This is a genomic window from Pseudomonas sp. AC239, from assembly GCF_979258545.1.
Genome location: NZ_OZ409864.1, coordinates 4,525,662 through 4,641,004 on the forward strand (window position 1 = coordinate 4,525,662; position 115,343 = coordinate 4,641,004).

The following is a 115,343-nucleotide window of genomic DNA, read 5'->3' on the forward strand; positions in this document are numbered from 1 at the left end:
GCGGACCCCCAGGACGTGAGATATCAACCATCAGCATCGAATCCGAGATTCGCAATCTGGATTCCGGGCAAGTCATCTATCCGATCCCACAGGCGCAACCGGTGAAGGAATGACTGAAAAAACCGCGAGCAGGGTCTGTCGCGGCGTCAAACTCAGCAGCCCTGAGTCTGCGCAGTGAGCCATTCGCTGCGCGTGATCTCCCACACCTCCACCGGCATCGGCCCCGACACAAAGGCAATCAATCCTTGCGAGCAGTGGCGGGCAGGACCGGTACTCTCTCAAACGAGCAGTTCAAGTGTCGAGCGACCTGTGCGCCGTCTCACTCAAGTAGTTCGATCAACTCCCCACCGTCCTCTCTCAACCGCTGCAAAAACACCTGTGCCTCCAGCAACTGATACGGAAAATACAGCCCCGGCCTTACAGGCGCTTGCCCATTCAGCCCAACCAATCGCTCCAGCAACATGGCCACACTGAGCCCGGTCAACGCCGCCGCACCCGCGCGGTGAACCACCGCATGCCGTGTGCGCAGCGGCTGTCCATCGCGATCCGTGCCTTCGAGTTCGATGAGGATTTCCGTCGACATCGGCTGGCCCTGACGCCGGGTCGAGCTGATGCCGCTGGCGAGGTTGAACTCGACGTTCGGGGCGTCGGTGGCGGCGGCCAGGCCGGTGACGTCGATCGAGGAAAAGCCGGCGCCCTGCAGGGTCGTACCGTCGACGGCGCGGAAGCTGACCTTGGCGTCGTCGCCTTCGCGCCAGATGAATTTGCCGTCGCGGCGGGTCAGCGCAGCGGGCAGCATCTTGTTCAGGTGTTCGAAATCGACGGCTACGGTCGGGCCGCCGCCGTCCTGTTCGTCGACCAGTGCATGAATGCGGATGTCGTGCACGCGGGCGAATGCCTTGGCGATGTGCAGCGTCGCAACTGTGGTGGCGCCGACCATCCATTCGTAGCCGAGGACAATGGGAGACGCGTCAGGCGCGTGAATGAAACTGGCGATTTGCGGGGCGATTTCGAACACGCCGGAAGAGATGCTCAGGTGCGGCACCTTACGCTTTTGCGCAAAGCGCAGCCCGGCGAGGGCGTGGTCCATGTAGAACAGGACGATAGCGCTGACCGGGCGATCACCCAGCCCCAGATCTTCTGCGCGAGCATCGATGACCACAGCTTGGGCATTGCCGATGTGCTCGGCGGTTTGCTCAGCCTTGGCGAGGTCGCGTCCGCCGATCAGCAAGGGTACGTCGGGATGCGCCGCGCGCAATGCGCGGGCCGTCTGGTGGCCGATAGCGCCGGAACCGCCCATGAACAGGATGGGATGAAGTGGCATGAATCCTCCGCATTTTTCCTGGTTTGAAATGTGCTCTGGCTAGACACCCTAGCACGCACTTTCCAGTTCGCCGGTGCGCCTGGCCGGCGCACCGACGAACGACCCCTTGCGGAATCAGCCCAGATGATGCCGCTCTGCAAGACGATAAACAGCGGTGTCGAGGCCTTCGAAACGAGCCTTCAACTGCAACGCCAGGTACAGCGAATAGTGCCGTGACTGATGCAGGTTGCCGCCGTGGAACCAGAGGTTTTGCTGCTGGGTCGGCTTCCACATGTTGCGCAGTTCGCCTTCATACGGGCCGGGGTCGTTGGTGGTGCCGGAACCCAGGCCCCAGCAGCGCCCGACCTTGTCGGCGACTTGCTGAGAAATCAGCTTCGCCGCCCAGCCGTTCATCGAGCCATAACCTGTCGCATAAACGATGAGATCGGCCGGCAAGCGGCTGCCATCGGTGAGCACCACTGCATCCGCTTCGATGCGTTCGACACCGAGGCCCGGCGCGCTCTTGAGCTTGATCGTGCCGTTGGCGATCAGTTCCGAGGCGCCGACGTCGATGTAGTAACCCGAGCCACGGCGTACGTATTTCATGAACAAACCCGATTCGTCATCGCCGAAATCGAGCATGAAACCCGCGCGGGTCAGGCGTTCATAGAAGTCCTTGTCGCGCTCCTTGATCGCGTCGAAGACCGGCCGATGAAACTGTGGCATGACCTTGTACGGAATCGAGGCGAACAGCAGATCGGCCTTGTCCGTGGTCAGACCCGACTCGAGCGCCTCTTCGGAATAAAGCCCGCCGAAAACCAGTTCCATCAGGCTGTCCGAACGCACGATGTGCGTGCTCGAACGTTGCACCATAGTCACCTCGGTGCCGTTTTCCACCAGATCGGCGCAGATGTCGTGGGCCGAGTTGTTCGCGCCGATGACCACTGCGCGCTTGCCTTTCCACGCATCGCCGCCGGGGTGACGGCTGGAGTGATGTTGCTGGCCCTTGAAGTCTTCGGCGCCGGGATACACCGGCACATTCGGTACCCCAGACATGCCGGTGGCGAGGATCAGTTGCGTCGGCTGCAGGGTGATGCGCTCGCCGTTGCGCAGGACCTCCACGGTCCAGCGGCCAGTCTGTTCGTCAAACGTAGCGCCGAGGCATTCAGTGCGCGGCCAGTAGTTGAGTTCCATGACCTTGGTGTACATCTCCAGCCAGTCGCCGATCTGGTCTTTCGGGGTGAACACCGGCCAGTGGTCGGGGAAGGGCAGGTAGGGCATGTGGTCGTACCAGACCGGGTCGTGCAGGCACAGTGACTTGTAGCGGCCGCGCCATTGATCGCCGGGGCGCTCGGCCTTGTCGATGATCAGCGTCGGTACGCCCATGCGTTTAAGCCTCGCGCCGAGGCCGAGCCCGCCCTGACCGCCGCCGACGATCAGACAGTACGGTTGCGTGGTGATGCCCAGCGCCGCTTCTTCATCGCGGCGGCGCTCCAGCCAGTTGCGCTTGTCAGCGTGGGCATGGCCGTGGCTCGCGCCCATCGGCCGGCGGCGGCCGCTGGATTCTTCGAAGCCTTTGAGTTCGCGCATGGTGGTCAGCAGCGTCCAGCACAAACCGTCCTTCAGGCGCACGTAGCCTTTGCCGCGCGCCATGTCGGTTTCCAGGCTCATCCAGCCTTCGAGCACGCCGTCGCTGAGCGTGGCTTCACCTTCGAGTTGCCAGCGCTCGGGCCGGGTCTGCTCAAGGCGTGTTTCGAGCATGTCGCGAATCGCCGGTTTGCCTTCCAGCGTGACGAGGTTCCAGCTGAACAGCAGCAAGTCACGCCAGTGGCATTCATCGGCAAACAGTTCCAGCGTGCCGTCCACATCTCGTTGCGCCAGACGTTCGCCGAGGCGTTCGACCCAAGCGGCAAGTTGCGCTGTTGGCGTTTGCAAAGGGGTTTCGATAGCGATGTTCATGGGGCCACTCCCGATCTTGTTGTTTTGGTAAGCCATGGCACCAGAGCAAGGCTTGGGCCAGCTCTTTGAAAGGCGCTGGCCAGAGCGTCTGATGCAAAAATCGGAGCGAGGTGCAGAGGGCGCCCTGTCACGAATTCGGGAATCGAGGATGACACTGTGTCACTCGGCGCGAGATTCCCTCGCGGCGAGCTTTTCATCTAAGCTGCGGACAGACCGTGTCTTCACCGAAGCGGAGCACAACAACAATGAAACCGGCCTCGATCAACGCCCACGCACGCCAGGTGCTGCAAGCCGTGCAGGGCACTGTAGCCAGTCCCGGCGCGGCGGCAGACCTGGCGATCACTCGCTCATGGCGGCGTTGCCTGGATCAATACCAGCTCGATCCGGCCAGCCGCCGCGCGCCGGATGTGCTTGAACAGGCACGCTTGCGCGAACACCGTGCGCCGTTGGAACACATCATTTCCGTCGCCCACTGGCAGATGAACAGCCTGCACCAGCAACTGGGGCGTGACGGCCATGTCGTGCTGCTCACCGATGCACGCGGCGTGGCCATCGACAGCGTGTTCAATGAGGCTGAACGCGGTGAATTCCAGCGCTCCGGGCTGTGGCTCGGCTCGGTCTGGAGCGAGGAGCACGAGGGCACCAACGGTGTCGGCACCTGCCTGGTCGAGCGCCAGCACGTGACCATTCGCCGCGACGAGCATTTCCGTGGCAAGCACGTCGGCCTGACCTGTTCGGCCAGCCCGATATTCGACGCCGGCGGCGAGTTGCTCGCGGTGCTCAACCTGTCTTCGGTGCGCGAGGAGAGCAGCCTTGAGCATCGCTTCAAGGCCATGGCCCTGACCAATCTGTCGGCCAGGTTGATCGAGAGCTGTTTTTTCCTTGGCCACGATCCGCAGCGCTATTTGCTGCGGTTTCATCCGGATGCCGGGTTTGTCGGACTGCTGGGTGAAGGCCTGCTCAGCTTCGACGAGAGTGCGCGGATCTGTTCGGTGAATGCGGCTGCGCTGGATCTGCTGGGCCTGAGCCGCGAGCAAATGGTCGGGCAGTCGCTGACCCTGCTGCTGGAAACGCCGATGGAGCAGTTGCTCGATCAGGCCAGTGCTCAGGCCCACGTCTGCTGGCCGATGCGGCTGGTAGATGGACGCCTGTTCTATGGCCAGTTGCGTGAACCGATTCGCTCCGCGCCGTTGACCATCCCGGCCATTGCAAACATCAGTGACGAGCGCGTGTGCCTGGAAGACCCGCGCCTGCAACGCGGATTCGCCCGCGCGTTGCGTGTACTGGAACGTGACGTGCCGGTGTTTCTGCAGGGTGAAACCGGCACCGGCAAGGAAGCTTTTGCGGCAGCGCTGCACCGCGCCAGCTCCCGTGCAGGCCAGCCGTTTATCGCGATCAACTGCGCGGCCATTCCTGAAACGCTGATCGAGAGCGAGCTGTTCGGCTATCGCGGCGGTAGCTTCACCGGCGCACGCAAGGACGGCATGGTCGGCAAGCTCGAGCAGGCCCATGGCGGCATTCTGTTTCTCGACGAAATCGGCGACATGCCCCTCGCGCTCCAGACACGCTTGCTGCGGGTGCTCGAAGAGCGCCAGGTCGTGCCGCTGGGCAGCGCAACGCCACGCGCGCTCGATGTCCGTTTGATCAGCGCCAGCCACCAGAATCTGCAAGCCTGCGTGGCTGATGGACGCCTGCGCGAAGATCTGTTTTATCGCATTGGCGGTTTCGCCGTGGAACTGCCGCCGCTGCGCGAGCGTTCCGACAAGGGCCGTCTGCTTGACCTGTTGCTGCGCGAAGAAATGGCGGGCGCCAATGTGCGGCTGGAAGCGGGAGTTCGAGAGCACTTGCTGGCGCAGCCCTGGCCGGGCAACGTCCGGCAACTGCGCACCTGTTTGCGGACGTTGGTAGCGTTAGCGGTGGACGGGCGGGTCACGCTGGAGGATGTGCAGGAGTTACTGCCAGCAAGTCACGACCAACCTGTTGACGATCCACTGGGCGTATCCGAACGCCAGACGTTGCTGAGCTTGATTGAGGCGGAGCACTGGCATGTCGCGCGTGTTGCCAGTCGTCTGGGCATCAGCCGCAATACGCTGTATCGCAAACTGCGTCAGCATGGAATCATTCGACCTGGTTGAAGACAATCGCGATCATTTGTGTCCATTCGCTGTTGATCGCGTGCATTGCCGGGAAATTGCTTGGATCCAATCATTGATTCACTATATCGCATGCCGACAAGCGGTAGGCTCAGGCTATTGCTAGAAGTGATGGCGCAATGACATATTGCAGCACCTTCCCTCACTTCAAGATGTACCGAAAATGCGCCCCCTCAAGTCACTTGTTGCAGCGTCGTTGCTGCTCAGCGGGTGCAATGGAATGCCAGTCGCTTTTGTTCAGGATCCTGTTTTAGACCAAGCCTTTGTCGTTCACTCCGGCGCGCCTTTGCCTTACTTGTTGATGGGTTCGGCTGTGCAATGGAATGAGGATTTTGCCGTGACGGTGAAGCACATTCCTTACTTGTCGGGCACGGTTTTCCAGGGGCAGGCAGACGTGCAGTTCTTCCGTCACAAGGCCAGTAGTGTGCCGGCGTGGCGCGGCTACACGCCGGGCGAAGAGCTGACTTCGGTGGGATTCAATTCGCTGTACATGTCAATCAAGGGCACCGGCCAGGCTTTACCGGCCATGGTTCGCCTCGACGTCAAAGAGGGCAACGTGCTTTACGGCACCCACAATGGCGCACTGGCCAAAGGCATGTCCGGCGGGCCGGTGTTTTCCGCCGATGGCAAAGTGGTCGGCATCAACGTGGCGTTCCTCACCCGTGACGACGTCAGCCGCCTCAAGCGCAAGGACTTGCTCGATCAACCGCGCGTAAGCATCTTTTTGCCGTACGCGGAGATCAATCGCGAGTGGTCGCGCTATCAGGCCAGCATCACCCCGACAGCGCCACCGGCGACCAAGCTGGCCAGCCGCTGATCAGCGTTCGCGCAACGCTTCGCGGGCGCGGTTGAGTGGTTTGATCAGATAGTCCAGCACGGTTTTTTCGCCGGTACGGATGTCCACCGTGGCGATCATCCCGGGCACGATGGCGAAGCGTTTTCCGGCCTTGTTGCGCAGTTCATCCGACGCGGTGCGGATGAACACGCGGTAGTAGAAGATTTCCGGCTTGGCTTCGTCCTGAATCGTGTCCGGCGAGATCGTCACCACTTCGCCGTCTAGGCTGCCGTAGATCGAATAGTCATAGGCGGTGATTTTCACTTTCGCCGCCTGGCCCGGGTGAATGAAGGCGATGTCGCGCGGCGAGATACGCGTCTCGATCAGCAGTTGTTCATCCAGCGGCACGATCTGCATGACCTGGCCGTTGGGTGCAATGACGCCGCCAATCGTGCTGACCTCGATGTCCTTGACGATGCCGCGCACCGGCGAGCGCAGGGTCAGACGCGACAGTGAATCGGTGCGACCACGGATTACCGCTTCGAGCATCTGCGCTTCGGCGTTGGCCTTGGCCAGGTCTTCGCGGGCGCGGACCATGTAATCGGAGCGGGCTTCGGTGGCCTTCAATTCCAGTTCGGAGCGCTGGCGAGTCAGGCGCAGCACCTCGACCCGGCTCGATGCACCGATTTTCGCCAGATTTTCAGTGATCGCCAGTTCGCTGCGCACCAGTTTCAGCGAGCTTTGAATTCCGTCGAGGGTTTCCGCCAGACCTTTGCGCCGGGTCTGATAGAGCTCGGTTTCGGCGCGGATCAACTCGGGAAATTCCTGCAGCGATGCGTCGAAAGTCAGGGGCTTTTCGCTGACCTCGGCCTGCAAGCGGTTGACGCTGGCCAGCGCTGCACGGTACTTGGCCGCGCTTTCGCCGACGTTGGACTGGTTCTTCACCGGGTCCAGTTGCGCGAGAATCTGCCCGCGCTCGACCAAAGCGCCTTCGCTGACGTTGAGCTGTTCGAGAATGCCGCCCTCCATCGACTGAATCACCTGCTCGCGCGAGCTGGGCACCACTTTGCCGGTACCGGTCGAGACTTCGACGATCTCAAACCACGCCGCCCAGGCAATGAAACAGGCGAGCATCAGCGCGCAACCCCAGATCACTTTTGCACCACCGGCAAGTGCGCGCTCATCGCGGCCGTCGAGGTAGGACATCGGGTCCGGCACGTCGGTCATCATCGGCTTCATACCGTCACTCCTTTGCCCGGTGTGCGCAACCGCGCCAGTGCCGCGTCGCGATGGTCGTCGATGACGATACGTCCGTTGTCGAGAACGATGATCCGCTCGACCAGTTGCAGGACACTGACCCGGTGCGTGGCGACCACCAGCGTTCGGCCCTGGGTCCAGGTCGCGAGTTTTTCCAGCAGCAGCCGTTCGGTGACGTCATCGAGCGCGGCCGTCGGTTCGTCGAGCAGCAGCACTTGTGGCTGGCGGATCAACAAGCGCGACAGCAACAGGCTCTGACGCTGACCGCCCGAAAGGCCCAAGCCACCTTCAAGCACTAAATGATCCATGCCTTTGGGCAGCTGCCGAACGAAATCCAGCGCGCCAGTGACAGTCAGCGCGGCGATGATTTCCTGATCGCTGGCCTGACCGGCGCCGAGGGTGATGTTGTCGCGCAGGGTGCCGTGAAACAGTCGCGCCTGTTGCGACAGCAGGCCGACATCGCGGCGCAGATCGGCCGGATCCAGATGCGCCAGGGCGATGCCGTCCAGCGTGGTTTCACCGCTGCTCAGATCCATCGCGCCGCCCAGTGCTTGCAGCAACGTCGACTTGCCAGCGCCGTTGCGGCCGAGCAGGGCGATGCGCTCGCCGGGGCGAATGCTCAGATCGATGTTGTTGAGCGCCGGGGTCGATTCTTCGCTGTAGCGGAAACTGGCCTGACGCATGCGGTAGTCGCCGCGAATCGCCGGCAGGTGCACGCGCTGGCTGCCTTCGGGATGATCCACCGGCATCTGCATGATCCGGTTCAGGCCTTCGAGCGCGACCTTGGCCTGCTGCCAACGGGTGAGCACGTGGGTCAGTTGCGCCATCGGGCCCATCATCCGCGACGACAGAATCGACGCCGCGACCAGGCTGCCGGTGGTCAAGTCGCCGGCAATCACCATGGGCGCGCCGAACACGATGACCACCGCAAACACGCCGCCTTGTACGTTCTGCGTCCACGCCACCAGGCTGTTGGTCAAGGTGCGCAGGCGCAGGCTGCTGTCCGCCGAGGCGGCGTTGTACTGGTTCCACTGTTGCTGAAAACGCTGCTCGGCCTGCAATGCCTTGATGTCGTCGAGGCCCTGAATACTTTCCACCAGCATGGCGTTGCGCAGCGCCGCTTCACGCATCGAGGCATTGGCCAATCGCGCCAGGCGCGATTGCGCGATGATCCCGGGCAACAACATGAACACCAGCGCCACCAGTGGAATCAGCATCAGTGGTCCGCCGATCAAATAGAACACCAGCAGGAACAGCAGGAAAAACGGCATGTCCGCCAGTGCCGTGGCGGTGCTGGAGGTGATCAGGTCGCGGATCTGCTCCAGCTCGCGCAACTGCGAAATGAACGAGCCAGTGGATTTCGGTCGCGCGGAATTGCGCAGGCGCAAAGCGTGGCCGAAGACCAGATCGGAGACGCGCAAATCGGCGCGCTTGCCCAGCACATCGGTGATGCGCAGACGCAGAATGCGCATGACGAAATCGAACAGCAGCGCCAGCATCACCCCGCCGAACAACACGTACAGGGTCGGCAGCGACTCGGCCGGAATAACCCGGTCGTACACCTGCATGGAAAACAGCACCCCGGCCATGCCCAGCAGGTTGGCGACCAGCGAGGCGATCATCACTTGGCTGTAAGGGCGCAGATCGGTGAGGACGATGCGCCGGAACCAGTGTTCGTCGTACGGCTTGATGTAGTCGTTGGTGCGCACGTCCGCCACCGGTTGCGTCGGGCGCAAAATCACCGTGCGCAGGGCCTGCTCGGCGAGCGCGCCAGCCTCCATGCGACTCTGCAAACCTTGATCGCCACTGAAGCAGATGCCCAGCTCGCCGGTTTCGCCGATGCTTTCGAGCACGCCGACCTGACCATCACGCAGTTGCACCACCAGCGGCGTGCGCCAGCGGCTCAGGCTCTTGTTGTCGAATACCGCGAATTTCACGCTCAAACCGGCCTGACGCGCCATGTGCCGAACCACTTCTTCGACGCGGCCTTCGCTGTGCACCGATGCCAGACGGACGCTTTCCGGCGAGACGTCGAGGCGGTAGTGGCGGGCGACCTTGAGAACGGCTTCCAGCCACGGCGAATAATCTTCGCGAGCTTCGGCCGCGGCGGGTTCGGGAACAGTGATGCTGGCATCGGTCATGGCAGGATCTCGACATTCTGGATGGCGCTGTGGTCGATGCCGAAGACCCGGCGAATCGCACCGCTGTTGTAGAAGCAGTCGATCTGCAGGCGTTGCAGATCAGCCTGGGTGTTGACCAGATCGAAGCGCGACTGATGGATTTCCTGCTCGGCGTTGAGCAGGTCGAGCAGCGGCCGCGTGCCCAGTTCCAGGTACTGGCGGCCATACAACATGCGCGCCTCGGTGATGCTGCTCTGGCGAAACTCCAGCGAACGCAGCCGTCGGTTCAGGCCCGAGGTTTGCGCCTGGGCTTCAGCCAGACCCTGGCGCGCTTGCAGGCGGGCGAAGTCTTCCGCCGAGTCCGCTGCGGTCAGCGCATGCCCGGCGGCGCGGCTGCGCGCACTGATCGCACCGCCCTGATAGATCGGCACTTCGAGGTTGAGGAAGATTCCGACCTGAGTGCGATCGGCGCGCGAGTTCTGATCGTCGTAGTGGTCGTCCAGGTATTGGTTGACCGACGGTTGCAGCGACAGCGTCGGATAGGCTTCGGCCTTGGCCTGGGCCAGTTCGGCCTGGGCCTGGGTGCGTTGCGCGGCCGCCTGGAGAACAGCGGGCAGGGTGTCGGAGATTTGCGAGGCGTCACAGGCCTGAGTCAGCGTCGGCGCGGCAGCGTCGCTGACTGCCGGCGGCGTGCGCCGTCCGAGCAGGCTGGTCAGCGTCGCTTGCCAGCGCGCGTATTGCGCCTTGAATTCCTGCAATGTGGCCGTCGCGCCTTCGGCCCGGGACTGCGCCTGCACCATATCGGAGCGGGTGCTGGCGCCCATGTCGCTGCGTTGCCTGGCCAGGTCGACGATGCCGCCGATGCCCTGAATCTGCTCACGCGCAACCTCGAGCAGACGCTGATAACGCTGTACTTCGATGTAGGCCCTGGCGGTGTCGCGGGCGATGTCGTCGATCGCCAACAGGATTCCGGCCTGACTGCGCGCCACCCGGGCGCGGGCGGCGTCGACCGAACTGGAAACCTTGCCGAAGTCATACAGCATCTGCTTGAGGGAAATGTTCACCGACTGGCTGCCCGCATCGCTGCCGTAACCGCTGGTGTAGCCACCCTTGATGCCGCCGGTGACCTGCGGGTAATAGCCGGATTCGGCGACGTTGACCCCTTCGCCTTGCTGGAACAGGGTGCCGATGGCCTCGCCGATCCGTGGGTGCCAGTCCACGGCGAGCCTGACCGCTTGTTCCAGACCCAACGCGTCCGCATCGGCGGACGCTTTGGAAGTAAGGGCAGGGCGCTGACGATGGTCATTGCCTGCCGGTTGTTGCAGTTGCGACGGGCTGATGCTGCGCAAGCTGCTGTCGAGATTGTCGTCGGCGCGAACGTCGACGGTGAAAGCGGGGTAGAGGCCGATGGTCAACAGGACCACCGGCCATTTCTGGCGAAAAACTGACTCCACAGACTTCCCTTACTGTTGAGAGACCAACGTTTGATGTCTTGTTTCAAACCACTTGAATGCCGTTCTGCACCCACAAGTGGTGGCTCGGATCCTCCTGTGCCGTGTATTGAACATAGTCAATGCCGTCGGCCTGCTGCGCGCCATCGGCGACCCAGCCATCGGTCATGTGCACGCTGTCCTTGTCGTCACCCTTGATCAGCAGAGTGTTGTTGTCCGAGGACGTGATCGCCAGCAGATCGCTGAGGTTCAGCGTCAGCGCAACCGCACTGGAATGGTTGAGGTCGAGGATTTCGACGTTGTGGATCTTGCTCTGCAGATCGCCGAGGTTGATCGATACGTCGCCACCGGCCCAGAGCAGAGTGTCGATACCACTGCCACCATCCACCGAAGTGAATTGCTGGTCGGCGATGATCAGCGTGTCGTCGCCCCCTCCACCTTGCAGGGTCACGGCGCCACCGTGCGAGCCGTCGAGGGTGTCGTTGCCCTCGGTGCCCTGGATCAGCTCACTGCCAGCGACATGGGCCAGACCGAGGTTATCGCTGGCCAGCGCCGAGAACGCGGTGCTGGCGAATGCGCCGGCCTTGTTCAGGTCGATGGTCAGTGTCGCGGTATCGACCGTGCCGTTGGGGTGGGTGAGTTGATAGGTGAAGGTGTCTTCCTGACCGATCACCGCATCGGTCAGCCCGGCCTTGAGCGTGTAGGTGTAGTTACCGTTGGCCTGAACCACCAATGTGCCGTAGTTGCCGACCAGCGACACGCCGTTGTAACCCGGCGCCACGTAACTGCCGGCGACCAGTACGCTGAGCAAGGTGTACACCGAGCCCAACACATCGGCGCCGCCGCCTGCGGTGTCGGTGAGCAGGTTGCCTGACACGGGCGTGTAGCTGCCGACCACGAACTGGTTGTTGTAGGTTGCGACGTTGATCAGGCTGGTGTTGACGCTGGTCAGCAGGCCGAGGCCGCCCACTGCCACCCGCACTTGATAGCTGCCGGCGGTCTGGTCGTCGAACTTGATCCCGTAATTGCCACCGCCGAGGCTGACCAGCGCGTTGCCGCCGTAACTCTTGACCAGTACGTACTGGTTGGTCGCCGTGTTGAGCTTGTACAGGCCGACCGTCATCGAACCGAGCAGCGCGAGCAAGTTGCTCGAGTTGACCACCACGGTCAGGTCGCTGACGGTGTCGGCCGCGACCACGGTGTTGTAGTTGCCGCTGCCGCCGCCCAGCAGCACATTGAACGTGCCGAGGGCGGAGTTGGTGGTGACTTCGCGGTTGATCAGGGTGACGTCGGTCGAGGCGATGTCCGCTGTGGCATCAACCACCAGTGCGGGACTGCCGAGATTCGCGTCGTTCCAGACTTCGGTGGCTTGCGGGCTGTCGATGCGCACATACAGATTGGCGGTGTCGCTCAAGCCGTTCGGGTGCACCAGTTGATAGTTGAACACGTCGACCTTGCCGACACTGCCAACACTGCCGTTCGGCTTGTAGCTGTAGTTGCCGTTGGCGTCGATGGTCAACGTGCCGTACAGGCCTTGCACCGTGGTGCCGGCCCCGGCGCTGACCCAGGCGCCGTTCTTGAAGATCTGCAACTGCGCGCCGTTGTCCGGGCCGGTCTGATCGACCGTGCCATCGACGCCGACGTTGGTGATGACGTTGCCAGTCACCGCTGGCCCGGCGATGCCGTTGAACTGGGTCAGGCTGCTGACGTCCAGTTGCAGTTGGGTATTGACCGTGGTCAGCACGCCGATGCCGGTGCTCGACACCGTCAGTCGATAATCGCCTGACAGCAAGTTACCGATATCGACTCGCACGCCCTGGCCGGCCAGGGCAATCAGATCGAGCAGGCCGCCGCTGCCGTTGACATCCAGAGTGACCCAGGTGCCGCTGGCATTCTTTACCTGCAGTGTGTAGACCACGCCGTCGATCAGCGAGATCAGGCTGTTGGTGGTCAGCGTCAGGGTTGGATCAAGACGCGTACCGCCGGCCACGGTGAAGGTAAAGGTTTTCGAGAACCCGGCCAGCAGCGTGGTGAACGAGTCGTTGAAGGTCTGCGACGCGGTGACCGGGGCCAGGGTGACGGTGCCGACGGCGAGGTTGTCGCTGGCGATAACCGGCGCATTGACGTCGACATCCGGCGCGATGACGTTGGCGGCGACCGATACGTTGCCGCGTGCGTCGCTGAGGTTGATGGTGAGTTTTTCGCCGTTGATCTGCGCACTGCTAAGGGTGACGGTAAACACGCCGAGGTTGTTGACCGTGCCGGTGCCCAGGACAGTGCCGCTGGCCGACTTGATGGTGACGGTTGCGCCGGCTTCGCCGGTACCGGTGACGCTGAGGCCATCGGCACCGACCAGCAACGCCGTGGCCGCAGCGGGCGGCGTCAGGTCTGGCGCCGTCGCGGTCGCCGCTGCCGATACGTTGCCGCTCGGATCGGCCTGGGTGACGCTGAGCACTTGGCTGTTGATCTGCGCCGAAGCCAGCACCACGGAGAAGCTGCCGTTGGCGGCGACGGTGGCGGTGCCGAGTACCACACCGCCGACGCCGCGTACGCTGATGGTTGAACCGGGCACACCAACGCCAGTGAGCAAGGTGCCGCTGCCATTGACGCTGACGCCAGTCGGCACGCCGGGTGCGGTGATGTCCGGTGCGGTCAGGCTGGCATTGGGCGACAGGTTGCCGGCAGGGTCGACCAGCCGCACGGTCAACAGCTGTCCATCCAATTGCGCGGTGTTCAGGTTGAAGCTGAACGTGCCGCCACTGCCCACGGTGGTGGTGCCAATCAGCGCGCCGCCCGGACCGTAGACGTTGACCGTTGCACCGGCCTCACCCGAACCGCTCAAGGTCAGACCATTGGCAGCGAGCGTCAGACCGCTGGCCGCGATCGGCGCCTGTACGTCAGGGGCCGTCAGGTTGAATACCGGCGACAGATTGCCCGTCGGGTCGGCCTGTTGGACGTTGAGCTGTTGGCCGTTCAGTTGCGCGCTGGACAGTTGCACGGTGAAGGTGCCGCCAGCATTGACCACGGCGGTGCCGAGTACGGTACCGGCCGCATTAGTCACACTGACCGTGGCGCCGGCTTCACCCGTGCCGCTGACCGCCAGGCCGGTGCCGTTCAAGGTGACATTGCTCAGCGGCGCCGGCGCGGTGGTATCGGCGACGCTGAGGTTGGTCACCGGCGAAATGTTGCCTGCCGCATCACTCTGCGTAACGCTCAGCTGTTGGCCGTTGAGTTGTGCAGAGGACAAGGTCACCGAGAACGAGCCATTGCCCGCCACCGTCGCCGTGCCCAATACCGTACCGCCGACACCGCGTACGGTGACGGTGGCGCCGGCTTCACCGAGCCCGCCGAGCACCAGGCCGGCACCGCTGAGGACGAGAGCCGTCGGAGCCGCCGGAGGGGTGATGTCTGGCGCCGTTACGTTAAGCCCCGACGACGTGTTGAGTGCCGCATCGGTCTGAGTCGCATTGAGCACCTGGCCATTGACCTGCGGCGTATTGAGCTGCGCGCTGAAGGTGCCATTGGCGCCGACCGTCGCATTGCCCAGCACGACGCCGCCAGCGCCGGTGATGGTCACCGACGCGCCGACTTCGCCGCGACCGGTAACCAGTGTGCCGCTGGCATTGACCGCCAGATCGCTGAGTGGCGCCGGGGCCGAGGTGTCACCTGCGGTGATTTCAGTCGGCAGCGAGGCACCACCCAACGCAGTGTTGGCGGTGACTTCAAGGCTTTGGCCGTTGGTTTGCGCGGGCGTCAGCACCACGCTGAACGTGCCATCCGGGCCAGTGACGCCAGTGCCGATCAGACTGTTGTCAGGCCCATAAACATTGATGGTGGTGCCGATCGCCGCCGTGCCGGTCAGCGTCACGCCGTCGGCTGTCAGCACAAGATTATCCGGCGCAGCCGGGGCTGGCACTGCCGGAACAGTCAGGTCGGCGTCTGCGGACACGTTAGTCGCGACGTCTGTTTGATTCACTGTCAGCACCTGGCCGGCAGTGATGCCCGGATCCAGATCGATCAGGAACGTGCCGTTGGCGGCCACTGTGCCGCTGCCGACAATGTTGCCCAGCGCATCGGTCACTTCGACACTCGCACCGGCTTCGCCGCGCCCGGCGAGCTGGCTCAGATCGCCGCTGATGGTGAGGCCGGTGACGGCATCGGGAGCGGTAATGTCAGGTGCCGGAAAGAGGAATGTCGGCGATGAGTTCTGTGCCTCGTCCGTCGCGATCACTGACAACAATTGGCCATTGGCCTGGGGCGGATCAAGTTCGACGGTGTAGCTGCCGTTGCCCAGCGCCACTGCCGTGCCCAGCACGGTACCGTCAGCCGACAATACCGTGACGGTGCTGCCCGCTTCGGCGGTACCGGCGAGCAAGGTGCCGGCGCCGGTCAGCGATGTGACCGTCGGTGCGATCGGTGCGGTGCTGTCCGGCGCGTCGACCAAGGCTGGCTCGGACAGGTTGTTTTTCGCGTCGGCTTGCACCACAGAGAGTGCGCGGCCGTCCAGCTGCGCAGCTGACAGGTTGACGCTGAAACTGCCGTCTGCGGCCACGGTCGCGGTGCCGAGCAGCACCGTGCCGTCGCGCACGGTGACGATCGCCCCGGGCTCACCGGTACCGGTCACGGTCAAGCCGTCCTGGCTGACGTTGAGATCAGCGACTGCCAGCGGAGCGGTGGTGTCGCCTGCTTGTACGGGCGCGGTTGGCGACGTGTTCGACGCCAGATCGGTCTGATTGACGCTCAACAACTCGCCATTCACCTGCGGCGGGTTGAGGGTCACGCTGAACGAGCCATTGCCGGCCACGGTTGCCGAGCCCAGTACCGTGCCAGTCGCGCTGAGCACGCGCACGGTGGCGCCGGCTTCACCGGTACCGGTCAGTGTCACGCCGTCGGACGTGAGAACGAGGCCGGTGGGCGCAGCGGGCAGGGTGGTGTCCGGTGCAGTGATTGGCACGATCGGCGAAGGATTGCCCGCCGCATCGCGTTGGATCACCGACAAGGCTTCGCCATTGAGCAGCGGCTGATCAAGGGTCACGCTGAAACTGCCATCGGCCTGCACGGTGCCGGTGCCGACGATGGTGCCCACCGCGTTGGTAACGACCACTTGCGCGCCAGCGGCGCCGGAACCGGTGATCAGACTGCCGCTGGCGTCGATGTCGACATCGGTCAGTGCGGCAGGAGGCGTGCTGTCCGGTGCGGTCAGGGTGCCGGCAGGCGAGGCATTGCCGACCGCGTCCGCCAACACTACGAACAGCGCTTGGCCATCGGTCTGCGCCGGGGTTACGGACACCTGGAAACGGCCATCGCTGCCCACGGTGCCGGTGCCCAGTTCGGTGCCGTCCGCCGATGTCACGCGGACAATGGCGCCGACTTCGCCGGTACCGGTGAGCGTGTCGCCATCGGCATTCAGTTGCAGATCGGCCGGTGTCGCTGGCGGGGTCAGATCCGGTGCGGTGACCGACACCGGGGCGCTGACGTTGCCCGGTGGATCAGCCTGCTGCACGCTGAGGATCTGTTCGTTGATCTGCGGCGGATTGAGGGTGACGCTGAACGTGCCGTCGCCGAGCACCACGCTGGTGCCGAGCAAAGTGCCGTTGGCATCGCGCACGGTCACGGTCGCGCCGGGTTCGCCAGTACCGATGACCAACGCGCCGGACGAGTTGATATCGACGTTGTCCAGTGGATCAGGCGGGGTGAAGTCCGGTGTGGTCAGGTTCACTGCCGGTGAGTCATTACCCGCCGCGTCGGCCTGGACCACGGTGATCACTTCAGCGTTGGTCAACGCAGGGTTCAGAGCGAGGCTGAAGGTACCGGTCGAGCTGACCACAGCGGTGCCAAGCACATTGCCGTCGCTGTCGATGACCCGCACCTGCGCCCCCGGCTCGCCGCGCCCGGTCAAGCTTGCGCCGTCGCCACCGATGCTCAGTTGCGAAACAGCGGCTGGCGGTGTGCTGTCGACCGAAGTGAACGGCGTGGCTGCCGAGGTGTTGCCCGCCGTATCCGTCAGCGACACGGTCAGCGCCTGACCGTTGGCCTGCGGCGTGGTCAGGGTGATTGCAAAGGTGCCGTCGATGCTCACGGTGCCGCTGCCGATCAGCGTACCGGCAGCGTTGTACACGTTGACCGTGGTGCCGGCCTCACCGGTACCCGAGAGCAAGGTGCCGTCCGCGCTTGCCACCAGCGCCGCCGGCGCATTGGGCGCGAGCAGGTCCGGGGCGGTCAGATTGACGCTATTGGATTCGTTGCCGGCAGCGTCGGCCTGGCTCAGGCTCAAGGTCTGGCCCGAGGTTTGTGCCGGGCTGAGGGTGACGCTGAACGTGCCGTTGGCCGCCACCACGGCGCTGCCGAGAACCACTCCGCCAGTGCCGAGTACAGTGACGGTGGCGCCGGCTTCACCGCGCCCGGTCAGGGCCGTGCCGTTCGGTGCCAGGCTCAGTTCGCTCAGCGGGGTTGGCGCAGCGATATCGGCAGCGGTGTAGTCAGTTGGAGAGGAATTGATGCCAGTGCTCGACGTCGCCACCGCAGACAGCTGTTCGCCGTTCAGCTGTGCGGCATTGAGCGTGACGCTGAAAGTGCCGTTGGCCGCCACCAGCGCGCTGCCGAGCAACACGCCCGAGGCATTGCGAATGCTCACGGTGCTGCCAGCGGTGGCCGAGCCGGTCAGGGTCAGACCATCGGCGCTGAGGGCCAGATTGGTCGGTGCACTTTCCGCCAGATTGCCCGGCGCAGTCACCGGCGCCGTTGGTCCGGTGTTGCCGGCAGCATCGATCTGCACCACGGAAAGATTCGATCCGGCCACCGCCGCCGGGGACAGCGTGACGCTGAAATTGCCGTTGCTGCCAACGGTTGCGGTACCCAGCAAAACACCGCCGGCATCACGCACTTCCACGTTGGCGCCGACTTCGCCGATACCGGTCAGGGTTGCACCGTTGGCGCTGACTGCCAGATCGAAGGCCGCCAACGGCGCGGTGCTGTCGAGGGCATTGACGATGGCCGGAGCAGACGGATTGCCCGCCGCGTCAGTAGCCGTCACGTTCAGCGCCTGACCATTGGTTTGTGGGCTGTTGAGCGTTACCTGGAACGTGCCATTCGCCGTCGCCGTGGTGGTGCCGAGAAGATTGCCCTGGCTGTCGCGCACGGTCACCGTGCTGCCGGCCTCTGCATTACCGGCCAGTTGCACGCCAGCCGCGTTCAGGGTCAGAGCGCTAGGAATCGCCGGCGCAGTCAAATCCACGGCGATGACTTCAACCGCCGTCGATACGTTGCCCGGTGGATCTTCCTGAGTGACGGTCAGCACTTCGGCATTCAGTTGTGCTGCGTTCAGGGTGACGGTGAACGCGCCGCCGCTGCCGACCTGCGCGGTGCCGAGCAAGGTGCCGTCGGCGCTTCGCACAGACACGGTGGCGCCCGGTTCGCCGTGGCCGGTGACGGTGACACCGTCGGCATTCACTGCGACTTGGGTCAGTGCGGCGGGTGGGCTGATGTCGGGTGCGTTGACGCTGGTCGAGGGCGAAACGTTGCCGGCAGGGTCGGTCTGGCTGATCGCCAACGCCTCGCCATTGGTCGGCGCTGGCGCCAGGGTCACAGTGAACGAGCCGTTCGCGGCAACCACAGCGCTGCCGAGCACGGTGCCGTTGGCGGTGCTGACATTCACTGTTGCGCCTGCTTCACCCGTGCCGCTGAGGGTGCTGCCATCTGCGCTGATCAGCGGATTCTGCACGGCGGCCGGCGGGGTGCCGTCGACGGTGATCACGCCAGTGGAAGTCGAGGTGTTGCCGTTGGCGTCGGTCAGGCTGACCTGCAGGGTCTCTCCGGTGTTCTGCGCGTTGGGCAAGGTGACCTGGAAGTTGCCGCTCTGATCGACCACGCCGGTGGCCAGAACATTGCCGGCGGCATCCCTGATCGTCACGGTGCTGCCGGCTTCGCCCTGGCCTTTGACCACGGTGCCGACGTCATTGATCGAAACGCCAGTCGCTGCGGCTGGCGGTTGCAGATCGCTGGCAATGATGCCGGCGGGTTGCGACAGGTTGCCGGCGGCGTCGCTCTGGATCGCCGTAAGCGCCTGGCCATTGAGCTGCGCCGGCGTCAGCGTCAGGCTGAACGTGCCGTTGCTGGCGACCAGTGCCGTACCGAGCACGGTACCTGTGGCGTCGGTGACAGTGACCGTCGCCCCGGCCTCGCCTCGGCCGGTCAGCGTCGTGCCGTTGGCATTCAGCGCCAGATTGGTCACCGCGTCCGGGGCCGTGCCATCGAGCGCCGTCACCGTGCCCGGAATCGAGACGTCACCGTCGGGACTGGTGGCAGTGACTTGCAGCACTTGCGCATTGATCTGTTTGGCACTGAGCAACAGGGTGAAACGGCCAAAGCTGTTGATCAGCCCGGAGCCGAGCACAGCGCCGCTGCTGTTGGTCACGGTTATGGTGCAACCGGGCGTTCCGGCGCCGGTCAGGGTGAAACCGTCGGCACTCAAGGCCAGATCGGTCGGGGTCGCAACTTGCGTACCGTCCAAACCCGCGAGCGGCACGATGGGCGAATCATTGCCGCCGCCATCCGTGCTGATCACTTCCAGATTGCCGCCAGGCTCGGCCGCTGGATTCAGGGTCACGACGAAGCGGCCATCCGCGTCCGCCGTCGCGGTGCCCAGCACAGCGCCACCGCCCGCGATGCTGACGGTGACCATGGTGCCCGGTTCGGCAAGACCAGACACTTGCGTGCCGGCCGGGTTGAGCGCGAGATCGCTGACCGCCGCCGGCGGGGTGCTGTCCGGCGCGGTGACGCTGCCGGGTAGCGAACTGTTGGCGCCGTCCGACACCACGACTTGCAAGGCTTCGCCATTGGTTTGCGCGGTATCGAGATTGACCGTGAAGGCGCCAGAGCCGTCAGCAGTTGCGGTACCGATGATGTTGCCGTCGGCGTCCCGCACCTCAACGGTATTGTTCGGCTGCGTGGTGCCGGTGACCGTGGCCCCTGCAGGATCGACGACCAACCCGGTCGGTGCGGGTGGGGCGGTGATGTCCGGTGCCGTAACCGGAGTGGCCGGCGAGGGCAGGGCACTCGCATCAGTCTGGATGACACTCAATACCTGACCGTCGAGCTGAGCCGGGCTCAGGTTGACGCTGAAATTGCCATCGCTGGCAACTACTGTCGTGCCAATTACCGTGCCGTCCGGTGCGCTGACCGTGACGGTGCTGCCGGCTTGTCCGGTGCCGGTCAAGGTCACGCCGTTGCTGGCGAGCACGACGTTGTCCGGCGCCAGCGGCGCGGTGGTGTCCGCTGCCGTCAGTGGCGCGTTCGGAGAAACGTTCACGCCATCCGATTGGCTGACTTGCAGTTGCTGGCCGTTGAGTTGCGGGCTGTTCAGCGCCACCGTGAAAGTCCCGCTGCCATCGACGATCACGGTGCCCAGCGTATTGCCGGCCGAATCCTTGACCGTCACCGTGGCACCGGGCTCGCCTGTGCCGCTCAGTTCAGTACCGCCTGCATTCAGCGTCAGATCCGAAGGGGCCGTGGGGGCCTGGATATCCGGCGCTTCAACTGGAACTGCCGGCGAGCCTGAAGGCGAGCCATCGGTCTGCACCACGCTGAGATTCTGGCCATTGGTCTGTGGCGAGGACAGGGTGACTTCGAAACGGCCGTTGCTGCCGACCACGGCGGTGCCCAACACCGCACCACCAGCGTCAGTGACGGTCACGGTCGCGCCGGCCTGACCAGCACCAGAGACTACGGCGCCATTGGCGGAAATGCTCACATCGGTCACGGCTACCGGTGTGGTCAGATCGGGTGCGATCACGTTGACCGGCGCCGAAGGATTGCCGTCTGCGTCGGTCTGGATCACTTGCAGCTGTTGCGCATCGGTCTGGGGAGTCGAGAGGTTTACCGTGAAATTGCCATCGGCACCCACGGTACCGGTGCCGATGATATTGCCGGCCGGATCGCGCACGGTAATCGAAGCGCCGATTTCGCCTGTGCCGGTCAGCGTCTGCCCTTGGCCGTCGAGCGTAACGCCCGTCAGCGGCGCCGGGCCTTGCGTGTCAGGCGTTACATAGGTCAATGGGGCAGAGGTATTGCCAGCCGCATCGCTGGCACTGATCTGCAACGCTTCGCCATTGTTTTGCGGGCTGCTCAATTGCACCGTGAACGTGCCATCCGCAGCAACGACTGCCGAGCCGAGTACATTGCCGTTCGCATCGCGAACCGTGATCGTTGAACCGACCTGGCCGCGTCCTTTCATCAGCAGGCCGTCCACACTCAGGACAACGTCGCTTGGCTGAGTCAGGCCATCGAGGTCCATGGCGATAACGGTCGTTGCTGGCGACGGGTTGCCGGCGGCGTCAGTGACCAGCACGCTCAGCGCCTCACCATCGATTTGCGCGGCATTGAGTTGCACGGTGAACGAGCCGTCAGCTGCGACTAAAGCCGTGCCGAGCAGCGTACCTTGCGCGTTGGTGACGCTGACTGTGCTGCCGGGCTCGCCACGGCCGGTGACCGAGAGGCCATCGCTGCTCACGGCCAGATCCGTTGCAGCGCCGGGGCCGGTGATGTCCGGCGCATTGAAGGTCACGCTCGGTGATTGCGCACCGGCGCTGTTGACCGCAACGATACTGATGACTTCGCCATTGGCCTGCGCGCGGATCAGCGTCAGCAGGAAGGTGCCGTCAGCAGCCACCGCTGCGCGTCCGAGAAATTCGCCATTGGCGGCGCGGACTTCAATGGTGGTGCCTGCGCGAGCAATACCGGTCAGTTGGCTGCCGTCGCTGCTCAAGCCGAGATCGGTTGGCGTCTGCGGTTCGACGACTGCCGGCGCGCTGACCGTTGCGCCAGTGGATGTGTTGCCAGCCGCATCGGTGGCATTCACGGTTAGCGGCTGGCCGCTGGTTTGCGCGGGGCTGAGGGCGACGCTGAAGGTGCCGTCTGCCGCCACAACGGCGCTGCCGAGCAGGGTGCCATCGGCGGCGCGCACCTCAATGGCGGCGCCGGCTTCACCGGTGCCGCCGAGTTGCGTGCCATCGGCGCTTACGCTGAGGTTGCCCGGGGCGGTTGGCGCGGTGGTATCCGGCGCGGTGATCGAGCCGGGCGTGGACACGTTGCCCGCAGGGTCGGTGAGCGTCACGTCGAGCGGCTGGCCATTGTTCTGCGGTGTACCCAGGTCGACCTGGAAACTGCCGTCGGCGCCAACCGTTCCGGAGCCCAGGAGATTGCCCGCCGCGTCGCGCACTTGCACGACACTGCCAGCTTCGCCAAACCCAGTCAGCACGCGGCCATCGGACGATAGGGTCAATCCGGTCGCAGGCGCAGGAGGCGTTGCGTCACCAGTGCCGCCGCTACCACCTCCGCCGCCCCCGCCGCCACCACCCGTTGCGGCCGCCGCCCCACCCGCGCCCAACAGGCCGAGCCCGGCAATCGCCCACGCAGGCGTTGCGCCGTCGACCACGCCGACGCCGGCGATCAGTTCGTCCAGCGAATCGATTTCGTCAAAGGTAAAGCCATTGAACGGTTCGGCGCTGTAGCGCGCCTGCCACAGCGTCGCGTCGTCACCCTGAAAGACAATGTCATTGGGCACGCCGTCAGGGCTGGTGACAAAGAAATTGGAAATTTTGATTTGCTCGCCAGACTTAAGATTGACGATCAAATCCTGACCGCTGCGACTGGTCGACGCCAGTTGGTCGGGACGGACCGGCATTTGTACAACGGAAGGCTGATTGAGCTGAACATTGCCCCAGTTCTGGGCAGTGAGCTGAGAATTGGCTTTGTCGGCAATGACGATGTTGTCCATTACTACTCCCTGTATATGGCTGGGCGGACGTCCACGGATGGTTTTAAAACCATAGATAGGGAGTTTGAAATGAGCCTGCCTGATTTCTGGCGAGTAGCCGATGTGGCGTTTTTCTAACGATCAACTGACTGAAAAATAAGGGATATCTATGCGTTACCGTTTGTCGGATCGTTGGATCCAAGCCATGATCGGATGAAACAAAATGTGTCGTTTTTCGCACAGGCAAAAAACGTGGAGAAACACCGCGATTCAAAGTGCGATGAGTGATGGCTAATCAATATTGGAACTTTGAAAAGTTGACCATCCCGGCCGCAGACGTCCATCTGCGAAGGTATTAATCAATAAGCACAGGAAGCGCGACAGGCTCTGTATAAGAAATCGGGCTGTTTCGTTTCAGCGGACTTTTCGCCTTCAAAATACTTCATGCGCTAGCTATCGATCGCCGAAGTGATCGAAGCACATCCAGCGCCGACTGATCGGTAACACACCCGGGGTATTGATCGAACATATGTGGCGCCCCAGGGTAGACGTGCAGCTCGACGGCAACCCCGGCGCGCGACAGGCGCAGGGCAAATGCAACGTCCTCTTCAAGAAACAGATCCAGCGCCCCGACCGCCAGAAACGTCGGTGGCAAGTCACGCAGATCATCCTGCAGGGCCGGAGAAAACCAGCCGATCTGCTGATCATCCAGCGCTTGGTCAGCGCGCAGGCACTGCCAGCAGAATTGGTTGGCTTGCGCCGGCCAGCCAATCACTCCGGTCGTATCGTTTTGCTGAGGCGCGGCCGGGCTGCCCGAACGGTCATCGAGCATCGGATAAATCAGCACTTGGCTGGCGATGGGGAATTCGCCGCGATCCCGCGCCACCATTGCCAGCGCTGCTGCCAGCCCGGCGCCGGCACTGTGGCCCATGAGGATTACTTTGTCGGCGTCTCTATTCAGCGATTGCTGGTGGGCGAAAACCCAGGCGAGGGCGGTGTAGCAGTCCTCGAGAGGAATGGGGAAGGGGTGTTCAGGCGCGAGACGGTAATCGACGGCGACGATGATCGCCTGCAGTGCTTCAGCGAGATCGGCGAGATAATCGTCTGCCATTTCCGGGCAGCCCAAGACGAAACCTCCACCGTGGAGGTACAGGATCACCGGAAAGTGAACACCCAGTACCGCGCCGGCGGGCCGGTAAAGACACAGGCGCAGATCCTCACCGCCGTGGGCCTTTATCCATAGGCTTTCACCGCGCGCTTGTTCTGGGGATTTGTATGTCGCGTGAACACGCTCCCTGATCGCGGGCAGCGTCTCCAATGTCCAGGCTTCTGCGCCGGGGGTTAAAAAGCTCTTGAAGTCGGGATCCAGCAGTTCATGTGCTTTCACGTTCTGCCTCCTGTTTGCGAATGAACGAGCGCCTCGGATGGAGGCGCCGCTCACGGTGGAGTTACAGCCAGGCTTTGATCTGCGCGCAGACAGCCGGCGTCGAAATGCCATAGCGATCATGCAGCGTCGGCAGGGCGCCGGCGTCGAGGAAAGCATCGGGCAACGCGATCTGTCTGAAGGTGGGCGTCACGCCGTTGCGCAACAACAACCCGGCAACCGCCTCGCCCAAACCGCCGATGATCGAGCTGTTCTCGGCGGTGACCACCAGACGTCCGGATTTGCGCGCTTCGGCGAGAATGGTTTGCTCATCCAGTGGCTTGATGGTCGGCACGTGCAGCACGGCCACATCAATGCCGTCGGCCTGCAATTGCTTGGCCGCTTCCAGCGAACGCATGGTCATCAGCCCGGTAGAGATGATCAGCACATCGTTGCCCGTGCGCAGGGTCTTGGCCTTGCCGATCTCGAATTGATAGCCGTACTCGTCCAGCACCAACGGCACATTGCCGCGCAGCAAACGCATGTAGACCGGGCCCTGGTGAGCGGCGATGGCCGGCACGGCCTGTTCGATTTCCAGCGCATCACAGGGGTCGACAATCATCAGATTGGGCATGGCGCGGAAAATAGCCAGGTCATCGGTGGCCTGGTGGCTCGGCCCGTAGCCGGTAGTGAGGCCGGGCAGGCCGCAGACGATTTTGACGTTGAGGTTTTCCTCGGCGATGGCCATGCAGATGAAGTCGTAAGCACGGCGCGATGCGAACACCGCGTAGGTGGTGGCGAACGGCACGAACCCTTCGCGGGCCATGCCGGCGGCAGCGCTCATCAGCAACTGCTCGGCCATACCCATCTGATAGAAACGCTCCGGGTGCGCCTTGGCGAAAACGTGCAGGTCGGTGTACTTGGACAGGTCAGCAGAAAGGCCGACGATGTCCGCGCGCTGCTCTGCCAGCGCCGCGAGCGCATGGCCGAACGGTGCCGAGCGGGTCGCCTGACCCTCGGAAGCAATCGAGGCAATCATCGCCGAGGTGGTCAGGCGCTTTTTCACTGGCTCACCCGTAGCAGTCGAAGTCGCAGTGTTGGCGGCGTTGCTCATTGGTCTTTTCCTTCTTCAAGGTTGCTCAGTGCCAGGTCCCATTCGTGTTCTTCGACGCGAATGAAGTGGGTCTTCTCCCGGGTTTCCAGAAACGGCACGCCTTTGCCCATTTTGGTGTCGCAGATGATCACGCGCGGTTGGCCGCCGGGGTGATTGCGCGCGGCATCGAATGCAGCGACCAGTGCGTCGAGGTCATTGCCGTCGACGCGCTGGGTGAACCAGCCAAAGGCTTGCCAGCGATCGACGATCGGTTCGAACGAGAGAATCTCGCTGGAGTAACCGTCGGCCTGCTGGTTGTTCACGTCGACGATGGCGATCAGGTTGTCGAGCTGCCAGTGCGAAGCCGACATGACTGCTTCCCAGGTCGAGCCTTCATTGAGTTCGCCATCGGAGAGCAGGTTGTAAACGAACGAGGCCGAGCCTTTGCGCTTGAGGCCCAGGCAGGCGCCGACTGCAATGCCCAGGCCCTGACCCAGCGAACCGCCGGTGATTTCCATCCCCGGGGTGTAGGCGGCCATCCCCGACATCGGCAAGCGGCTGTCATCCGAGCCGTAGGTTTCCAGCTCGTCGAGCGGAATGATCTCGGCTTCGATCAGCGCTGCGTACAGCGCAATGGCGTAGTGGCCGATGGAAAGGTAGAAGCGATCGCGCTGCTCCCATTCGGGATCTGTCGGGCAATGGTTCATCGCATGGAAATAGGAGACCGCCAGCAGGTCAGCCGCGCCGAGGGCCTGACCTACATAGCCTTGGCCCTGAACCTGGCCCATGCGCAGTGCATGGCGGCGAATGTTGTGCGCGCGCTCCGCCAGGCTCGGCGATGCAATGTGTGAGAGATTAGTCGTCATGATGAAACTCCGTTGACTCAACGATTGACCAAAGCGGCGGGAATGCGCAGGACCAGGCTCGCGCCGAGGAACAGCACGCCGGTGATCAGGTACATGCCGATGGCGCTGGAACCGGTCAGGGTGGTGATCCAGCCGATCAGATAAGGCGAGCAGAACCCGGCGAGGTTGGCGAAGCTGTTGACCGCGGCGATGCCGGCCGCCGCAGACACCCCGCCAAGCAGCGTGGTGGGCAGCATCCAGAACAACGAGGTGGCGGACAGAATGCCGGAGGCGGCCAGGCACAGGCTGAGGATCGACAAGGTCGGATTGCCGCCCATCATTGCTGCCAGGCTCAAGCCGATCGCACCGGCGATCATCGGCACGATCAGGTGCCAGCGGCGCTCGCGATGTTTGTCGCCACTGCGTCCGACCAGCAGCATCGCGGCGATGGCGCACAGATAAGGCAGGCTGGTCAGGAAACCGATGTGCAGCGGGTCGGAAACCCCTGCGTTGCGCACCAGTGTCGGCAGCCAGAAGGTGATCGCATACTGGCCCATGACCACACAGAAGTAGATCGCCGCCAGCAGCCACAAGCGCCGGTCGCGGATGAACTCGCCGATCGAGGCGTGGGTGACTTTTTGCTGGTCGTCTTCAGCCAGTTCGCGAGTGATCAGGGCTTTTTCATCGTCATTGAGCCAGGTCGCCTGATGCACGCCGTCTTTCAGGTAGCTCAGCACCAGCAGGCCGACGACCACGGTGGGCACCGCCTCGAGCACGAACATCCACTGCCAGCCGGCCCAGCCGTGCACACCGGCAAAGTGGTTCATGATCCAGCCCGACAGCGGGCCGCCGACCATGCCCGACAGCGGAATGGCGATGAACCACAACACGGTCATGCGCGCCCGCCGATAGGACGGAAACCAATAAGTGAGATAGAGCAACAGGCCCGGCGCCAGGCCGGCTTCGGCAATCCCCAGCAGAAAGCGCAGGGCATAGAACTGCCACGCGGTTTCGACGAAGGCGAACAGCGCCGAGACGATGCCCCAGGTGATCATGATCCGCGCAATCCACACCCGCGCGCCGACCTTGTGCAGGATGATGTTGCTGGGCACTTCGCAGAGGAAATAGCCGATGAAAAACACCCCGGCACCCAGTCCGTAGACCGTTTCGCTGAGGGCCAGATCATTCATCATTTGCAGCTTGGCGAAACCGACGTTGACCCGATCCAGATACGCGCACAAATAGCACAGCATCAGGAACGGCATCAGCCGCCAGGCCGTTTTGCGATAGGCAGAAGAGCGCACGGTCGAAACCGCTTCGAGCGACAGGGTAGTCATGATGGTCTGATCTCTTGTTTTTATTGACCGCCAGGCCATCAGGCCCGGCTGCGTCATCGATCCAGAACCGCACGGGCCACGCAGGCCCGCCCAGAGTGACTCAGTGAATCAGCATGCCGCCGTTCACATCGAGGGTGATGCCGGTCAGATAAGCGGACAGGTCGCTGGCCAGAAACAGCGCGGCGTTGGCGACGTCCTGCGCTTGACCCAGGCGACCCAGCGGAATGCCTTCGATGATGGCGTGACGGCGCTCGTCCTGCATCAGGCCACCGGTGATGTCGGTGTGAATAAGGCCGGGAGCGATGGAGTTGACGCGGATGTTGTCCGGCCCCAGTTCCCGCGCCATGGCCTTGCCCAACCCCAGCACACCGGCCTTGGCCGCGCTGTAATGCGGGCCACCGAAGATGCCACCGCCGCGCTGGGCCGACACCGAGGACATGCAGACGATGCTGCCGGAGGACTGCTGACGCATCAGCGGAATCACCGCCTGCGACATGAGCAAAGTGCCGCGCAGGCTGACGTCCAGCACCTTGTCGTAGTCCGAACCGCGAATATCGAGGGTCTTCAGTGGCTGGGTGATGCCGGCGTTGTTGACGAGAATATCGATGCGCCCGAAGTGTTCGATGATGGTGGCGACAGCTTGCTGGACCTGCGCTTCGTCGGCCACGTTGGCCGCCAGGCCCAGATGACCTTCGCCCAGTGCTGCGGCGGCGTCACGTGCTGCGGAGGCATCCAGATCGAGGATGACCACGCGAGCGCCATGTTGCGCAAATGTGCTGGCGGTAGCGCGGCCAATGCCACGGGCAGATGCGGCACCGGTAATGATTGCGACTTTGCCTTGAAGAAGCATGGAGGATTCCCTCGAATTGTTTTTATTGGGTCGGTGTGTAAGTAACCGATGACTCAGCTTGTCCTCCGGGGCGAGCGTGAGCAATAACGCGGAAGTCACTCAATGCTGAAAAAAATTCAGCACTCGTCAGGCTGTTGCGCAAATGCTTGAATGAAACCGGTCCATACATCACAAGAAACCACCACGGAGTCCCCATGCGCTCTGACACTGAGGCATCGATCATCCTGCCACCGCTGAAAGCAATTCAGGCCTTCGAACAAACCGCGCGCTTCGGCAACGTCGCCAGAGCGGCGGAAGTGCTGGACCTGACACCCTCGGCAGTCAGCCATCAACTGGCGAAACTGGAAGGGATGATCGGCCGGCAATTATTCGTTCGCGCTGCTCGAGGCGTCTCGCTGACGCCGGTCGGCGAGCAATACCTCAAGGAAGTCTCCGGGATTCTGCACAGTCTCGCCGTTGCCACCGAACGCGCGGCCAGCGATGTCAGCCTCGATTGCCTGCGCTTGCACTCGTCGCCCAGCTTCGGCCTGCTCTGGCTGATGCCGCGTCTGGAAGCGTTTCGCGCCAGTCATCCGGACATACAGATCAATCTGTCGTGCTCCTATGAATCGCTGCACTTCAGTCGCGACAAGATCGACGTCGATATCCGCCACGGTCTGCCGAACTGGCCAAGCTATGAGGTGCGCACCGTCAGGAACGAGACATTCGCCGTGCTGACCTCACCGAAACTGCTCGCGCAACGCCCGGTACGCGGCGCGGCGGATCTGCTGGAGTGCGATCTGATTCTGTCGGAAGCCACCCTGCTCAAATGGCCGCAATGGTTTGCCCAGCATGGTCTGGCGCGTCCGGAGCGGCCTTACGCATTGAGCTTCGATCGCTCGTACATGTCGCTGGAAGCCGCGAGTCACGGCCTGGGTTTCGCGCTGGAAAGCACATTGCTGGCGCAGAAGTATCTGGCCGCGGGCACGCTGGTTGAAGTAGCGCCTGAATCACTGAGTGCTGCGGTGGCGGCGCACCATCTGGTGTTTCCCAAAGCGCATTCCAGCTTCCCACGGGTCAGGCGTTTTCTGGCGTGGATGGAAAGCGAGTTGGGCCACGAGTTCGCGTATTGAGTCGAGCTCAATTCTTTCAAACTCTCTGATCCGCTCAAGGTCCATCCATTATCGATCTTGTCATTCACGTCAGAGGTGAAGGAATGGATAACTACCACATCAGTAAAAACCAGCAGCGCTGGGAACTGGTGAAAGAGGGCGCGCAGCGTGCGTCGAAAACGGCTGCGACCAAAGCCGAGATCACGCAGATCGCCAGCGACTATCTGCAGGACAAGACCGCCTCTTTGAAAATCCATAAAGAGGACGGGACGATCCAGGAAGAACGCACCTTTCCGCGCGCTGCCGACCCGCGAAAAACCAAAGGCTGAGCCGCGTTTTTCTCCGTATTCATCGTTTCTGCAGAAGGGTCTGATTTATGGTCATCGCATGTCTGGGATGGGGCTCACTGATCTGGAAACCGGACGGTTTGCCGCTGGCGAGCGAGTGGTTTGCCGATGGGCCGCAGGTACCGATCGACTTCGTTCGCGTCAGTGACACTGGCGAGTTGACTACAGCCATAAGCGCGAACGCGCCGCCGTGCAAAGTGCTGTGGTCGGTACTGGATGTCACCGACCTTGATCAGGCCCGTGAAGTCTTGCGTCTTCGCGAGGGCGTGCCTGAGGGCAGGGAGGACGGCATCGGCAGCTTCACCATCGGTACCTCGGCAATGGGCGTGCTCGCTGAATGGGCCATCCCTCGGCAACTGGACGCGGTGATCTGGACGGCGCTGCCCGGCAGATTCAAGAACATTGAAGGCTTGGTGCCCAATGTCGACGACGCGGTTTCTTATCTCGCCGGGTTAAGCGGCGCAGCGCACGAACAAGCGCGCGACTATATCGAGCAGGTACCGGCGCAGATCGACACGCCGTATCGGCGCGAGATCATTGCCAGGCTTGGGTGGAAATGATGAGCACCCGCAGCCAAGCGCAGATTGCCGCCATCTTCGATCAGCTGCTGGCACTGCGAGAAAGCGTGGACATTCTCCAGCACGTGGAGAGCGGTAGCGTCGAGTCGCTTCGTGGCCATCAAACCGTGGACGCCCCCGAGTCGCTGGATCTGGTGTTTCAAAAGCTGCATGAAGACATCGCCAGCATGGAGGAAACCTTGGCGACGATTGCCGAGGCTACCGGGGACGTGCCGAAGTTGTGAGGGTGTCGCGGGACCGGCACGCAGAGATGATGTGGCTGGTCTGGCGCCTTCGCGAGCAGGCTCACTCCCACAATGGATTTGTGAATCGATTGATTTCCGGAGGCTGACGCAAATCCCTGTGGAAGCGAGCCTGCTCACGAAAGTGCTGGGTCAGCCTGGCCATCAATTCACTGACCTGACGCCTTCGCGAGCAGGCTCGCTCCCACAGAGGATTTGTGAATCGATTGATTTCCGGGGGCTGACGCAAATATCTGGGTGTGAGCTTGCTCACGAAAGCGCTGGGTCAGCCTGGTCATCAATTCACTGGCCTGACGCCTTCGCGAGCAGGCTCGCTCCCACAGTGGATTTGTGAATCGATTGATTTCCGGAGTCTGACGCAAATCCCTTTGGCAGTGAGCTTGCTCGCGAAAGCGGTGGGTCAGCCTGGTCATCAATTCACTGACCTGACGCCTTCGCGAGCAGGCTCGCTCCCACAGTGGATTTGTGAATCGATTGATTTCCGGAGTCTGACGCAAATCCCTGTAGGAGTGAGCTTGCTCACGAAAGCGGTGGGTCAGGCACTTACTCTGCTGGATGTGCCGACGCTATCGCGAGCAGGCTCGCTCTTACAATGGGGCTGGATCTCTGACCACGCGCAACGCTTCCACCACCAGTGAAAACGCCGGCGACGGTTGGCGGCGGCTGGGGTAGTAGAGGTGGAAGCCGCCGAACGGTTCGCACCAGTCCTCCAGCACTCTGACCAAACGCCCTTCAGCCAGGTGCGCGCCGAACTCGTCTTCGGGCAGGTAGGCAATCCCTAACCCGTTCACCGCCGCGTCGGCGATGTGCACGGTGGAGTTGAACACCAGTTGGCCGTCGACCCGTACTTTCAGCTTTTTGCCCTGACGCTCGAATTCCCAGGCATCGACACCGTCGTAGGTCGGAAATCGAATATCGATGCAGCGGTGTGCCGCCAGATCGCGCGGGTGTTGCGGGGCGGGGTGCCGGGCAAAGTAGCCGGGCGAGGCAACCACGGCCATGCGCAGCGGCGGGCCGATCGGCACGGCGATCATGTCCTGGGCGACGGTGTCGCTGAAGCGCACGCCGGCATCGAAGCGGTCGGCAACGATGTCGCGGAAACCGTAGTTGATATCGAATTCGAGCTTGATGTCCGGGTACTGCAGCAGTAGCGGCGTCAGCTTGGGCAGCAGAGTGGTCTTGATGATGTTGTCGCCGCAGGTGATCCGCACGGTGCCGGCGGGCTTGTCGCGCAACTCGGTCAGGGCGTCCAGCTCGGCTTCGATTTCATCGAAGCGGTGCCCGATGGCGTGCAGCAAGCGTTCGCCGGCCGCCGTCAGCGACACGCTGCGCGTGGTGCGGGTCAGCAGGCGAATTTTCAGACGCGCTTCCAGCGCCGAGACTACCTGGCTCACCGCCGATTGCGTCACGCCCAGTTGCACCGCCGCGCGGGTGAAGCTGCCGCTGCGGGCCACGGTGACAAAGGCGAGCAGGTCGTTGAAGTTGGGTTTGGCCATGGCGCAACGCTCGGGTTTATTGATTAGCTTGGTTTATAACCGCATTAAGCACTCATTAGCTAATCAAAGCCTCAAGCCTGCGCAACAATACCTCCATCCCGGCCTCGCCTGGGTTCCCGATCAAGGACGCCCCTCCCATGAAACGACTGTTCATAATGCTCGGGTTTGTCCTGAGTTCATTCACCGCATTCGGAGCTGACATGTCCCACGGTGCTGACAACTTCTTCAAAAGCGACAAGGTGACCGTGCAGAAGGTCAGCTTCAAAAATCAATACCAACTCACCGTGGTCGGCAACCTGTTTGTCCCCAAAGGACTCGACCCGGCAGCACGCAGCGCGGCGATTATCGTTGGCCATCCGATGGGCGCGGTAAAGGAGCAGAGCGCCAATCTGTATGCGCAGAAACTGGCGGAGCAGGGCTTTGTCACCCTGTCGCTGGATCTGTCGTTCTGGGGCGAAAGCGAGGGCGCGCCGCGCAATGCCGTGCTGCCGGACATGTACGCCGAAGACTTCAGCGCGGCCGTCGATTACCTCGGCACACGGCCATTCATCGACCGCGAGCGCATCGGCGTGCTGGGCATTTGCGGCAGTGGCAGCTTCGTGATCAGCGCGGCGAAAATCGACCCACGCATGAAAGCCATCGCTACAGTCAGCATGTACGACATGGGGGCGGCCAACCGTGACGGCCTCAAGCATTCGCAAAGCCTCGAACAGCGCAAACAGATCATCGCCCAAGCGGCCGAACAGCGTTACGCCGAATTCACCGGCGGCAAGGTCGCATACACCGGCGGCACGGTGCTGGAACTGAAGGCCGACACGCATCCGATCCAGCGTGAATTCTTCGATTTCTACCGCACCCCGCGCGGCGAATTCACCCCAGCCAGCTCGACGCCGCAACAGACCACGCGGCCGACGCTGAGCAGCAACACCAAGTTCATGAACTTCTATCCGTTCGTCGATATCGAGAGCATCTCGCCGCGCCCGATGCTGTTTATTGCCGGTGCCGACGCGCATTCCCGTGAGTTCAGCGAAGAGGCGTTCCGGTTGGCGGGGCAGCCGAAAGAACTGGTGATCGTGCCGAATGCCGGCCATGTCGATCTGTACGACCGGGTCGAGCTGATTCCTTTTGCCAAGCTGACACAGTTCTTCAAGAGCAACCTGAAGTAACTTTCAACGCGACGGAGCGAAGCGATGCGGATTTTTGCCAACGGCTGGAAGGGATTCGTACTGATGGCATGGCTGCCCTTTGCTCTGTCTGCTGCTAACCCGGAGGAGACCACGATGTGGATGACCGTCGGAGAACAGCGTTTTGCCATTGCTCTGGATGACAACCCGAGTACGCGGCAGTTGCTCACGCGATTGCCGCTGAGCCTGGAAATGACCGACCTGCACGGCAATGAAAAATACGCCACCGTGCAGCCGCCATTGCCCACCCAGCCCTACCGGCCGGGCACGATCCACAACGGCGATTTCCTTTTGTATGGCGACGATACGTTGGTGGTCTTCTACAAGACCTTCGATTCGTCCTACCCCTATTCGCGTCTTGGTCGCATCGACCGGCCGCAGGACTTGGCCGAAGTCTTGGGGCGCGGCGATGTGCGGGTGACGTTCACTCTGCATGAGTGAGGAGAGTCATTGATGAACCAGAGATCGTTATATCAAGGGCGCCTTCTGCGCATCGTGGCCCTCGGCTGCGCGGTCCTTGCCAGTGCAGCCTGCGTGAATCCCCTTTGCGCCAATCCTTCCCGATCACCGGAGAAACCGATCATGAAAGAACAGCCTCTGACGCCTAAACAACTGGCGATCGCGCCGATTGCCGCCAACGCTGCAATCGGCGACATGCCGCGTTTGCACGACGCACTCAATCGTGGTCTCGATGCCGGGCTGAGCATCAGCGAGACCAAGGAAATTCTGGTGCAGCTGTACGCCTACGCCGGTTTCCCGCGCAGCCTCAACGCCTTATCCTTGCTGATGAAGGTTGCGCAGGAACGCGCTGCACGCGGCATCGATGACGCAGCAGGACGTGAGCCCGGTCCGGTGCCATCGGGGTATGCGCTGATCGAACTCGGCACCGACAATCAGACTCGTCTGGTCGGAGCGCCGGTGTCCGGCCCACTATTCGAATTCGCCCCGGCGATCGATCAGTTTCTGAAAACGCACTTGTTCGGCGATATCTTCGCCCGCGACAACCTGCAATGGACGGATCGGGAACTGGCGACGGTTGGCGCACTGGCGGCAATGGCTGGGGTGGAGTCACAGCTGGAGTCGCATTTGAAGATCAGTCTGAATGTTGGGTTGACGGTTGAACAGTTGCGCCAGGTTGCGCAGGAATTGGAGGTGCGTGGGGATTTGCAGGCAGCGGAGCGGGTGGTCGCGGGGCTGGAGAAAGTCCAGCGGTGAGGGCGGTTCGGATTCATTGCCGCGCTGTTAATGCAGATTCTTACAGTGCGCGCTGGCGCCGACTCGCTCCCGGCGAGCTTCCCGTTATCCGCTTGAAGGCACGACTGAACGCCGCTTGGGAGGTGTAGCCCAGGCGCTGCGCCACTTCTTCGATCGGCAGTCTTTCCAGGGTCAGCCACTGACTGGCCAGGCGCATCCGCAGTTCGGTGGCATAGCGTAGCGGTGGGGTGCCGAGGGTGGTCTGGAAGCGTTCGGCGAAGACCGAGCGCGAGGTGTTGCACAGCGTTGCCAGTTCGGCGACGCTCCAGTCGCGCCCCGGTTGTTGGTGCAGGGCCAGCAAGGCCTGCGCCAGGCGTGGGTCGCGCAGGGCGGCGACGAGACCGGAGGCATTGCCGCAAGCGCATTCGACCCAGCCACGAACAATCATTGCCGCCACTACGTCGGCCAGGCGCGCGAGAATGCCGGCGAAGCCGATGCGCGCGGCGCTGACTTCGCGCTCCATGGTGGCGAGAATCGGCATCAGGCCCGGATAGCGCTGGCCGCCGGCGTCGATCAGCATAAGACCCGGCATCAGCCGACCGAGGCCTTGCAGGCTGCCGAGCTCGAACTCCATACAGCCACTGAAGAGCAGCGCGCTGTCGGGCGAATCGTTGCTTTGCCCGACCTGCACCGCGCAGACCGTGTCGCAGAGTGGCGCGGTAACCGCGCTGTCAATGTCCTGCACTTGCGCGCCTGCGTGTGACAGCAACTGGTGCGCGGCCCCATGGGAAATGAATACCGCATTGCCCGCCGACAATTCGTAAACGCTGCCGTCCTCCAGCCGCAACACCGTCGATCCAGCGGCGACGAAGTGGAAATACGCATGGCCGGGTTTGTCGCTGAAACCCAGGCCGTAGGGCGGGCCGGCGTGGATCCGCCGATATTGCACGCCACGCAGGCGCATGCTGCGCAACAACTCGGTGATCAGGTCTGAAGACACAGAGAAGGAATCAATGCTCGTCATGTTCGGGGTTTCGATCAAAAGTTCAAGACTGTGCATCATAGATCATCCGGATTGCCCTCAATAGACTGCCTTCTCGAAATGTCCGAGGGAGTCTTGAAATGAATGAACGTGTAGGTGATGGGCGAATTGAAGAGGCGCCGATGGTGCCTGCATGGATGGCGGTGTTTTCACTGGCGATGGGCGTGTTTGGTCTGCTCACGGCGGAATATCTGCCGGCCAGCCTGCTGACACCAATGGCGCTCGATCTCGGCGTCAGTGAAGCGCTGGCGGGGCAAGCCGTTACCGTGACAGCGGTGGTCGCGCTGTTTGCCGGATTGCTGGTGCCAGGATTGACGCGCAGCCTTGATCGGCGGCTCGTATTACTTGGCTTTTCGGCACTGATGATCGCGTCGAATCTGCTGGTGGCGTTGTCGTCCAGCCTCGCCGTATTGCTGATCATGCGTATTCTTTTGGGCATAGCCCTCGGCGGATTCTGGAGCATGGCGGCGGCCGTGGCGATGCGCCTGGTGCCGGCGGCGCTGCTGCCACGCGCGCTGTCGATCATCTTCAGCGGGATCGCCGTGGGTACCGTAGTGGCGGTGCCGCTGGGCAGTTATCTCGGTGGCCAGTTTGGCTGGCGCAGTGCGTTCTACGCCGCAGCAGCGGTGGGCATGGTGACGCTGGTCTTCCAAATGTTCACGCTACCCAGTCTGGCGCCGCATCGCCCGTCACGCCTGCGCACGGTGCTCGAGGTGTTGCTGCGACCGGGCATTGCCATCGGCATGTTCGGCTGCGTACTGGTGCACACCGGCCACTTCGCGTTGTTCACCTATATCCGGCCATTTCTGGAAAGCACCACCGGCGTCGGCGCGCAGACCTTGGCACTGATGCTCCTGGGTTTCGGCGTGGCGAACTTTGCCGGCACGCTGTTCGCCGGCTGGTTGTTGCAGCGCAATCCACGCGCAACCCTGGTGCTGATGCCGGTGCTGGTGGGCGTTGCCGCTCTGGCGCTGGTCGGGTTACCGGCGTCGGTCAGTGGGCAGGCATTGCTCCTTGCATTGTGGGGGATGGCCTTTGGTGGCGTGCCGGTGGCGTGGTCGAATTGGGTGGCGCGCTCGATACCCGATCAGGCCGAAAGCGCAGGCGGCATGGTCGTCGCATCGGTGCAGTCGGCGATTGCCGCAGGCGCTGCCGCCGGCGGTTCGGTGTTCAGCTTCAGTGGGATCAATGGCGTGTTTGTAGCGGCTGGAATTCTGATGTTGCTGGCCGCGCTGCTGATTGCACTGAAGGTCAACGTCGATGTGCCGGAGCCGGGCTCGGCGCCAGCGGTGCCGGTGCATTTGTGATTTGATCAGGGGGCGGCGTTGGTGGGGCACCGAGCCCAGCCAACGCCGTTGTCGTCAAGCGCGCTTCGGCAGTTTCCAGTTTGGCCGGATGAAGTGGCAGGTGTAGCCGTTCGGAATCCGCTCCAGGTAATCCTGGTGCTCGGGTTCCGCTTCCCAGAACGGGCCGGCAGGTTCTATTTCCGTAACTACTCGGCCGGGCCACAATTTCGAAGCGTCGACGTCGGCAGCGGTGTCTTCGGCGACGGCGCGCTGCTCGTCGTTAAGGTAATAGATCGCCGAGCGATAGCTCGGGCCAAGATCGTTGCCCTGCCGGTTGGGCGTACTCGGGTCGTGGATCTGGAAGAAGAACTCGAGGATCTGACGGTAGCTGATTATCGCCGGATCGAATTTGATCTCAATGGCTTCGGCATGGTTGCCGTGGTTGCGATAGGTCGCATTCGGCACATCACCGCCGGTGTAACCGACTCGGGTTTTCAGCACACCCGGGTAGCGGCGTAACAGATCCTGCATGCCCCAGAAGCAGCCGCCGGCGAGAATGGCAGTTTCGGTTTGAGTGGTCATGGTGTGTGCTTCCTCTCGGAGACGATGGGGGATACCCACTGTTATGAGGGCGGGTTGGCTGATTCCAAGGTCATGAACGAACGTGATCTGATCAAAGGGCTTGATGGCTGCTCGCAGTTTTTGCAAGAAAATCGCTGATCAGTGACGTTACCTGTTGCTGAATCACCGCACGTGGCCGGGCATTTTCACCATCGCGACAAATGATGCCGTCACCCGGACTGTCTTCTTCAAGCAAAGCCTCCGCCACTGGTTTGCACTGCGACATGAAGCTGAAATGGCTGGCGTCGGCGATTTCGATATAACGCGTCGATGCCAGAGGCAGGCGCTTGGCCAGATCAACTGACTCCAATGCTGCCGGCAGATCCTGCGACGGTGCACCAGCAGCGATCACCAACGTTGGCACCGGCAATGTCGCCAGGCTCTGGCTGGTCATGCCGCGCGAAAGGCCCAGGTCCAGCGAAATCACAGCGGTGACGCGCTGGTCGCGCAGGTCACCGGCCAGTGCTGTCTTCAATTCCGGGGTGCTTACCGGAGTCATCTGTCGATAGACCTTGCAGCTGGAGAGCTGCGGATGGATTTTACAATCGCCCGCAAACAGGTCCGGATCGAACCGTGCTCCGGCGATTTCCAGCGCAGTCCAGCCGCCGAGGGAGTGGCCGACCACCGCAATGCGACCCTTGTCGACGGCGCCGAATTTATCCGGTTGAGAAGTGACTGCGTCAATGGCGCGGCTCAGGTCGGCGGGGCGCAGCCACAACTGTGCCGCCGCCACCGCGCTACGGTCATGGGTGGTGGTGCCGGGATGGTTGACGGCAGCGACGATATAACCCTGATGGGCCAGCGCACTCGCCAGCCAGGCCTGATTGCTCCAGTTGCCTCGGTAACCGTGGGACAGCACGACCAAGGGATGCTCACTCGCAACGGGCGGCGCATCACGAACGGCTGAGGCACCAACAAAGACTGCGTCATCGGCGATCAATTGGGCGGTGGTTGTTGTCGTGCCTGGGTACCAGACGACCATTTCCAGCGGACGTTTGTGTTGCGGGTCGGGCAGGATGGTGGACTGGAAACCGATGGCGCTGATGTCAGCCAGTGCGCTGGTCGAAAGGCCGATGACAAGCGAGGCCGCGAGTGCTGCTTTAAGTGGATTGATCATCACGCTCTACCAAACCCAAAAAAAGAACGCAGCTTGCTCGGTGACTTGCGTTCGTAAAAAGGCTTGGTCTCCCTGAGGAAGTAATCACTCAGCCCGGCTTCTCCCATCAGCACGCGACAAAAATCAACCGGCCCGCCATCAGGGGCTGTGTCCGCAGCGACATTGCCGGCTTCGCGCATGACCTGCTCGATATCGCCATCCGCTTCGATGCCGACGATCAGGTGCGGCTTTTCATCAACCGAGGGGTCGTGCATCAGCGCCAGGAACGCGCGTTTCACATTGGAGTGTTTGGCCAGCAGTTGCGAGAGCGAATGGACCATCGTCGATGGGTAGTCCGAAGGCTGTCCGAGCAACACGTTGGTCTCTTTTTCAACGGTGCGCTGCATGGCGGGCCGGCCGATTTCGCCTGAGAGCATGCGTTGCACTTCCTCCGGAAGGAATTCCTTGCCGTACGGCGACTTCGGATTCAGAAAGAGCAGCGCGCCCAGCGTGATTTCGAACAATGATCGGGCCGGTATCTCCACATAGCTCTGCTCGCTGTCGATGGATTGTTGCAGCGTTGGCAGCGAGGAGAAGAACGGAATGACCGGCGTACCATCGGGCTTCTGCCAATGGGCGATGCTGATATTGCTGCCGGCCTCGAGATTGACATGGCCTTGCCCTGCACCGGCGGTGCCGAGGATGTAGATGGTCGAATCAAGAAGCGTGCGATAGAACTCAGGGCGATGAGCGGGTTCGTCGGCGGCCAGTCGGAGTGATGTTTCCAGAGGGTTTTCTTGGGAAGTATCCATGAGATTAATCCGTTATTTTCTATGGAAGGCGATGATTACCGGGGCGATTCGCAGAGACATGCCCTTACGATGATACTCGTCAAAGATTTCGAATCCTGCGCCGTTCTAACCAAAAGCACAAAGCCAACTGTGGGAGCGAGCCTGCTCGCGAAGGCGTCGTGTCAGTCGAAATGATTCGCGACTGATCCACTGCTTTCGCGAGCAGGCTCGCTCCCACATTTGAATCTCGCGTTGGGTGTTATAGCAAACTCCACGAAACCCCAACATAAACCCCCATCCCTTCACCCGGCGTCGAGCGCGCGGCATCCGCTCCCTTGTCGTCATACCCCGGCGTGACCGTTGCCGCGTAGCGCTTGCCGGTCAGGTTGCGCATGTCCACCCAGCCTTGCCAGTCGCCCTTCGGCGCGTTGTAGCCGAGCGTGGCGCCGAACAAGGCGTACGGGTCGGCGTAATAGCTGTTGGCGTAGTCCACGGCAACTTTGGACACCAGTTGCGTGTTCACGGCGGCGAAGAAGCCCTGCGGCCAGTCGTAACGCAGTTCGCCCTGATAGTAGTGCATCGGCAAACCGGGCAGGCGGTTGTCGCCGAAGCGCTCATCGTCGCGGTAGTGAAAGTCGCTGAAGGTGTAGGCCTGGCGCAAGCTCAGTTGGCGTCCGTCGTCGGCAGTCCAGAGTTTGCTGTTCAAGCTGGCCTCGATGCCTTGGTGCACCGTCGGGCTGGCGTTGAGTTCGTAGGGCGTAACGGCATTGGCGTCCGGCAACACCGAGAGCAATTCGTGACGAACTTGCGCGTAGTACCAGGCCAGGCTCCATTCGCCCAAATGGCTGTCGCCACGGCCGCCGAGTTCTAGAGTGGTTGCGGTCTGGTTTTGTAGTTCGATCGGGTCGCGCTGGGTGCCGGTTGCAGCGCCGTTGCCGGCAGGGAAGCGCACGTTGGAGCTGTAGATCAGCGACCACGGGTGCGGTGCTTCGACGGAGCGGCTGAGGTTGCCGAACACTTGCACGTCCGGGGTGATCTGGTAGCGCAGGCCGATGCGCGGTGCATAGTCCCAATCGCTGAGACTGGTCTTGCCGCCACCCTGCGGATAGGTCACGGCGCTTTCGCGGCGGGTGTAGATGGCGGCAAGGCCGGTGGTCAGCCACAGGTCGTCGGCGATTTCCAGGTCGTTACCAAAATGCAGCACGGTGTCCGAGCCCTGATAAGTGAAATTACGCATCCGCGTGCCGGGCGCATAGCTGGCGGTGTTGCCACTCGGGATGCGCACGAACTCGCTGGCGCCATCGTTGGGCAGATGCTTGGTCACGCGCAGGCCGACAGTGCTGCGGCTCTCCATGCCGAACAGGCTGTCGCGGCGCTTGTAGTCGAAGGTGCCGCTGACGTCGGTGTATGCCACTTTCAGCCGGTTCGGGCCTTCGCGCAGATCCATCGGGTAGTCGTGGTAGACGAGGCCGGTCTGGAAGCTTGAATCGTCGTCGAGGTAGAACGTGGTCTTGTTGCCGATGAAGGTGCTGCCGGGTTGCTTGCGGCTGTCATCGCGGGCCACATACGCCGGGTTGGCTGCCCGTGGGCTGTGTTCGATGGAATGCTTGGTCACGCGGCCGGCGAGGTCGTTGTCGGTTTCCCGGTAGCGGATGTAGAAGCGGGTTTCCAGGTTCGGGTTGAAGCGATAGCCGAAGTTGGCGATCAGGCCTTTGCTCTCGCTGGCGGTGTGGTCCTGATAGCCGTCGGCGTTGGCATCGGTCAGGGACACGTAGTAATCAAAATCCCCCAGCACTTGCCCGGAGCTGATCTGGCGCTGCTGATAGCCATGGCTGCCGGTGGCGTAGCGTAGTTGCAGTTTCGGCGCGGTGTAACCGGTGTGGCTGACGTAATCGATAGCGCCGCCCAGCGCCAGCGAGCCGCGATCGAAGCCGTTGGCGCCGCGCAGCACTTCGACATGGTCGACCCAGAGCGGCTCGAGCAATTCATACGGCGTGCCGCCGGGGCCGGTGAGGGGCAAGCCATCGAGCATCGTGTAGAGCCCCGAAGCATGGGCGCCGGGTGCGCGGTTGATGCCGGAACCACGGATGGAAATCTTCACGCCTTCGTTGCCCGCCGACTGTGCATATACCCCCGGCTGATAGGCCAGCACATCCTGATTGCTGGCAACGCGGCCCTGCAACGGCTGGCGCATGTCGACCACGTTGGTGGCGCCGGGTACCTGTTCGAGGCGTTCCCTGGCGTCTTCGACCGAGGCATCTGCGCCGCTGCGCTGATCCGCCGAAATCAATACTTGCCCCAGTTCCAGACCTTGGGCCTCGGCCATCACCGGGCAGGCCAGGGCCAGGCCGAGCAGGGCAGTGGGCAATGATTTGGGCGACGGCATCGAGAAACTCCAGCAAACAGGGGATCGGGCAATGAACAGTGCGACGTCGGAACACACGCGGGAAACACATGGCGAACCAGGTTTTTTGCCCGGCAATCGCAGACAACCGAACGTCGGCTAACCTCGCGGATCAGGCCTTTGTGGTCAATAAACAATTTCTGCGGCCTGTTGAAGCGCGCGAAGGTCAGAGCCATGAATCTGTGATGTGCGGACACCTTCGCGAGCAAGCCCACTCCCACAGTGTTCAGTGATGCACCTGATATTGAAGACACACCCAATCCCTGTGGGAGCGGGCTTGCCCGCGAATGGGCCAGACCGGTCAACACCTTCACTGCAGATTCACCGCCGTCGCGGGCAGGCTCACTCCTGCAAAGGTTTCTGCATAAACAGTCCATCCGTCGTCTGCCCTGAACCTCCTTCGCGCTGATTTTTCTACCGGGTAAGTCCCTCAGGAGATTCCCGTATGTTCGATCAGCAAAAAAAGGCATCACTGGCGGCATGGCGCAAGATGGCGGAGCAGGCCGAGGCCGATCTGGATCCGGAACAACAATATGACGAACTGCTCAAGGCCGCCGATCAGATGGAGGAACAAGGCCTGATTACCAGCGCCGAGTGGCGCCAATTGGTACGCGACGCCGGTAACGTTTTTACCCTGAACGAGGAACAGCCACAGCGCTGACAGCTGCCATCGGAGGACGTCCCATGCTCAGTTATCTGTTTATCGGCGCCAACGATGTTGAGCGTTCGGCGGCTTTTTACAAGGCGATCCTGACGCCGCTCGGCTACCGGCATGATCGCGAAGAACACTACTGTTTTTACCTGCCCGATTGCGCCGACAAGTCCAACGGCCCCGGTAGCGTGCACATATCGCAACCGTTCAATGGCGAACCGGCCACAGCGGGCAACGGCATGATGCCGGCGTTTCGCGCCGACTCGCGGCAAATGGTCGATCAGGTGCACAAGACCGGGCTCGATCATGGCGGCAGTGATGAGGGCGCGCCGGGCACGCGCGAGGCCTACACGCCGGACTTTTACGTGGCCTATCTGCGCGACCCCGAAGGCAACAAGCTTGCTGTGTTCTACAGCGGCTGATGGATGGAGCCTGTTGATTCGGCCCTGATGGCCGCCCGCGCCCAGTTCGCGATCACGATCAGCTTCCACATCGTGCTGGCGGCGTTCAGCATCGGTCTGGCGAATTTCCTCATGGTGCTGGAAGCGTTGTGGTTGAAGACCGGGCGCCAGGTTTACCTGGACGTTTATCGCTACTGGCTCAAGGTGTTCGCCCTCAACGTCGCGGTGGGCACGGCGTCTGGATTGATTCTGGAGTATCAGTTCGGCCTCAACTGGTCGCGGCTGTCAGTGCAGGCCGGTGATGTCCTCGGCCCGCTGATGTTCTATGAAGTGATGGCGGCATTTTTCATCGAAGCGGGATTTCTCGGCATCATGCTGTTCGGCCTGAAGAAGGTCGGCCCGCGTCTGCATTTCTTCGCCACCTGCGCGGTGGCCGTGGGCTCGCTGATCAGCGCGTTCTGGATACTTTCGGCCAACTCGTGGATGCAAACCCCCGCCGGCTATTCGATTGGCGCGGACGGGCGTTTCCTCGCCGCGGACTGGTGGGCAATCATCTTCAATCCTTCGTTTCCCTATCGGCTGGCGCACATGCTGCTCGCCGTGTTTATCGGCAGTGCGACGCTGATTGCCGGCATCAGCGCCTGGCAGTTGCGCAACGCCTCGGCAAACCCCCGCGCTCGCCTGCAATTTTCCATGGCGCTGTGGGTGATAGCGGTGCTGATTCCTGTGCAGATTGTCATTGGTGACTTGCATGGGCGGCACAGTCTGCAAGCCCAGCCGCAGAAGGTGGCGGCAATCGAAGCTTCATGGACGCGCCCCGCGCAAGGGGCCGGAGAGCCGCTGCGGCTGTTCGCCTGGCCGGATAGGCAAGAGCGCCGCAACCACTGGGAGGTCGCTATTCCGCGAATCGGTTCGCTGTATTTGCATCACGACCTGACCAGCACCATCGCCGCGCTTGATGAATTCCCGCCAGAAGACATTCCTCCCGTGGCGCCGGTGTTTTTTGCCTTTCGGCTGATGGTCGGGCTTGGCCTGTTGATGCTCGGGCAGGGCGTGGTCAGCCTGATCCTGCGCCGGCGTAATCGCCTGTACACGGCGCGTCGGTGGTTGGGCGCGTGCGTGCTGCTGGCGCCGGCCGGGTTTCTGGCGATGCTCAGCGGCTGGGTTGTCACCGAAGTGGGGCGACAGCCGTTTACCGTTTACGGATTGCTGCGCACGGCAGACAGTCTGTCGTCAGTGTCGAGGGCTCAAGTCGTCGGGTCGACCTGGTTGATTCTGCTGTTTTATCTGCTGATCTTCGGCATCGGCCTGTGGGTATTGCTGCGTCTGTTGCGCGAGCCGCCACAGCAGGATCAACCCGGGCCGCAGCCGACCCTTGGCGACGAAACCGGACACTGAGGAGGGCGCAGACATGGACACGGACTGGCTGACCCTTTTGTGCGCGGCGGCGCTGGCGTTCTCGGTGATGAACTACGTGGTGCTCGACGGCACTGATCTGGGCGTCGGCATGCTGATGGGCCTGACGCAATCCAGCCAGCAGCGGCGGGCGATGGCCGTGACGATTCTGCCAGTGTGGGATGCCAACGAAACCTGGCTGGTGCTCGGTGGCGGAGGGCTGTTGGCGTTGTTTCCGCTGGCCTATGCGATCTTGTTGCCGGCTCTTTACGTGCCCTTTATCGTCATGTTCCTGGCATTGATTGCACGGGCCATGGCGCTGGAGTTTCGCGACTACGCAGCGAACGAACAGCGCAAACGAATCATCGATGGCGTGTTGGCGCTGGCGTCGCTGCTGACGGGTTTTGTTCAGGGCGTGGTGCTGGGGACTTTGGTGCAGGGCGTTGCGCATCAGGAGGGTCAGTACATTGGCGATGGCCGCGACTGGCTGAATCCGTTCCCGGTGTTTTGCGGTCTGGTACTGGTGCTGGGCTACGTGTGGCTGGGGACGTGCTGGTTGTACTGGCGCACCCTTGATGAATTGCAGCAGCGCTCGGACCGCCAGGCCCGCGTCCTGGCGCTGGTCGTCGCGGCATTATTGCTGGTGTTGATCGCATGGACGGCGATGTTGCAGCCGCAATATGCCCGGCGGCTCGCCGATATTCGGCTGTGGTTGCCGGCAGGGCTGATCCTCAGCGCTCTGGGATGGGTGTTCAGCAAAGGCTTTCACAGCCGCTTCGACTTCATCCCTCTGTTCGCCGCATTGGGCGTCTTCGTCCTGGCTTTCGCGATGATGCTGGTCGCGCTATTTCCCTTCATCATTCCGCCAGATTTGACCTTGAGCGAAGCCGCATCAGGCCCGAACAGTCAGATGTTCATGCTGGTCGGCTTCGCCGTGCTCATACCGATCACCCTGGCCTACAACACCTTCGGTTTCCGCGTGTTCAGCGGCAAGGTGCGCGTTGCCACCGACGACTGAGCTTCAGGTGACTCGGCCCTTTTTGCTGACTGGTGACAGCCTCGAAGCCCGCAATAGATCAGCAAAAGCCGCCTTGTCGATCGGCCGGCTCATGAAGTAGCCCTGCACCTCGTTGCATTGATCCTTGCCGAGAATCGCCAGTTGCTCCTCGGTCTCGACGCCTTCGGCCGTCACCGTCAAACCCATGGCTTTGCCCAAACCGATGATCGCCTGCACCACGGCGCGATCATTGGTGCCGCTGCTGATCGAGGCGATAAAGCGCTTGTCGATCTTGATCCCGTCGAACGGATAGGCGCGCAGATAACCGAGCGACGAATAGCCGGTGCCGAAGTCGTCCATGTTCAGACGCACGCCGAGTTCCTTGAGCTGATTCATGGTCGTCAGCGCGCCATCGGTGTCGTTCAGCATCACGTTCTCGGTGATTTCCAGCTCCAGGCGGCTGGCCGGGAAACGCGTTGCCACCAGCACTTCGCGAACGTCTTCGACCACATCGCTAAGGGCAAACTGCGCTGGCGAGAGGTTCACCGACAGCAGAATGTCAGACGGCCAGTCCAGCGCGGTTTCGCAGGCTTCGCGCAGAACCCAGCGCCCCAGCGGCACGATCAGGTCGGTCTGTTCGGCGAGCGGAATGAACACGTCCGGCCCGAGCAAGCCTTGGGTCGGATGCTGCCAGCGCACCAGCGCTTCCACCGAGACGATGTGCTTGCCATCAACCTTGTAGCGCGGCTGATAGTGCAGGACGAACTCGTTGTGCTTGAGCGCATGGCGCAGGTCATCTTCCATTTGCCGGCGCGTCTGGATCTGATCGCTCATGTGCGCTTCGAAATAGCACCAGGTGTTCTTGCCGTCGGATTTGGCCTGGTATAGCGCGATGTCGGCGTAGCGGATCAGATCGCTGGCGACGAAGCCGTGCCGACGGCTGAGCGCGATACCGACACTGGCGCCGATGTGCAGCGGATGCTGTTCGTAGAGAATCGGCTGATGCAGGCTGCCGATCAGCCGATTGCAGAACTTGTCGATTTCCTGATGGCTGTCCATGCCATTGAGCACCACCACGAATTCATCACCACCGAGGCGGGCAACGAGGTCGTGCTCGCGGGTGCACTCACGCAGACGCGTGGCGACTTCCTGCAGCACCGCGTCGCCGGCCGGATGGCCGAGGGAATCGTTGATCGGTTTGAAATTGTCCAGATCGATCATCAGCAGCGACAGCGGCGGTGCATGTTCCTTCAATAGCAGCACTTCATCCAGATAGCGCGCCAGTTTGTTGCGGTTGGGCAGACCGGTCAGGGCGTCGTGCATCGACAGGTGCTGGATCTGCGCGTGGGCGGCGACTTCGTCGGTGATGTCGCTGGCGGTGCCGCGATAACCGACGACATTGTCCTTGTCAAAAATCGGCCGTGCGGAGAGTCGGCAATGGCGCGGCTGGCCGGATTCATCGCGGTAGGTGCAACGCAAATCGCCGGCGCTGTTTTCTTCGCTGAGTTTGCGCAGCCACAGCTCCAGAGGTGTGGTGTCGCAGGTCAATAATTCGCCGATGTCCTGGCCCAGCCACAGGGCTTGCGAGTAGCCGGTGACCTCGCTGAAACGCGCCGACAGATAGGTCAGCGCCAACTGACCATCGACTTCCCAGATCCAGTCCGACGCCGCCTCGGCCACGGCGCGAAAACGTTCTTCGCTGGCTTCCAGCGCGTGGTTGGCCGCTTCCAATGCCTGATTCGACGCCTGCATCGCTTGGATACTGTTATCGACGTATTGCGAAGAGCGCAGGGCGTGGCGAAAAAAATATGCCGTCAGCAGCATCAGTACCAGGAATGTCGCGCCGAGCGGTGGCACCAGCGTCCACAACAATTGCTGGCCGGGCCGCTGCAGGTCGGCCACGAGGCTGTAGCCGGTGCTGTCGAGCGGTACGCTTGGATGGTCATTTTTAACCGTGTCATCCGGGACAAGGGTCAGGTTTGACAGGCCATAACCGCTGCCGATCTTGCGCAATTTGGTCGGCGTCAGCTTGTCGACGAATACCAGCACCGAGGTGTTTCTCAGTTCGTCCAGCGGACGCTCGTCGTTTGGAATGATCGCGGCAGCGGTGATCAGCGCCGGCCAGCCTTCGAACAGCGAATAGCTGCTGATCGGTTTGGTCAGGTCGGGCTGACTGAGCACCTGCTCGACCAACGCCGAGGCAGGCGCTTGCAGCACCGTGGACACGTCGGTTTCGACCATCTGCCCGCGAATCACCGCGTACTTGGTGCGATTGCGATCGAGAACGAACACGCCGTCATAGCCGTCGGTCGTGAACATGGTTTTGCCCATGTTCTGTTCGGTGTAGGCCCAGTCGACGTCGATCGGCCCGCTCAAGGCCTCATAGGCGCGGGTCCAGTAGGCGTAGCTGGTGATGTAGTTTTTCGAGGTGGTGATGCGGTTCTCCACGGCGCGCACGGAGTAGAACTGGTTCTGTTCCAGGTCTTTGGCATCAAGGGTATTGGCGATACCCAGCAAGGTGCTGATGGCGGCAATGACGCCAGCGACGAACAACGCGCCAACGGCGATGGCCAGGCGTCGGGTCACAGCGCGCTGTGGGGTGGGGATTGGCGGCGCAGCGTGAGTTACGGCCATGTGCTCGTCCTTGATCCGGTGTCTTCTGAATCTAGAACAATGGCGCGGGCACAATGTTCAGATTGATGTTATTGGCATCGCCGGGATTTGTTCAAAGTGTAGCGAATCTTGCGAGATTTCCAGCATGGCCGGCCAGCGGCGAATCCCGAAAGGGCGAGACTTCCCGCACAAAAACCGGATAATGGCCGCCATTCGTTTAGCCGTATTCTGGTAATCCCGCATGGAAATCAAGGTCAACTTTCTCGACAACCTTCGACTTGAAGCCAAGTTCGACGACTTCACGGTGATCTCCGATCAGCCAATTCGCTACAAGGGCGATGGCTCGGCACCGGGGCCGTTCGACTACTTCCTGGCGTCGTCGGCCTTGTGCGCGGCTTACTTCGTCAAGCTGTACTGCGACACCCGCAACATTCCGACAGAGCACATTCGCCTGTCGCAGAACAACATCGTCGACCCGGAAAACCGCTACAACCAGATCTTCAAGATCCAGGTTGAATTGCCCGCCGACGTCTCGGACAAGGATCGCCAGGGCATCCTGCGTTCCATCGACCGCTGCACGGTCAAAAAAGTGGTGCAGACCGGCCCCGAGTTCATCATCGAAGAAGTCGACAACCTCGACGCCGATGCCCAGGCCTTGTTGATGCCGCAGTCCGATTCCCAGGCGGGCACCTACATTGCCGGCAAGGACCTGCCGCTGGAACAGACCATCGCCAACATGTCGAAGATCCTTGCCGATCTCGGCATGAAGATCGAAATCGCCTCGTGGCGCAACATCGTGCCGAACGTCTGGTCGCTGCATATCCGCGATGCGCATTCGCCGATGTGCTTCACCAACGGCAAGGGCGCGACCAAGGAAGGCGCACTGGCCTCGGCGCTGGGCGAGTTCATTGAGCGCCTCAATTGCAACTTCTTCTATAACGACCAGTTCTGGGGCGAAGACATCGCCAATGCCGAATTTGTGCATTACCCGGACGAGAAATGGTTCAAGCCGGGTGCGAAGGACGAGTTGCCGGGCGAGATTCTCGACGACTATACCCTCGGCATTTACAACCGCGACGGCGAGTTGCGCGGTTCGCACCTGTACGACACCAACTCCGGCAACACCCAGCGCGGTATCTGCTCGCTGCCGTTCGTGCGCCAGTCGGACGGTGAGGTGGTGTACTTCCCGTCCAACCTGATTGAAAACCTCTACCTGAGCAACGGCATGAGCGCCGGCAACACCTTGGCCGAAGCGCAGGTGCAGTGCCTGTCGGAAATTTTCGAGCGCGCCGTCAAACGCGAAATCCTCGAAGGCGAAATGGCCCTGCCGGACGTACCGCAAGAGGTACTGGAGAAATATCCGAGCATCCTCGCCGGCATCAAAGGCCTGGAAGAGCAGGGCTTCCCGGTGCTGGTCAAGGACGCCTCGCTGGGCGGTGAATTCCCGGTGATGTGCGTGACCCTGATGAACCCGCGCACTGGCGGCGTCTTCGCTTCCTTCGGCGCGCACCCGAGCCTGGAAGTCGCGCTGGAACGCAGCCTGACCGAACTGCTTCAGGGCCGCAGCTTTGAAGGCCTCAACGACTTGCCGCAGCCGACGTTCTCAGGGCAGGCAGTGACCGAACCGAACAACTTCGTCGAGCACTTCATCGATTCCAGCGGTGTGGTGTCGTGGCGCTTCTTCAGCGCCAAACCAGACTTCGAATTCGTCGAGTGGGACTTCTCAGGCCAAGGCGAAAACTCCAATGCCGAGGAAGCCGCGACCCTGTTCGGCATCCTCGAAGACATGGGCAAGGAAGTCTACATGGCGGTCTACGAGCACATCGGCGCCAAGGCCTGCCGCATCCTCGTCCCGGATTACTCGGAGATCTACCCGATCGAAGACCTGATCTGGGACAACACCAACAAAGCCCTGCAATTTCGCGCCGACATTCTCAATCTGCACAACCTCAGCAAGGTTGGCCTGCGCAATCTGGTCCAGGGCCTGGAACGCAGCGAGCAGGATGACTACACCGATATCACCACGCTGATCGGCATCGAGTTCGACGACAACACACCGTGGGGCAAGTTGACGATTCTCGAACTGCGCCTGTTGATCTACCTCGCGCTGCAGAAGTTTGACGAGGCGAAGGATCTGGTCGAGGCGTTCCTGCAATACAACGACAACACCGTTGAGCGTGGCTTGTTCTATCAAGCGGTCAATGTGGTGCTGGAGATGGAGTTGGACGAAGATCTCGAGCTGGAAGACTACGAAGCCAACTTCCGTCGGATGTTTGGCGACGAGCGCATGGATGCGGCGATTGGTTCGGTCAATGGCAGCGTGCGCTTTTACGGTTTGACACCGACGAGCATGAAGCTGGAAGGGCTGGATCGGCATTTGCGCTTGATCGAGAGCTATAAAAAGCTGCATGCGGCGCGGGCGGGTGTGGCGGCTTTGTCGGGTTGAATAGCTGGCTGAGGACGTTTCGCTTTCGGCTTGAGTGTGGCTGCGTAGCTTGAACCGCAGCCCCTCATCCAGCCCTCTCCCGCGGGAGAGGGAGCCGATCCATGTGTTTTTCAATATTCGCGTTCGACTCGGTTTGCCAGGTCGGCGTATCTAGACCAAACACCGCGGTCAGTTCCCTCTCCGTCCGGGAGAGGGCTGGTGAGGGCTTTGGCTTTAGCGGCCATGCGCTGCATCCGCCAACTGCCCCGTATCCACTCGCACAAACACTGAATCACCCACCGCCGTCAGCACTTCCCCGGCATACACCTCGCAAATCACCCGGGTCTTGCGCCCGACCTCACCTTCGACCCGTGCACGCAAGAGCAGCGGTACGCCCATGGGCGTCGGTTTGATGAACTTGATCCCGAGGTTGCCCGTCACGCAGTCGATGCGCGGCAGGCTGCCGGCTTCGCGATTTTCTGCGCGGTAGTGCCAGGCCATGGCGGTCCAGTTGGAGTGGCAGTCGACCAGCATGGCGATCAGCCCGCCGTAGACCAGATCCGGCCAGCCGCAGTATTGGGCTTCGGGCACGTGTTCGGCGATCACGTGGCTGCCGTCTTCGTCCCAGCGACTCTTGACGTGCAGGCCTTGCGGGTTGCGGCCGCCGCAGCCGTAGCAAACGCCGTCGGGGGCGGCGAGGTCTTGCAGCGGGGTGTCGTGGCTGGACATGGTGTGGGTCATCCTGAAATGGCGAGGCCGGACAGGCGCAAGCGGTTGCGGCCGCCACGTTTGGACTCGTAGAGCGCGGCATCGCCAAGTTCGATCAGCGCATCCAGACTGGCTGGTGGTTTGTCGAACAGGGTGGCGCCGATGCTCAAGGTCACCGCAGCGGACGTGGGATAGGTGTGCGACGCCAGGGCCAGAAACTGTTCGCGCAAGGCATTGCCCAGTTCAAGGATAGCTTCGGGCGAAGCGTTGTTGAGCAACATCAAAAACTCATCGCCACCCAGGCGCGCAGTCAGCGCATTGGCCGGTAGCTGGGCACGGATCATCTCGCTCAAAGCGATCAGCAAGCGGTCGCCAGCGATGTGCCCATACTGATCGTTGACCAGTTTGAAGTTGTCGATGTCGATCAACAGCAGCGCACCCGGGCGTTGCGGGCCTACGCTGGCGAGCAGGCGTGGCGTGCGTTTTTCCAGGGCGCGGCGGTTGTAAAGGGCGGTGAGCGGATCGCGCTCGGCGAGGCGGGCGATCTGCTTTTCCCGGCGATAACGCTCGGTGCCGGTCATCGACAGCGCAATCAACATGATCGCCATGGCGCCTTCGACCAGTGAAATCTGGATGATCTCGCCACGAAACGCCGCCAGATCGATCAGCGTGCCGGGGATCACTACGGTCAGAGCCTTGGCCACATAAAAGATGCCATGGGCGAGCAGCACAAAGCGCAGTTGCACCGCGCCGACGCTCAGTGACTTGCCGTGCGGACGCAATAGCGAACTGGCCTTGAGTGTCGGAAGCGCCACCAGCAGCGAGTTGGCCACCAGCATGGCCTTGGACCACAGCGGTCCGTCCGGCAACATCAACATGATCAGCCACGTTGCGAAAACCAGGTACCACGCCGGCGACAGTCGGGTCTGGGTGAAGCGCGCGACGCCGAGCAGGAAAAAGAAGTGTGCAGTCACCAGCAGACCGTTGGCGAACCAGATGCCCAGCAGCAGAAAACCGCTGCTGCGCAGCAGGGCGAGGGTAGAACCGATGGTGATGGTGGCGAAACCGGCGCTCCAGAACAGTAGCGAAGGCTCACGGATGCTGCGCCATTCGACCGCCAGATACAGCGCGGCAGCGGCTGCGAGGGCGATCGTGATGGTCAGCATCGTTGGCGGGTCGAGCGGCATTTCCGGGCAGGCCTGTATGTATGGCAATAGGCCTGCGATTGTAAGCGTTTGGTCAGGTTTTTCGCAGGGGGCGCGTCGCCGGGCAGACCACTGGCGCTCCGGCGGTCACTCCTGGGCGGTCAGCCATGTGTCAATAACGCGGCGATCGAGCTCTTCCCAATAGGCCATGCCCAGCACTCGCGTGGTGTTGAGCCCGCGCAGGTAACCGCGCAGTTGCTGGGCGGTGTCGCGGATCAATGGCTTGTCACGCGCATTTTTGTCCAGCAGGACGCTTTCGTACTGCATCAGGTATTCGGCTACGCGCTCGCGATATTCGGGCAGCACGGCATCACGGATCAGATCAAACGTTCTCAAGGCGAGACCCTCATCATTTTTCTTGGTTTGCGCAGTGTGCATCAGTCTGCGCGGCACGCAACTATTGCTGGAAGTAATAGTGACCATCAAGAAACGCAAGTTCTGCTTTGCCAGCGATCGGCGGAAAATCGCCTCCATCGAAGACGCAGCTCAAGGAAATTGCGCGATGAACATTCTGACTCGACTGGCAATGATCGCCCTGCTGATGGGCGGGGTGGTTACCGCACCGGCTTACGCAGACGACGCCCGGTCGTGTCACCTGCAACCCATCGCTGCCAGCGCCTCGGCGTTGCAGCACACGCAGACCGTAGGTGTATTGCTCAGCGAAAACACGCTGCAGAACCTGCAATACCTGGAGCGCTACCACGACATGGCGCTGAACGGCGCGAAGGACGCACTGGACTCGCAAATCCGCGACGCCTTTGTCGGCAGCTCCGACCCGGAACTGGCGCTCGACTGGCTGGTGAGTTCGCTGCAGCAACAGTTCGTCTCGGTGACCGTTTACGACAACCTGGATGAACTGCTTCAGGCCCATCCGGATGTGGTGGTCAAGCTCGACACCTTCAATCGCTTGCTGACCCAACGCAACAGTCTCGTCGAGGCGCGCTTCTCTGCACGGTTCTACGACGCCGACCTGCAATACATCGGCAAGGCCGAGGGCGCAATCGAGCAGGAGTTGCCTTCGGTCTGGGTGCATGACCGTGCGGCGCCGCAAATCGCCGCGCAGATCAATCAGCAGCGTGACCTGCAACTCAATGCGCTGAAGCAATTCGATGTGTCGCTCAAGGCCTTGGTGGCGTCGAGCTGATTCTCCAAAAATTGAATGGCAGCGGCGATGCCGTGAAGTCGAACCGTTGCCGGTTGAACCGAACCTTTATTTTCAGGATTTACCCCATGCGTCCTTTATTCGTGCCAGCCATGGCTTTTGTTTCCCTGTTGCTCGCCGGTTGCGCTTCAGCGCCGAACGATCCGACGCTGACGTTGCAGACCAGCAAAACGCCGGCGCAGTACGCCGATTGCGTGGTGCCGAAGTTGCAGGGCAGTGCGTTGAACCCGACGGTTTCGCAGAATCAGCGCAGTTATCGGATTGTGGTGCCGAGCAAGGTGTCGGCGGACAACGTGCTGGAGGCGTACAAGGCGGGGAAGGGCGGCAAGGTGTTCATTTATGAGCGGCATTTGCTGGCGTCGAATCTGTTGCCTTCGAGTTTTGAGCGGGCGGCTCAGGAGTGCATTTGATCTGAGCGCTTGACGGGTTTTGACAGAGCTCCTTTGGTTGGCCGCAACCAACCAATTTTTTCGCCCCACACTGGTTTTCGGTTGTGGGGCTTTTTTTTGGGACTTGGCGGCCTTTGGGCCGACCATGCTTCGGGGTTTTTGGGTGTATATCCTTTTTTGGTGGTGTTGCGGCTGGCGGTTTCGCTTACGGCGAGGCACTTTTTCCAGACGCCGAAAAAGTACCCAAAAAGGCTTCGCCCTGACGTTCGGCCCGCTCGCTGGAGCTCGGGGTTCCTTCGCTCCGGAATCGATCCGGGCGCAGCGGCTACGGTTTGCTTCGCTGCACCTCCTTCCGCTGTGTACGACTGCGTCGTACGGTCGCTGCGCTCCCACCCCCGGATCAATCCCTCCCCTCAGCCTGCCGACGGGCTCCAGGATCAAAAGCTACTCGAGCTTGCGCTCATCGTGTTGGGTGGCGGGACGGCCTGCTTGGTTTGCTTTTGCTTTCCTGTGGGAGCGAGCTTGCTCGCGAAGGCGGCCTGCCAGCCGACCTGTTCTTGAGCGGAACGCGATCCAACTGGAGCTGCCGAAGGCTGCGATCTTTTGATCTGGCCTTCGCTTTTGCTTTTCCGTTGAGAGCAAGGCTGCATTGGACGTTGGGTGTTGACCAATTCCTGTTCACGCCACAAAAACCTGTGGGAGCTGGCTTGCCAGCGAAGGCGGCCTGACAGACGCCCCATTTCTCACTGAATGTACGCAATCAAACCTGTGGGAGCGAGCCTGCTCGCGAAGGCGGTGTGTGCCGCGATCACGAACAGCGCTCCGGAACCCGTTTACCCCGTCACACACCCCACCGGCACGTTCCCCGCAAACGTATCGACCAGACTCGCCACGACCATTTCCCCCATCCGCGTGCGTGTCTGAAGCGTGGCGCTGGCCCGATGCGGTTGCAGCACCACTTGTTCATTACCAAACAACGCTTCAGGCACATTCGGCTCATCGACAAACACATCCAGCCCAGCCCCGGCAATTTCACCAGCCGCAAGCGCGGCAACCAGGTCCGCTTCGTTCACCAGTTTGCCCCGGGCGACGTTGATCAGATAACCGTCCTTACCCAGCGCTTGCAGCACTTGCGCATCAATGATCGCTTCGCCCTTGTCCGCCGCAGCGGCGAGGATCAGGGCGTCGCTGTCGCGGGCCAGTTGTTTGAGGTCGGCGATGAAGGTGTGGGGGACGTCGCTCATCGGTTGCAGGTCGGTGTAGCTGATCGGGCAGCCGAAGGCGGCGGCGCGGGTGGCGATGGCGCGGCCGACGCGGCCCATGCCGACGATGCCGATGCGCATGCCGGAGACTTGTCGGGCCAAGGGCAGCGGGGCAAGTGGGGTCGGGCTTTGTGGCCATTGGCCGGAGCGGACGTAGCGGTCGCTGGTGCACAGGCCTCGACAGACCGAGATGAGCAGGCCGATGGCGAGGTCGGCGACGTCTTCGGTGAGGGCGCCGATGGTGGCGGTGACGCGGATGCCACGGTCGCGGGCGTAGGCCAGGTCGACGGCGTCGGTGCCAACACCATTGACCGCCACCACTTCAAGGTTCGGCAGTTGCGCCATCAGCGCCTGGCTGATGCCGGTGTGGCCGCCCGTTATAACGCCGCGAATGTTGGCGCCGTGTTCTTTTATATAGGCGGCTTTGTCCGGTTGCTGGAAGTAGCGACGTACGGTGAACAGTTGGTCCAGACGCGCGTTGATTTCCGGGATCAGGATCGGGCTCAGTTGCAGGATTTCTGGCTTCATGGCTACCTCGTTACGCAATAAAAAGGCCGGCTCAACCGCGGCCGGCAAACGGCATGGCGCTGGCCATGACGGTCATGTTCAGGACGTTGGCCGACAGCGGCAGGCCGGCGATGTAGCGCACCGCATCGGCGACGTGTTTGACGTCGACCATTGGCTCGACGGCGATGCTGCCGTTAGCCTGGCGTACGCCTTTGGTCATGCGCACCGACATTTCCGTCAGGGCATTGCCGATGTCGATCTGGCTACAAGCGATGTTGAATTCGCGGCCGTCCAGCGCCAGCGATTTGGTCAGGCCGAGCACGGCGTGTTTGCTCGCGGTGTAGGCGCTGCTGAACGGGCGCGGGGTGTGTGCCGAGATCGAACCGTTGTTGATGATCCGCCCGCCCTGCGGCTGTTGTTTACGCATCAGCCCGAACGCGCCGCGAGCGCAGAGGAAGACGCCGTTGAGGTTGGTGTCGATCACGTTGCGCCATTGCTCGAAGGTCAACTCGTCCAGCGGTACGGCGGGGGCGTTGACGCCGGCGTTGTTGAAGACCACGTCGAGGCGGCCGTAGACCTCGGCAATGGTCGCGAACAGCACGTCGACACTGTCCGGATCGCGCACGTCGGTGGGGACCGCCAGTGCTTGGTGGCCCTGGCTCTGCGCCAGTTCGACCAGCGCCTGCAAAGGCTCGGGCCGGCGGCCGGCGAGCACGAGGGTGAAACCGTCGGCCATCAGGCCCAGCGCCACGGCGCGGCCAATGCCAGTGCCGGCGCCGGTGACCAGCGCGACTTTCAAAGGGGTATTCATATTGTTGTTCTCCTTTTTTCTGAACCGCTGGGTCAGGGCCGTGGGCCGACGCGCATTTCCAGGTCGCCGATGCCGTCGATGCCGGCGCTAATCACATCGCCCGGTTGCAGACTGTCAACGCCGGCGGGGCTGCCGGTCATGATCAGGTCGCCGGCGCGCAGGGCCACCGATTGCGAGATGCGCGCGATCACTTCACTGACCGACCAGATCTGGCTGTCGAGGTTGTCGCGCTGGCGTTCTTCGCCGTTGACGTTCAGCCACAACTCGCCTTCGGGATGGCCGCAGCGGCTCACCGGGACGACGGCAGTCATCGGCGCGGCGCCGTCGAACACCTTGGCGCCTTCCCACGGCAAACCGTTGCTTTTCGCCGCGTGTTGCACATCGCGGCGGGTCAGGTCGAGGCCGGCGGCGTAGCCCCAGACGTAGGCGAGCGCTTGATCCTCCGGGATATTGGCGCCGCCTTCACCGATGGCCACGACCAGTTCGATTTCGTGAACGAAGTCCTCGCACACCGAGGGGAAAGCCACGTCGCCGAGCGCATCGACCACGCAACTTGCCGGTTTCATGAAAAATACTGGCGGCTGGCGCGATTGGCCTTGCGAGTCCGGCCACGGGTAGTTGCGGCCGACACAGAACACTCGGCCGACGGGGAAGCGCTGCTCGGTGCCGAGGACCGGCAAGGTCACCGGCAGATCCGGGGTAAAGACGTATTCGGTCATGTTCATCCTGCGGGTCATCCTGTTTGAAAGGGCAGCGTACGGCGGCTGGCGTCGGCGAAGTTGGACGAAAGCCGCCTGCGTTTGGACAAATCCGGGTTATTCGCCTCAGCGCACCTTCAGTTCGATGCGATACAGGCGCCCGAGCAGCAACGAGTAGGAGAGGGTGCCGATCAGTGCCACGCCGCCGATAAACCAGAAGGCATAGGCGAAGGTGCCGGTGGCGTGGACGATGGCGCCGATCACGATCGGCGTGACGATGCCGCCGATGTTCGCCGCCAGGCTGGTAATGCCGCCGGTGAGGCCGATCAGCTCTTTCGGCGCCACTTCCGACACCGCCGCCCACGACGAAGACGCGATGCCTTGGGCGAAGAAAGCGATGGTCAGCACGGCGATGCAGATCAGGTTGGAGTCGGTGAAGTTCACCAGCACGATCGACATGCCCAGCATCGAACCGACCACCAGCGGCAATTTGCGCGCAAACGACATCGAGTAGCCGCGACGGATCAGCAGGTCGGAAACGATGCCGGCCAGCAGGATTCCCACGGTCGCACCGACGAAGGGCAGCACGGCGAAGATCCCGGCCTTGATCATGGTCAGTTTGCGTTCTTCGATCAGGTAGGTCGGGAACCAGGTGAGGAAGAAGTACAGCGCCGAGGTGCTGGCGAATTTGCCGATGCAGATCGCCCAGATCTGCCGATAGCTGAACAGCTCGGCAATCTGCCGCCAGTTGAAACGGGTGCGCTCCTGGCTGCTCTTGACCAGACCGCCACCGGTTTCGATGTACTTCAATTCTTCCTGGCTGACTTTCTTGCAGTTCAGCGGGTCGCGATACAGGTACAGCCACAACACACCGAAAACGATGCCGAGTGCGCCGGTGCTGTAGAACACGTGGCGCCAGTCGAAGGTGGTCGCCAGCCAAAGCAGCGCGCCGGTGAACAGTGCCGTACCGAGGTACTGGCCGCACACGTAGATGCTGCTGGCCAGCCCGCGTTCCCGCGCCGGGAACCACACCGTCACGGCGCGGCTGTTGGCCGGGAAAGCCGGGGCTTCCATGGCGCCGACTGCCAGGCGCAGGCCGAACAGCGAGGCAAACCCCGTGGCGAAACCCTGACAGACAGTGACCGTCGACCAACTGATCAGCGATACGCCGTAGGTGAAGCGCGAGCCGAACCGGTCAGCGATAAACCCTGCCGGCACCAGCGCCAGCGCATAGGTCCAGGCGAAGGCGGAAAAAATCAGGCCCATCTCGATCTTGTCCAGACCCAGATCCTTGGCCATGAACGGCGCGGCGATCGAGATGTTCACCCGGTCGATGTAATTGATGATCGTCGCGATCAGCAGCAACGACAGCATGAACCAGCGCCGCCGCGTAGGCAGACGCTGCGTCGTTACGGCATCGCGTGCGCCGGCTATCACCGGCGGCACAGTGGCACTGGAGGAATGGGAGTTGGACATGCGGAGACCTCGTTATTGTTAGTAGAGTCGAGATTTTTCGAGCAGCCGATGCCGTTGCCCGCAACGTGTGGGGCAAGGCAAGCGAACGGGTTGCAGCGCGGGTTTCAGACGTTCAGGAACGTCTTTGTGCGATTGACTTCAAGGGGAGGTCGGGCGGGGCGGTGAGGGGAAATAGCAGGATCATGACGTGCGCACCTTTGATTGTTTTTGAAAGAGGTTGGGCTGCGTTGGTCATTACAGTGGTCGTACAACGGTTCTAAATCAACCGATGGGTTAGAACGTTTTTTCTTCACAAAAGCCGGTTTGGCGAACGTGTCCAAAAAAATAAATGCGTTAAGTTTTAATAATTCAGATCAGGAATATTTTCTAAGCTTCTGAAATTAATCACTTTGTGTTTATCTTCGACTATTTCTGCTTTTGGACAGGCGCATTGCCACTCCGTCGGCAGAAAAAACTCCAGGCGCCGTCGTCATCGTATGACTGATTGCCGACCACCGCTCAACCCTGCAAGATGACAAGCGCCACCTCACTGCCCGGAGGACCTCCTGCCCATGTCTTCACCCAGCCGTATTCCGACCTACGTCATGCAGCAACGCAGCGAATTGACCGATTTCTACATTCGCGACAAAAAGGGTCGGCGCGCCGAAACCGCTCCTCATCGGCATGAGTACTTCCAGATCCAGATCAACCTCGGCGGCGACACCGTGCAGCACATCGGCAGCGTCCAGCGGCCATTCCCGCGCAACACCCTGGCGTTCATCCTGCCGCACCGCGTACACGTGATTCCGCATCCCGAGGACAGCAATTTCATCGTCATCAACTTTTCCCAGACGTTCCTCTTGCCGCATCTGCAATGCGACCCGATGGACCTGGAAGAAGTGTCGATCCTGCTCGCGCCGGAGCTGTCGCCGTTCCGCTTTCAGGAGCATCTGGATTTCATTTTGGGCGATGAGGATTTCGCTCAGGTCTGTGGCCTGATCGAGCAGATGCGCGCACTTGATGAGAATCGTCAGTTCGGCACGCGGGAAATGCTCAAAGGGCTCTTGCTGCAGATGATTGGCAGCGTGTGTTTTCTCTATGCCGAACCGCTCAAGCGTCTGGCGGAAGAGAATGCCGCCGAGAACAGCCGTCGCGACGCCTTGAGCCGCATGTTCGAATACTTGCGGAAGAACATCGCCGATCCTGATCTCAACCTGATCAAAGTCGCCGCTGCGACCTATCTGTCACCGACTTACCTGACGCACTGGCTGCGCAAGGAGATCGGCAAGACCTTCACCGAGCTGGTGCTGGAGCGGCGCATGCACGCCGCGCGCAACTTCCTCCTCAACAGTACGCGCTCGGTGGGCGAGGTGGCGCGGTTGTGCGGGTTCGCCGATGAGGCCTATTTCTCCCGGCGGTTTCGCCAGATTCATGGCCAGCCACCTGGGCAGTTCCGCCGCCGCCAGCTCAACCCGGACACGCCGCAGACGCCATTGAATACTTAGACCGGCGCTCAGACCCACCTGAAGCGGGCAGGGAAGCGCGCGACAAAACAGGTGCCCGTTTCACGGTCGGACGTCACGCTCAAGGTGCCGTTGTGCGCATTGGCAATCTGCCCGGCGATGTACAAGCCCAGTCCCAACCCTTCATGACGCTGGCCTGCTTCGGAACGGGAAAACGGTTCGAACAGCAGCGGCATCAGCGCAGGCGGGATCGGCGTGCCCTGATTGGTCAACGAAATAACGATCTCGTCGCCCTCGGCAAAGGCTTTGAGCACGATCGGTTCGGCCGTGGAGCCGTGGGTCACGGCGTTGCCCAGCAGATTCGACAACAGTTGGCTGATGCGCAGCGGGTCGCAATAAACCCCGGTCGGCACTTCAAGCGAATCAATAAACGTCGCCTGCGGGTACGCCACCCGAATTTCGTCCAGGGTCTGGCGCAACGTTTGCTGCAAATCATCGACCAGTTTGCGCTGCACCGGAATGCCACTGCCAAGCCGACCCCGGGCGAAGTCGAGGATGTTTTCGATCAGCACGCCCATGCGCACCGAGCTGGTGCGGATCGCCGACAACAGCGTACGCGAGCGCTTGTCCTCGGCTTTGCTTTCCAACAGATCGGCGCTCATGCGGATGGCACTGAGCGGCGTACGCAAGTCATGGCCCAATACGGCGATGAATTGCTCGCGCAGACGGCCCAATTCGTTGGCATCGGCCAGCGCGGTTCTGGTTGCGTGCAGATGACCTTGGGTGTCCAGGCTCATTGCGATCAACTGGGCGAAGAGGGTCAGGGTCTTTTCGATGGCCGGGTCGTCAAGGTTTGCCGGAACCGAATCAATGGCGCACAGCGTGCCGAAAAACTCGCCATCGGCCTTGATGATGGGAATGGAAATGTAGCTTTCCAGGCCGTAGGTTTTCGGCGTGTGATGCTTGGAGAACAGCGGGTGCTGGCTGGCGTGGCCGAAGATCACCGGCTGATGGTGCTGACGGATTTCATGGCAAATCGTCGATTCCAGCACCAGCTCGCCGCCAGGCAACAGGCCGAAGTCGATCGAGTCATCCACGGCGCAGGCGATCCACTTGCTCTCGGTAACCCGCGCTACGGCGGCGAAGCGCATGCCGGTCATGTGCTTGACCATGCTCAGGATCACCGGCACGGCGTCAATGCTGCCGATGGCTTCGAGGTCGGAGGAGAAATCTGTCTGGGGCATGGCCGGCGCTTCGCGAAAGTGTCGCCAGAGACTATCGGTAATTCCCGGCCATGCCTAATGAACATGCAAAAAAGGGCGCCGGGAAAAGTCCCGGCGCATTTGGCGTTACTTGCTGACCACTATCGACTCAGAACTTGTACTTCGCGGTCATCATGTAGCTGCGCGGCGTGCCGTAGTTGTCGGTCGAGCCCCAGGTCACGTCGGTGCCGATGGAGGAGTAGTACTTGCGATCAAAGATGTTGTTGGCGTTGACCTGCAGGTCGAGGTGCTTGTTGACCTCGTAACCGGCCATCAAGTCGGTGGTCGCATAGCCACCCTGTTGCAGGCGATAGCTGCTGCCATTGGCCAAAGCGATGTCGTTGTACATGCGGCTCTGCCAGTAGACGTTGCCGCCCACGCGCAGTTTTTCCAGCGGGCCTTGGAAGCGGTACACGGTCGAGACCTTGAACAAGTGCTCGGGCATGTCGGTGTCGAATTTCTCATTATTGTTGGCCGGATTTTCGTCCTTGATGTAGTGGGCGCGGGTGTAGGTGTAGCCGGCGCCGACTTGCCATTGCTCGGTCAGCGCACCTTGCAGTTCCATGTCCACGCCTTGGGCGCGAACCTTGCCGGAGGTTTCGTAGCAGGTCAGTTCCGGGCAGCCGAGCTGGGTCGCTGCCTGGGTGGCGCGGTTGGTCTGGTCCATCTGGAACACCGCCACGCTGCCGTTCAGCGCACCGTCGAAATATTCGCCCTTGATACCGACCTCATAGTTTTCACCAACGATCGGCTCCAGCACTTTGCCGCCGAGATCTTTCTGGGTTTGCGGGGTGAAGATGTCGGTGTAGCTGGCGTAGACCGAGTGATGGTCGTCGAGTTTGTAGATCAGGCCGGCGTAACGGGTCAGGTTGCGGGTGACTTTGAAGTCGCCGTCGGCGCTGCGATCGTCGTAGTCATACCAGTCCAGACGACTGCCGAGAATCAACGTCAGCGGGTCGGCCAGGCTCAAGCGAGTAGTCAGGTAAACCGCATCCTGAGTGGTGACGTTGCGCGACTTGCCGCTACGGACGAAGTCAGGTTTTGGCGCGGCGATCGGCAGGCCGGTGTCGTAGGGCGAGTATTCCTTGGTGGTGGCGTCGTACACGCGATTGCTCGCGCCGACCACCAATTCGTGGGTACGGCCGAACGCTTCGAACGGGCCGCTGGCGAAACCGTCGAAGGCGCGTTGCTTGTCGGTGTGGTGCGACTGGTAGGCGGTGGTTTCCAGCGGGCCGTCGTAACGCGACAGGTACGTGCCGGAGAATTCGCCCTCGAGGGTCGACGTCGAGCCGCCGAGGTGCAGTTTCCAGTCGTTGTCGAAACGGTGTTCGACTTCACCGAATACGGTGTCGACTTGCAGCTTGCGGTTCTCCCAATCGGTACCGGGATAGGTGGAGCGGGGCAGGTCGAGGTGGTGGCCGTCTTCGCCGATCGGCAGGCCGCCCCAGAAATAGTTGGTCTGATCGTTCTGCCGGGAGAAACCGAGGGTCGCTGTGGTGCTGTCGCTCAGGTCGGCTTCACCGATGGCGTAGAACAGGCCGTGATCGTTTTCTTCCTTGTCGCGAAAACTGTCGGCGCCCTGATACGACGTCACCACCCGGCCACGCAGGGTGCCGCTGTCGTTCAGCGGGCTGGAGGCGTCGACTTCGCCACGGTAGTCATCCCAGCTGCCGGCGGCGCCGGTGAGGGTCACGCGCTGATCGGCGGTCGGGCGCTTGCGCACCATGTTGATCGCCGCCGACGGGTTGCCGGCACCGGTGACCAGGCCGGTTGCGCCACGGACGATTTCCACTCGGTCGAACATCGCCAGGTTTGGTTGCACGGCCAAAGTGAACGGCGAATATGAGCTGGGCAGGCCGTCGTACATGATGTTGTCGATGTCGAAACCGCGCGCCTTGTAAGTCTGCCGGCCCGGGCCGCTGGCCTCGCTGAGGAACAGCCCCGGCGTGCCACGCACCACGTCGTTGACGCTGGTCATGTTCTGGTCGTCCATGCGCTGGCGAGTGATCACCGTCACCGCCTGCGGCGTTTCGCGCATGGTCAGCGACAGCTTGGTCGCGGTCTGCATCGGGCCGGTGGTGTAGGACTGTGTGTCTTCGGTGGTGCTGCTCATCTGCGTGGCGCCGATTTCGGTCGCTTGCAGTTCCAGCGGGCCATTGGCTGGCGCAGTGGGTGCGGTTTCTTCGGCCAGCGCAGGTGCGATGCTGGCCATGCCGATGGCGATTGCGAGGAGGTTAGGTGAGAGGTTCGAACGGCGGTGGATCGTGTGAAACGACATCTATCTGCTTCCCCAGATTACCCAAACGAAACTGATGCGAGTGCATGTAAGAATTATTCGCATTAGTATGTAGGAAGTTTCTGAGGGAATAAACCCGTACGGCTCAGTTAGTTAATGAATTTTTCACAATTGAATCGATGCTCTCGTGGAAACGAATGTGGGAGCGGGCTTGCTCGCGAAAGCGTCGTGTCAGCCAACACATTTGTTGAATGACGCGACGCTTTCGCGAGCAAGCCCGCTCCCACAGTTTTTGCCTGGTGGTCGGTCAGACAGACCGCGTCTGGTTCAATTCAGATCTTCTGCCCCATGCCGCTCCGGCACCTGGCTTTCTTCATCGCCCCAGGTGCGGTTCACCCGTTGCCCACGGATGACCGCCGGCCGCTTGGCGATTGCTTCCGCCCAGCGCTGCACATGGGTGTACTCATGCGCCGCGAGAAACTCCGCCGCCGAGTAAACGTTGTTGCGCACCAGTTGCCCGTACCAGGGCCACACGGCGATGTCAGCGATGGTGTACTCGTCGCCGGCCAGATAGGCGTTATCAGCGAGACGGCGGTTGAGCACATCCAGTTGCCGTTTGGCTTCCATGGTGAAGCGGTTGATCGGGTATTCGAGCTTCTCCGGCGCATACGCGTAGAAATGCCCGAAGCCACCGCCCAGATACGGCGCCGAGCCCATTTGCCAGAACAGCCAGTTGAGGGTTTCGGTACGACCGGCCGGATCCTTTGGCAGCAAAGCGCCGAACTTTTCCGCCAGATACAGCAGGATCGAACCGGACTCGAACACCCGGATCGGCGGCTCGACGCTGCGATCCAGCAGCGCCGGAATCTTCGAATTGGGATTGACCTCGACAAAGCCGCTGGAGAACTGATCGCCCTCGCCAATGCGGATCAGCCAGGCGTCGTATTCGGCCTCGCTGTGCCCGAGTGCGAGCAGCTCTTCGAGCATGATGGTGACTTTGACGCCGTTGGGCGTGGCCAGCGAATACAGCTGCAACGGATGCTTGCCGACCGGCAGCTCTTTGTCATGAGTCGGCCCGGCGATCGGGCGGTTGATGCTGGCGAAGTGGCCGCCGGACGGGGCTTCGTGTTTCCAGACCTTGGGCGGAACGTAAGACGCATTGCTCATGAAACGGACCTCGTCGATGCTGGGAGAGAACAGGTAGACACCGTATCTCGAAAGGATTGAGAACACTACCTTGTGGGAGCTGGCTTGCCAGCGATGACGGCGGCACATCCAGCATCAATATTGGCTGACCCACCGCAATCGCTGGCAAGCCAGCTCCCACAGGTTCGGAGTCAGGCACAAATCTCCCGTGGGAGCGAGCCTGCTCGCGAAAGCGGCGGCAGGGTCGCCGCGCCTAACAGCTCCAATACCGCCCAACCGCACCCCCGACTCCCTGCACCGGATCTGTTTCAGGAAACGCCAGCCCCTCGATCCGCGCCAACTGCGCATCACTCGGCGCGGCCCGGCAGATATCCGCCTGCTGCCCCGGCGGATAAGCACCGACCACGAGAAAATCCGCACTCGATTCCAGATTGCAGTGCCCGGTCCCGGCCGGCAGCAGCAATACATCCCCGGCACTGACGTCGACCACTTGCCCATCAGGCCCTCCCAACATCAACCGCGCCTGACCGGCCGCCACGCCAAGCACTTCATGGCCTTCGGTGTGGTAGTGGTGATAGTCATAAATGCCGTAGCGCCACTGCGCCGGCCAGCCGTTGGCGCCGAACGTCTGCTCGAAGCGCGCCGCCGGGTCCTCGCCCTCGATGGCCACCGCGCCGCGATAGATCAGCACCGGCAAACGCGGATTGTTCGGTACCCAGTCATGGCGTTCGAGCAGCAGGGTTTGTACTTCAGTCATGGCCCATCCTCCTTCGATCATTTCTCAATCGACCGCAGGGCAGGGCACTCGCCTCAAAAAATCATTGCTGCGTAAACATGGGGCCAGGGCCATGCCCACACAATCCATCGAAACTTCATCGCTAAGCGGGCTGTCCAGACCCTTACATGTCCATGCAGCAGCAAATGGCGAGGGTCAAGATGACGATGACAGTAGGGGATTTTCTGGTTGAACGGCTCAGCGAATGGGGCGTGACGCGGATTTTTGGCTATCCGGGCGATGGCATCAACGGCGTGTTCGGCGCCATGAGCCGGGCCAAGGGCAAGATCGAATTCGTCCAGGCACGGCACGAGGAAATGGCTGCGTTCATGGCCTCGGCCCACGCCAAGTTCACCGGCGAGCTGGGCGTCTGCATCGCCACCTCCGGTCCCGGCGCTTCGCACTTGATCACCGGCCTCTACGATGCGCGCATGGACCACATGCCGGTGCTGGCCATCGTCGGTCAGCAGGCGCGCACGGCGCTGGGCAGTCACTACCAGCAAGAGCTGGATCTGGTGTCGATGTTCAAGGATGTTGCCGGCGCGTTCGTGCAGCAGGCTTCGGCGCCATCGCAAGTGCGCCATCTGCTTGATCGCGCGGTGCGTACCGCTGTCGGCGAGCGCCGCGTCACCGCGCTGATTCTGCCCAACGACTTGCAGGATCTGCCTTACGAACAACCGGCGCGCGCCCATGGCACCGCGCATTCCGGCGTCGGCTACAGCAAGCCGAAAGTCGTTCCGTATGCAGCCGATCTGCAACGCGCCGCCGAGGTACTGAACAGCGGCGAGAAAGTCGCGATTCTGGTCGGTGCCGGTGCACTGGAGGCGACTGATCAAGTCATCGCCGTGGCAGATAAACTCGGCGCCGGTGTCGCCAAAGCGCTGCTGGGCAAAGCGGTATTGCCCGACGATTTGCAGTGGGTCACCGGCAGCATCGGCCTGCTCGGCACCGAGCCCAGCTACAAGCTGATGAGCGAGTGCGACACCTTGCTGATGATCGGATCGGGCTTCCCGTATTCCGAATTTCTGCCCAAGGAAGGCCAGGCGCGCGGCGTGCAGATCGACTTGCAGCCGGACATGCTCAGCCTGCGTTATCCGATGGAGGTCAATCTGGTCGGCGATTCAGCAGAAACCCTCGCCGCGTTGCTGCCGCTGCTGGAACAGAAGACCTCGAACAAATGGCGCAAGAAGATCGAAGGCTGGCGCAGCAGTTGGGAGAAAACCCTGGAAAAACGCGCCATGGCCAAAGCCGATCCGGTCAATCCGCAACGGGTGGTCTATGAGTTGTCACCGCGTTTGCCCGAGCAGGCCATCATCACCAGCGACTCCGGCTCCTGCGCCAACTGGTTCGCCCGCGATCTGAAAATCCGTCGCGGCATGAAATGCTCACTGTCCGGTGGCCTGGCCTCGATGGGCGCGGCGGTGCCCTATGCGATCGCGGCGAAATTTGCTTACCCGGAACGCCCGGTCATTGCTCTGGTCGGCGACGGCGCGATGCAGATGAACAACATGGCCGAGCTGATCACCGTCGCCAAATACTGGCGTCAGTGGCAAAGCCCGAAATGGATCTGCGCGGTGTTCAACAATGAAGACCTCAACCAGGTCACCTGGGAGCAACGGGTGATGGAGGGCGATCCGAAGTTCGAAGCGTCGCAGAGCATCCCGGACGTGCCATATCACCTGTTCGCGATCTCCATTGGCCTCAAGGGCATTTTCGTTGATCGCGAGGAAGAGGTCGCCGCTGCGTGGGAACAGGCACTCGCCTCGGAAGTGCCGGTGCTGATCGAGTTCAAGACCGACCCGAACGTGCCGCCGCTGCCACCGCACATCAAGCTTGAGCAAGCGAAGAAATTCGCCACGACCCTGCTCAAGGGCGATCCGGACGAAGCCGGGGTGATCGTGCAGACCGCCAAGCAGGTACTGGGCGCCGTGTTGCCCGGGAAGAAATGACGGTGTGCGCTTGAACGATTCAACCCTCTACATCGGTTGCGCCGGCTGGAGTCTCGCTCGCGAGCACTGGCCGGCATTCCCCGCCGAGGGCACGCACCTGCAACGCTACGCCGCGCGCTTCAACTGTGTGGAGATCAACAGCTCGTTCTACCGCCCGCATCGCCGTCAGACCTACGAACGCTGGGCCGACTCGGTGGCGCCGGACTTTCGCTTCGCAGTGAAAGTGCCGAAGCTCATTACCCACGAGCAACGGCTGGCGGACAGCGCGGCCGCGCTCGATGAGTTTCTCGGGCAATGCCAGGGCTTGGGTGATCGACTCGGCTGCTTGCTGGTGCAATTGCCACCGAAACTGGCGTTTGAGGCGCCGGTAGCCGAGGCTTTCTTCCGGACCTTGCGCGAGCTTTTTCAAGGCCGCGTGGTGCTGGAGCCGCGACACGAATCCTGGACGGGCGCTGAGGCCATGCTGGTGGACCTGCAGATTGCCCAGGCGGTGGTCGATCCCTCGCGGATCAGCACCGACACCGCGCCGGGTGGCTGGCAAGGCCTGCAGTATTGGCGCCTGCACGGCTCGCCACGGATTTATCACAGCGCTTATGACGCGGCTTATTTGCAGCAGCTTGCTCAGAACCTGCAGAGCCCGAAGGCTGAAGGCAAAGACATCTGGTGCATCTTCGACAACACCGCCAGCGGCGCTGCCACAGCCGATGCGCTGGCTTTGAAGGCCTTGATCGAAGGCGTCGAACGCTGAACGACGACGCTCTCGCCACCCACACAAACCATCCGGCTACAGGTAAACTCCGCGCACTTTTTCAAGGAGTTCACATGAGTTACTACCAGCCGGGCATTCTCGCCACCCCTGTTCCTGCGCAAGCACGTCATCTGTTTTTCGCCATGGCGTCGGTTGAAGCCTTGCCGCAAGCGATCGACAACCTGCTGATGCTGGTGGATGGCAAGTCTGCGGTGCTCGGTTTTGGTGAGTCGTTGACCAAGCCGCTGAATGTCGAAATCGCCGGCCTGCGCAGCTTCCCGGCGCTGACCGGCGTGGGCGTGAACAACCCGTCGACCCAGCATGCCCTGTGGATCTGGCTGCACGGTGTCGACCGGGGTGAGTTGCTCAACCGTTGCAACGCTATTGAAGCCGCGCTGGCCCCGGCCTTGCGTCTGGTCGAGATGCAGGAAGCCTTCCGCCACATGGACGGCCACGACCTCACCGGGTACGAGGACGGTACGGAAAACCCCCACGATGACGCCGCCGTCGCCGCCGCGCTGCTAAGCTCCGGCGCTGACGGACTGGTCGGCGGCAGCTTCGCCGCGATCCAGCAATGGCAGCACGACCTCAAGGGTTTTCATCGCCTGTCTGCCGGCGCCAAGGACGACATCATGGGGCGGCGCTTGAGCGATAACGAAGAAATCGACGACGCGCCGATTTCCGCCCACGTCAAACGCACCGCGCAGGAGAGCTTCGCGCCGGAAGCGTTCGTTGTGCGCCGTTCGATGCCGTGGATCGAAGGCGATCGCGCTGGTTTGATGTTCCTCGCTTTCGGTTTCTCGCTGGATGCCTTCGAAGCGCAACTGCGGCGCATGAGCGGTCTGGAGGACGGTATCGCCGATGGCTTGTACCAGATCAGCCGACCAATCACCGGCGGCTACTACTGGTGCCCGCCGCTCAAGGACGGACGCCTTGATCTGCGCGCGCTGCGCATTGGCTGAGGACTGAATATGAATGTGGTGTGCTGGGGCATGATCGGTTGCGGCAGCGTCGCTGAACGCAAGAGCGGGCCGGCCTTCTACAAGGCCCCCGGTTCGGCGCTGGTCGCGGTGATGGGTCGACGCCTCGAAGCCGTCACCGATTACGCTTCGCGCCACGGTATCAGCCGCGTTTACACCGATGTCGATGCGCTGATCAACGATCCCGAAGTCGACGCGGTGTACATCGCCACACCGCCCGACAGCCACCACGCCTACAGCCTGAAAGTCGCCGCCGCCGGCAAGCATTGCTGCGTGGAAAAACCCATGGCGCTCAACGCCGGGCAAAGCCGCGAGATGCAGCAAGCGTTTGTCGCTGCCGGTCTGCACTTGTTCGTCTCCTATTACCGCCGCTCGCTGCCGCGCTTTGCCCAGGTACGGCAATGGCTGGAGGAGGGGCGCATCGGTGATGTCCGCCATCTGAGCTGGACACTGACCAAAGCGCCGTCGCCGGCTGATCTTGAGGGGCGCGATAATTGGCGCACCGATCCGGCGGTGGCGGGCGGCGGCTACTTTGCCGATTTGGCCAGCCATGGCCTGGACCTGTTCCAGTATCTGCTTGGCGACATCGTTGAAGTCGCCGGTTTCACCGCGCGTCAGGCGGGTTTGTACGCGGCGGAAGATGCGGTCAGCGCCACTTGGCGATTCGCCTGCGGGGCGCTGGGCATGGGTTGCTGGAACTTTGTTGCGGACCGGCGTGAGGACCGTGTCGAGATTATTGGCAGCAAGGGACGCATCGGTTTTTCCGTGTTCGACGAGCATCCGGTGCAGCTGTTTGCCGATGAGCAGATCAGCCTGGAAATTGCCCATCACGAACATATCCAGTGGCATCACGTGCTGGGGATGAATGCGCATATTCGGGGTGAATCACAGCACCCCGCCGTGGCCGAGCAAGCCGTCAAGACCGACTGGGTCATGGATCAGATACTCAAACGCTGAGTAGACCACGACCCCTTGTGGGAGCGAGCCTGCTCGCGAAAGCATCCTGTCAGTCAGTATTTTGGTGACTGACACACCGCTTTCGCGAGCAGGCTCGCTCCCACGGATTTTGCCAGCGCAACACGCATCTAAGGTTATGCCCAAACAATATTTCTCAATCTCGTCATAACAACTCTAAGATCACGTCATAACTCGTTATAACAAGTGATCCCGCGATGACCGATAACGTTCTCTCCCTCAGTAGCGTTCCGCTGCACACCCAACTGCGCGACGTTCTGCGTGCGCGGATTCTCGACGGTGAATACCCGCAAGACAGCCAGATGCCTTCCGAAAGCGAACTGGGCGCGCTGTTCAAAGTCAGCCGCATCACCGTGCGCCAGGCACTCGGTGATCTGCAAAAGGAAGGGCTGATCTTCAAGATCCACGGTAAGGGTACCTTCGTTGCCAAGCCGAAAACCTTTCAAAACGTCAGCAGCCTGCAAGGCCTCGCCGAGTCGATGACCGGGCGCGGCTACGAGGTGATCAACCGCCTGCGCAGTTTCAAATTCATTCCGGCCGACAAGCGCGTGGCCGAGCGTCTGCAAGTGACCGAAGGCGAGATCGTCGCGCAGATCAAACGCGTGCGCCTGATCAACCGCGAGCCGATCTCGCTGGAAATCACCTACCTGCCCAAAGCCGTCGGCGAGCGGCTGGAGAAGGCCGATCTGGTTACCCGCGACATCTTTCTGATCCTGGAAAACGACTGCGGCATTGCCCTCGGCCACGCCGATCTGGCCATCGACGCGGTGCTGGCCGACAGCGACCTGACCCAGGCGCTCAACGTCGAAGCGGGCTCGCCGATCATGCGCATCGAGCGTCTGACCCACGACGCCCTAGGCCAGCCGCTGGACTTCGAACACCTTTATTACCGTGGCGATGCGTTCCAGTACCGCCTGCGGATCGACCGGCAAAAAGGGGAGCAGGCATGACCCGCAACGTTCTAGAACAGGAATACGACATCGTTGTGATTGGCGGTGGTACGGCCGGGCCGATGGCGGCGATCAAGGCCAAAGAGAAGAACCGCGATTTGCGCGTGCTGCTGGTCGACAAGGCCAACGTCAAACGCAGCGGCGCGATCAGCATGGGCATGGACGGTTTGAACAACGCGATCATCCCGGGGCATTCCACGCCCGAGCAGTACACCAAGGAAATCACCATCGCCAACGACGGCATCGTCAATCAGGCCGCGGTCTACGCCTATGCGACGCACAGTTTTGAAACCATCGAACAACTCGACCGCTGGGGCGTGAAGTTCGAGAAGGACGAGACCGGCGACTACGCGGTGAAAAAGGTCCACCACATGGGCGCTTATGTACTGCCAATGCCGGAAGGGCACGACATCAAGAAAGTTCTGTATCGGCAGTTGAAACGTGCGCGGGTGAGCATCACCAATCGCCTGGTCTGCACGCGTTTGCTGACCGACGAGGAGGGCGCGGTCAACGGTGTGATGGGTTTCGATTGCCGCACTGCCGACTTCCATGTGATCAAGGCCAAAGCGGTGATTCTCGCCTGCGGCGCAGCCGGACGTCTCGGCCTGCCGTCGTCGGGCTACCTCATGGGCACCTACGAAAACCCGACCAATGCGGGCGACGGCTACGCGATGGCCTATCACGCCGGCGCCGAACTGGCCAATCTCGAGTGCTTCCAGATCAACCCGTTGATCAAGGATTACAACGGCCCGGCCTGTGCCTACGTCACCGGCCCGCTGGGTGGCTACACCGCCAACAACAAGGGCGAACGCTTCATCGAGTGCGACTACTGGAGCGGGCAGATGATGTGGGAATTTCACCAGGAACTGGAAAGCGGCAACGGTCCGGTGTTTTTGAAACTCGATCACCTGGCCGAGGAAACCATCCAGAACATCGAAGAAATCCTGCACAGCAACGAGCGTCCGAGCCGTGGCCAGTTCCACGCCAATCGCGGCACCGACTACCGCACGCAGATGGTTGAAATGCACATTTCGGAAATCGGATTTTGCAGCGGTCACTCGGCGTCAGGCGTGTGGGTCAACGAGCGTGCCGAGACTTCGGTCAAGGGCTTGTACTCGGCCGGCGATATGGCTGCAGTGCCGCACAACTACATGCTTGGCGCGTTCACTTACGGCTGGTTCGCCGGGCACAACGCCGCAGACTTTGTCGCCGGCCGCGAGTTTTCCGCACTGGACAGCGAGCAAATCGCCAAGGAACAGGCCCGGGTCTACGCGCCGCTCGATCGCCAGGAAGGTCTGCCGCCGGCGCAGGTCGAGTACAAGCTGCGGCGCTTCGTCAACGACTACCTGCAACCGCCGAAAGTGACCAGGAAAATGCAGATCGGCCTGCAACGCTTCAGCGACATCGAGCGCGATCTTGAGCAGATGAAGGCCAACAACGCTCACGAACTGATGCGTGCGATGGAAACCAGCGTGATCCGCGACTGCGCCGAAATGGCCGCCCGCGCTTCGTTGTTCCGCGCCGAAAGCCGCTGGGGCCTGTACCACTATCGCGTCGATCATCCGCAGCGCAACGACGCCGATTGGTTCTGCCATTGTCATCTGAAGAAGGGCGAGGACGGCAAGATGACCAGTTTCAAGAAGGCCGTCGAGCCCTACATCATCCCGCTCGACGCCGAGGAAATGCAGGCTTACGACCGCCTGCGGGTCGGCGCCTTCGCCGCTTGAGACATCATTTTTCAGAGAGTCCGAACCATGGCTTATCAAGCTCAGGAAATCTTCTTCCGCTCCAATGCCCCGGTCACCGTCGACGAGGACAAATGCATCGCGGAAAAGGGCTGCACGGTGTGCGTCGACGTCTGCCCGATGGACCTGCTGGCGATCAACCCGGCCACGCAAAAGGCCTACATGGCGTTCGATGAATGCTGGTACTGCATGCCATGCGAGAAGGATTGCCCGACGGGGGCCGTCAAAGTCGACATCCCCTATCTCCTGCGTTGAAACCCGGTCGAAGGTGGGAGGGGGCTTGCTCCCGAAGAGGCCGGCATTGCTGGCATCACCCTTGACTGAAAAAACGCATTCGGGAGCAAGCCCCCTCCCACAAAGGTTTCCCACATTCAATGGTGTGGCAAGCCATTAGCTATCCGGAAACCCCGGACGCTCGATTCACCAAAACCCCTCGTTTCCCACCGCGCCCTGATCGCGGCGGAGACGAACTTCAAACCAATGATTCGAGGGGAAACACTCATGTTGCGTGCAGCACTTGCCGGTCTGCTACTGGCCTCATTCACCTTGTCGGCCTCGGCCGAAACCATCCGCATCGCCATCGGCACTCAGGACACCACCATCAACTGCGCCGCCGGTGGCCTGTTGATCCGTGAACTGGGTCTGCTGGAAAAATACCTGCCCCACGACGGCGTCTACAAAGACGCGAAGTACGATGTGCAGTGGAAGAACTTCACCAGTGGCGCGCCGCTGACCAACGAGATGGTCGCCGGCAAGCTCGACTTCGGCGCCATGGCCGATTTCCCCGGTGCGTTCAACGGTGTGGCGTTCGAAACGGCGGGCAAGCACAGCCTGTTCATCAGCGTGCTGTCGGGCAGCATCAAGGGCAGCGGTAATGGCATTGTGGTGCCGAGCGCCTCGGCCGTGCAGAGCTTGAGTGAGCTCAAGGGCAAGACCATCTCGGTGCCGTTCGCCTCCACCGCCCACGGCATGTTGCTGCGCGCCGTGGCAGAGCAGGGCTGGGATCCGCTCAAGGATGTCAACATCATCGCCCAGCCACCGGAAGTCGCCGGCTCGGCATTGCAGGCCGGCAAGATCGACGCCCACGCCGATTTTGTACCGTTCGCCGAGCTGTTCCCGAGCCGTGGTTTCGCCCGCAAGATCTACGACGGCGCCCAGGCCAACGCGCCGACTTTCCATGGCGCATTGGTCGATCAGGCCTACGCCAAAAAGTACCCGGAAATCGTCGTCGCCTACCTGCGCGCGAGCATCGAAGCCAACCAACTGCTCGCCGCCGAACCGGAGAAGTACAGCGAACTGATCGCCAAAGTCACCGGGGTCGATGCCGAGGTCAACTACCTGTTCCACGGCCCACTCGGGGTGCAGACCCGCGACCTGAGCTGGAAGCCCGAATACCGCCAGGCCGTTGGCACCGCTATCGATACCTTGAAGCTGCTGAAGAAAGCCGATCGCGGACTCGATCTGAACAGCTTTATCGATGACCAATACATCCGCGCTGCCTTCAAGGCTTCGAACCTCGATTACAGCGCGCAACTGACCAACTACGCGCAGACGCCATTGCCGGGCGTGGATGCGACGACGGGCAAAGCCATCACCGATGTCAGCCATGTCGCGGAAATCTGGGTGCGTGGCGAGGAAAAAATTCGCCGTTACGGCTCGGCTGAAGCGGCGTTCACCGCGCTGGCGGCGTTGAAGCAAGAGGGCAAGAACGTTCGGGCGGTGTATGCGCAGGCCACTGACAGCGGGATCAAGTTGCTCGCTGAACAGGCGTGGTTTGCCAGCGATGCCAAGGGCCGCCTCAGTGCATTTCTGCTCAAAGGCCAGGCCCAGCAATACGCTGCGGCGCAGGGTGGCAAGGTGTTCGATTTCAGCGATGCCACTGCCCAGGTCGTTGCCGTGCGCTAACCCCAAAAAACACTGCATTCCCCCTGTAGGATCTGGTTGAGAGGAATATTTGTGTATCGATCCTGTTTGCGCTGGATTCCGAGGACGAGCTCTCTGTTGCTCTGCCTGCTGTTCTGGCAACTCGCCGCCAGCCACCACTGGAACCTCGGCCTGGTCACCTTCGCCAACGTGCCAACTCCCTTGGCCGTCGTCGAAGCCGCTCTGGGCCTGGGCGACTCGGGAAAACTCTGGCAGCACTTGAGCAGCAGTCTGGGCCGCGTCTTCGCCGGCTATCTGGCGGCGTTGTTCATCGGCATCGCCCTGGGCCTGGCCATCGGCCGGTCGAAATGGGCCGAAGACATTCTGCTCCCACCATTGGAAGTCCTGCGCCCAATCCCCGCCGTGGCGTGGATTCCGCTGGCGATCCTGATGTTTCCGTCCTCGGAATTGTCGATGGTCTTCATTACCTTCACCGGCGCGCTGTTCCCGATCCTGCTCAACACCGTGCACGGCGTCGAAGGCGTCGATCCACGCCTGATCGCCTCGGCAAAAAGCCTGGGAGCAGGGCGGCGGGCGATTCTGCTGGAAGTGATTTTGCCCGGCGCTGCACCGAGCATCATCACGGGCCTGGCGATCGGCATGGGCACTTCGTGGTTCTGTCTGGTGACGGCGGAAATGATCTCCGGGCAGTACGGCATCGGTTACTACACCTGGGAGTCCTACACCATTCAGAACTACGCCGACATTGTCGTCGGCATGCTCCTGATCGGCGTGTTGGGCATGGGCAGCAGTTGGCTGATCAAATGCCTGGGCGGCTTGTTCACGCCTTGGCATCGACCGCGAGGCAAAGCCTGATGAGCGTGATGCAAACCCCGGAAGGGCGGATCGACATCCGCCAATTGTCCATTGTCCTCGGCCAGGGCCGCGAGGCTTTCGAAGCGGTGCAGGGCCTCGATTGCCAGATCGAACCCGGGCAGTTCGTGTGCATTCTCGGCCCGTCCGGTTGCGGCAAGTCGACCTTGCTCGGCGCTCTGGCCGGGCACTTGAATGCCAGTACCGGCAGCTTGAAAGTCGACGGCAGCGCGGTGGCCGGCCCGTCGCCGCAGCGCGGCATGGTGTTTCAGCACCACACGCTGTTCCCGTGGCGTACGGTGCGCGACAACGTCGCCTTCGGCCTGAAGATGCGCGGCGTCGGCAAGGCTGAGCGGCATCGCGCGGCTGATGAAATCCTCAAACTGGTCGGCCTCGAAGGCTTCGCCGAGCGCTGGCCGGATCAACTCTCCGGAGGCATGCAGCAGCGGGTGGAGATTGCCCGGGTGCTGGTCAATCGCCCGCGCCTGTTGCTGATGGACGAGCCGTTCGGCGCGCTGGATGCGCTGACCCGCTTGAACATGCAGGAACTGTTGCTGGACATCTGGACGCGCATCCGCACGACCGTGGTTTTCGTCACCCATGACATCGACGAGGCGCTGTTTCTAGCCGATCGCTTGCTGGTAATGAGCGCGCGACCAGGGCGAATCATCGAAGACCTGCGTCTGGACTTTCCACGCCCGCGTATCAGTGAACTGGTGACCAGCCCCGAGTTCGCTCGCCTGAAACGCCATTGCCTTGACCTGCTGCGCCACGACAACGACCGACCGCTGCCGCGCCTCAATCCGCTCGGCCTGCCTCCTGAAAACCCTTTGCCGCGATTTGCCTTATGACCTCTATTTTTGCTGTAACCGACAACGAAGACATCCTCGCCCTGCAACCGCGCCTGACGGCTGAAGACCCTGGCGTGCGGCGCATTGCCCTGATTGATCTGGCCGATCTGGAAGAGCCGGATGGCTTGCTCTGGCTGGTCGATCGGCTGCGGCAGGATCCCGCCGAGGACGTCCGCGCTGAAGCCGCGCGATTGCTCGAAGCGTGGGAGGACGAAGCGGTTGTGCAAGCCTTGTGCGAGGGGCTGACCGATCCGTCGCCCGCTGTGCAATCGGCGGCGGCGCAAAGCCTGAGCCTGCTCAAGACAGCAGCGGCGGGGCGGGTGATTCTGCCGTGGACCGTCCATGCCGATGTCAGTGTGCGCATCGCCGCCTTTCGGGCGTTACGCGAATTGCGCTTCGCCGAGGCCGCGCCGGCTGCCGTCGCAGCGTTGAAGGACACCGATGCCAATGTCCGTCGCGAAGCGGTCGGTGTGCTCGGCTGGCTCAAACAGCTCGACGCGCTGCCAGCCCTGGCGCGCCTGGCCAGCGACGACCCGGACACCGAAGTGCGCCGCGCCGCCACCGGCGCGCTCGGTCTGGCCAGCGACGCCGAAGTGCTGCCGGCGTTGCGCCAGGCGTTGCGCGACCCTGCCTGGCAAGTGCGCGAAGAAGCTGCGACCACGCTGGGCAAGGTCGGTCACAGCGACGCCGGCCCGGCCTTGGTCGATGCGCTGAGCGATGATTACTGGCAGGTGCGCCTGCGCGCCACCCGCAGTCTCGGTCGCTTGCGCTTCGTCCCGGCCCTGGACGCGCTGATCGAAACCCTCGGCCACCGCATCAGCAACCTGCGCAAGGAAGCTGCGCTGGCCCTCGGTGAATTGAACGATCGCGGCGCCGTGGCCGCGTTGCAGGCGGCGCAGGACGACGGCGACCCGGAAGTGCGCAAAGCCGTACGCATCGCGTTGAGTCAGTTGCAATGAACCCGCTGTCGGTGGGCAACTCGCAAAGTGAGCGCACGTTACGCCTGAGTTGGCCGGACGGGCGTGAATCACTGCTCAAGCATGCCGATCTGCGCCGGCAATGCCCGTGCTCGCAATGCCGCGCGTTTCGCCTGCGCGGCGTCACGCCGCTGGTTGATGAGCGCGTGCGCCTGATCGAGGTCAACCCGCAGGGGTATGGCGTGCAACTGGTGTTCAGCGACGGGCATCAACGCGGGATTTACCCGTGGGCGTACCTGGCGCAACTGAATTCCTGACTTTTCCTGGCCCCCTGTGGGAGCGAGCCTGCTCGCGAAAGCGTAGTGTCAGGCGACGATGATGATTAATGTGCCGACGCCTTCGCGAGCAGGCTCGCTCCCACAGGGACTGTGGTCACAGATTGATCTGATTGCAGCTCCCTGCGTCGGCTTGCGCCGACTGGCGGTTCTTGTCAGGCATTTCCCACAGGAGTACAAATGTACTCCATGACGAACCTGACTCCCCGCCGTACCGCCATTCTGACCTTTATCCGCGATCGCATCGCCGAGCACGGTCAGCCCCCAAGCCTCGCTGAAATCAGCGAGGCTTTTGGTTTTGCCTCGCGCAGCGTGGCGCGCAAGCATGTGCTGGCGCTCAGCGAAGCCGGTTTTATCGAAGTCAATCCGCATCAGGCCCGGGGCATTCGTTTGCTCGGTCAGCCGCCGCGTCCGGAGCTGCTGGAGATTCCCGTACTCGGTCGCGTGGCTGCCGGCGCACCGATTGGCGCCGATGCCGATATCCATAACCGTTTGCTGCTCGACCCGGCGCTGTTCTCCCGCACCCCGGATTACATGCTGCGGGTGCAGGGTGACTCGATGATCGAAGACGGCATTCTCGATGGCGATCTGGTCGGTGTACGGCACAATCCTGAGGCGCTGAACGGCCAGATCGTCGTTGCGCGTCTGGACGGTGAAGTCACCATCAAACGCTTCGAACGGGTCGGGGATGAAGTGCGCCTGCTGCCGCGCAACCCGGCCTATCAGCCCATCGTTGTGCGTAAGGATCAGGATCTGGCCATCGAAGGCGTGTTCTGTGGTCTGGTGAGGCAAGGCTGATGGGCGCCGTCGTTGCACTGGATACGCTGTTCAATGGCGGCCAGGTCTGGCGCGGCAGGCCTGCGCCACCGGCGGCGAGTCCGCAGCCGACCGGGCATGCGGCATTGGACGCGGCTCTGCCCAGCGGCGGCTGGCCGGAAGCGGCGCTGAGTGAAATTCTCTTGGCCGGCCCCGGTGTCGGCGAGTTGCAACTGGTCTGGCCAACCCTGGCGCGATTGTCCGCGGCGGGTGAGCGCATCGTGCTGGTGGCGCCGCCGTTCTTGCCGTACCCACAAGCGTGGGCCAATGCCGGGGTTGATCTGCGCCAGTTGTCGGTGATTCAGGCCAGCGAGCGCGATGCCTTGTGGGCGGCGGAGCAATGCCTGCGTTCGGGCAGTTGCGGCGCGGTGCTGTGCTGGCCTAACAAGGCCGATGACCGAGCCTTGCGGCGTTTGCAGGTGGCGGCGGAAACCGGCCAGACCCTGGCATTCGCCTGGCGCCCGTTAAGCGAGGCGGTCAACCCGTCACCTGCAGCGTTACGCATAGCCATCGATGCCAAACCGGCGCAGCTACGCGTGCTCAAGTGCCGTGGCGGGCTGGCGCGTGCGACGCCGATTGCCTTTGTCGTGGGGCACTGATCGTCATGCGCTGGGTATGCATCCTGTTTCCGCAATTGGCCCTCGATGCCGTGCTGCGTCAGCGGCCCGACCCTGAGGAGCCGCTGGTCCTGCTTAGTGGCCCGGCCCAGCGCCGGGTGCTGCAAGCGGTGAATCCGGCGGCGCGCAAACTCGGTCTGCGTCCCGGCATGTCGATGACCGCCGCGCAAGCCATGAGCAAAGGCTTTGCCACCGCCGATTATGAGGTGGCCGAGGTTGCGCACTGGCAACAGTTTCTCGCCGCGTGGGCCTATCGTTTCAGCGCGCAAGTCAGCGTGCATTACCCGCGCACCGTGGTCTTCGAGATCGAATCGAGCCTGGGCCTGTTCGGTACCTGGCCGCAATTCGAAGCTCGCCTGCGCCAGGAGTTGAAAGACCTGGGCTTTCGTCACCGCATCGTCGCCGCGCCGAACCCGGTGGCCGCTCGGGTGCTGGCCAACGCCTACGATGGTTTGGTGGTGCCGGACGGCGAGGCCTTGCAGCATCATCTCGGGCAATTGCCGGTTGATCGTGTCGGGCTGGAGCCGAATGTCGCCACCGCATTGTCGCGCATGGGCCTGCGCAATCTCAGTCAGGTGCAAAGCCTGCCACGCCAGGCACTGGCCCGACGTTTCGAAGCACAAATGCTCAAACACCTCGACACGCTGTTCGGCGCACGCCCTCTGGCGCTGGCGTTCTATCTGCCGCCCGACCGTTTCGATATCCGCATCGAACTGAATTTCGACGTGCAATCCCATCAAGCCTTGCTGTTCCCGTTACGGCGCTTGACCGGCGATTTGTCGGCGTTCCTCTGCGGGCGCGACAGCGGTGTGCAGCGCTTCGATTTGCTTCTGGAACACGCCGGGCTGCCGGACACAGTGATCAAGGTCGGCCTGCTCAGCGCCGAGCGTGACGCGGCAATGCTGTTTGAACTGGCCCGTGGCCGGCTGGAGCAAGTCCAGGTCGAAGCACCGGTGCGTGGTTTTCGCTTGCGCGCCGAAGACCTGCCGAGTTTCGTTCCGCAGTATCAGGAGCTGTTTGACGATCGTCCGCAGCAGACCTTGCCCTGGGAGCAATTGCGCGAACGTCTGCGCGCACGGCTGGGTGATGACGCGGTGCAGGGGCTGCGCTTTCAGGCCGATCATCGCCCTGAGTGCGCGTGGCAGAACGCTGCCGATAAACACCTTTGCACGGGGTTGCCCAGCGTGCAGCGTCCGGGCTGGCTGCTCAACGAACCGCAAAGCGTGCCGGAAGGTTCGGCGCGGATTCTCATGGGGCCGGAGCGCATCGAATCCGGTTGGTGGGACGGTGGCGACGTGCGGCGTGATTACTACCTGATCCAGAACCGCGCCGGTCAGCAGGGTTGGGCCTGGCGGGCGGTGGGTGAGGGCGGTCCGCTGTGGCTGCAAGGCTGGTTCGCATGAGTGCCGATTACGCCGAACTGCATTGCCTGTCGAACTTCAGTTTCCAGCGCGGAGCTTCGAGCGCGCTGGAGCTGTTCCAACGGGCGAAAAAGCACGGTTATCAGGCGCTGGCGATTACCGACGAATGCACCCTGGCCGGAATCGTCCGTGCTTGGCAAGCGGCGAAGTCCGTTGAGTTGCCGTTGATCATCGGCAGCGAGATACGCATCGACAACGGCCCGAAACTGGTGCTGCTGGTGGAAAACCTTGCCGGTTATCAGGCCTTGTGCGGCTTGATCACCCAGGCTCGGCGCCGTACGCAGAAAGGCCAGTATCAGGTGCTGCGCGAAGACTTCGCCGAAGCACTGCCGGGTTTGCTGGTGTTGTGGGTGCCGGAATCAGTGGATGACCGGGAGGAAGGGCGCTGGCTGAAACAAACCTTCGGCGACCGCCTGTGGCTCACGGTGCAACTGCATCGCGGGCAGAACGATCAGCAGCGCCTGGCGGCATTGTTGGCTCTGGCGGCTGAGTTGCAGATTCCAGCCGTGGCCAGCGGCGATGTGCACATGCACGCCCGGGGGCGCCGTGCCTTGCAGGACACCATGACCGCGATCCGTCATCACGTCCCCGTGGCCGAAGCGGGTTTGCGCCTGCATCCCAACGGCGAGCGGCATTTGCGTTGCCTTGATGTGCTGCGCGAATTGTATCCGCCGGCCTTGCTCGAGGAATCGGTCAAACTGGCCCGACGTTGCACCTTCGATCTGAGCGAACTGCGCTATCAGTACCCGAAAGAGCTGGTGCCTGCTGGTCACAGTGCCAGTTCCTGGTTGCGCCATCTGACCGAGGAGGGCATTGCCTGGCGCTGGCCGAAAGGGCCTCAGGCCAAGGTGCTCAAGCAGATCGATGACGAGCTGCAATTGATCGCCGAACTCGGCTACGAAAGCTACTTCCTCACCGTGCATGACGTGGTGCGCTTTGCCCGCACACAGAACATCCTCTGTCAGGGCCGTGGTTCGGCAGCCAACTCGGCGGTGTGTTTTGCCTTGGGCATCACCGAGATCGACCCGGACCGCACCACGCTATTGTTCGAACGCTTCATGTCCAAGGAACGCAATGAGCCGCCGGACATCGATGTTGATTTCGAGCACGAGCGCCGCGAAGAAGTCCTGCAATACGTGTTCAACCGTTACGGCCGGCGGCGTGCGGCGTTGACGGCGGTGGTCAGCACCTATCACGCCACCGGCGCCGTGCGCGATGTGGCCAAGGCTCTCGGCCTGCCGCCGGATCAGATCAACGCGCTGGCCGACTGCTGCGGGCGCTGGAGTGATGAAACGCCGCCGCTGGAACGCTTGCGCGAAGGTGGCTTCGATCCGGACAGCCCGGTGCTGCGCCGGGTATTGAGCCTGACCGGGCAACTGATCGGCTTCCCCCGGCACCTGTCGCAGCATCCCGGCGGTTTTGTGATTTCCGAGCAGCCGCTGGACACCTTGGTGCCGGTCGAAAACGCGGCAATGGCCGACCGCACCATCATTCAGTGGGACAAGGACGACCTCGATGCGGTCGGCCTGCTCAAGGTGGATATTCTCGCCTTGGGCATGCTCAGTGCGATTCGCCGCTGCTTCGACCTGCTGCGCCGGCATCGTGATCTGAACCTGACACTCGCGACAATCCCGCCCGAAGACAAACCGACCTACGAAATGATCAGCCGCGCCGATACCGTCGGCGTGTTCCAGATCGAGTCTCGGGCGCAGATGTCGATGCTGCCGCGCCTGAAGCCAAAGACTTTCTACGATCTGGTGATTGAAGTGGCGATCGTCCGGCCCGGGCCGATTCAAGGCGGCATGGTTCATCCGTATCTGCGCCGACGCAATAACGAAGAGGCGGAAACCTATCCATCGCCGGCGCTCAAAGTCGTGCTGGAAAGAACTCTGGGCGTGCCGTTGTTCCAGGAACAGGTCATGCAGATCGCCATCGTCGCTGCCGACTATAGCCCCGGGGAGGCCGATCAGTTGCGCCGTTCCATGGCGGCGTGGAAACGCCATGGCGGACTGGAGCCGCACAAGGAACGTCTTGCCGCCGGCATGAAAAAGAATGGCTACACGCCGGAATTTGCCGCGCAGATCTTCGAGCAGATCAAGGGGTTCGGCAGTTACGGCTTCCCCGAATCCCATGCCGCCAGTTTTGCTTTGCTGACCTACGCCAGTTGCTGGCTCAAGTGCCACGAGCCGGCGGCGTTCGCCTGTGCGCTGATCAATAGTTGGCCGATGGGTTTCTACAGCCCTGACCAGATTCTGCAGGACGCGCGCCGGCACCAGTTACAGATCCGTCCGGTGGACGTGCGCGCCAGCGACTGGGATTGCAGCCTCGAACCGCTGAGTGCCGGGCAGCCGGCGATTCGCATGGGCCTGCGCATGATCAAGGGTTTTCGCGAAGAAGATGCCCGGCGCATCGAAGCCGCGCGCCGACACGGAGCCTTTGCCGATGTCGCTGACCTGGGTGAGCGCGCCGCTCTCGACAGTCGTGCGCAGGCCTTGCTGGCTGACTCCGGCGCTTTGCGCGGTCTGGCCGGGCATCGCCATCGCGCGCGTTGGGAAGTGGCCGGGGTACAGAAACAACTCGGCCTGTTCGCCGGCCTGCCCAACGAGGAAGAAGTCAAAATCGTCCTGCCCAAACCCAGCGTTGGCGAAGACCTGCACGCTGATTACGCCACGGTGGGGACGACGCTGGGGCCACATCCATTGGCCTTGTTGCGTGGCGAGTTGCAGGCCCGGCGCTGCCGCAGCTCGCAGGAATTGATGGATATCGAGCATGGCCGGCCGGTCAGCGTGGCCGGCCTGGTCACCGGCCGACAGCGCCCCGGTACGGCCAGCGGCGTGACGTTCGTGACGCTGGAAGATGAGTTCGGCAACGTCAACGTGGTGGTCTGGCGTGACCTCGCCGAGCGTCAGCGACAGGTGCTGGTGGGTTCGCAATTGCTCAAGGTCGACGGCCGCTGGGAGCGCGAAGGCGATGTGCGCCACCTGATCGCCGGGCGCATGAGCGACCTGAGTCCACTACTCAATGGCATTCACGTGCAGAGCCGGGATTTCCACTGATTCCATGTAAGAGTGAGTCTGCTCGCGCAAGCGGTAGGCCAGGCGATGACGATGTTGAATGTACCGACGCCTTCGCGAGCAAGCTCGCTCCCACAGGGATTAGGGTTGCGCTGAAGATCGTTGATTTGCCCCGATCCATTGTGGGAGTGAGCCTGCGCGAAAGCGCAGTGTCAGGCGATGACGATGTTGAATGTACCGACGCCTTCGCGAGCAAGCTCGCTCCCACAGGGATTTTGGTTGCGATGAAGATGGTCGATCTGCCCCATATCAGTGTGGCAGCGAGCCTGCTCGCGAAAGCGCAGTGTCAGGCAATGACGATGTTGACTGTGCCAGCGCCTTCGCGAGCAGGCTCGCTCCCACAGGGATTTTGGTTGCGATGAAGATGGTCGATCTGCCCCATATCAGTGTGGGAGCGAGCTTGCTCGCGAAAGCGGACTGTCAGGCGATGACGATGTTGACTGTGCCGCCGCCTTCGCGAGCAAGCTCGCTCCCACAGGTATTTGGGTTGCGCTGAAGATGTTGGCTTTGCCCCGGATCATTGTAGGAGTGAGTCTGCTCGCGAAAGCGCAGTGTCAGGCGATGACGATGTTGAATGTACCGACGCCTTCGCGAGCAGGCTCGCTCCCACAGGGATGAGGGTTGCGCTGAAGATCGTTGATTTACCCCGATCCATTGTGGGAGCGAGCTTGCTCGCGAAAGCGGTGGTTCAGGCAATGCAGATGTTGAATGTACCGACGCCTTTGCGAGCAGGCTCGCTCCCACAGGTTTTGGCTGTTTATTCAAAATCGAGATAAATCAAAAGGCTGCACCTTTGGGCCGAAGGCAGATATTCTGCGCTTCACACGGGGACGGGAATCCGATCAATCTCCATGGCCAGCCATTGCCAGGATGAATTGCCCGACGCCGAAGGAGTGTTCGAATGACCGAAAAGAAACTGGAAACCACGGTCGACCGCGTCTACCAAGGGGTTTACGCGGCGATCAGCAAGCGTTCGTTGCGCCCCGGCATGAAGCTGGGCGAGGCCTCGCTGGCCGAGCTGTTCAATGTCAGCCGCACCTCGGTGCGGGCTGCGCTCAAGCAATTGGAGGCCGATGGCCTGGTGACGACCGAGCCTAACAAAGGCGCGTCGGTTTCTTTGCCCAGTGACGCAGAGCTGCGTTCGCTGTTCGAAACCCGGCGGCTGATCGAAATCGGCATCGTCACCGAACTGTGCCGACGCAAGGACACCGTTGCCCTGCAGGACCTGCGCGAGCACTTGCTGCTGGAAGACGCCGCCCATGCAGCCGGCGACCATGAACGGCTGATTCACTTGCTTGGCGAATTCCACCTCAAACTGGCGCGCAGCCTGAACAATCCGGTGCTGCTCGACTGGTTCCAGAAACTGATCTCGCGCGCCTCGCTGTATGCCGCCGCGCTCGACGACGACAGTCACGAGGCCTGCCGCGACGATGAACACCTGCGCCTGCTCGAGTACATCGAGGCCGGCAATCAGAGCGCCGCGATCGAGCTGACCTGCACGCACCTCAACGGAATCGAGAAAGCGATTCTTGACGTTGCTGCAAAAATGAAAACCGGCTATCACCCGCTCAAACACCTCATTGGCGTCTGAATCGGCTCGCGTTGGAAATCGCTATATCTCCAATGAAACCAATGCGCTTTCAGAGCCTCGAAACACACGGGCGTCGCGTCGTTGTAGCGTTGCGATAGATCGGAAAACCGCAAAAAAGGACACTGAGTCAGGCGATGCAGTTTTTATCCGAAAGCCACGGCTGTGAGGGCTGGAAAGGCGAAATGGCCGAACGCATTCGGGCGTTTGACTGGAGCCATACCGAACTGGGTCCGCTCGCCGACTGGCCGGCCAGCCTGTGCAACACCGTGCAACTGATGCTGGCTTCGCCGTTGCCCATGGTGATGCTGTGGGGCCACGCCGGCTACATGATCTACAACGACGCTTATTCCGAATTCGCCGGCGGCCGCCACCCCTATCTGCTTGGCGTCCCGGTTGAGCTGGGCTGGCCGGAAGTCGCCGAATTCAACCGTCACGTCGTCGACACCTGCCTGGCCGGTGGCACCTTGTCCTATCGCAACAAAGAGCTGGTATTGCTGCGCGACGGCGTCCCCGAAGATGTCTGGATGGATTTGTATTACAGCCCGGTGGCCAACGATGAAGGCGTGCCCGGCGGCGTCATGGCGATGGTCGTCGAGACCACCGAACTGGTGCACTCCGAGCGCCTGCGCCAGGCGGCGGAAGACGCTTATCGCGCCGACAACGAACGCGTGCGTCTGGCCTTGAATGCCGGCGCACTGCTGGGCTCGTTTGTCTGGGACATCAAGAACAATCGCTTCTCCGCTGACGAACGTTTCGCCCGCACCTTTTCCTATCCGCCAGATCAGGACCTGAGCGATCTGCAACAAGAGATCGCCGAATCGCGCATCCATCCCGAGGATCATCGGTGGGTGCAGGAGCGGGTTGCCCATTGCGTGCGCACTGGCGAACCGTACAACGCCGAATACCGCGTGCAGCGTGGCGACGGCCAGTATCTGTGGGTCTTGGCCAGTGGTGCCTGCGAGTTCGATGAAGACGGCAAGCCGTTTCGTTTCCCCGGCGTGCTGATCGATATTCATGAGCGCAAGAACGCCGAAGAATCCCTGCTCAAATTCACCCGCAACCTCGAACAGCGCGTAGCCGCCGAAGTGGATGCGCGACTGGCTGCGGAAGAGCAATTGCGTCAATCGCAGAAACTCGAAGCCATCGGCGGCCTCACCGGCGGCGTCGCCCACGACTTCAACAATCTGCTGCAAGTGATCGCCGGCAACCTGCATCTGCTCGCTCGGCATGAGCCGAACAATGCCAACGTACAGCGCCGGGTCGGGGCTTCGCTGGCGGCGGTCGAACGCGGTGCCAAACTGTCTTCGCAATTGCTCGCCTTTGCCCGGCGGCAACCGCTGTCACCGGCCGTGTGCAACCCCGAGCAGATTTTCGAAGGCGTCGGCGAACTGCTGCAACGCGCCCTGGGCGAAACCATTCAGATCGACGTGCAACTGCCGCCGCAGCCGTGGCATATCAACGTCGACCGTAACCAGTTGGAAAACGCGATTCTCAATCTGGCCATCAACGCCCGCGACGCGATGAAGGGCGAGGGCGTTATTGGCCTCAGCGCCGCCAACGTCTGCCTGGACAGCGAATACTGCGCCGGCAAAGGCATCGCGGCCGGTGAGTATGTTCGCGTGGCGGTCAGCGACACCGGCGTGGGCATTGCCCCACAAATGCTGGAACAGGTCTTCGAACCGTTTTTCACCACCAAGGCCGACGGGCAGGGCACCGGGCTGGGCTTGAGCATGGTCTTCGGCTTCGTCAAGCAGAGTGGCGGCCACGTCGAGATCGACAGCAAGCTCGGCGAAGGCACGCGGGTGCAGTTGTATTTCCCGCGCAGCTTGCGCCCGGTCCGCGAAGAGACCGCGAGTATCGGCGAACGCAAGGGCGGTGGCCACGAAACCATTCTGGTGGTGGAGGACAACGACGCCGTGCGCGCTTCGGCGGTGGAGTTGCTGCGCGAAGAAGGCTATCGAGTGATGACCGCGTGCAATGGCGACGTCGCCATGCAGATGTTGCTGGAAGGCATCGAGATTGATCTGATCTTCACCGATGTGGTCATGCCCGGCCTGATCAAGAGTTCGGATCTGGCCGCATGGGCCAAGGTGCAGACGCCGCCGGTGCCGGTGCTGTTCACCTCCGGGCATACCCGCGACATCATTTCCCGCGACCACCAACTCAGCCCCGATACGCATCTGCTTGGCAAACCTTACAGCCCGCAAGCGTTGCTGCAGATGATTTGCGAGGTGCTCGGCACTTGAGGCCGAGCGCTGCCACTGTTTTCCAATCAAGGCAGGTCGATGACTTCCAAGCGCAATTCCAAAGCACCCGCCGGCATGGTCCGCGTGCGCGGCGCCCGCGAACATAACCTGAAAAACGTTGATGTCGATATTCCCCGCGATGCGCTGGTGGTGTTCACCGGCGTCTCGGGTTCGGGCAAGTCATCGCTGGCGTTTTCCACGCTGTATGCCGAGGCCCAGCGGCGTTATTTCGAATCGGTGGCGCCGTACGCGCGGCGGCTGATCGATCAGGTTGGCGTGCCGGATGTCGACTCCATTGAAGGACTGCCGCCCGCCGTCGCCCTGCAACAGCAGCGCGGCACGCCGAGCGCGCGTTCCTCGGTGGGCAGCGTGACGACGCTGTCGAGCCTGATCCGCATGCTGTATTCCCGTGCCGGCAGTTACCCGCCGGGACAGCCGATGCTGTATGCCGAGGACTTTTCACCGAACACACCGCAGGGTGCTTGCCCGGAGTGTCATGGATTGGGCCGCGTCTATGAAGTGACCGAAGCGCTGATGGTGCCGGACCCCAACCTGACCATCCGCCAGCGCGCCGTGGCCTCTTGGCCGTTGGCGTGGCAGGGGCAGAACCTGCGCGACATCCTCGTGACCATGGGTATCGACGTCGACATTGCGTGGAAGAAATTGCCGAAAAAGCAGCGCGACTGGATTCTCTTCACGGAAGAGACGCCGACGGTGCCGGTGTACGCCGGGCTGACCCCGGAAGAAACCCGCGTCGCCCTTAAACGCAAGATGGAACCGAGTTATCAGGGCACATTCACCGGCGCGCGGCGCTACATCCTGCACACCTTCACCCACTCGCAAAGTGCGCTGATGAAGAAGCGTGTTTCGCAATTCATGCGCGGCAGTCCGTGCCCATTGTGCGAGGGCAAGCGGCTCAAGCGCGAGGCGTTGTCGGTGACCTTTGCCGGCTACGACATTGGTGAGCTGTCGCAGATGCCGTTGCTGCAAGTGGCCGAAGTGCTGCGGCCTGTAGCAGCGGCAAATTATCTGGAACAGGCCGAAGAGAACGGCGACACCCTCAGCCATGCACAAACCCGCGAGGCCCGCCAGCAACGGGTCGCCCATGGCGCCAGCGGTCATGCCAGCGCACCGGACGTGCGCCACACGCCGAACCTGTCGCTGGAGAAACGCTTGGCGGCGCAGCGCATCGCTGAGGATTTGCTGGAGCGGGTCAGCACCCTGACCGATCTCGGCCTGGGTTATCTGGCGCTGGAACGCAGTACGCCGACGTTGTCGTCGGGCGAGTTGCAGCGTTTGCGCCTGGCCACACAGTTGGGGTCGCAGCTGTTCGGCGTCATCTATGTGCTGGATGAACCGTCTGCCGGTCTGCACCCGGCGGATGGCGAGGCGCTGTTCGAGGCCTTGCAACGGTTGAAGGCTGACGGCAACACCTTGTTTGTGGTCGAGCACGATGTCGAGACCATGCGCCGTGCCGACTGGTTGATCGACGTCGGCCCGGCAGCGGGCGAGAAGGGCGGGCGCGTGTTGTACAGCGGTCCGCCTGCGGGACTCGCTGATGTTGCCGATTCGCAGACTCGCGCTTATCTGTTTGCCGAAAACCAGCGCCCTGAGCGCACCGCGCGCAAGCCGAGCGGGTGGCTGAAGCTGAACGGCGTGACGCGCAATAACCTGAATAATCTCAGCGCCGAATTCCCCTTGGGCTGCTTCACCTCGGTGACCGGTGTGTCTGGCTCCGGCAAGTCGAGTCTGGTCAGTCAGGCGTTGCTGGAACTGGTCGGCGCACAGTTGGGCCGTCCGGTGGCCGAGGCCGAGTCAGAAGAATCGAGCCTGGAAGATGACGCGCCGCCGCCCAGCACCGGCCAGATCAGCGCCGGCCTGGAGTCGATCAAGCGCCTGGTGCAGGTTGATCAGAAACCCATCGGACGCACGCCGCGCTCCAATCTGGCGACCTACACCGGGCTGTTCGACAACGTGCGCAAGCTGTTCGCCGCGACTCCCGAAGCGCAAGCGGCAGGGTATGACGCCGGGCAATTTTCCTTCAACGTCGCCAAGGGCCGTTGCGCCACTTGCGAGGGCGAGGGCTTTGTCAGTGTGGAACTGCTGTTCATGCCCAGCGTGTATGCGCCATGTCCGACCTGCCACGGCGCGCGCTACAACCCACAGACATTGGCGATCCTCTGGCAGGGATTGAGCATTGCCCAAGTGCTGCAATTGACAGTCGATGAAGCGGTGACGGTGTTTGCCGAACAGGCAGGAATCCGCCGTTCGCTGGAAGTGCTGCGCGATATTGGTCTGGGTTATCTGCGCCTCGGGCAACCGGCCACGGAATTGTCCGGCGGTGAGGCGCAGCGGATCAAACTCGCCACCGAATTGCAGCGCAGTCAGCGTGGCGCGACCTTGTATGTGCTGGATGAGCCGACCACGGGATTGCACCCGAGGGATGTTGATCGGTTGCTGGAACAACTCGATACGCTGGTGATGGCGGGACACACGGTTATCGTGGTGGAGCACGAAATGCGTGTAGTGGCGCAGAGCGACTGGGTGATCGACATCGGCCCCGGCGCCGGTGATCAGGGCGGCAGAATTGTCGCCGCCGGCACACCGCAAAAAGTCGCCGCGAGCAAAAAGAGCAAGACTGCGCCGTTTCTGGCTCGGGCTTTGAGCCCATAACTGCAGCGCCTTGCTGGCCGCCATCGCTGGCAAGCCAGCTCCCACAGGAATTCAAGTTGTTGCCGAAAATCTGCGCACACTGATGCCCCTTGTGGGAGCTGGCTTGCCAGCGATGGCGCCAGTTCAGGCGCCATCGATTGTGCGGCGGACTTTGTCGAGCAGTTCGCTGATCTGGAACGGCTTGACCAGCATTTCCATCCCTGTACCCAGGAAGACCTGGCGGTTGAGCGCGGTTTCGGCGTAGCCGGTCATGAACAGGATCGGCAGCCCTTCATTCCAGCCGCGGGCGACATCCGCCAGCTCACGGCCACTCATGCGCGGCAAGCCTACGTCGGTCAGCAGCAGGTCGATGGACGGGTCGTTCTGCAGGCGCTCCAGCGCCGATTCGATATCCGCCACTTGCGTGCAGCGATAGCCGGCGTCTTCCAGCACTTCGGTGACGAACAATCGCACCGTGGCCATGTCTTCGACGATCAGCACATGCTCACCACTGCCTTTGGCATCAGGCACGGGCACAGGTGCGTCGGCCCCGGTCGGGTCGTTGGTGCCGGGGAGCATGATGGTCACTTCGGTGCCACGGCGGGCGACGCTGCGGATGTGCGCGTCACCGCCGGACTGACGGGCGAAGCCGTAAATCGTCGACAGGCCGAGCCCGGTGCCCTGGCCCAGCGGCTTGGTGGTGAAGAACGGCTCGAACACCTTGTCGATCACGTTGTGTTCAATGCCGGTGCCGTCATCGCGTACCGACAGCGCCACGTACGCGCCATCGGCCAGATTCGGATCGCCGTGGGAATAAGCGGCGTAAGTATTGACCCAGATATTGCCGCCGGAGGGCAGGGCATCGCGGGCGTTGATCACCAGGTTGAGCACGGCGCTTTCCAGCTGCACCGGATCGACCAGCGCAATCGCCGGTTTGTTGGTCAGTTCCAGCTTGAGGGTGATGCGCTCGCCGATGGTGCGCACCAGCAATTCTTCCAGCGAGCGAACATGCTCGTTGATGTCCACCGGCCGTGTATCGAGCGGCTGCTGACGGGCAAATGCCAGCAGACGATGGGTCAGCGAGGCCGCGCTCATCGCTGAGTTCAGCGCTGCTTCGGTGTAGAACTGCACCTTGTCCAGACGTTCATCGGCCACGCGTTTCTGGATCAGCTCCAGACTGGTGATGATCCCGGTCAGCAGGTTGTTGAAGTCGTGAGCGATGCCGCCGGTGAGCTTGCCCAGTGCATCCATTTTCTGCACTTGCAGCAATTGCGCTTCAGCGTGCACACGCTCCGCGACTTCCTTGGCCAGTTGCGTGGTGGTGTCATCCAGCCGTGCGAGGTGCGAACGCTCGCGCCGACGGTGTTCGGTGACGTCCTCGACGAACACCAGGCTCAGTTCCGGCGTGCGATACGGCGAAATCTGCCATTCGGTTTCGCGAATTTCACCCTGCACGCGCATATTCAGCGTGCCTTTCCAGCGCTCGCCGTCGACCAGACGCAGACGCAGTTCATCGAGGATCGAGCATTGATCTTCGGCGAAGCATTCACGCAGCGCCTGCGGGTCGCGGTTATCGACGATCAGCTGGGCAAAGGCGTGATTGCATTCATGCACTTTCAGATTGGCATCGAGCACGGCGATCGGCGCTGAGACGTTAGCGAAAATCTCGCGGAAACGCGCCTCACTTTCGCGCAAGGCATTTTCCGTGTCGCGCACCCGCAGCAGGGTACGCAGCGTCGCCAGCAGCACATCGGGGTCGACCGGGTGAATCAGATACGCATCGGCGCCGGCGTTGAGGCCGGTAATGATGTCGCCGGTCTGGATCGACGCCGCCGACACATGAATCACCGGCAGCAGCGCAGTGCGCGGGTCGGCGCGCAACAGGCGGACGATGTCGAAACCGCTCATGTCCGGCAGGTTGACGTCGAGGATCAACGCATCGAGGGCTTCGCTCTCGATCAGGGCCAGGCCGTCGCTGCCGGTGCCGGCTTCGAGCACCGTGTAGCCATGGCGCTCCAGGCGTCGGCGCAGGGCGTAACGGGTGGCGACGTTGTCATCGACGATCAACAGGCGGATGTCACGATTCATCGACGTTCTCCAGAGCGATCGCCAGCGGGATGATGACAAAGAACGTCGAGCCCACGCCCGGCGTACTGTCTACCCCGACTTCACCGCCAAGCAGGGCGGCGAAACGCTTGCACAGTGACAGGCCCAGACCGGTGCCGCGCAGACGCTTCTGCAATGGCGAATCGACTTGGGAGAAGTCCTCGAACAGCGTGTCATGCAACTCGGCCGCGATGCCGATGCCGGTGTCGCTGACGGCAAAGCGCACCTTGTCTTCACCTTCCAGTCGCGCCGACACGCGCACTTCGCCACGGGTGGTGAATTTCAGCGAGTTGGAAATGAAGTTGCGCAGGATCTGCCCGAGTTTCTTGTCATCGGTATACAGGCGCGGCAGGCCCAGCGGCTCTTCAAAGATCAGATCCACCGCCGAAGCATCGACGATTGGCCGGAACATCCCGCGCAGCGCCGAAAACAGGTCGAACATGTCGAACCAGGCCGGCGAAATGCTGATGCGCCCGGCTTCGATCTTGGCCAGATCGAGCAGGTCGTCAACCATGTCGCTGAGCTCGCGGGCAGCGGTGCTGACGAAGGCTACCTGCTTGTGCTGTTCAGGGCTGAGCGGGCCGTCGAGTTCGTCAGCGAGCAGACTGTTGATGCTCAGAATCGAGCCCAACGGCGTGCGGAATTCATGGCTCATGTACGACAGGAAGCGGCTCTTCAGATCTGAGGCCTGACGCAACTCGTCTGCCTGGTTGTCGAGTTCAGCGTATAGCGCCAGTACGCCTTGGTTGGTCTCATCGAGTTCTTCGCGCAGGGCAGTGTTTTCACGTTGCAACTGTGCGATGAGCGCCGCCTGTTCTGCAGGGCTCAAGGTTGCCGATTCAGCCATGGGTGGCCTCCAGGTCAACGACCAGCACCGTCACGTCATCGCGGCCACGACAGAAATCGCGGTGCAGGACGCTGGCTATCACGGCGGGATGGCGATGCACCAGACCGGGGTAGTCTTTGAGGTTCCAACGGGACTGTAAGCCGTCGCTGTACATGATCAATAAATGTCCGTTCACGTGAGCATAGTCAAAAGGTTTGGCTTTACGGTACTGGCCGCCGACGATGCCGGGATGCGAGGCCAGCCCGCGTGACTTTTCCGGGTCGAGCAGGCTGGCGCCGATATTACCGACACCGGCGAACGTCAGGCCATCGCGCTGGCTGTCGAATTGCGCAAAGGCCACGGCGCCGCCGCGGGTGCCGAGCATTTCCTGATGCAGGTCTTCCATCAACACCACGGGGTCGGCAAACGGCGCTCGGGCGAATGCTTGTGCCCCGGCCAGGCCTGCGCGCTCGGCGTCTTCGCCATGACCGAGACCATCCACCACCAGCGCGCTGATCCGCGCGCCTTCATACGCCAGGTGCCAGACGTCGCCGCAGGCTGGATCGGCATGCAACGAATGCTGGCTGACGCCGAAGCGGACATCGGCCTGACGATCGCTACGCGCAAAGATCCGCGCCAGCAGCACGGCGCCACGGTGGTCGGCATAGACGTCGAAGACGTTGGTCTGCCGCGACACCGCGCCCAGGCCAATGCCTTGCGTGCCGCCCGTGGAAAAACCGTCCGCCAGACAGGCATCCAGATCAAAGCCCTGAGCCCGGTCTACCGTCTGCATTTCAATGCCGAAAGCGTTGCCTGGCCGCGCCAGTACACGCAGGTGAAACTCTCCGCGCTGGGCATGCTTGAGCACATTGCTCGCCAGTTCGGTCGCGACCAGCGCCACGCGCCCGGCATCGTTTTCGTCGAAGCCGTGCTGCTCGGCGAGTTTCTGCGCGGTGCGTCGGGCGTGACCGATCTGGCTGCTGTCCTCGATCGGCAAAACCTGGGTCAACGACCCAGCGATATTCATGTCCATCGGGTGATCGTTATGCGTGTGCCTTTGCCGGGCTCAGTGTCGAGTTCGAATTCATTGACCAGGCGCTTGGCACCGGTCAGGCCCAGGCCGAGGCCGCTGCCGGAGGTCCAGCCGTCGGTCATCGCCAGTTTGATGTCGGGGATGCCCGGGCCCTCGTCGCGGAAGGTAATGCGCAGGCCGACCCGGCCGTTTTCCTCGAGGATCTGCCAGTCCATGTCGCCGCCACCGCCATACACCATGGTGTTGCGTGCCAGCTCGCTGACGGCGGTGACCAGTTTGGTCAGGTCGATCAGCCGCATGCCGCACTCGGTGGCGAGCTTGCGCGTGGTCTGGCGGGCCAGCACCACGTCCTGTTCAATCAGGATGGGTTGAGTACCGCTGCTGCGCACGGTCATTGCAGGCGTACTCGATCCTGCAGCAGTTTCATTCCGCGTTCGACGTTGAGCGCGGTGCTCACGCCCGGCAAGGTCATGCCCAACTCAACAAGGGTGATTGCCACGGCCGGTTGCATGCCGACCAGCACGGTTTCGGCGTCCATGATCTTCGACAAACCGGAAATCGTGCCGATCATGCGTCCGATGAACGAGTCGACCATGTCCAGCGCCGAGATGTCGATCAGCACGCCACGCGCCGAGGTCCGGCTGATACGCTCGGATAGATCGTCCTGCAGGGTCATGGCGAGCTGGTCGTGCATGTCGACCTGAATGGTCACCAGCAGCAAATCGCCCATTTGAAGAATCGGAATACGTTCCATCGGCTCAGACCGCTTTGCCGAGGCTGATGCCCAGGCGAGTCAGGGCCAGTTTCAAGGCGTCGGCCAGGTTGGCCTTGGTCACAACGCCTTGCAGATCCAGACCCAGGTGAACGATGGTTTGGGCGATCTGCGGACGCACGCCACTGATGATGCAATCAGCGCCCATCAGGCGAATTGCGGTCACGGTTTTCAACAGGTGCTGGGCAACCAGGGTGTCGACGGTCGGCACGCCGGTGATGTCGATGATGGCGATCTCGGAACCGGTGTCGACGATGCGTTGCAGCAGCGATTCCATGACTACCTGGGTGCGTTGCGAATCGAGTGTGCCAATCATTGGCAGGGCGAGAACGCCATCCCACAGCTTGACCACCGGCGTCGACAGTTCCAGCAGCTCTTCCTGCTGACGCTTGATCACCGCTTCGCGGGATTTCTGGAAGGTGCCGATGGTGTGCATGCCGACCGTATCAAGCAGTTCGGAAACTTCCAGCAGTTGCTCGGCGAGCAGTGCCGGCTGGTCCTGATAATGGTTTTGCAGCAGGGCGAACAACGGGCCCTTCAGGGCGAAGATGAAGTTGGCGGTTTGCTGGGAATCCTGGCCGAGCAGGGCGCGGCTCTGCGACAGCTTTTCAAGAAACTGACGGGTGTCTTCCCAGCCTGCGGCGGCAATCTTGCTGCCGTTGCCGTTTTCCAGACCGGCCAGCAGCAAACTCAGCAAGTCACGGGTTTGCTGAGCGAGGTCGTGCTCCTTGAGATTGCGCGTGGCGCCGCTGGCTTCGAGGCGTTTGGTCCATTCGCTCAACAGTTGAGCCTGGTTGTTCTTGATTGCTACAACTGTGCTGTTCTGCAGTGCTGCCATGTGCGTGTCGCTCCGTTACGTATTGGTGCCGGCTCAGCGAAATGACCGGCGCGAATTGACTGACATTCGCCGCTTGAAATAGTTGTTCACCCAGCGGCGAATTTTTCCGCCTGTCGCGTCGAACGCCCCGCTAACTCTAGTCGGCGTGGCAGCAGGCAACGATGTTTTGAACGAATCTGCGGCGTCAGGCTTCGAATCTGCATGCCCGACGTTTTCCAGTCGTGCTGGAAGAAGGAGGCAGGACTATGAATGAGGTGGATATGAACGAGCAAGCGCCGCAACAGCAAAATCAGTCCTCAGAGTCAATTAACCGCAACGACCCCGCCATCGACCCGCAGACACCGGGGCAAAATACCCCCGCGCCGGCTGAAGAAGGACAGGCGGACAGCGCGGCTGCCGAGGTCGATCAGAAGCAGCATCACAATGACAACAACAACGAGTTCAGCCCCGGCTTCAAGCCTGACCCGGACCGTCCTGAACCGGGCGAAAGCACCGATGCCGATATCGATACCGATGGCGGTTGATCGCTGAAACGCAAAAAGGCCGCATCGAAGGATGCGGCCTTTTTATTGCCGGGCGGTTACTTGCTCGGGTGTTTGGCTTGCAGCTCTTTGGCATGGGCCAAGTGTTTTTCCAGCGCTGGCAGCATTTTCTGCGCGAACGCTTTCAGCTCCGTAGCACCTTTGGTCTTGTCATCGGTCACGGTGTTCGCCTGTTTCTTGAACAGCTCGATTGTTTCCTGGTGAGCCATGACCTGGTTGTTAGCGTAGGCCGCATCGAAGGATTCATCGCGCATGTCGAGAATCTTTTCCTTGGCCTGTTTGACCAGGGTAGTGGTGTCCGGAACCTCAATGTCGTTGGCTTTGGCAATTGCCGCCAGCTCGTCGTTGGCCTTGCTGTGATCGGTGATCATCTGGTTGGCAAAGGCTTTGATGTCAGCAGACTGGCTTTTTTCCAAGGCCAGGCGACTGGTTTCGATTTCAGCGATGCCACCGGCGGCGGCGTTATCGACAAAATCGTTGTCGGTCGCGGCAAAGGCGCTGCCCATACCGGCAGACAGTGCAACAGCCAGAGCGAGATGACGCAGGTTGAATCCGTCCATTGGGTATCTCCACGCAGGTTTTTGTGAGCGTTATCCAATGGAGCGAGCGCACCAGCCAAAGGTTTTATCGCATTTACGACAGGGCGACGAACGGCAACCGCTGGTCTGACAGGGTGTCGACAGAAGCTGTTGCGCAAGGCCATGCTGATAAAGAGTCAGCGCATCGGTCGCGCTGGTTGTCGATCAATTTGATGGAGGTGTTTCATGCCGGTTTCACATGATCTGTATCAGGACCTGGGTTGCAAGAAGGATGAGATCGAGCAAAAGCGCTCCGAGGATCCGAAGCTGGATTCGCTGCTCAACAAGTATTTCGAGGTGGATGCTGAAGTGGTCGAGGCCGAGAACGCCCAGTCAGACGCCCCCAGTGACGACGAATTGAAGAAGCTCAAAGAGAAGCGCGTGATCGTCAAGGAGCAGATCGTCGCCCGGTTGGCCGGGCAGCCGCTGACCGGTCAGTAATTACCTGACCCGTGGTCGCCATCCGAAGGGAACGGCGACCACCCACGGCACCTCCAATGTGCAGAGTCTGCAAACCATCGACTCGTTGCGAGGTGCCTCATGAACGATCCGAAATTCCCCAGTGAAGAGCAGGGCGGCTTCGACCCGATTCCGACCCGCCCTGAACCGAACAGCCCGGCGCATACCACTGCGCATCCGGAAAAAACCGTGAAAGAACTGCCGGAAGATGAAGATCCGGAGAAGTTCGACCGGTCCAGCAACTGACAGACCGCTTTCGCGAGCAGGCTCGCTGCCACATTGAAAGGCATTTCCCCTGTGGGAGCGAGCCTGCTCGCGAATGCGTCAGTCCATTCCATGCACATCCCTCAGGCTCACTTCAGCGCCGAATCCAACCCCATCCGCCCCATATGCGTGGCCTTCAACGATCCAAAGTACAACCACTGCCCATACTCGCGCACGGTGGTAATCGGCGAGTAATTGCCTTCGCTCGCATCCTGCAGATTGGCAATCACCTTGCCGTCCAGATCCAGCCCCAGCACGAATCCGCGCTTCTCCACAGGCTTGGGCAGAATCGTCAACGCCCTCACGATCATCTTGCGTACGAACGGGTGCTGCGCCGTGCCATCGAGTAACGCGTTGCGCGGCGCGTACAACGCTACCCAAAAGCGATTGCTGCCATTGAACGAGAGGTTGTCCGGAAGCCCCGGCAAGTTGTCGATGAACACATCATTAGTGCCTGCCTTCGGCCCGCTCAGCCAGTAGCGGCTGATGCGATAAGCACCGGTCTCGTTCACCAGCACGTAGGCTTCGTCCGGGCCCAGGGCGACGCCGTTGGCGAACTGCAGCTTGTCGAGCAGCACGCTGGTCTTGCCGCTCTGAAAATCGTAACGCAGCAGGCGCCCATCGGCGCCGTGTTCGATGATTGCCTCGCCGTCATGGCCGTAGCCCCAGCGGCTCGAGGCATCGCTGAAATAGGCATAGTGGCCTGACTTGTCGACCGCTACATCATCAGTGAAGCCAAATGGCACTCCATTGGCTTCGGTGGTCAAGGGGATCACGCGGCCCTGTGCATCCAGGGACAACAAGCCTTTGACCGCGTCGGCAATCACCAGCATGCCGTTCGGATGACGCGCCAGGCCCAACGGGCGGCCGCCGGTGTCGGCGAGAACCTTGCGCTGCGTGCCGTCGAGGCTGCTGCGGATGAGCCGGCCGTCATGCAATCCGGTGATGAGGAATTCGTCTTCCAGCACCAGCGCCTCAGGCCCTTCGATGTCGCTCGGCCCGACCTTTGCCACGGCTTTCAGGCGCTGGTTGTCCGCGTAGATGCCGTCTTTCAATGACGGCGCTGGTGGCGGTGTCCAGGCCACCGGTTCGACCTTGGTCGGCAGCAACAGCAAGAAGGCGATGACCAGAGCGATCAGCAGGCACAGCACATAACGTAATTTCACGCGCTGGCCCTCGCCGCGCCGATGTACTGCGCGGTCGTGTCGCGCAGGGCAAGCATGGACGCGGCAGACTCGCGTTCAATGCGACGCTTGAGCAACAGGCGATTGGCGAGGCGTATGAGCAAGCCGTCGAAGCGATATTCCAGTGTGCGCACGAAACGCGTGCTGCCAGCCTCCGCCGAACACTCGTAAGTCAGCTGTAGCGACAGGCCCTGATCACTTTGCGCCCGTGCGCACCAACGCCGACCCGGCAGATATTCAGTGACCTCCCAACGCAAATGGCCGGCCCGTCCACCGGCATGGATGTCCTCTTCGAACCGCGCACCGGCATGCAGCGGTCCTTGCGGACCGTCAATCTTCAATGAGGAGGGATGCCAGTCCGGCCAGTGACTAACGCTGGCGGCATAGGCCAGCACGGCGACCGGCTCGCCGGCGATATCGATCTGGTGCTGCATGCGCGTCATGGGCATTTGCGAATTACTCAAAGGGGCGGGTTCCGGCTCGCGGTACAGCGTGCCGAACAGGTAGTCCATCAAGGGCAGAACGATGTTGAAATTGCGCTCCTGCATGCGCTCGCGGCGGTGATGCAGTTCATGCAGACGACGCATCTGGCGGATCCACGGCAACCGGGTCAACGGATTTTGCGGCGGCAAATGTTCGCAGGCATGGAACACTTCGTAGAGCAGATAGCCAAGCACCATGCACCCGGCGAACAGCCCGGCGACATTCGCGTTGACCTGCGCGAGCAGCCACCACAGGGGCAGCGTGATCACCAGCGTATGAATGACGATCAGCCAGGCTGGAAACAGAATCACCCGCCAGTCCCGCGCGCTGTCGTAGGTCATATGGCCAGGGACGAAAAAGCTGTGATGGTCGCCGGCATGCCGCGCGTAGAACATCTTTGCGAAGGTTTTTTTGTGATGGCCCAAATGGCGATGGACCATGTACACGCCGAAGTTGAACAACAGCAGGCTCAGCGGCACGGTCAGCCATTCCAGCCAAGTCAGCGATTGCACTGTGTGCCAGAACGCAGCGATCGCGAGAATCCCGAACAGCAACACGAACGCGCCATGCAGCCACGGGTTGTACAAAGGATGAATGGCCGCACGATAGCGGCTGCGGAATGCCTCGGTGGTCTGCCTCAATGCGTTTCACCTGTAGGTATTGTTGTTATACCCGGCAGATTAGCCGATCCGCTGACTTGTGCAGGGCGAACCTTGAGGTCACAAATGCCATGCTCAGGACTGCAAGCGCTGGATCAGCTCAACGGATTCCAGCGTTGCGACCAGTCGTCATCAGTGCGGATCACTTCGCGCAACAGGTCGAAGGCCTGTTGCAGCACTGCCGAGTCGCGATCACGCGAATACACCAGATAGGTCGGATAACCGAATTCCGGCGCTTTGGTGACGGCTTCCAGTGCGCCGGTCTCCAGATAAGTGCGCACGACCCGGGTGCGGAAATAGCCGCTGCCGCCGTGTTCGAGGATGTATTGCAGGGCCAGCGGGCCAAGGTTGAAGCTCAGCGCGGCTTTGGCTTTTTCCGGCAGGGCGGCATCGTGCTGACGGCGGAAGTCCGGCCCCCAGTCGATGTACACGTAAGGCTCGGGGCGCTCGGGCGCGCGCACCAGAATCAGTTTTTCTTCCAGCACTTGCTCGACCTGCAGACCCGGCCAGTATTCCGGCTGATAAACCAGCGCGGCATCGAGCACACCGAGTTCGAGCTGACGCAGCAGATTCTCGCCATCGCGGATTTCCATGCGCAGCGCGTGGCCGGGGATTTTCTCGCGCAGTTCCGCTGCCCAACTGAGCATCAGCGGGTTGCACAGGCTGACCTCGCCACCGATGTGCAGCACGTTGTGATACCCCTCGGGCAGCGGCAAGTCGCGGCGGGCGGCTTCCCAGGTCTGCACCAATTGATTGGCATAAATCACGAACGCTTCGCCATTGGCCGTCAACTTCGCCCCGGCACGATTGCGCACGAACAGCGTGCTGCCCAACTGGCTCTCGAGCTTCTGCACCCGCGCGGTGATCGCGGTTTGCGTGACGAACAGCTTCTGCGCAGCGGCGGCGAGACTGCCGTGACGGACGATTTCGAGGAAGGTGCGGGCGAGGTCGATGTCCATGGGCGGAACCGGTTTCTGGAGGTGGGGCGCATTGTAAGTCAAAAGTCCCTCTCCCCACCTTGAAAGCAACAACGGATTGAACCGCTGAAAATTGCGTTTGAGTCCTACGGAAACAGGAGCGGTTTGATCAGATTTGGGGATATTTCTGACGACTTTTTCAGGTTGGTCGTCGGACGCCGGGTCTATAGCATCAGTCCTGACATTGAAGTCATCGAGCGCACAGATCGCTCTGGACCCGACAAAGGATGGACTATGCGAATCCCACTGATTGAAAGCCATACGCCTGCTTACTCGCCTCGCCATTACTGGCGCGACGATCGCGCCAGGTGTCCCTCGGAGGACGTTGCCATGCCGAGCGCCAAAGTGCCCCGGCTCACGGGCTTGAGGAAGCTCGAGGGCAAACCTCTGGAGTTGCTGTTGCGTGGGCAGGATACCGGCGACGATCCGATGCTCATCCTGCGCTGCACAAGCGAAGGATTTGAGCTGCTTGATGTGGTGAACATGATCGCAACCTCCGAGCTGTACCAACAGGGAGAGATGGTCAAACGTATCACCGGCAAATCTGTGAGAACCGTGCGACGCCTGCTCAAGGAAGGCGCGTCGGTGCGCCTGGACACGCCGCAGAGCGTGATCGCCTACCAATATGCCGCTGCGCTGGAACTGGCCATCGAAGTATTCGGGCGTCAGGCCAAGGCCGAATCATGGCTGGAGCAACGCGCTACTTACTTCTACGGTTATGTGCCGCTCGATCTGGTTGGACATGCGCTGGGCTTCAGGATGGTGGAGGAGTATCTGAACCAGATCAAATACGGGGTTTATCAATGAACCCCTTGCCCTGGGATGATCGCTGGTACGCCTGGCGGCTGGATCGCGAGGTGTACAGCGAGACCTGGGACAGCGGCCTGGGGTCGAAACGGGACGGTGGCCGCTGGAATACGCCGGGACGCAGAGTCGTTTATGCGTCGGTCGACCCCTCGACGGCGATCCTGGAAGTGGCCGCCCATGGCAGTTTTGATGCGCTTGATCAGGAGCCCTATGTGTTGACCTGTTTTGAGATCACCCACGACGCCAGCGTCAGAATCGTGCAGCCGGAAGATGTGCCCAATCCGCATTGGCTCACCCCGATCAAGACCTCGCCCAACCAGCGAAAGTTTGCCGATGCACTGTTGGCTGAACACCCGTTTATTCTGGTTCCATCCGTGGCAACACGGCACTCGTGGAATTTGCTGGTGAGCTGCGATCTGGCGGAGGGTCAGTTCAGAATGGTTTCGCAAGAGCGGTTTGGGCTGGATACGCGGTTGTTGCAGGAAGGTTGATCGTATCTCCGCGAGCGGAGCGCGAAGCCGAGCCCTGCGCTGATCTCCTGCATGAACGACAAATCCCGTCACAAGGACGGGATTTGTTTGAACCAGGCTGCTTCTTACGAAGGGAACAGCTCGGACAGTTTCATCGACAGCATCATGTCGCCTTCAACGCGCAGCTTGCCGCCCATGAAGGCTTGCATGCCGTCGGTTTCGCCGCTGACGATGTCTTTCAGAGTCTGGCTGTCCAGCACCAGCGTGCAGTTGGCGTCCGGGTTTTCGCCTTCCTGAATGTCGCAAGTGCCGTCTTTGACGATCAGGGCGTATTGCTTGTCTTCGTCGGTGATGTTGAAACCGAAGACCAGGTCCAGACCGGCAGCGGCGGCTGGGTTGAACTTGGCTTGCATTGCTTTTACGGCATCAGCTACGGAGGTCATGGTTCGATCCTTTCTTGGTCATGGGAGCTGGGTGGTTACAGCCAGGGTCACAGTAAGCCGGACTCAGCGAAAAGTGATGAGTTCCGGGGCCTTCAGCAGTTGCAGGTGTGCGTGACTGTTGAAGGAAGCCAGAGCCACCTCGCGACCACGAAACTTAAGTTGGTTGAGCGAGGTGTTGACGATTTGCCAGTTCAGTTCAAACGCCTGTCTGGCAGGCATCTGCGTAATCAGGTGGAGCAGGGCAGTGATGGTGCCGCCGGAAGTGAACACGGCGATTTTCTGGTTCTTTTGCGCCAGATCGAGGATGCGCTGCAGCCCGGCCTGAACCCGCTCGACGAAACCCAGCCAGCTTTCCAGTCCCGGTGTGTCGTAGGTGCCAGCAAGCCAGCGCTCGACGATGAGGGCGAAGATGCGCTGGAATTCGCCACGGTTCTGTGCGGCGTTGCGCAGGATGTCGAGGGCTTCCGGCTCTTCCGGCAGCATGGCGGGGAGCAGGGCGCGGATCACTGCATCGGCGTCGAATTCGTTGAAGGCGGAATCGGTTTCCAGAACGGGTACTGGCAGGCCCCTGGCGCTGAGTTGCTCGAGTGCGCTGGTGGCCGTGTGCTGTTGACGACGCAGGTCACCGGCAAGGCAACGATCAAAGCTGATGCCCAGATCGGCGAGGTGCTGGCCGAGGATTTCTGCCTGACGCACGCCGGTCGGTGACAGCACGTCGTAATCGTCTGCACCAAAGGAGGCCTGGCCATGTCGTATCAAGTAGATGCTGCCCACGTCCGCGTCGTCCCGGTACGTTGAAGGTCAGGCGAGGTTATGAGGATGGCGTAAGGCTGTCAATGAAAAAACATACGCTTGTTTGAAATGCCCGTTACAGGCGTGTTGCCAGAGATTTCACGGCTGGCCGATGAGCCGGCGCATGGGTATGCTGGAGCCATTCCGCGTGTATTACATGTTCACGCATTGCTTTGAGGAGTCTCTGTGGATTTTTTCACCGAATACGCCAGCTTTCTGGCCAAGACTGTCACGCTGGTGATCGCCATTCTGGTGGTCCTGGCCAGTTTCGCCGCGTTACGCAGCAAGGGACGACGCAAATCGGCGGGCCAGTTGCAGGTCAGCAAGCTCAACGATTTCTACAAGGGCCTGCGTGAACGCCTGGAGCAGACGCTGCTCGACAAGGACCAGCTCAAGGCTTTACGCAAGGGCGAAGCGAAAACCGATAAAAGTGCGAAGAAGCAGAAGAACAAGCCTGAGACCAAGTCCCGGGTATTCGTGCTCGACTTCGATGGCGATATCAAGGCTTCCGCCACCGAGAGCCTGCGCCACGAGATCACCGCGCTGCTGACCCTGGCCACGCCGAAAGACGAAGTGGTTCTGCGTCTGGAAAGTGGCGGCGGCATGGTGCACAGCTACGGTCTGGCGTCATCACAATTGGCGCGCATTCGCGACGCCGGGGTGCCACTGACAGTGTGCATCGACAAGGTTGCTGCCAGCGGCGGCTACATGATGGCGTGCATCGGTGACAAGATCATCAGCGCACCGTTCGCCATTCTCGGTTCGATTGGCGTAGTCGCGCAGCTACCTAACGTCAATCGTCTGTTGAAAAAGCACGATATAGACTTCGAAGTGCTGACCGCCGGTGAATACAAACGCACTCTGACCGTGTTTGGCGAAAACACCGAAAAGGGCCGCGAAAAGTTTCAGGAAGACCTCGACATCACCCATCGCTTGTTCAAAAACTTCGTCGCCCGTTATCGCCCGCAACTGGCGATCGATGAGGTGGCCACCGGTGAGGTGTGGCTCGGTATCGCCGCGCTGGAAAACCAACTGGTGGACGAACTGAAGACCAGCGATGAATACCTGGCGCAAAAGGCCAAACTGGCCGAGGTCTACCATCTGCACTACGCCGAGCGCAAAAGCCTGCAGGAACGCATCGGCATGGCCGCCAGCGGCTCGGTTGACCGCGTGCTGCTGAGCTGGTGGAGTCGCCTGACCCAACAACGCTTCTGGTAAACACCAGGCATAAAAAAACGCCGGTCAATGACCGGCGTTTTTCTGTTCGCACCCAAAGCCCTGAGGCTTAACGCCGACGGAACAACGGCAGCGGTTCGTCACTGGCAGCCTGGTAGGTCACCGAGAAGTCCTTGAGGCCTTCCAGCGCTTCGTACGGGTCTTTATCCGCGCGAATGGCGAAGGCGTCGAAACCGCAACGATGCATGTAGAACAGTTGGTCCCGTAGAACATCGCCAATTGCGCGCAGTTCGCCTTTGAAGCCATAACGGTCACGCAGCAGACGGGCATTGGAGTAACTGCGGCCATCGGTGAACGCCGGGAAGTTAAGCGCGATCACTTGAAACTCACTGACGTCTTCACCGATTTCTTCGGCTTCTTCGTCGGCATCCAGCCACACGCCCAGACCGCCATCGCGGGCCTTGAGCATGCGGCTGTGCTCGCGCCACAACTGCAGAGGAACGATCAGATCGTCGCAGTTGCTGATCTCGTCGATGTTGAAATCCTTCGGCAGCAAGTGCCAGGTCTCGTCGACGACTTCGTTGTTCTTAATGATTCGCTGCATAGACGCGTTCCTTGAAGAGGTCGATGCCAATACGCTGATAGGTGTCGATGAAGCGTTCGTCTTCGGTGCGTTGTTCAACGTACACATCGATCAGCTTCGAGATCACGTCAGGCATGGCTTCCTGTGCGAAGGACGGGCCGAGGATCTTGCCCAGGCTCGCATCACGGCTGGCGCTGCCGCCGAGAGAAACCTGATAGAACTCTTCGCCTTTCTTGTCCACGCCGAGAATGCCGATGTGGCCAACGTGGTGATGACCGCAGGCGTTCATGCAACCGGAGATGTTCAGGTCCAGCTCACCGATGTCGAACAGGTAGTCCAGGTCATCGAAGCGACGCTGGATCGACTCGGCAATCGGGATCGACTTGGCGTTGGCCAGCGAGCAGAAATCGCCGCCCGGGCAGCAGATGATGTCGGTCAGCAGGCCGATGTTCGGCGTGGCGAAACCGCCTTCGCGCAACTCGCCCCACAAGGCGAACAACTGACTCTGCTCGACATCGGCGAGAATGATGTTCTGCTCGTGGGAGGTGCGCAGTTGACCGAAGCTGTAGCGGTCGGCCAGGTCGGCAACGGCGTCGAGCTGCTTGTCAGTGATGTCGCCGGGGGCAACACCGGTCGGCTTCAACGACAGCGTTACGGCAACATAGCCCGGCTTTTTGTGCGCCAGGGTGTTGCGGCTGCGCCAGCGAGCGAAGCCCGGATGTTCTTTATCCAGATCGGCCAGTTGTGCGGTCTGGTTGTCGAGGGTCTTGTAGTCCGGATCGACGAAGTGCTTGGCAACCCGATGCAGTTCGGCCTCGGTCAGCGTGGTCTGGCCACCGCGCAGGTGTTCCATTTCCGCATCGACTTTCTGCGCGAACACTTCAGGCGTGAGCGCCTTGACGAGGATCTTGATCCGCGCCTTGTATTTGTTGTCACGACGGCCGTAGCGGTTGTACACACGCAGGATGGCGTCGAGGTAGCTCAGCAGGTCTTGCCACGGCAGGAATTCATTGATGAACGCGCCGACCACCGGCGTACGACCGAGACCACCGCCGACCAGCACGCGGAAGCCCAGCTCGCCAGCGGCGTTGTAGACCGGTTCCAGACCGATGTCGTGAACTTCAATGGCTGCGCGGTCGCTGGTCGAGCCATTCACGGCGATCTTGAATTTGCGCGGCAGGTAAGCGAATTCCGGGTGGAACGTGGTCCACTGGCGGACGATTTCGCACCATGGTCGTGGATCGATCACTTCATCGGCGGCGACGCCGGCAAACTGGTCGGTGGTGACGTTGCGCAGGCAGTTGCCGCTGGTCTGGATGGCGTGCATCTGCACGGTCGCAAGTTCAGCGAGGATGTCCGGGATGTCTTCCACCGCCGGCCAGTTGAACTGCACGTTCTGCCGCGTACTGATGTGGGCGTAGCCCTTGTCGTAGTCACGGGCGATTTTGGCCATCATGCGCACCTGGCGCGACGTCAGTTGGCCGTAAGGCACCGCCACGCGCAACATCGGCGCGAAGCGCTGGATGTACAGGCCATTTTGCAGGCGCAGGGGGCGGAATTCTTCTTCGCTCAGCTCACCTGCCAGATAGCGTCGGGTCTGATCACGGAACTGCTTGACGCGGTCCTCGATGATCCGCTGATCGTACTCGTCGTATACGTACATATAAGTCCTGTTCTCAGGCTTGGGCTACTCGGAAAACGCTGCGTTTTCGCTTGCTGGAGTCCGATGATGCCTCTGCAATTCTGCGCGCACGGCCGCGCACTCCGTCACGGAGCCGGGGCAATATACCCGTTTGCAGTTATGCGCAAAAGTGATGTTTGAGTATATGTAAAGAACCAAATCGCCTAACGAGAATGGCTTGCAACTAATCCACATTTGTCGTGCGGACAATCATCGTCTTTACTCTGATCGAGTCTTTGTGCAATCACCGATAAAACCGACAAGAGGCGATGCAATGAGCAACCCGACCAAAGCCAGGAAAAGCGACAGCAGCGTCGACGCATGGGCCATTTTGTTCCTGATCATTCTCGTTGTAGGAACAGCGGTCTTCTGGGTCAGCCACCAGTGAGTGAAATTCCGGGTCTGACCGCATGCCTGTCGCCGGTGGTTCGCCAGTGACAAGGCTCGATCGCTTTGCCAAGGCCCGGATTTTCCATATTGGCCTCAAACACCGGCCAGATGCAGCACCAGTTTGACGATTCCGAACAGCGTCAGACCGAAAACAGCTGTGAACAAAACGCCCAGTATCACGAAATGGCTGGGCTTGCCGTGGGCGAAATCCCTTTCCCGGTTCTTGCCACTCTGTACGCCGAAGGCTGCAGCCATGACGCTGTGCAGCATCTGCCAGAAGGTCGGCGGTTTGTTGTCGACTGGATCGTCCATAAATCCCTCTCCGCTAAATCGTGCGTTACAAGCATAGTCAACTCTGCGCCCGACCGTTCAGACACGTCGTAACAACTCTCTCTGGACTCGATAACTATGTACCGCCGCACCGGTCGGTGCGGATGATGTGCTGTCGCTTCATTTACAGGAGCGATGTATGTCCCCCGATTCCCTCGTATCCAAAAGCGCGGCCCCCCTGATCAAACCGGCGGCAACGCAGAGTCTGCACGCGCCGTTGCTGGAAGCGTCGGTACCGCAATGGTTGATTGATGCTCCCGCGCGCAGAAGAGCTGAGTTCAAACAGGCCACCAAGGCAACCCCCGACTGGTACAAAAGCGCGTCGCCCGCGCAACGCGACGTGCTGCACAAACGCTTCAGAGACAGCTTCCAGGCGCAGGTGCAGCTGGATAAAACCATGTCATCGTTCAAAGACATTGACGCCTTTGCCAGGCCTTTGCTGCTGGAGGCTCTGAAAAGCCGCTATCAGGTGGAAGTGGATGTCGACAAGACGCTGTTGTGTTTGAAGCGACCGATTCTCGTAACTGTTGCTCGCGTGGAAGTTGGCACTCACGAGGTACTGACGCTGCCCATGCTGCAGGCAGCCTTGCACAACTTTGAAAGTCACGAATGCAAGTACGGCGCCTTTCACAAAAGCTCAACCTTCGCAGTAGCAACCGGCACGCCCGGTAACTACAAGGCAGTCCCGGTCAATGTCTCGATCAGGAACTTTCTCAGTCTGTGCCGTGAGCTGGACATTGGCGCGAAATATCAAGCCTACCTGACTTCGTTTTTCCATCCAGCCGACCCCAAGACGGAAGCCGCGCTGCGCCGCCAGTTCATCTTGGCTCAGAAGAGCGCTTTACACGCGGCGGCCGAACAAGCGTTGTTGACCAAGGACATCCGCCGCCAGGATCACGCGATGATTCTTTCCGTTCTTGCGGGCAACAGGACCCCCAGACTGGATAACAAAACAGTCTCGTTTCAGGATTTGGGCGTGATGCGCCATAGACTGGTTGGCTGCGTTGTCTTTGTGATTTACGACAGATATCCGTCATATGACGAAGTAATTCTTTACGTGCCCAACGACCCCGAGCATCCGCTCAAGCGCTACACCGGCACGCAAATGCAGGACACACTGAAACGCTTGTTGTCTGCTCGGGATCCACAGCACCCGCAAAGCACCGCGCCGACGGCCTATCAGGCGTTTTTCAGCCAGTTCTTTCCTTATAGGAAGCGCGCTGAATATTTCAACCAGTTCATCAAGCCCGCCCATCCCGCGTCCGAGTGGTTGTGGTTGGCATGGCGAACGATAGGGCAAACAGTGACGCCCCTAGGGCCTTGGGAGACGCCGCACAAGGATCCGCAAATGATTCCGGATACCGATCCTTACGTGGCGGCCGCACCGTTTCCGGACCCGAACGCTTATTTCAAGGGCACAAACTCTGACCTCTGGAACTGTCTCTACGAAAAACACCGCGACAAGCTGTTCGATGATGCCCGCAGCCACGCAGTGCCAACTGAGGACGTCGATGCCAAGGCGCGCGACGCCAAACTCGCTGCGCTGCTGCAGTTCGGTCTGCTGGCAGCGAACGTCGCATCGATGTTCGTCCCCGTACTCGGCGAAGCGATGATGGTGATCATGGCTGGCCAATTGTTGTATGAAACCGTTGAGGGGATCGTCGAATGGAGCGACGGCGACAAGCACGCGGCCAAGGCCCATCTGGTCGATGTTGCCGAAAACCTCGCACTGATCGGGGTCACCGCCGTTGCGGGTGCAGGTTTGAGCCGGTTGAGGCCTGTCAAGCCTGAGCCGGTCATCGAGAGCCTGCACCCGGTGACGTTACCCAGCGGTAAAACCCGACTGTGGAAACCCGACTTCAGTGGTTACGAACAGGACGTGACATTGGACGCCTTGGGCGAACCCAACGCACTGGCGCAGTATTCCTTCGAAGGCAAAACGTATATCCGCCAGGGCAGCAAGGTCTACGAGCAGGTCCAGGATCAAACGACCGCGCAATGGCTGCTCAAACATCCCAGCGATCCCGATGCCTACCGGCCGGTCCTGGTCAACAACGGCCACGGTGCCTGGCGTCTGGCACTGGAACAACCCATGACCTGGGGGCGTCTGGACTTGCTGCGCCGCATGGGGCCGCTGACTGACGGTTTTTCCGACGACGCCCTGCTGATGCTGGCCGATACCAGCGGTATCAGTGACAACACGCTGCGCAAAATGCACATGGACCATTTACCCCCGCCTGCCGAACTGCGTGACGCCATGCGCTTGTTTGCCGCCGATAAGGGAGCCAGACAAATGATCGAGCAGTTGCGCGGTGCCCAGGCAATTGATGAGCAGTACCTGTACGCGCTGCCGCTGGTCCCCGAAATGCCGCGTTGGCCGCCGGGCCGCGTGCTGGAGATCGTCGAGGGCGCGGGGGAGGCGGCGCGATCCATCCAGTACGGCGCACAAAAACTGCTGCCGGGGATTGAGCGCAAACCGGCGATCCGGATCAGCCGCGAGCAAGTGCTGAACGGCGAACTGCCGGCACGAATCATCGCTGCGCTGGAGGAAAATGAAATTGTTCATCTGCTGGGGAGCAGGGGCGCGCAATTGCGTCCGGCGAGACCGGACGAATTTACTGCGAGACTCACCGAATACGCCTACACCCGACAGCCAGCCATCTTCGACAGTCTCTACCGGCGCAACGGACCCGCGAGTGGGCGGGTGCGCATTCTGCAGCGCGAATGCCCGGGGCTCAGCGACGAAGCCGCGCAAGACGTGCTCAACCACGCATCGGCCGCCGAGCTTGCCCGACTGGACGCGACCCGACGCTCGCCCTTGAAGCTGCTGGAAGAGGCCCGCTGGTACGCTCGCCAAGGTCGACAGATTCGGGCATTCGCCGGTTTGCACGGCGAAAACCTCGCCTCCGCAGACAGCCGACGCCTGGCATTGCATGCACTGGAACAACTGCCGCAATGGCCGCAAACCTTGCGGCTGGAGATCCGTGACGGCAGTACAACCGGTGCTTTGCTCGACGGTATCGGCGAAATCACCGCACCGGTTTTACGCTACCTGGTGAAAAACGGGCCTTTCTATCAGGCCTTCGATGCCAGTGCCCAAGCGCTTGATAGAGTGCCCCGGTTGGAGGACAGTTTTTACCGGTCGCTGTTGTCCGCCTTGCCTGATGAAACCCGGTCAGCGCTGTGGCTGGCGGATGTGCGCACAGGCAGCGAACTGCAACAGAGCATCATCCAGTCAGCCCACGCGCATCGTCTTGATGCTGCACGGCTACTGGAGCCGCACGCCAGGTGGTTCAAGCCTCCGGCGCGAGTGAGTGCCCGGTTGAGCGGTTATTACGCCAGCGGACGCGGTGCCGGTTGGAATACGCATCTGCGCAGCCGCGCGCAGCATTTGTATCCGGAGCCGCGCCAGGTTGAAGCGTTTTTCGCTCGGCGACGCGGCAGAACCGACGCGCAGATCTTCGATGAACTGGAGTCTCGACTGAAGGATTGGGAAACACTCAATGCCACCCTCGACCGATGGCAGGCAGGCCCCTCGAGCAGTCAGACCGCAGCGCACCGTGCGCAAGTGGCCCAGGCCCTCAGAGAGGCCTGGCGCAACGAGCCGTTGGCGGCGCAGGCCCGGGAAGTGGCGCCGCTGTCATTGGTCTGCGATGCGCCGCTGCCTGCGTTGACCACGAGGTTTGACCATGTGCGTGAATTGTCGGTAACGGGCAGCGGCCTCACCGACGCCAATGCCGAGGCTTTTCTGGCGGCGTTCCCACAGGTCACCGATCTGTCGATTGGCGAGCCCGGCCTTGGGATCGAGCAGACGCTGGTGAACGGATCACTGACCACGCTGCCTGTAGCGGTTGGCCGCATGCCTGAGCTGACCCGCCTGCGCTTCGCCACCGATGCGCCGTTACTGGCGGAGAACTTCGCGCAGCGGCTCGAAGCGTTGTCTTCGCTCGAAGCGCTGCGCATCGACTACTCGGGTACCGATTCAACGTCCTTGCACGGACTCGATTTTTCAAGGCTCAGGCAGTTGCGCACGTTACGCATCGACGCGCCTCGTGCTTTGTGGCGATGGCCGGCGTCGGTCGAACGGCTTGGGCAATTGCAGCGTCTGGACCTCAGTCATACCTTGATCGAGACGCTGCCGTCGTCGCTCTACCACGGGCAGGAACGCCTGTGGGCCGGCCTGTCGCTGGACTGGTCGAGAGTCACTGCGGACACTTTTCTGCGCGCTTATGAATACGTCAGCAACTACGCCGGCCCCTTGGGACATCTGCTCGATGTGCACCAGATGGTCAACGAGTTCTGCCGGGCCGAACTCGATTCCATGCTCGCCGCGCCTGGGCTGCTTGATCCGTTGCCGCTGGCGTTCGATGCCGCATCGGCTACGCCCGAGGCACGGCTGGCCGCGATCACCGCGCTGCGCGCCGAGCATGACAGTATTTTCGCTCGATTCCATGCCCCAGCCCCGCACGGTACTCGCTACGCAGCGCTCAGCCCGCAATGGACAACAGGCAGCAACGCCGAGATTTTCAATATGCTTAGACACAGTTGGCAAGGCGCCGTTCGGCAGCGGTACGGCCTGCCGTCCCGCGTGTCCATCTTTGAACTGAGTACTCAAACGGGGGCCGAACGCGTTGTGCAATTGCCCGTATTGCCGCCAGGCAGTTTTGCCCATGTGCGCACGCTGCGCCTGGGAGGACTGGACGTTTCCGCCCGAGCGGCCCGCCGTTTCATCCGCGCCTTCAGCCGGACCGAAACCCTGCAGATCAGCGGCAACACCTTCACGGAACTGCCCTTTGCTGCAGCCGAACTGGAAGGTTTGGCACAGCTCGATGCTGCCGATAACCGGATTGCCATGACGCCAGTGGTGCAGCGCCAGATCAATGGCTTGCAGCGCCTCAGGGCGCTGGACTTGAGCCATAACCCGCTCGGGGATGTCGATGTCAGCGCCTTGAATGAGTTGCAGGCATTAGGCCTGCGGTCGACGAGGCTGCAACGCTGGCCCGCTGGTGTCGAGGATCTGAACCGGTTGTCCTGGCTGGACTTGCGCGATAACCGCATCGACTCTGTGTCGCCGAGGGCGTTGATGCACACGGATTTGCTGATGAGAACCAACCTGGCCGGCAACGTGTTCAGCCCGCAGGGTGAAGCTGCGCTGAACACGGCGCTGCGGCGTATCGAGCAGCAAACGGGCCTGGCGCACGGCACGCTGGCGCGATTCGCAGCCGAACCCGTGCCGGAGCGATTTCCGCCAACGGAAACCGGTGCATCGTTCATCGACGAGCTGGTGCCGCTTGCGCAATCCGCTGCGGTGGCGGGCGAGACCGGCGCGGCTGCGCATTTGCAGCGGTTGCGGCAGATTTTTCCAGACGAGCGTGCTCGGCTCAGCTTGCACAAGCTGCGCAGGATGGCGCTCAGCGACGCGCAGATCGACGCACGAATCACTGAGTGGCATCAAACGTTCGACGCGCTGACCCGCCGTTTGAACGACTGGTTGTATACCCGCGAGGTCACTGGAGAAGGCGTGTTCATCAATGCGCGCAGTCGCTCCTTCGCTGCACGGCGCATCCGCGCCGCATGGCTTGATGGGCTCAGCGAAAGCCCAGGCACGCCCGGGCTGGAGCTGGAATTTTCAGAGCGGCAAACCGGTGACCTGCCGGAGCTGGACGTGCAGTTGCCAGGTGTGACGAGCCTGGACTTGACCCGCGTCGGTATCACCACGCGCGGCTCTGACGCTTTCCTGCAGGCCTTTCCCAACCTCGAAACCTTGTTTGTCAGCGGCAATGAATTGCTGGCGTTGCCCGCGCCGGTGCAACGCATGCGGCATCTGCAGCGTCTGGAAATGCAGTATTGCAATCTGCACAGCGCGACGAGCCTGTACCCATTGCTCGGCAGCGGCCGTCTGCGCGCGCTGGATCTGGGTTACAACGAGATCCGCGCTTTTCACCCGCCGGCGTTTGGCGCTCTCGAAACCCTGGATTTACGCTTCAACCAGTTGAGCGAATGGCCGGACGGCGTGTTGATGGCGCCTCGTCTGCATACTCTGAATCTGAGCGGCAACCGGATCGAGGAGTTGCCTGTTGGTTTGTTCAGCGGTGGGCACGGGAATCTGCTCGAGGGCACCGACTTGTCCGCAAATGAACGTTTGTCGTTGCCAGCGTTGCAGGATCTGCGGCGCTACTCGCGCGAACGTCCGGGGCGCCCCGTGTTGGGTGTATCGCGCGCACGGATCGACGACATGATCAACAGGCAGATATTTTACGACGGCATCGGTTTGGAGGAGCCGGTCGGTATCCCTGAGGGGGAGGGCGGCGTTGATTTTGATGTGCACGCCGCCGTAGCACCTGTCGAAGAGCTGTTGAATCCGGCAACTGACATTGCACCGCGCTCGCTTGCCCCTTGGCTCCAGGACACCCCCGCATCGTTGGCAGAACAACGAACCGTGATCTGGACGCGGCTGGCACAGGAACCGAACCACGAACGTTTTTTCCAGCTGCTGCGGCTATTGCGCGATACCAAGGATTTCAATCGCGTGCGGGCTGATCTCACGCGCAGAGTGTGGGAGGTCATGCAAGCTGCCTACTACGATACGTCGTTGCGAGAGTTGTTGTTTCACAGCGCTGAAACCCACGGCACCTGCGTTGACGGGCGGATTCTGACGTTCAGCGACATGGAGGTCCGGGTCTGGGCGGATCGCGTTTTGCGCCAATTTGCGCCGGATCAAACAGCTCTCAGGGGGCAGGCACTGGTGCGTTTGTCCCGGCAAATGTTTCGTCTGGACCGGGTCGAGACCCTTGCTGAAGCCGCGGCCGCGGCTGAGAGACTGGACCGCGCCGAGGTGCGCTTGCAGTACCGCATCGGGCTGACTGGCCATTGGGGCGACGGTGTCGATTTGCCCGGGCAGCCGGCTTTCATGTCCTACTTCGATCCCCTCAGCGGGGATTTGCTCACGCAAACCCGTGAATCAATCCTTGCGGCAGAGCGGACCGACGCGCTGCCAATCAGCATGGTGGCCCACGATTACTGGACGGACTATCTGCGAGAACGCTATCCGCAGGAGATGAACGATCTGAATGCATCGGTCGATGATCAGCGCTTGCAGCTCTGGGGAGCGTTGGACGGACGCCTCGAGCGGGCTGAGATCGATGCCGGACAATATGACCTGGAACTGGATGCCCTAAGCCAGGCGATGGAAACGCTGCGCGTGGAGAAACTGGTCGCACTGACGCGTCGGGCGATCGACGAGCTACAGCAGGTCGCTGACAAGTCGCAGCTGCCTGGCCGCACCTCGCCGGAACCCGGGCCATCGTTGCGTCCCTGAAACACGGAATCGGGGCAGGATGTTTCAAGGTCAAAATCCACATTCGCTTACTCATTAACACTCGAGCGATATTCCGATACCGCAGACGGGATAGCGTGAAATGGTCTGCTGCTTGCTCCATCAACAAGGAGTGACCATGGAAGCTATCCCGATTCATCCCTCATCGCGCCCCGCAGGCGCGACCGCTCAATCCACAGGAACGACCCCGCCCGTCAAACGCGAGGCGACGCTGAGCATTCACGGCAGCTTTCTGGAAAAATCCGTCCCGACGTGGCTGAGCGATGCAACCACGCAACGACGTCAGGCCTTGAAGGACGTATCAACCACGCTGCCGCCTTGGTATCAGGAAGCAACGCCGGCACAGCGCAGCGCACTGACCGACAGTTTCACCGCCAGCGTCACCGCACAAAACGCGCTGGACAAAAGCCTGGCGACGCTGCAGCAGGTCGAGGATTTTGCCCGGCTGTTGCTGGTCAAGGCACTCAAGGATCAATACCAGGTGCAGGTCGACGTCGACCAGACCTTGCTGTGCCTCAAACGCCCCGTGGAAATGGGCATTCTGCACATCGAGCTGGCGTCGTATGAGTTTCTCAAACTGTCGATGCTGGACGCAGCCTTGCATAATTTCGAAGCCCATGAATGCGATGAGGGAGCCTGGCACGAAACTTCCGGTTTTCTGGTTGCCACGCAAACTCCGGACACCTTCGAGTCGCTCAGCCCTGGCATAACGGTCAGCCAGTTTCTGGGCTTGTGCCGTAGCCTGGATATTGGCAAGCAATATCAGACTTACCTCAAGGCGTTCCTGCAACCTGCCGATCCGCTGGCAGAAGCCGCGCT

At 61.5% G+C, this 115,343-nt stretch carries 90 protein-coding genes (2 of these 90 cut by a window edge); 46 read left to right on the forward strand and 44 right to left on the reverse strand.

The annotated features are described in order from the left end of the window. Positions 1-113 carry the 3' portion of a hypothetical protein gene (locus ACZ0AZ_RS20835; protein ID WP_129998511.1) on the forward strand. The gene continues 460 nt to the left of window position 1, outside the view, so 113 of the gene's 573 nt are visible here — the last part of the coding sequence; its start codon lies off the left edge, out of view; it ends in the stop codon at positions 111-113. Positions 114-319: 206 nt separating this feature from the next. Here ACZ0AZ_RS20835 and ACZ0AZ_RS20840 read toward each other — a convergent pair whose 3' ends face one another. Further along, on the reverse strand, positions 320-1,324 hold the full coding sequence (locus ACZ0AZ_RS20840) for an NAD(P)-dependent oxidoreductase (RefSeq protein WP_463538039.1): 1,005 nt from the start codon (positions 1,322-1,324) through the stop codon (positions 320-322). A 114-nt stretch (positions 1,325-1,438) separates the two neighbouring features. Continuing rightward, on the reverse strand, positions 1,439-3,262 hold the full coding sequence (locus ACZ0AZ_RS20845) for an NAD(P)/FAD-dependent oxidoreductase (RefSeq protein WP_129998513.1): 1,824 nt from the start codon (positions 3,260-3,262) through the stop codon (positions 1,439-1,441). A gap of 245 nt (positions 3,263-3,507) precedes the next feature. On the opposite strand from ACZ0AZ_RS20845, the gene ACZ0AZ_RS20850 reads away from it, so the two are divergent. Both ACZ0AZ_RS20850 and ACZ0AZ_RS20855 read left to right on the forward strand, forming a co-directional pair. Continuing rightward, a complete protein-coding gene (locus ACZ0AZ_RS20850; RefSeq protein WP_463570706.1) occupies positions 3,508-5,397 on the forward strand; it encodes a sigma-54-dependent Fis family transcriptional regulator in 1,890 nt (629 codons plus the stop codon). A gap of 355 nt (positions 5,398-5,752) precedes the next feature. Further along, positions 5,753-6,232, forward strand: coding sequence for a trypsin-like peptidase domain-containing protein (locus ACZ0AZ_RS20855; protein WP_129998515.1), 480 nt, complete (start codon positions 5,753-5,755; stop codon positions 6,230-6,232). Here ACZ0AZ_RS20855 and ACZ0AZ_RS20860 read toward each other — a convergent pair whose 3' ends face one another. The 9 genes from ACZ0AZ_RS20860 to ACZ0AZ_RS20900 form a co-directional block, all read right to left on the reverse strand. Further along, a complete protein-coding gene (locus ACZ0AZ_RS20860; RefSeq protein WP_463538797.1) occupies positions 6,233-7,420 on the reverse strand; it encodes an HlyD family type I secretion periplasmic adaptor subunit in 1,188 nt (395 codons plus the stop codon). Between the two features lie 5 nt (positions 7,421-7,425). Further along, the gene (locus ACZ0AZ_RS20865) at positions 7,426-9,588 is read right to left on the reverse strand and encodes a type I secretion system permease/ATPase (RefSeq protein WP_463538040.1); all 2,163 of its coding nucleotides are present in this window, start codon (positions 9,586-9,588) and stop codon (positions 7,426-7,428) included. Beyond that, a complete protein-coding gene (locus tag ACZ0AZ_RS20870; RefSeq protein ID WP_463538041.1) occupies positions 9,585-11,021 on the reverse strand; it encodes a TolC family outer membrane protein in 1,437 nt (478 codons plus the stop codon). Before ACZ0AZ_RS20870 ends, ACZ0AZ_RS20865 begins: the two co-directional genes overlap by 4 nt. A 43-nt stretch (positions 11,022-11,064) precedes the next feature. Continuing rightward, positions 11,065-22,791: a BapA/Bap/LapF family large adhesin gene (locus tag ACZ0AZ_RS20875; protein WP_463538042.1), complete on the reverse strand. Its 11,727-nt coding sequence runs from the start codon at positions 22,789-22,791 to the stop codon at positions 11,065-11,067. Between the two features lie 421 nt (positions 22,792-23,212). Then, positions 23,213-24,157, reverse strand: a complete 945-nt coding sequence (locus ACZ0AZ_RS20880; RefSeq protein ID WP_463538043.1) for an alpha/beta hydrolase — start codon at positions 24,155-24,157, stop codon at positions 23,213-23,215. A gap of 61 nt (positions 24,158-24,218) precedes the next feature. Beyond that, on the reverse strand, positions 24,219-25,247 hold the full coding sequence (locus ACZ0AZ_RS20885) for a transketolase family protein (RefSeq protein ID WP_463538044.1): 1,029 nt from the start codon (positions 25,245-25,247) through the stop codon (positions 24,219-24,221). Further along, a complete protein-coding gene (locus ACZ0AZ_RS20890; protein WP_463538045.1) occupies positions 25,244-26,092 on the reverse strand; it encodes a transketolase in 849 nt (282 codons plus the stop codon). The genes ACZ0AZ_RS20885 and ACZ0AZ_RS20890 overlap by 4 nt, the downstream gene beginning before the upstream one ends. 17 nt (positions 26,093-26,109) lie before the next feature. After that, complete coding sequence (locus ACZ0AZ_RS20895; RefSeq protein WP_129998520.1) at positions 26,110-27,408, reverse strand: MFS transporter; 1,299 nt, start codon at positions 27,406-27,408, stop codon at positions 26,110-26,112. 100 nt (positions 27,409-27,508) lie between these two features. Continuing rightward, the gene (locus tag ACZ0AZ_RS20900; protein ID WP_039758790.1) at positions 27,509-28,258 is read right to left on the reverse strand and encodes an SDR family NAD(P)-dependent oxidoreductase; all 750 of its coding nucleotides are present in this window, start codon (positions 28,256-28,258) and stop codon (positions 27,509-27,511) included. Between the two features lie 194 nt (positions 28,259-28,452). Between ACZ0AZ_RS20900 and ACZ0AZ_RS20905 the strand changes: the two genes are divergently transcribed. From ACZ0AZ_RS20905 to ACZ0AZ_RS20920, 4 genes are all read left to right on the forward strand, one after another. Then, positions 28,453-29,370 (forward strand): LysR substrate-binding domain-containing protein, encoded by a 918-nt coding sequence (locus ACZ0AZ_RS20905; RefSeq protein ID WP_024012668.1) that lies wholly within the window; start codon positions 28,453-28,455, stop codon positions 29,368-29,370. An 83-nt stretch (positions 29,371-29,453) separates the two neighbouring features. Next, a complete protein-coding gene (locus ACZ0AZ_RS20910; RefSeq protein ID WP_039758787.1) occupies positions 29,454-29,678 on the forward strand; it encodes a DUF2188 domain-containing protein in 225 nt (74 codons plus the stop codon). A gap of 47 nt (positions 29,679-29,725) precedes the next feature. Continuing rightward, positions 29,726-30,256 carry a hypothetical protein gene (locus ACZ0AZ_RS20915; RefSeq protein ID WP_039758785.1) on the forward strand — a complete coding sequence of 177 codons (531 nt, stop codon included), beginning with the start codon at positions 29,726-29,728 and terminating at the stop codon, positions 30,254-30,256. Beyond that, positions 30,256-30,498: a hypothetical protein gene (locus ACZ0AZ_RS20920; RefSeq protein ID WP_129998524.1), complete on the forward strand. Its 243-nt coding sequence runs from the start codon at positions 30,256-30,258 to the stop codon at positions 30,496-30,498. Before ACZ0AZ_RS20915 ends, ACZ0AZ_RS20920 begins: the two co-directional genes overlap by 1 nt. A gap of 605 nt (positions 30,499-31,103) precedes the next feature. Here ACZ0AZ_RS20920 and ACZ0AZ_RS20925 read toward each other — a convergent pair. Then, positions 31,104-32,012, reverse strand: a complete 909-nt coding sequence (locus tag ACZ0AZ_RS20925) for a LysR family transcriptional regulator (RefSeq protein ID WP_463538046.1) — start codon at positions 32,010-32,012, stop codon at positions 31,104-31,106. Positions 32,013-32,149: 137 nt separating this feature from the next. On the opposite strand from ACZ0AZ_RS20925, the gene ACZ0AZ_RS20930 reads away from it, so the two are divergent. The 3 genes from ACZ0AZ_RS20930 (at position 32,150) to ACZ0AZ_RS20940 (ending at position 34,411) form a co-directional block, all read left to right on the forward strand. After that, positions 32,150-33,178, forward strand: a complete 1,029-nt coding sequence (locus ACZ0AZ_RS20930; protein WP_463538047.1) for an alpha/beta hydrolase — start codon at positions 32,150-32,152, stop codon at positions 33,176-33,178. Positions 33,179-33,292: 114 nt separating this feature from the next. Beyond that, on the forward strand, positions 33,293-33,637 hold the full coding sequence (locus tag ACZ0AZ_RS20935) for a cyclophilin-like fold protein (RefSeq protein WP_463538048.1): 345 nt from the start codon (positions 33,293-33,295) through the stop codon (positions 33,635-33,637). Between the two features lie 141 nt (positions 33,638-33,778). Next, positions 33,779-34,411, forward strand: coding sequence for a carboxymuconolactone decarboxylase family protein (locus ACZ0AZ_RS20940; protein WP_240783189.1), 633 nt, complete (start codon positions 33,779-33,781; stop codon positions 34,409-34,411). A gap of 40 nt (positions 34,412-34,451) precedes the next feature. Here ACZ0AZ_RS20940 and ACZ0AZ_RS20945 read toward each other — a convergent pair whose 3' ends face one another. Next, a complete protein-coding gene (locus tag ACZ0AZ_RS20945) occupies positions 34,452-35,414 on the reverse strand; it encodes a cupin domain-containing protein (RefSeq protein WP_463538049.1) in 963 nt (320 codons plus the stop codon). A 98-nt stretch (positions 35,415-35,512) separates the two neighbouring features. Here ACZ0AZ_RS20945 and ACZ0AZ_RS20950 point away from each other — a divergent pair, with 98 nt between their 5' ends. Further along, a complete protein-coding gene (locus ACZ0AZ_RS20950) occupies positions 35,513-36,739 on the forward strand; it encodes an MFS transporter (RefSeq protein WP_129998530.1) in 1,227 nt (408 codons plus the stop codon). Positions 36,740-36,793: 54 nt separating this feature from the next. Here the strand turns inward: ACZ0AZ_RS20950 and msrA are convergent, their stop codons facing one another. The 4 genes from msrA to ACZ0AZ_RS20970 all read right to left on the reverse strand — a co-directional run bounded on the left by msrA (position 36,794) and on the right by ACZ0AZ_RS20970 (position 41,612). Next, complete coding sequence (msrA, locus tag ACZ0AZ_RS20955) at positions 36,794-37,300, reverse strand: peptide-methionine (S)-S-oxide reductase MsrA (RefSeq protein ID WP_129998531.1); 507 nt, start codon at positions 37,298-37,300, stop codon at positions 36,794-36,796. A 91-nt stretch (positions 37,301-37,391) separates the two neighbouring features. After that, entirely contained in the window at positions 37,392-38,456 is a 1,065-nt protein-coding gene (locus ACZ0AZ_RS20960) for an alpha/beta hydrolase family protein (RefSeq protein WP_129998532.1), read from the reverse strand. Next, entirely contained in the window at positions 38,456-39,247 is a 792-nt protein-coding gene (gene sseB / locus ACZ0AZ_RS20965) for an enhanced serine sensitivity protein SseB (protein ID WP_463570704.1), read from the reverse strand. The genes ACZ0AZ_RS20960 and sseB overlap by 1 nt, the downstream gene beginning before the upstream one ends. A 238-nt stretch (positions 39,248-39,485) precedes the next feature. Further along, positions 39,486-41,612, reverse strand: a complete 2,127-nt coding sequence (locus tag ACZ0AZ_RS20970) for a TonB-dependent receptor family protein (RefSeq protein ID WP_463538051.1) — start codon at positions 41,610-41,612, stop codon at positions 39,486-39,488. Between the two features lie 463 nt (positions 41,613-42,075). Here ACZ0AZ_RS20970 and ACZ0AZ_RS20975 point away from each other — a divergent pair, with 463 nt between their 5' ends. From ACZ0AZ_RS20975 to cydB, 4 genes are read left to right on the forward strand one after another with little or no spacing between them, the layout of a single operon-like run. Next, the gene (locus ACZ0AZ_RS20975; RefSeq protein ID WP_039758755.1) at positions 42,076-42,291 is read left to right on the forward strand and encodes a hypothetical protein; all 216 of its coding nucleotides are present in this window, start codon (positions 42,076-42,078) and stop codon (positions 42,289-42,291) included. Positions 42,292-42,314: 23 nt separating this feature from the next. Further along, the gene (locus tag ACZ0AZ_RS20980; protein ID WP_463538052.1) at positions 42,315-42,704 is read left to right on the forward strand and encodes a VOC family protein; all 390 of its coding nucleotides are present in this window, start codon (positions 42,315-42,317) and stop codon (positions 42,702-42,704) included. A 27-nt stretch (positions 42,705-42,731) separates the two neighbouring features. Next, the gene (locus ACZ0AZ_RS20985; protein ID WP_463538053.1) at positions 42,732-44,081 is read left to right on the forward strand and encodes a cytochrome ubiquinol oxidase subunit I; all 1,350 of its coding nucleotides are present in this window, start codon (positions 42,732-42,734) and stop codon (positions 44,079-44,081) included. 13 nt (positions 44,082-44,094) lie between these two features. Continuing rightward, complete coding sequence (gene cydB, locus ACZ0AZ_RS20990) at positions 44,095-45,096, forward strand: cytochrome d ubiquinol oxidase subunit II (RefSeq protein ID WP_310405074.1); 1,002 nt, start codon at positions 44,095-44,097, stop codon at positions 45,094-45,096. Between the two features lie 3 nt (positions 45,097-45,099). Here cydB and ACZ0AZ_RS20995 read toward each other — a convergent pair whose 3' ends face one another. Next, complete coding sequence (locus ACZ0AZ_RS20995; RefSeq protein ID WP_463570702.1) at positions 45,100-47,709, reverse strand: bifunctional diguanylate cyclase/phosphodiesterase; 2,610 nt, start codon at positions 47,707-47,709, stop codon at positions 45,100-45,102. A gap of 220 nt (positions 47,710-47,929) precedes the next feature. On the opposite strand from ACZ0AZ_RS20995, the gene ACZ0AZ_RS21000 reads away from it, so the two are divergent. Further along, entirely contained in the window at positions 47,930-50,134 is a 2,205-nt protein-coding gene (locus ACZ0AZ_RS21000) for an OsmC domain/YcaO domain-containing protein (protein WP_463538055.1), read from the forward strand. Positions 50,135-50,347: 213 nt separating this feature from the next. Here ACZ0AZ_RS21000 and ACZ0AZ_RS21005 read toward each other — a convergent pair whose 3' ends face one another. From ACZ0AZ_RS21005 to ACZ0AZ_RS21015, 3 genes are all read right to left on the reverse strand, one after another. Further along, positions 50,348-50,842 (reverse strand): PaaI family thioesterase, encoded by a 495-nt coding sequence (locus tag ACZ0AZ_RS21005; protein WP_039758747.1) that lies wholly within the window; start codon positions 50,840-50,842, stop codon positions 50,348-50,350. Between the two features lie 8 nt (positions 50,843-50,850). Continuing rightward, positions 50,851-52,008 carry a GGDEF domain-containing protein gene (locus ACZ0AZ_RS21010; RefSeq protein WP_039758745.1) on the reverse strand — a complete coding sequence of 386 codons (1,158 nt, stop codon included), beginning with the start codon at positions 52,006-52,008 and terminating at the stop codon, positions 50,851-50,853. A gap of 105 nt (positions 52,009-52,113) precedes the next feature. Continuing rightward, entirely contained in the window at positions 52,114-52,362 is a 249-nt protein-coding gene (locus ACZ0AZ_RS21015; RefSeq protein ID WP_129998743.1) for a hypothetical protein, read from the reverse strand. A 166-nt stretch (positions 52,363-52,528) separates the two neighbouring features. Between ACZ0AZ_RS21015 and ACZ0AZ_RS21020 the strand changes: the two genes are divergently transcribed. Together ACZ0AZ_RS21020 and ACZ0AZ_RS21025 are read left to right on the forward strand one after the other, a co-directional pair. Continuing rightward, positions 52,529-53,170: a class II glutamine amidotransferase gene (locus ACZ0AZ_RS21020; RefSeq protein ID WP_039758743.1), complete on the forward strand. Its 642-nt coding sequence runs from the start codon at positions 52,529-52,531 to the stop codon at positions 53,168-53,170. Between the two features lie 86 nt (positions 53,171-53,256). Further along, a complete protein-coding gene (locus ACZ0AZ_RS21025; RefSeq protein ID WP_039758740.1) occupies positions 53,257-53,598 on the forward strand; it encodes a YajG family lipoprotein in 342 nt (113 codons plus the stop codon). An 812-nt stretch (positions 53,599-54,410) separates the two neighbouring features. Here the strand turns inward: ACZ0AZ_RS21025 and ACZ0AZ_RS21030 are convergent. The 4 genes from ACZ0AZ_RS21030 to ACZ0AZ_RS21045 form a co-directional block, all read right to left on the reverse strand. Further along, the gene (locus ACZ0AZ_RS21030; RefSeq protein ID WP_039758738.1) at positions 54,411-55,367 is read right to left on the reverse strand and encodes a 2-hydroxyacid dehydrogenase; all 957 of its coding nucleotides are present in this window, start codon (positions 55,365-55,367) and stop codon (positions 54,411-54,413) included. A 31-nt stretch (positions 55,368-55,398) separates the two neighbouring features. Then, positions 55,399-56,157, reverse strand: a complete 759-nt coding sequence (locus ACZ0AZ_RS21035; protein WP_415762698.1) for an SDR family oxidoreductase — start codon at positions 56,155-56,157, stop codon at positions 55,399-55,401. A 32-nt stretch (positions 56,158-56,189) separates the two neighbouring features. Next, positions 56,190-56,882 (reverse strand): fumarylacetoacetate hydrolase family protein, encoded by a 693-nt coding sequence (locus tag ACZ0AZ_RS21040; protein ID WP_463538056.1) that lies wholly within the window; start codon positions 56,880-56,882, stop codon positions 56,190-56,192. Positions 56,883-56,981: 99 nt separating this feature from the next. Continuing rightward, on the reverse strand, positions 56,982-58,331 hold the full coding sequence (locus ACZ0AZ_RS21045; RefSeq protein ID WP_129998545.1) for an MFS transporter: 1,350 nt from the start codon (positions 58,329-58,331) through the stop codon (positions 56,982-56,984). Positions 58,332-58,882: 551 nt separating this feature from the next. Here ACZ0AZ_RS21045 and ACZ0AZ_RS21050 point away from each other — a divergent pair. Further along, positions 58,883-59,815, forward strand: coding sequence for a helix-turn-helix transcriptional regulator (locus ACZ0AZ_RS21050; RefSeq protein WP_039758730.1), 933 nt, complete (start codon positions 58,883-58,885; stop codon positions 59,813-59,815). Positions 59,816-59,823: 8 nt separating this feature from the next. Here ACZ0AZ_RS21050 and ACZ0AZ_RS21055 read toward each other — a convergent pair whose 3' ends face one another. The 4 genes from ACZ0AZ_RS21055 to ACZ0AZ_RS21070 form a co-directional block, all read right to left on the reverse strand. After that, positions 59,824-61,017, reverse strand: coding sequence for a GAF domain-containing sensor histidine kinase (locus tag ACZ0AZ_RS21055; protein ID WP_463538057.1), 1,194 nt, complete (start codon positions 61,015-61,017; stop codon positions 59,824-59,826). 127 nt (positions 61,018-61,144) lie between these two features. Continuing rightward, positions 61,145-63,313, reverse strand: coding sequence for a TonB-dependent siderophore receptor (locus ACZ0AZ_RS21060; protein ID WP_463538058.1), 2,169 nt, complete (start codon positions 63,311-63,313; stop codon positions 61,145-61,147). Between the two features lie 285 nt (positions 63,314-63,598). Beyond that, on the reverse strand, positions 63,599-64,438 hold the full coding sequence (gene yghU / locus ACZ0AZ_RS21065; RefSeq protein WP_310405055.1) for a glutathione-dependent disulfide-bond oxidoreductase: 840 nt from the start codon (positions 64,436-64,438) through the stop codon (positions 63,599-63,601). Positions 64,439-64,670: 232 nt separating this feature from the next. Further along, positions 64,671-65,174, reverse strand: coding sequence for a cupin (locus ACZ0AZ_RS21070; protein ID WP_463538059.1), 504 nt, complete (start codon positions 65,172-65,174; stop codon positions 64,671-64,673). A gap of 179 nt (positions 65,175-65,353) precedes the next feature. Between ACZ0AZ_RS21070 and ACZ0AZ_RS21075 the strand changes: the two genes are divergently transcribed. The 19 genes from ACZ0AZ_RS21075 to ACZ0AZ_RS21165 all read left to right on the forward strand — a co-directional run bounded on the left by ACZ0AZ_RS21075 (position 65,354) and on the right by ACZ0AZ_RS21165 (position 89,816). Further along, positions 65,354-67,141, forward strand: coding sequence for a thiamine pyrophosphate-requiring protein (locus tag ACZ0AZ_RS21075; RefSeq protein ID WP_463538060.1), 1,788 nt, complete (start codon positions 65,354-65,356; stop codon positions 67,139-67,141). A gap of 10 nt (positions 67,142-67,151) precedes the next feature. Next, positions 67,152-67,889, forward strand: a complete 738-nt coding sequence (locus ACZ0AZ_RS21080) for a DUF72 domain-containing protein (protein WP_463538061.1) — start codon at positions 67,152-67,154, stop codon at positions 67,887-67,889. A gap of 74 nt (positions 67,890-67,963) precedes the next feature. Then, positions 67,964-68,851, forward strand: coding sequence for a Dyp-type peroxidase (locus ACZ0AZ_RS21085; RefSeq protein WP_463570699.1), 888 nt, complete (start codon positions 67,964-67,966; stop codon positions 68,849-68,851). 9 nt (positions 68,852-68,860) lie between these two features. Next, entirely contained in the window at positions 68,861-69,826 is a 966-nt protein-coding gene (locus tag ACZ0AZ_RS21090; protein ID WP_463538062.1) for a Gfo/Idh/MocA family protein, read from the forward strand. Between the two features lie 215 nt (positions 69,827-70,041). Then, positions 70,042-70,794 (forward strand): GntR family transcriptional regulator, encoded by a 753-nt coding sequence (locus tag ACZ0AZ_RS21095; protein ID WP_039758705.1) that lies wholly within the window; start codon positions 70,042-70,044, stop codon positions 70,792-70,794. Next, positions 70,791-72,521, forward strand: coding sequence for a fumarate reductase/succinate dehydrogenase flavoprotein subunit (locus ACZ0AZ_RS21100; protein WP_463538063.1), 1,731 nt, complete (start codon positions 70,791-70,793; stop codon positions 72,519-72,521). The genes ACZ0AZ_RS21095 and ACZ0AZ_RS21100 overlap by 4 nt, the downstream gene beginning before the upstream one ends. 27 nt (positions 72,522-72,548) lie before the next feature. After that, entirely contained in the window at positions 72,549-72,794 is a 246-nt protein-coding gene (locus tag ACZ0AZ_RS21105) for a 4Fe-4S dicluster domain-containing protein (protein WP_003225615.1), read from the forward strand. 246 nt (positions 72,795-73,040) lie between these two features. Beyond that, the gene (locus ACZ0AZ_RS21110; RefSeq protein ID WP_463538064.1) at positions 73,041-74,444 is read left to right on the forward strand and encodes an ABC transporter substrate-binding protein; all 1,404 of its coding nucleotides are present in this window, start codon (positions 73,041-73,043) and stop codon (positions 74,442-74,444) included. Between the two features lie 51 nt (positions 74,445-74,495). After that, entirely contained in the window at positions 74,496-75,278 is a 783-nt protein-coding gene (locus ACZ0AZ_RS21115; protein WP_463538065.1) for an ABC transporter permease, read from the forward strand. Continuing rightward, positions 75,278-76,126 (forward strand): ABC transporter ATP-binding protein, encoded by an 849-nt coding sequence (locus ACZ0AZ_RS21120; protein WP_039758693.1) that lies wholly within the window; start codon positions 75,278-75,280, stop codon positions 76,124-76,126. The genes ACZ0AZ_RS21115 and ACZ0AZ_RS21120 overlap by 1 nt, the downstream gene beginning before the upstream one ends. Next, positions 76,123-77,085 carry a HEAT repeat domain-containing protein gene (locus ACZ0AZ_RS21125; protein ID WP_463538066.1) on the forward strand — a complete coding sequence of 321 codons (963 nt, stop codon included), beginning with the start codon at positions 76,123-76,125 and terminating at the stop codon, positions 77,083-77,085. The genes ACZ0AZ_RS21120 and ACZ0AZ_RS21125 overlap by 4 nt, the downstream gene beginning before the upstream one ends. Beyond that, positions 77,082-77,360, forward strand: coding sequence for a DUF971 domain-containing protein (locus ACZ0AZ_RS21130; protein WP_463538067.1), 279 nt, complete (start codon positions 77,082-77,084; stop codon positions 77,358-77,360). Before ACZ0AZ_RS21125 ends, ACZ0AZ_RS21130 begins: the two co-directional genes overlap by 4 nt. 198 nt (positions 77,361-77,558) lie before the next feature. Further along, complete coding sequence (lexA, locus tag ACZ0AZ_RS21135) at positions 77,559-78,176, forward strand: transcriptional repressor LexA (protein ID WP_463538068.1); 618 nt, start codon at positions 77,559-77,561, stop codon at positions 78,174-78,176. Next, a complete protein-coding gene (gene imuA / locus ACZ0AZ_RS21140; protein ID WP_129998558.1) occupies positions 78,176-78,793 on the forward strand; it encodes a translesion DNA synthesis-associated protein ImuA in 618 nt (205 codons plus the stop codon). Before lexA ends, imuA begins: the two co-directional genes overlap by 1 nt. 5 nt (positions 78,794-78,798) lie before the next feature. Next, positions 78,799-80,214 (forward strand): Y-family DNA polymerase, encoded by a 1,416-nt coding sequence (locus ACZ0AZ_RS21145; protein WP_129998559.1) that lies wholly within the window; start codon positions 78,799-78,801, stop codon positions 80,212-80,214. Continuing rightward, a complete protein-coding gene (locus ACZ0AZ_RS21150; RefSeq protein ID WP_463538069.1) occupies positions 80,211-83,288 on the forward strand; it encodes an error-prone DNA polymerase in 3,078 nt (1,025 codons plus the stop codon). The genes ACZ0AZ_RS21145 and ACZ0AZ_RS21150 overlap by 4 nt, the downstream gene beginning before the upstream one ends. 919 nt (positions 83,289-84,207) lie before the next feature. After that, complete coding sequence (locus ACZ0AZ_RS21155) at positions 84,208-84,897, forward strand: GntR family transcriptional regulator (RefSeq protein ID WP_129998561.1); 690 nt, start codon at positions 84,208-84,210, stop codon at positions 84,895-84,897. Positions 84,898-85,031: 134 nt separating this feature from the next. Further along, positions 85,032-87,143, forward strand: coding sequence for an ATP-binding protein (locus ACZ0AZ_RS21160; protein WP_129998562.1), 2,112 nt, complete (start codon positions 85,032-85,034; stop codon positions 87,141-87,143). Positions 87,144-87,182: 39 nt separating this feature from the next. Beyond that, entirely contained in the window at positions 87,183-89,816 is a 2,634-nt protein-coding gene (locus tag ACZ0AZ_RS21165; protein ID WP_129998563.1) for an excinuclease ABC subunit UvrA, read from the forward strand. 123 nt (positions 89,817-89,939) lie between these two features. Here ACZ0AZ_RS21165 and ACZ0AZ_RS21170 read toward each other — a convergent pair whose 3' ends face one another. From ACZ0AZ_RS21170 to ACZ0AZ_RS21195, 6 genes are read right to left on the reverse strand one after another with little or no spacing between them, the layout of a single operon-like run. Further along, positions 89,940-91,883, reverse strand: coding sequence for a response regulator (locus tag ACZ0AZ_RS21170; RefSeq protein ID WP_310405017.1), 1,944 nt, complete (start codon positions 91,881-91,883; stop codon positions 89,940-89,942). Then, positions 91,873-92,748, reverse strand: a complete 876-nt coding sequence (locus ACZ0AZ_RS21175; RefSeq protein ID WP_039758669.1) for a sensor histidine kinase — start codon at positions 92,746-92,748, stop codon at positions 91,873-91,875. Before ACZ0AZ_RS21175 ends, ACZ0AZ_RS21170 begins: the two co-directional genes overlap by 11 nt. Continuing rightward, positions 92,741-93,754, reverse strand: a complete 1,014-nt coding sequence (locus tag ACZ0AZ_RS21180) for an ATP-binding protein (RefSeq protein WP_310405264.1) — start codon at positions 93,752-93,754, stop codon at positions 92,741-92,743. The genes ACZ0AZ_RS21175 and ACZ0AZ_RS21180 overlap by 8 nt, the downstream gene beginning before the upstream one ends. Continuing rightward, entirely contained in the window at positions 93,751-94,155 is a 405-nt protein-coding gene (locus ACZ0AZ_RS21185) for an anti-sigma regulatory factor (protein WP_016774465.1), read from the reverse strand. The genes ACZ0AZ_RS21180 and ACZ0AZ_RS21185 overlap by 4 nt, the downstream gene beginning before the upstream one ends. After that, positions 94,152-94,514, reverse strand: a complete 363-nt coding sequence (locus tag ACZ0AZ_RS21190) for an STAS domain-containing protein (RefSeq protein WP_016774466.1) — start codon at positions 94,512-94,514, stop codon at positions 94,152-94,154. The genes ACZ0AZ_RS21185 and ACZ0AZ_RS21190 overlap by 4 nt, the downstream gene beginning before the upstream one ends. A gap of 4 nt (positions 94,515-94,518) precedes the next feature. Beyond that, on the reverse strand, positions 94,519-95,370 hold the full coding sequence (locus tag ACZ0AZ_RS21195; protein WP_039758664.1) for an STAS domain-containing protein: 852 nt from the start codon (positions 95,368-95,370) through the stop codon (positions 94,519-94,521). Positions 95,371-95,630: 260 nt separating this feature from the next. Here ACZ0AZ_RS21195 and ACZ0AZ_RS21200 point away from each other — a divergent pair, with 260 nt between their 5' ends. Then, positions 95,631-95,894 carry a hypothetical protein gene (locus ACZ0AZ_RS21200; RefSeq protein ID WP_039758986.1) on the forward strand — a complete coding sequence of 88 codons (264 nt, stop codon included), beginning with the start codon at positions 95,631-95,633 and terminating at the stop codon, positions 95,892-95,894. Positions 95,895-95,950: 56 nt separating this feature from the next. Here ACZ0AZ_RS21200 and ACZ0AZ_RS21205 read toward each other — a convergent pair whose 3' ends face one another. Further along, positions 95,951-96,472 (reverse strand): DUF4142 domain-containing protein, encoded by a 522-nt coding sequence (locus tag ACZ0AZ_RS21205; protein WP_039758662.1) that lies wholly within the window; start codon positions 96,470-96,472, stop codon positions 95,951-95,953. A 204-nt stretch (positions 96,473-96,676) separates the two neighbouring features. Between ACZ0AZ_RS21205 and ACZ0AZ_RS21210 the strand changes: the two genes are divergently transcribed. Both ACZ0AZ_RS21210 and ACZ0AZ_RS21215 read left to right on the forward strand, forming a co-directional pair. Further along, a complete protein-coding gene (locus tag ACZ0AZ_RS21210) occupies positions 96,677-96,931 on the forward strand; it encodes a DUF465 domain-containing protein (RefSeq protein WP_039758660.1) in 255 nt (84 codons plus the stop codon). A gap of 99 nt (positions 96,932-97,030) precedes the next feature. Beyond that, entirely contained in the window at positions 97,031-97,195 is a 165-nt protein-coding gene (locus tag ACZ0AZ_RS21215; RefSeq protein ID WP_165368399.1) for a hypothetical protein, read from the forward strand. 107 nt (positions 97,196-97,302) lie between these two features. On the opposite strand, the gene ACZ0AZ_RS21220 is transcribed toward ACZ0AZ_RS21215, so the two are convergent. From ACZ0AZ_RS21220 to ACZ0AZ_RS21230, 3 genes are all read right to left on the reverse strand, one after another. Further along, positions 97,303-98,379, reverse strand: a complete 1,077-nt coding sequence (locus ACZ0AZ_RS21220; RefSeq protein ID WP_463538070.1) for an SMP-30/gluconolactonase/LRE family protein — start codon at positions 98,377-98,379, stop codon at positions 97,303-97,305. Next, on the reverse strand, positions 98,376-99,521 hold the full coding sequence (locus ACZ0AZ_RS21225) for a sterol desaturase/SRPBCC family protein (protein ID WP_463538071.1): 1,146 nt from the start codon (positions 99,519-99,521) through the stop codon (positions 98,376-98,378). Before ACZ0AZ_RS21225 ends, ACZ0AZ_RS21220 begins: the two co-directional genes overlap by 4 nt. Before the next feature lie 113 nt (positions 99,522-99,634). After that, positions 99,635-100,498 carry a LysR family transcriptional regulator gene (locus ACZ0AZ_RS21230; protein WP_024012724.1) on the reverse strand — a complete coding sequence of 288 codons (864 nt, stop codon included), beginning with the start codon at positions 100,496-100,498 and terminating at the stop codon, positions 99,635-99,637. 348 nt (positions 100,499-100,846) lie between these two features. On the opposite strand from ACZ0AZ_RS21230, the gene ACZ0AZ_RS21235 reads away from it, so the two are divergent. Together ACZ0AZ_RS21235 and ACZ0AZ_RS21240 are read left to right on the forward strand one after the other, a co-directional pair. Continuing rightward, positions 100,847-101,323 carry an MbcA/ParS/Xre antitoxin family protein gene (locus tag ACZ0AZ_RS21235; RefSeq protein ID WP_129998566.1) on the forward strand — a complete coding sequence of 159 codons (477 nt, stop codon included), beginning with the start codon at positions 100,847-100,849 and terminating at the stop codon, positions 101,321-101,323. Further along, positions 101,320-101,814: an RES family NAD+ phosphorylase gene (locus ACZ0AZ_RS21240; protein ID WP_039758650.1), complete on the forward strand. Its 495-nt coding sequence runs from the start codon at positions 101,320-101,322 to the stop codon at positions 101,812-101,814. The genes ACZ0AZ_RS21235 and ACZ0AZ_RS21240 overlap by 4 nt, the downstream gene beginning before the upstream one ends. 104 nt (positions 101,815-101,918) lie before the next feature. Here ACZ0AZ_RS21240 and ACZ0AZ_RS21245 read toward each other — a convergent pair whose 3' ends face one another. Together ACZ0AZ_RS21245 and ACZ0AZ_RS21250 are read right to left on the reverse strand one after the other, a co-directional pair. Continuing rightward, positions 101,919-102,236: an SCP2 sterol-binding domain-containing protein gene (locus tag ACZ0AZ_RS21245; protein ID WP_016774477.1), complete on the reverse strand. Its 318-nt coding sequence runs from the start codon at positions 102,234-102,236 to the stop codon at positions 101,919-101,921. Between the two features lie 63 nt (positions 102,237-102,299). Beyond that, entirely contained in the window at positions 102,300-103,010 is a 711-nt protein-coding gene (locus ACZ0AZ_RS21250; RefSeq protein ID WP_129998567.1) for a histidine phosphatase family protein, read from the reverse strand. Between the two features lie 204 nt (positions 103,011-103,214). On the opposite strand from ACZ0AZ_RS21250, the gene sohB reads away from it, so the two are divergent. After that, positions 103,215-104,246: a protease SohB gene (gene sohB / locus ACZ0AZ_RS21255; RefSeq protein ID WP_039758645.1), complete on the forward strand. Its 1,032-nt coding sequence runs from the start codon at positions 103,215-103,217 to the stop codon at positions 104,244-104,246. Between the two features lie 67 nt (positions 104,247-104,313). Here sohB and ACZ0AZ_RS21260 read toward each other — a convergent pair whose 3' ends face one another. The 3 genes from ACZ0AZ_RS21260 to ACZ0AZ_RS21270 form a co-directional block, all read right to left on the reverse strand. After that, the gene (locus tag ACZ0AZ_RS21260; protein ID WP_039758643.1) at positions 104,314-104,808 is read right to left on the reverse strand and encodes a DUF934 domain-containing protein; all 495 of its coding nucleotides are present in this window, start codon (positions 104,806-104,808) and stop codon (positions 104,314-104,316) included. Then, positions 104,792-106,450, reverse strand: coding sequence for a nitrite/sulfite reductase (locus ACZ0AZ_RS21265; protein ID WP_129998568.1), 1,659 nt, complete (start codon positions 106,448-106,450; stop codon positions 104,792-104,794). The genes ACZ0AZ_RS21260 and ACZ0AZ_RS21265 overlap by 17 nt, the downstream gene beginning before the upstream one ends. 501 nt (positions 106,451-106,951) lie before the next feature. After that, a complete protein-coding gene (locus tag ACZ0AZ_RS21270; protein ID WP_039758638.1) occupies positions 106,952-107,170 on the reverse strand; it encodes a DUF2970 domain-containing protein in 219 nt (72 codons plus the stop codon). 157 nt (positions 107,171-107,327) lie between these two features. Between ACZ0AZ_RS21270 and ACZ0AZ_RS21275 the strand changes: the two genes are divergently transcribed. Continuing rightward, positions 107,328-114,506, forward strand: coding sequence for an NEL-type E3 ubiquitin ligase domain-containing protein (locus tag ACZ0AZ_RS21275; RefSeq protein ID WP_463538072.1), 7,179 nt, complete (start codon positions 107,328-107,330; stop codon positions 114,504-114,506). Positions 114,507-114,642: 136 nt separating this feature from the next. Then, on the forward strand, positions 114,643-115,343 hold the 5' portion of the coding sequence (locus ACZ0AZ_RS21280; RefSeq protein ID WP_463538073.1) for an NEL-type E3 ubiquitin ligase domain-containing protein. The gene runs 6,655 nt beyond the window's last position; 701 of the gene's 7,356 nt are visible here — the first part of the coding sequence; the start codon lies at positions 114,643-114,645; the stop codon falls past the right edge of the window.

What these genes read in the sequence shown, in the direction of transcription:
- ACZ0AZ_RS20840 (WP_463538039.1), bottom strand. Translation starts at nt 1,324, where the DNA reads ATGCCACTTCATCCCATCCTGTTCATGGGCGGTTCCGGCGCTATCGGC.
- ACZ0AZ_RS20845 (WP_129998513.1), bottom strand. Translation starts at nt 3,262, where the DNA reads ATGAACATCGCTATCGAAACCCCTTTGCAAACGCCAACAGCGCAACTT.
- ACZ0AZ_RS20850 (WP_463570706.1), top strand. Translation starts at nt 3,508, where the DNA reads ATGAAACCGGCCTCGATCAACGCCCACGCACGCCAGGTGCTGCAAGCC.
- ACZ0AZ_RS20860 (WP_463538797.1), bottom strand. Translation starts at nt 7,420, where the DNA reads ATGATGACCGACGTGCCGGACCCGATGTCCTACCTCGACGGCCGCGAT.
- ACZ0AZ_RS20865 (WP_463538040.1), bottom strand. Translation starts at nt 9,588, where the DNA reads ATGACCGATGCCAGCATCACTGTTCCCGAACCCGCCGCGGCCGAAGCT.
- ACZ0AZ_RS20875 (WP_463538042.1), bottom strand. Translation starts at nt 22,791, where the DNA reads ATGGACAACATCGTCATTGCCGACAAAGCCAATTCTCAGCTCACTGCC.
- ACZ0AZ_RS20885 (WP_463538044.1), bottom strand. Translation starts at nt 25,247, where the DNA reads ATGAGCAACGCCGCCAACACTGCGACTTCGACTGCTACGGGTGAGCCA.
- ACZ0AZ_RS20890 (WP_463538045.1), bottom strand. Translation starts at nt 26,092, where the DNA reads ATGACGACTAATCTCTCACACATTGCATCGCCGAGCCTGGCGGAGCGC.
- ACZ0AZ_RS20895 (WP_129998520.1), bottom strand. Translation starts at nt 27,408, where the DNA reads ATGACTACCCTGTCGCTCGAAGCGGTTTCGACCGTGCGCTCTTCTGCC.
- ACZ0AZ_RS20900 (WP_039758790.1), bottom strand. Translation starts at nt 28,258, where the DNA reads ATGCTTCTTCAAGGCAAAGTCGCAATCATTACCGGTGCCGCATCTGCC.
- ACZ0AZ_RS20905 (WP_024012668.1), top strand. Translation starts at nt 28,453, where the DNA reads ATGCGCTCTGACACTGAGGCATCGATCATCCTGCCACCGCTGAAAGCA.
- ACZ0AZ_RS20910 (WP_039758787.1), top strand. Translation starts at nt 29,454, where the DNA reads ATGGATAACTACCACATCAGTAAAAACCAGCAGCGCTGGGAACTGGTG.
- ACZ0AZ_RS20915 (WP_039758785.1), top strand. Translation starts at nt 29,726, where the DNA reads ATGGTCATCGCATGTCTGGGATGGGGCTCACTGATCTGGAAACCGGAC.
- ACZ0AZ_RS20920 (WP_129998524.1), top strand. Translation starts at nt 30,256, where the DNA reads ATGAGCACCCGCAGCCAAGCGCAGATTGCCGCCATCTTCGATCAGCTG.
- ACZ0AZ_RS20925 (WP_463538046.1), bottom strand. Translation starts at nt 32,012, where the DNA reads ATGGCCAAACCCAACTTCAACGACCTGCTCGCCTTTGTCACCGTGGCC.
- ACZ0AZ_RS20930 (WP_463538047.1), top strand. Translation starts at nt 32,150, where the DNA reads ATGAAACGACTGTTCATAATGCTCGGGTTTGTCCTGAGTTCATTCACC.
- ACZ0AZ_RS20935 (WP_463538048.1), top strand. Translation starts at nt 33,293, where the DNA reads ATGTGGATGACCGTCGGAGAACAGCGTTTTGCCATTGCTCTGGATGAC.
- ACZ0AZ_RS20940 (WP_240783189.1), top strand. Translation starts at nt 33,779, where the DNA reads ATGAAAGAACAGCCTCTGACGCCTAAACAACTGGCGATCGCGCCGATT.
- ACZ0AZ_RS20945 (WP_463538049.1), bottom strand. Translation starts at nt 35,414, where the DNA reads ATGACGAGCATTGATTCCTTCTCTGTGTCTTCAGACCTGATCACCGAG.
- ACZ0AZ_RS20950 (WP_129998530.1), top strand. Translation starts at nt 35,513, where the DNA reads ATGAATGAACGTGTAGGTGATGGGCGAATTGAAGAGGCGCCGATGGTG.
- msrA (WP_129998531.1), bottom strand. Translation starts at nt 37,300, where the DNA reads ATGACCACTCAAACCGAAACTGCCATTCTCGCCGGCGGCTGCTTCTGG.
- ACZ0AZ_RS20960 (WP_129998532.1), bottom strand. Translation starts at nt 38,456, where the DNA reads ATGATCAATCCACTTAAAGCAGCACTCGCGGCCTCGCTTGTCATCGGC.
- sseB (WP_463570704.1), bottom strand. Translation starts at nt 39,247, where the DNA reads ATGGATACTTCCCAAGAAAACCCTCTGGAAACATCACTCCGACTGGCC.
- ACZ0AZ_RS20970 (WP_463538051.1), bottom strand. Translation starts at nt 41,612, where the DNA reads ATGCCGTCGCCCAAATCATTGCCCACTGCCCTGCTCGGCCTGGCCCTG.
- ACZ0AZ_RS20975 (WP_039758755.1), top strand. Translation starts at nt 42,076, where the DNA reads ATGTTCGATCAGCAAAAAAAGGCATCACTGGCGGCATGGCGCAAGATG.
- ACZ0AZ_RS20980 (WP_463538052.1), top strand. Translation starts at nt 42,315, where the DNA reads ATGCTCAGTTATCTGTTTATCGGCGCCAACGATGTTGAGCGTTCGGCG.
- ACZ0AZ_RS20985 (WP_463538053.1), top strand. Translation starts at nt 42,732, where the DNA reads ATGGCCGCCCGCGCCCAGTTCGCGATCACGATCAGCTTCCACATCGTG.
- cydB (WP_310405074.1), top strand. Translation starts at nt 44,095, where the DNA reads ATGGACACGGACTGGCTGACCCTTTTGTGCGCGGCGGCGCTGGCGTTC.
- ACZ0AZ_RS20995 (WP_463570702.1), bottom strand. Translation starts at nt 47,709, where the DNA reads ATGGCCGTAACTCACGCTGCGCCGCCAATCCCCACCCCACAGCGCGCT.
- ACZ0AZ_RS21000 (WP_463538055.1), top strand. Translation starts at nt 47,930, where the DNA reads ATGGAAATCAAGGTCAACTTTCTCGACAACCTTCGACTTGAAGCCAAG.
- ACZ0AZ_RS21005 (WP_039758747.1), bottom strand. Translation starts at nt 50,842, where the DNA reads ATGTCCAGCCACGACACCCCGCTGCAAGACCTCGCCGCCCCCGACGGC.
- ACZ0AZ_RS21010 (WP_039758745.1), bottom strand. Translation starts at nt 52,008, where the DNA reads ATGCCGCTCGACCCGCCAACGATGCTGACCATCACGATCGCCCTCGCA.
- ACZ0AZ_RS21020 (WP_039758743.1), top strand. Translation starts at nt 52,529, where the DNA reads ATGAACATTCTGACTCGACTGGCAATGATCGCCCTGCTGATGGGCGGG.
- ACZ0AZ_RS21025 (WP_039758740.1), top strand. Translation starts at nt 53,257, where the DNA reads ATGCGTCCTTTATTCGTGCCAGCCATGGCTTTTGTTTCCCTGTTGCTC.
- ACZ0AZ_RS21030 (WP_039758738.1), bottom strand. Translation starts at nt 55,367, where the DNA reads ATGAAGCCAGAAATCCTGCAACTGAGCCCGATCCTGATCCCGGAAATC.
- ACZ0AZ_RS21035 (WP_415762698.1), bottom strand. Translation starts at nt 56,157, where the DNA reads ATGAATACCCCTTTGAAAGTCGCGCTGGTCACCGGCGCCGGCACTGGC.
- ACZ0AZ_RS21040 (WP_463538056.1), bottom strand. Translation starts at nt 56,882, where the DNA reads ATGAACATGACCGAATACGTCTTTACCCCGGATCTGCCGGTGACCTTG.
- ACZ0AZ_RS21045 (WP_129998545.1), bottom strand. Translation starts at nt 58,331, where the DNA reads ATGTCCAACTCCCATTCCTCCAGTGCCACTGTGCCGCCGGTGATAGCC.
- ACZ0AZ_RS21050 (WP_039758730.1), top strand. Translation starts at nt 58,883, where the DNA reads ATGTCTTCACCCAGCCGTATTCCGACCTACGTCATGCAGCAACGCAGC.
- ACZ0AZ_RS21055 (WP_463538057.1), bottom strand. Translation starts at nt 61,017, where the DNA reads ATGCCCCAGACAGATTTCTCCTCCGACCTCGAAGCCATCGGCAGCATT.
- ACZ0AZ_RS21060 (WP_463538058.1), bottom strand. Translation starts at nt 63,313, where the DNA reads ATGTCGTTTCACACGATCCACCGCCGTTCGAACCTCTCACCTAACCTC.
- yghU (WP_310405055.1), bottom strand. Translation starts at nt 64,438, where the DNA reads ATGAGCAATGCGTCTTACGTTCCGCCCAAGGTCTGGAAACACGAAGCC.
- ACZ0AZ_RS21070 (WP_463538059.1), bottom strand. Translation starts at nt 65,174, where the DNA reads ATGACTGAAGTACAAACCCTGCTGCTCGAACGCCATGACTGGGTACCG.
- ACZ0AZ_RS21075 (WP_463538060.1), top strand. Translation starts at nt 65,354, where the DNA reads ATGACGATGACAGTAGGGGATTTTCTGGTTGAACGGCTCAGCGAATGG.
- ACZ0AZ_RS21085 (WP_463570699.1), top strand. Translation starts at nt 67,964, where the DNA reads ATGAGTTACTACCAGCCGGGCATTCTCGCCACCCCTGTTCCTGCGCAA.
- ACZ0AZ_RS21090 (WP_463538062.1), top strand. Translation starts at nt 68,861, where the DNA reads ATGAATGTGGTGTGCTGGGGCATGATCGGTTGCGGCAGCGTCGCTGAA.
- ACZ0AZ_RS21095 (WP_039758705.1), top strand. Translation starts at nt 70,042, where the DNA reads ATGACCGATAACGTTCTCTCCCTCAGTAGCGTTCCGCTGCACACCCAA.
- ACZ0AZ_RS21100 (WP_463538063.1), top strand. Translation starts at nt 70,791, where the DNA reads ATGACCCGCAACGTTCTAGAACAGGAATACGACATCGTTGTGATTGGC.
- ACZ0AZ_RS21105 (WP_003225615.1), top strand. Translation starts at nt 72,549, where the DNA reads ATGGCTTATCAAGCTCAGGAAATCTTCTTCCGCTCCAATGCCCCGGTC.
- ACZ0AZ_RS21110 (WP_463538064.1), top strand. Translation starts at nt 73,041, where the DNA reads ATGTTGCGTGCAGCACTTGCCGGTCTGCTACTGGCCTCATTCACCTTG.
- ACZ0AZ_RS21120 (WP_039758693.1), top strand. Translation starts at nt 75,278, where the DNA reads ATGAGCGTGATGCAAACCCCGGAAGGGCGGATCGACATCCGCCAATTG.
- ACZ0AZ_RS21125 (WP_463538066.1), top strand. Translation starts at nt 76,123, where the DNA reads ATGACCTCTATTTTTGCTGTAACCGACAACGAAGACATCCTCGCCCTG.
- ACZ0AZ_RS21130 (WP_463538067.1), top strand. Translation starts at nt 77,082, where the DNA reads ATGAACCCGCTGTCGGTGGGCAACTCGCAAAGTGAGCGCACGTTACGC.
- lexA (WP_463538068.1), top strand. Translation starts at nt 77,559, where the DNA reads ATGTACTCCATGACGAACCTGACTCCCCGCCGTACCGCCATTCTGACC.
- imuA (WP_129998558.1), top strand. Translation starts at nt 78,176, where the DNA reads ATGGGCGCCGTCGTTGCACTGGATACGCTGTTCAATGGCGGCCAGGTC.
- ACZ0AZ_RS21145 (WP_129998559.1), top strand. Translation starts at nt 78,799, where the DNA reads ATGCGCTGGGTATGCATCCTGTTTCCGCAATTGGCCCTCGATGCCGTG.
- ACZ0AZ_RS21150 (WP_463538069.1), top strand. Translation starts at nt 80,211, where the DNA reads ATGAGTGCCGATTACGCCGAACTGCATTGCCTGTCGAACTTCAGTTTC.
- ACZ0AZ_RS21155 (WP_129998561.1), top strand. Translation starts at nt 84,208, where the DNA reads ATGACCGAAAAGAAACTGGAAACCACGGTCGACCGCGTCTACCAAGGG.
- ACZ0AZ_RS21160 (WP_129998562.1), top strand. Translation starts at nt 85,032, where the DNA reads ATGCAGTTTTTATCCGAAAGCCACGGCTGTGAGGGCTGGAAAGGCGAA.
- ACZ0AZ_RS21165 (WP_129998563.1), top strand. Translation starts at nt 87,183, where the DNA reads ATGACTTCCAAGCGCAATTCCAAAGCACCCGCCGGCATGGTCCGCGTG.
- ACZ0AZ_RS21170 (WP_310405017.1), bottom strand. Translation starts at nt 91,883, where the DNA reads ATGAATCGTGACATCCGCCTGTTGATCGTCGATGACAACGTCGCCACC.
- ACZ0AZ_RS21175 (WP_039758669.1), bottom strand. Translation starts at nt 92,748, where the DNA reads ATGGCTGAATCGGCAACCTTGAGCCCTGCAGAACAGGCGGCGCTCATC.
- ACZ0AZ_RS21180 (WP_310405264.1), bottom strand. Translation starts at nt 93,754, where the DNA reads ATGAATATCGCTGGGTCGTTGACCCAGGTTTTGCCGATCGAGGACAGC.
- ACZ0AZ_RS21185 (WP_016774465.1), bottom strand. Translation starts at nt 94,155, where the DNA reads ATGACCGTGCGCAGCAGCGGTACTCAACCCATCCTGATTGAACAGGAC.
- ACZ0AZ_RS21190 (WP_016774466.1), bottom strand. Translation starts at nt 94,514, where the DNA reads ATGGAACGTATTCCGATTCTTCAAATGGGCGATTTGCTGCTGGTGACC.
- ACZ0AZ_RS21195 (WP_039758664.1), bottom strand. Translation starts at nt 95,370, where the DNA reads ATGGCAGCACTGCAGAACAGCACAGTTGTAGCAATCAAGAACAACCAG.
- ACZ0AZ_RS21200 (WP_039758986.1), top strand. Translation starts at nt 95,631, where the DNA reads ATGAACGAGCAAGCGCCGCAACAGCAAAATCAGTCCTCAGAGTCAATT.
- ACZ0AZ_RS21205 (WP_039758662.1), bottom strand. Translation starts at nt 96,472, where the DNA reads ATGGACGGATTCAACCTGCGTCATCTCGCTCTGGCTGTTGCACTGTCT.
- ACZ0AZ_RS21210 (WP_039758660.1), top strand. Translation starts at nt 96,677, where the DNA reads ATGCCGGTTTCACATGATCTGTATCAGGACCTGGGTTGCAAGAAGGAT.
- ACZ0AZ_RS21215 (WP_165368399.1), top strand. Translation starts at nt 97,031, where the DNA reads ATGAACGATCCGAAATTCCCCAGTGAAGAGCAGGGCGGCTTCGACCCG.
- ACZ0AZ_RS21230 (WP_024012724.1), bottom strand. Translation starts at nt 100,498, where the DNA reads ATGGACATCGACCTCGCCCGCACCTTCCTCGAAATCGTCCGTCACGGC.
- ACZ0AZ_RS21235 (WP_129998566.1), top strand. Translation starts at nt 100,847, where the DNA reads ATGCCGAGCGCCAAAGTGCCCCGGCTCACGGGCTTGAGGAAGCTCGAG.
- ACZ0AZ_RS21240 (WP_039758650.1), top strand. Translation starts at nt 101,320, where the DNA reads ATGAACCCCTTGCCCTGGGATGATCGCTGGTACGCCTGGCGGCTGGAT.
- ACZ0AZ_RS21245 (WP_016774477.1), bottom strand. Translation starts at nt 102,236, where the DNA reads ATGACCTCCGTAGCTGATGCCGTAAAAGCAATGCAAGCCAAGTTCAAC.
- ACZ0AZ_RS21260 (WP_039758643.1), bottom strand. Translation starts at nt 104,808, where the DNA reads ATGCAGCGAATCATTAAGAACAACGAAGTCGTCGACGAGACCTGGCAC.
- ACZ0AZ_RS21265 (WP_129998568.1), bottom strand. Translation starts at nt 106,450, where the DNA reads ATGTACGTATACGACGAGTACGATCAGCGGATCATCGAGGACCGCGTC.
- ACZ0AZ_RS21270 (WP_039758638.1), bottom strand. Translation starts at nt 107,170, where the DNA reads ATGGACGATCCAGTCGACAACAAACCGCCGACCTTCTGGCAGATGCTG.
- ACZ0AZ_RS21275 (WP_463538072.1), top strand. Translation starts at nt 107,328, where the DNA reads ATGTCCCCCGATTCCCTCGTATCCAAAAGCGCGGCCCCCCTGATCAAA.